Annotated in this window: 104 protein-coding genes and 7 pseudogenes (1 of these 111 only partly in view); 43 read left to right on the top strand and 68 right to left on the bottom strand. The window is 70.8% G+C overall.

From position 1 onward, the window contains the following. Positions 1-16: 16 nt before the first annotated feature. From QMK30_RS24050 to QMK30_RS24075, 6 genes are all read right to left on the bottom strand, one after another. The gene (locus QMK30_RS24050) at positions 17-1,096 is read right to left on the bottom strand and encodes a Zn-dependent alcohol dehydrogenase (RefSeq protein ID WP_283520390.1); all 1,080 of its coding nucleotides are present in this window, start codon (positions 1,094-1,096) and stop codon (positions 17-19) included. 67 nt (positions 1,097-1,163) lie between these two features. Next, positions 1,164-2,576 (bottom strand): aldehyde dehydrogenase family protein, encoded by a 1,413-nt coding sequence (locus QMK30_RS24055; RefSeq protein WP_283520391.1) that lies wholly within the window; start codon positions 2,574-2,576, stop codon positions 1,164-1,166. A gap of 42 nt (positions 2,577-2,618) precedes the next feature. Beyond that, positions 2,619-3,464, bottom strand: a complete 846-nt coding sequence (locus QMK30_RS24060; protein WP_283520392.1) for a dioxygenase family protein — start codon at positions 3,462-3,464, stop codon at positions 2,619-2,621. A gap of 45 nt (positions 3,465-3,509) precedes the next feature. Beyond that, positions 3,510-4,412 carry a helix-turn-helix domain-containing protein gene (locus QMK30_RS24065; protein WP_283520393.1) on the bottom strand — a complete coding sequence of 301 codons (903 nt, stop codon included), beginning with the start codon at positions 4,410-4,412 and terminating at the stop codon, positions 3,510-3,512. Between the two features lie 10 nt (positions 4,413-4,422). Further along, the gene (locus tag QMK30_RS24070; RefSeq protein ID WP_283520394.1) at positions 4,423-4,668 is read right to left on the bottom strand and encodes a DUF397 domain-containing protein; all 246 of its coding nucleotides are present in this window, start codon (positions 4,666-4,668) and stop codon (positions 4,423-4,425) included. Further along, complete coding sequence (locus tag QMK30_RS24075) at positions 4,665-5,495, bottom strand: helix-turn-helix domain-containing protein (protein WP_283520395.1); 831 nt, start codon at positions 5,493-5,495, stop codon at positions 4,665-4,667. Before QMK30_RS24075 ends, QMK30_RS24070 begins: the two co-directional genes overlap by 4 nt. Positions 5,496-5,652: 157 nt before the next feature. On the opposite strand from QMK30_RS24075, the gene QMK30_RS24080 reads away from it, so the two are divergent. Next, a complete protein-coding gene (locus tag QMK30_RS24080) occupies positions 5,653-6,153 on the top strand; it encodes an ATP-binding protein (RefSeq protein WP_283520396.1) in 501 nt (166 codons plus the stop codon). On the opposite strand, the gene QMK30_RS24085 is transcribed toward QMK30_RS24080, so the two are convergent. From QMK30_RS24085 to QMK30_RS24115, 7 genes and pseudogenes are all read right to left on the bottom strand, one after another. Continuing rightward, complete coding sequence (locus QMK30_RS24085) at positions 6,105-6,569, bottom strand: DUF3574 domain-containing protein (protein WP_283520397.1); 465 nt, start codon at positions 6,567-6,569, stop codon at positions 6,105-6,107. The genes QMK30_RS24080 and QMK30_RS24085 overlap by 49 nt on opposite strands. 164 nt (positions 6,570-6,733) lie before the next feature. Beyond that, a complete protein-coding gene (locus QMK30_RS24090) occupies positions 6,734-7,459 on the bottom strand; it encodes a class F sortase (protein ID WP_283520398.1) in 726 nt (241 codons plus the stop codon). Further along, entirely contained in the window at positions 7,446-8,021 is a 576-nt protein-coding gene (locus QMK30_RS24095) for a hypothetical protein (protein WP_283520399.1), read from the bottom strand. Before QMK30_RS24095 ends, QMK30_RS24090 begins: the two co-directional genes overlap by 14 nt. Before the next feature lie 264 nt (positions 8,022-8,285). Beyond that, a pseudogene (locus QMK30_RS24100) lies at positions 8,286-9,532 on the bottom strand (MFS transporter). Next, positions 9,532-10,938 (bottom strand): CitMHS family transporter, encoded by a 1,407-nt coding sequence (locus QMK30_RS24105; protein WP_283520400.1) that lies wholly within the window; start codon positions 10,936-10,938, stop codon positions 9,532-9,534. The pseudogene QMK30_RS24100 and the gene QMK30_RS24105 overlap by 1 nt, the downstream one beginning before the upstream one ends. Before the next feature lie 120 nt (positions 10,939-11,058). Further along, the gene (locus QMK30_RS24110) at positions 11,059-13,284 is read right to left on the bottom strand and encodes a molybdopterin oxidoreductase family protein (RefSeq protein WP_283520401.1); all 2,226 of its coding nucleotides are present in this window, start codon (positions 13,282-13,284) and stop codon (positions 11,059-11,061) included. A 126-nt stretch (positions 13,285-13,410) separates the two neighbouring features. Further along, the gene (locus QMK30_RS24115) at positions 13,411-14,028 is read right to left on the bottom strand and encodes a TetR/AcrR family transcriptional regulator (protein ID WP_283520402.1); all 618 of its coding nucleotides are present in this window, start codon (positions 14,026-14,028) and stop codon (positions 13,411-13,413) included. A 146-nt stretch (positions 14,029-14,174) separates the two neighbouring features. Between QMK30_RS24115 and hmgA the strand changes: the two genes are divergently transcribed. Genes hmgA through QMK30_RS24130 form a run of 3 tightly spaced genes read left to right on the top strand, consistent with a single transcriptional unit; the run spans position 14,175 to position 17,573 of the window. Beyond that, the gene (gene hmgA, locus QMK30_RS24120) at positions 14,175-15,494 is read left to right on the top strand and encodes a homogentisate 1,2-dioxygenase (protein ID WP_283520403.1); all 1,320 of its coding nucleotides are present in this window, start codon (positions 14,175-14,177) and stop codon (positions 15,492-15,494) included. A 48-nt stretch (positions 15,495-15,542) separates the two neighbouring features. Further along, positions 15,543-16,292, top strand: coding sequence for a GntR family transcriptional regulator (locus QMK30_RS24125; protein ID WP_283520404.1), 750 nt, complete (start codon positions 15,543-15,545; stop codon positions 16,290-16,292). A gap of 54 nt (positions 16,293-16,346) precedes the next feature. Beyond that, on the top strand, positions 16,347-17,573 hold the full coding sequence (locus QMK30_RS24130) for a type ISP restriction/modification enzyme (RefSeq protein WP_283520405.1): 1,227 nt from the start codon (positions 16,347-16,349) through the stop codon (positions 17,571-17,573). Between the two features lie 255 nt (positions 17,574-17,828). Here the strand turns inward: QMK30_RS24130 and QMK30_RS24135 are convergent, their stop codons facing one another. Beyond that, the gene (locus QMK30_RS24135) at positions 17,829-18,092 is read right to left on the bottom strand and encodes a hypothetical protein (protein ID WP_283520406.1); all 264 of its coding nucleotides are present in this window, start codon (positions 18,090-18,092) and stop codon (positions 17,829-17,831) included. Positions 18,093-18,363: 271 nt separating this feature from the next. Between QMK30_RS24135 and QMK30_RS24140 the strand changes: the two genes are divergently transcribed. After that, positions 18,364-20,109, top strand: a complete 1,746-nt coding sequence (locus QMK30_RS24140) for a serine/threonine-protein kinase (RefSeq protein ID WP_283520407.1) — start codon at positions 18,364-18,366, stop codon at positions 20,107-20,109. A gap of 21 nt (positions 20,110-20,130) precedes the next feature. Here QMK30_RS24140 and QMK30_RS24145 read toward each other — a convergent pair whose 3' ends face one another. Next, positions 20,131-20,940, bottom strand: a complete 810-nt coding sequence (locus tag QMK30_RS24145; protein WP_283520408.1) for an SGNH/GDSL hydrolase family protein — start codon at positions 20,938-20,940, stop codon at positions 20,131-20,133. 188 nt (positions 20,941-21,128) lie between these two features. On the opposite strand from QMK30_RS24145, the gene QMK30_RS24150 reads away from it, so the two are divergent. From QMK30_RS24150 to QMK30_RS24175, 6 genes are all read left to right on the top strand, one after another. Next, positions 21,129-21,524, top strand: coding sequence for a hypothetical protein (locus tag QMK30_RS24150; RefSeq protein WP_283520409.1), 396 nt, complete (start codon positions 21,129-21,131; stop codon positions 21,522-21,524). Position 21,525: 1 nt separating this feature from the next. After that, complete coding sequence (locus QMK30_RS24155; RefSeq protein WP_283520410.1) at positions 21,526-22,629, top strand: GNAT family N-acetyltransferase; 1,104 nt, start codon at positions 21,526-21,528, stop codon at positions 22,627-22,629. Positions 22,630-22,992: 363 nt separating this feature from the next. Continuing rightward, positions 22,993-23,865, top strand: coding sequence for a glycosyltransferase family 2 protein (locus tag QMK30_RS24160; RefSeq protein WP_283520411.1), 873 nt, complete (start codon positions 22,993-22,995; stop codon positions 23,863-23,865). Then, on the top strand, positions 23,862-24,878 hold the full coding sequence (locus QMK30_RS24165) for a glycosyltransferase family 2 protein (protein WP_283520412.1): 1,017 nt from the start codon (positions 23,862-23,864) through the stop codon (positions 24,876-24,878). Before QMK30_RS24160 ends, QMK30_RS24165 begins: the two co-directional genes overlap by 4 nt. Before the next feature lie 2 nt (positions 24,879-24,880). Then, complete coding sequence (locus QMK30_RS24170) at positions 24,881-25,672, top strand: polysaccharide deacetylase family protein (protein ID WP_283520413.1); 792 nt, start codon at positions 24,881-24,883, stop codon at positions 25,670-25,672. Continuing rightward, entirely contained in the window at positions 25,665-29,561 is a 3,897-nt protein-coding gene (locus tag QMK30_RS24175) for a polysaccharide biosynthesis C-terminal domain-containing protein (RefSeq protein ID WP_283520414.1), read from the top strand. The genes QMK30_RS24170 and QMK30_RS24175 overlap by 8 nt, the downstream gene beginning before the upstream one ends. 18 nt (positions 29,562-29,579) lie before the next feature. Here the strand turns inward: QMK30_RS24175 and QMK30_RS24180 are convergent, their stop codons facing one another. Beyond that, positions 29,580-30,998: a glycoside hydrolase family protein gene (locus QMK30_RS24180; RefSeq protein ID WP_283520415.1), complete on the bottom strand. Its 1,419-nt coding sequence runs from the start codon at positions 30,996-30,998 to the stop codon at positions 29,580-29,582. Between the two features lie 128 nt (positions 30,999-31,126). Here QMK30_RS24180 and QMK30_RS24185 point away from each other — a divergent pair, with 128 nt between their 5' ends. Continuing rightward, positions 31,127-32,221: a DUF5925 domain-containing protein gene (locus QMK30_RS24185; protein ID WP_283520416.1), complete on the top strand. Its 1,095-nt coding sequence runs from the start codon at positions 31,127-31,129 to the stop codon at positions 32,219-32,221. Positions 32,222-32,260: 39 nt separating this feature from the next. Here the strand turns inward: QMK30_RS24185 and QMK30_RS24190 are convergent, their stop codons facing one another. After that, positions 32,261-32,635, bottom strand: coding sequence for a GntR family transcriptional regulator (locus QMK30_RS24190; protein ID WP_283520417.1), 375 nt, complete (start codon positions 32,633-32,635; stop codon positions 32,261-32,263). Positions 32,636-32,741: 106 nt separating this feature from the next. Here QMK30_RS24190 and QMK30_RS24195 point away from each other — a divergent pair, with 106 nt between their 5' ends. Next, positions 32,742-33,248: a ribonuclease FAU-1 family protein gene (locus QMK30_RS24195; protein ID WP_283520418.1), complete on the top strand. Its 507-nt coding sequence runs from the start codon at positions 32,742-32,744 to the stop codon at positions 33,246-33,248. On the opposite strand, the gene QMK30_RS24200 is transcribed toward QMK30_RS24195, so the two are convergent. Genes QMK30_RS24200 through QMK30_RS24215 form a run of 4 tightly spaced genes read right to left on the bottom strand, consistent with a single transcriptional unit; the run spans position 33,228 to position 36,727 of the window. Further along, the gene (locus tag QMK30_RS24200) at positions 33,228-33,716 is read right to left on the bottom strand and encodes a GNAT family N-acetyltransferase (RefSeq protein ID WP_283520419.1); all 489 of its coding nucleotides are present in this window, start codon (positions 33,714-33,716) and stop codon (positions 33,228-33,230) included. The genes QMK30_RS24195 and QMK30_RS24200 overlap by 21 nt on opposite strands. Then, positions 33,713-35,209 carry a tripartite tricarboxylate transporter permease gene (locus QMK30_RS24205; RefSeq protein WP_283520420.1) on the bottom strand — a complete coding sequence of 499 codons (1,497 nt, stop codon included), beginning with the start codon at positions 35,207-35,209 and terminating at the stop codon, positions 33,713-33,715. The genes QMK30_RS24200 and QMK30_RS24205 overlap by 4 nt, the downstream gene beginning before the upstream one ends. Before the next feature lie 4 nt (positions 35,210-35,213). Continuing rightward, positions 35,214-35,747 carry a tripartite tricarboxylate transporter TctB family protein gene (locus QMK30_RS24210; RefSeq protein WP_283520421.1) on the bottom strand — a complete coding sequence of 178 codons (534 nt, stop codon included), beginning with the start codon at positions 35,745-35,747 and terminating at the stop codon, positions 35,214-35,216. Continuing rightward, positions 35,744-36,727, bottom strand: coding sequence for a Bug family tripartite tricarboxylate transporter substrate binding protein (locus QMK30_RS24215; RefSeq protein WP_283520422.1), 984 nt, complete (start codon positions 36,725-36,727; stop codon positions 35,744-35,746). The genes QMK30_RS24210 and QMK30_RS24215 overlap by 4 nt, the downstream gene beginning before the upstream one ends. A gap of 137 nt (positions 36,728-36,864) precedes the next feature. Between QMK30_RS24215 and QMK30_RS24220 the strand changes: the two genes are divergently transcribed. The 3 genes from QMK30_RS24220 (at position 36,865) to QMK30_RS24230 (ending at position 39,365) form a co-directional block, all read left to right on the top strand. Beyond that, entirely contained in the window at positions 36,865-37,560 is a 696-nt protein-coding gene (locus QMK30_RS24220) for a response regulator (protein ID WP_283520423.1), read from the top strand. 287 nt (positions 37,561-37,847) lie between these two features. Then, positions 37,848-38,294: a subtilase-type protease inhibitor gene (locus QMK30_RS24225; protein ID WP_283520424.1), complete on the top strand. Its 447-nt coding sequence runs from the start codon at positions 37,848-37,850 to the stop codon at positions 38,292-38,294. Between the two features lie 198 nt (positions 38,295-38,492). After that, a complete protein-coding gene (locus tag QMK30_RS24230) occupies positions 38,493-39,365 on the top strand; it encodes an endonuclease/exonuclease/phosphatase family protein (RefSeq protein ID WP_283520425.1) in 873 nt (290 codons plus the stop codon). A gap of 196 nt (positions 39,366-39,561) precedes the next feature. Here the strand turns inward: QMK30_RS24230 and QMK30_RS24235 are convergent, their stop codons facing one another. After that, positions 39,562-40,860, bottom strand: a complete 1,299-nt coding sequence (locus QMK30_RS24235) for a phosphoribosyltransferase family protein (RefSeq protein ID WP_283520426.1) — start codon at positions 40,858-40,860, stop codon at positions 39,562-39,564. Positions 40,861-41,005: 145 nt separating this feature from the next. On the opposite strand from QMK30_RS24235, the gene QMK30_RS24240 reads away from it, so the two are divergent. The 4 genes from QMK30_RS24240 to QMK30_RS24255 all read left to right on the top strand — a co-directional run bounded on the left by QMK30_RS24240 (position 41,006) and on the right by QMK30_RS24255 (position 44,440). Further along, on the top strand, positions 41,006-41,812 hold the full coding sequence (locus tag QMK30_RS24240) for an HAD-IIA family hydrolase (RefSeq protein ID WP_283520427.1): 807 nt from the start codon (positions 41,006-41,008) through the stop codon (positions 41,810-41,812). A gap of 71 nt (positions 41,813-41,883) precedes the next feature. Further along, complete coding sequence (locus QMK30_RS24245) at positions 41,884-42,648, top strand: PP2C family protein-serine/threonine phosphatase (RefSeq protein WP_283520428.1); 765 nt, start codon at positions 41,884-41,886, stop codon at positions 42,646-42,648. Positions 42,649-42,743: 95 nt separating this feature from the next. Continuing rightward, positions 42,744-43,841: a CapA family protein gene (locus tag QMK30_RS24250; protein ID WP_283520489.1), complete on the top strand. Its 1,098-nt coding sequence runs from the start codon at positions 42,744-42,746 to the stop codon at positions 43,839-43,841. Positions 43,842-44,242: 401 nt separating this feature from the next. Further along, complete coding sequence (locus tag QMK30_RS24255) at positions 44,243-44,440, top strand: hypothetical protein (RefSeq protein WP_283520429.1); 198 nt, start codon at positions 44,243-44,245, stop codon at positions 44,438-44,440. A gap of 326 nt (positions 44,441-44,766) precedes the next feature. On the opposite strand, the gene QMK30_RS24260 is transcribed toward QMK30_RS24255, so the two are convergent. Then, positions 44,767-45,186: a heavy metal-responsive transcriptional regulator gene (locus tag QMK30_RS24260; protein ID WP_283520430.1), complete on the bottom strand. Its 420-nt coding sequence runs from the start codon at positions 45,184-45,186 to the stop codon at positions 44,767-44,769. Positions 45,187-45,266: 80 nt separating this feature from the next. Between QMK30_RS24260 and QMK30_RS24265 the strand changes: the two genes are divergently transcribed. Together QMK30_RS24265 and QMK30_RS24270 are read left to right on the top strand one after the other, a co-directional pair. Next, positions 45,267-45,986 (top strand): tRNA-dependent cyclodipeptide synthase, encoded by a 720-nt coding sequence (locus tag QMK30_RS24265; protein ID WP_283520431.1) that lies wholly within the window; start codon positions 45,267-45,269, stop codon positions 45,984-45,986. Positions 45,987-46,015: 29 nt separating this feature from the next. Continuing rightward, positions 46,016-48,316 (top strand): heavy metal translocating P-type ATPase, encoded by a 2,301-nt coding sequence (locus QMK30_RS24270; RefSeq protein WP_283520432.1) that lies wholly within the window; start codon positions 46,016-46,018, stop codon positions 48,314-48,316. Positions 48,317-48,388: 72 nt separating this feature from the next. On the opposite strand, the gene QMK30_RS24275 is transcribed toward QMK30_RS24270, so the two are convergent. The 4 genes from QMK30_RS24275 to QMK30_RS24290 all read right to left on the bottom strand — a co-directional run bounded on the left by QMK30_RS24275 (position 48,389) and on the right by QMK30_RS24290 (position 50,830). After that, positions 48,389-48,652, bottom strand: coding sequence for a heavy-metal-associated domain-containing protein (locus tag QMK30_RS24275; RefSeq protein WP_283520433.1), 264 nt, complete (start codon positions 48,650-48,652; stop codon positions 48,389-48,391). A gap of 10 nt (positions 48,653-48,662) precedes the next feature. Continuing rightward, on the bottom strand, positions 48,663-49,778 hold the full coding sequence (locus tag QMK30_RS24280) for an urease accessory protein UreH domain-containing protein (RefSeq protein WP_283520434.1): 1,116 nt from the start codon (positions 49,776-49,778) through the stop codon (positions 48,663-48,665). Between the two features lie 115 nt (positions 49,779-49,893). Continuing rightward, positions 49,894-50,289, bottom strand: coding sequence for a hypothetical protein (locus QMK30_RS24285; protein ID WP_283520435.1), 396 nt, complete (start codon positions 50,287-50,289; stop codon positions 49,894-49,896). A gap of 76 nt (positions 50,290-50,365) precedes the next feature. Then, the gene (locus QMK30_RS24290; protein ID WP_283520436.1) at positions 50,366-50,830 is read right to left on the bottom strand and encodes a hypothetical protein; all 465 of its coding nucleotides are present in this window, start codon (positions 50,828-50,830) and stop codon (positions 50,366-50,368) included. A gap of 253 nt (positions 50,831-51,083) precedes the next feature. On the opposite strand from QMK30_RS24290, the gene QMK30_RS24295 reads away from it, so the two are divergent. From QMK30_RS24295 to QMK30_RS24315, 5 genes are all read left to right on the top strand, one after another. Next, entirely contained in the window at positions 51,084-51,230 is a 147-nt protein-coding gene (locus QMK30_RS24295; protein ID WP_283520437.1) for a hypothetical protein, read from the top strand. Positions 51,231-51,288: 58 nt separating this feature from the next. Further along, positions 51,289-51,516: a hypothetical protein gene (locus QMK30_RS24300; protein ID WP_283520438.1), complete on the top strand. Its 228-nt coding sequence runs from the start codon at positions 51,289-51,291 to the stop codon at positions 51,514-51,516. After that, positions 51,513-51,728 (top strand): hypothetical protein, encoded by a 216-nt coding sequence (locus QMK30_RS24305; protein ID WP_283520439.1) that lies wholly within the window; start codon positions 51,513-51,515, stop codon positions 51,726-51,728. Before QMK30_RS24300 ends, QMK30_RS24305 begins: the two co-directional genes overlap by 4 nt. A gap of 73 nt (positions 51,729-51,801) precedes the next feature. Beyond that, positions 51,802-52,020 (top strand): hypothetical protein, encoded by a 219-nt coding sequence (locus QMK30_RS24310; RefSeq protein ID WP_283520440.1) that lies wholly within the window; start codon positions 51,802-51,804, stop codon positions 52,018-52,020. A 463-nt stretch (positions 52,021-52,483) separates the two neighbouring features. Then, complete coding sequence (locus QMK30_RS24315) at positions 52,484-53,494, top strand: lytic polysaccharide monooxygenase auxiliary activity family 9 protein (RefSeq protein WP_283520441.1); 1,011 nt, start codon at positions 52,484-52,486, stop codon at positions 53,492-53,494. A gap of 74 nt (positions 53,495-53,568) precedes the next feature. Here QMK30_RS24315 and QMK30_RS24320 read toward each other — a convergent pair whose 3' ends face one another. After that, complete coding sequence (locus QMK30_RS24320; protein ID WP_283520442.1) at positions 53,569-54,438, bottom strand: esterase/lipase family protein; 870 nt, start codon at positions 54,436-54,438, stop codon at positions 53,569-53,571. 227 nt (positions 54,439-54,665) lie between these two features. On the opposite strand from QMK30_RS24320, the gene QMK30_RS24325 reads away from it, so the two are divergent. After that, a complete protein-coding gene (locus tag QMK30_RS24325; protein ID WP_283520443.1) occupies positions 54,666-55,700 on the top strand; it encodes a DUF3533 domain-containing protein in 1,035 nt (344 codons plus the stop codon). Positions 55,701-55,737: 37 nt separating this feature from the next. Then, positions 55,738-56,922, top strand: a complete 1,185-nt coding sequence (locus tag QMK30_RS24330; protein ID WP_283520444.1) for an AAA family ATPase — start codon at positions 55,738-55,740, stop codon at positions 56,920-56,922. A gap of 199 nt (positions 56,923-57,121) precedes the next feature. Here the strand turns inward: QMK30_RS24330 and QMK30_RS24335 are convergent, their stop codons facing one another. The 5 genes and pseudogenes from QMK30_RS24335 to QMK30_RS24355 all read right to left on the bottom strand — a co-directional run bounded on the left by QMK30_RS24335 (position 57,122) and on the right by QMK30_RS24355 (position 63,054). Next, positions 57,122-58,204, bottom strand: coding sequence for a S1 family peptidase (locus QMK30_RS24335; RefSeq protein WP_283520445.1), 1,083 nt, complete (start codon positions 58,202-58,204; stop codon positions 57,122-57,124). A gap of 238 nt (positions 58,205-58,442) precedes the next feature. After that, the gene (locus QMK30_RS24340) at positions 58,443-59,414 is read right to left on the bottom strand and encodes a slipin family protein (protein ID WP_283520446.1); all 972 of its coding nucleotides are present in this window, start codon (positions 59,412-59,414) and stop codon (positions 58,443-58,445) included. 222 nt (positions 59,415-59,636) lie between these two features. Continuing rightward, entirely contained in the window at positions 59,637-60,536 is a 900-nt protein-coding gene (locus QMK30_RS24345) for a trypsin-like serine protease (protein ID WP_283520447.1), read from the bottom strand. A gap of 251 nt (positions 60,537-60,787) precedes the next feature. Then, entirely contained in the window at positions 60,788-61,579 is a 792-nt protein-coding gene (locus tag QMK30_RS24350; RefSeq protein ID WP_283520448.1) for a DUF1684 domain-containing protein, read from the bottom strand. Between the two features lie 222 nt (positions 61,580-61,801). Continuing rightward, a pseudogene (locus QMK30_RS24355) lies at positions 61,802-63,054 on the bottom strand (DUF5685 family protein). A 280-nt stretch (positions 63,055-63,334) separates the two neighbouring features. Here QMK30_RS24355 and QMK30_RS24360 point away from each other — a divergent pair. Further along, positions 63,335-63,772 (top strand): cell division protein SepF, encoded by a 438-nt coding sequence (locus QMK30_RS24360; protein WP_283520449.1) that lies wholly within the window; start codon positions 63,335-63,337, stop codon positions 63,770-63,772. Positions 63,773-63,831: 59 nt separating this feature from the next. Here the strand turns inward: QMK30_RS24360 and QMK30_RS24365 are convergent, their stop codons facing one another. Then, positions 63,832-65,058, bottom strand: coding sequence for an acyl-CoA dehydrogenase family protein (locus QMK30_RS24365; protein ID WP_283520450.1), 1,227 nt, complete (start codon positions 65,056-65,058; stop codon positions 63,832-63,834). A 74-nt stretch (positions 65,059-65,132) separates the two neighbouring features. Then, positions 65,133-66,800 (bottom strand): MFS transporter, encoded by a 1,668-nt coding sequence (locus QMK30_RS24370; RefSeq protein WP_283520451.1) that lies wholly within the window; start codon positions 66,798-66,800, stop codon positions 65,133-65,135. A 445-nt stretch (positions 66,801-67,245) separates the two neighbouring features. On the opposite strand from QMK30_RS24370, the gene QMK30_RS24375 reads away from it, so the two are divergent. Further along, positions 67,246-68,262: a phosphatase PAP2 family protein gene (locus tag QMK30_RS24375; protein WP_283520452.1), complete on the top strand. Its 1,017-nt coding sequence runs from the start codon at positions 67,246-67,248 to the stop codon at positions 68,260-68,262. 29 nt (positions 68,263-68,291) lie between these two features. Here the strand turns inward: QMK30_RS24375 and QMK30_RS24380 are convergent, their stop codons facing one another. Continuing rightward, positions 68,292-68,507: an I78 family peptidase inhibitor gene (locus tag QMK30_RS24380; protein WP_283520453.1), complete on the bottom strand. Its 216-nt coding sequence runs from the start codon at positions 68,505-68,507 to the stop codon at positions 68,292-68,294. A gap of 467 nt (positions 68,508-68,974) precedes the next feature. Between QMK30_RS24380 and QMK30_RS24385 the strand changes: the two are divergent. Further along, positions 68,975-69,287 (top strand): annotated as a pseudogene (locus QMK30_RS24385) (cbb3-type cytochrome c oxidase subunit I); the annotation flags it as partial. A gap of 104 nt (positions 69,288-69,391) precedes the next feature. Here QMK30_RS24385 and QMK30_RS24390 read toward each other — a convergent pair. The 4 genes and pseudogenes from QMK30_RS24390 to QMK30_RS24405 form a co-directional block, all read right to left on the bottom strand. Then, positions 69,392-70,450: pseudogene (locus tag QMK30_RS24390) on the bottom strand (helix-turn-helix transcriptional regulator). Positions 70,451-70,513: 63 nt separating this feature from the next. Next, the gene (locus tag QMK30_RS24395; protein WP_283520454.1) at positions 70,514-71,365 is read right to left on the bottom strand and encodes a transferase; all 852 of its coding nucleotides are present in this window, start codon (positions 71,363-71,365) and stop codon (positions 70,514-70,516) included. Beyond that, positions 71,362-72,645, bottom strand: coding sequence for a glycosyltransferase family 4 protein (locus QMK30_RS24400; protein WP_283520455.1), 1,284 nt, complete (start codon positions 72,643-72,645; stop codon positions 71,362-71,364). Before QMK30_RS24400 ends, QMK30_RS24395 begins: the two co-directional genes overlap by 4 nt. Before the next feature lie 162 nt (positions 72,646-72,807). After that, positions 72,808-73,274: pseudogene (locus QMK30_RS24405) on the bottom strand (ABC transporter substrate-binding protein); the annotation flags it as partial. 94 nt (positions 73,275-73,368) lie between these two features. Here QMK30_RS24405 and QMK30_RS38910 point away from each other — a divergent pair. The 4 genes and pseudogenes from QMK30_RS38910 to QMK30_RS24420 form a co-directional block, all read left to right on the top strand. Next, a pseudogene (locus QMK30_RS38910) lies at positions 73,369-73,845 on the top strand (hypothetical protein); the annotation flags it as partial. Continuing rightward, positions 73,839-74,219 (top strand): P-loop NTPase family protein, encoded by a 381-nt coding sequence (locus QMK30_RS24410; protein WP_502963213.1) that lies wholly within the window; start codon positions 73,839-73,841, stop codon positions 74,217-74,219. The pseudogene QMK30_RS38910 and the gene QMK30_RS24410, both read left to right, overlap by 7 nt. A 79-nt stretch (positions 74,220-74,298) precedes the next feature. After that, positions 74,299-75,090: a DUF8842 C-terminal domain-containing protein gene (locus QMK30_RS24415; RefSeq protein ID WP_283520456.1), complete on the top strand. Its 792-nt coding sequence runs from the start codon at positions 74,299-74,301 to the stop codon at positions 75,088-75,090. Between the two features lie 154 nt (positions 75,091-75,244). Then, positions 75,245-75,568, top strand: a complete 324-nt coding sequence (locus QMK30_RS24420) for a hypothetical protein (protein ID WP_349362108.1) — start codon at positions 75,245-75,247, stop codon at positions 75,566-75,568. A gap of 64 nt (positions 75,569-75,632) precedes the next feature. On the opposite strand, the gene der is transcribed toward QMK30_RS24420, so the two are convergent. The 5 genes from der to aroH form a co-directional block, all read right to left on the bottom strand. Further along, a complete protein-coding gene (der, locus tag QMK30_RS24425; protein WP_283520458.1) occupies positions 75,633-77,087 on the bottom strand; it encodes a ribosome biogenesis GTPase Der in 1,455 nt (484 codons plus the stop codon). A gap of 48 nt (positions 77,088-77,135) precedes the next feature. Next, positions 77,136-77,738 (bottom strand): lysophospholipid acyltransferase family protein, encoded by a 603-nt coding sequence (locus tag QMK30_RS24430; protein WP_283520490.1) that lies wholly within the window; start codon positions 77,736-77,738, stop codon positions 77,136-77,138. Between the two features lie 53 nt (positions 77,739-77,791). Next, on the bottom strand, positions 77,792-78,508 hold the full coding sequence (gene cmk / locus QMK30_RS24435; RefSeq protein ID WP_283520459.1) for a (d)CMP kinase: 717 nt from the start codon (positions 78,506-78,508) through the stop codon (positions 77,792-77,794). A 183-nt stretch (positions 78,509-78,691) separates the two neighbouring features. Then, positions 78,692-79,777, bottom strand: a complete 1,086-nt coding sequence (locus tag QMK30_RS24440) for a prephenate dehydrogenase (protein WP_283520460.1) — start codon at positions 79,775-79,777, stop codon at positions 78,692-78,694. After that, the gene (gene aroH / locus QMK30_RS24445) at positions 79,774-80,136 is read right to left on the bottom strand and encodes a chorismate mutase (protein WP_283520461.1); all 363 of its coding nucleotides are present in this window, start codon (positions 80,134-80,136) and stop codon (positions 79,774-79,776) included. The genes QMK30_RS24440 and aroH overlap by 4 nt, the downstream gene beginning before the upstream one ends. A 173-nt stretch (positions 80,137-80,309) precedes the next feature. Between aroH and QMK30_RS24450 the strand changes: the two genes are divergently transcribed. After that, a complete protein-coding gene (locus tag QMK30_RS24450) occupies positions 80,310-80,726 on the top strand; it encodes a Rieske (2Fe-2S) protein (protein WP_283520462.1) in 417 nt (138 codons plus the stop codon). 19 nt (positions 80,727-80,745) lie between these two features. Then, entirely contained in the window at positions 80,746-81,450 is a 705-nt protein-coding gene (locus QMK30_RS24455) for a nucleotidyltransferase domain-containing protein (RefSeq protein ID WP_283520463.1), read from the top strand. A gap of 23 nt (positions 81,451-81,473) precedes the next feature. Here the strand turns inward: QMK30_RS24455 and QMK30_RS24460 are convergent, their stop codons facing one another. The 13 genes from QMK30_RS24460 to pyrG form a co-directional block, all read right to left on the bottom strand. Continuing rightward, a complete protein-coding gene (locus QMK30_RS24460) occupies positions 81,474-82,481 on the bottom strand; it encodes an ADP-ribosylglycohydrolase family protein (RefSeq protein ID WP_283520464.1) in 1,008 nt (335 codons plus the stop codon). Then, a complete protein-coding gene (locus tag QMK30_RS24465) occupies positions 82,478-83,215 on the bottom strand; it encodes an NUDIX hydrolase (RefSeq protein ID WP_283520465.1) in 738 nt (245 codons plus the stop codon). The genes QMK30_RS24460 and QMK30_RS24465 overlap by 4 nt, the downstream gene beginning before the upstream one ends. Beyond that, complete coding sequence (locus tag QMK30_RS24470; protein ID WP_283520466.1) at positions 83,212-84,303, bottom strand: AAA family ATPase; 1,092 nt, start codon at positions 84,301-84,303, stop codon at positions 83,212-83,214. The genes QMK30_RS24465 and QMK30_RS24470 overlap by 4 nt, the downstream gene beginning before the upstream one ends. Then, entirely contained in the window at positions 84,300-84,953 is a 654-nt protein-coding gene (gene pnuC / locus QMK30_RS24475; RefSeq protein ID WP_283520467.1) for a nicotinamide riboside transporter PnuC, read from the bottom strand. Before pnuC ends, QMK30_RS24470 begins: the two co-directional genes overlap by 4 nt. Before the next feature lie 152 nt (positions 84,954-85,105). Next, positions 85,106-86,524: a pseudouridine synthase gene (locus QMK30_RS24480; protein WP_283520468.1), complete on the bottom strand. Its 1,419-nt coding sequence runs from the start codon at positions 86,522-86,524 to the stop codon at positions 85,106-85,108. Then, positions 86,524-87,219 (bottom strand): SMC-Scp complex subunit ScpB, encoded by a 696-nt coding sequence (scpB, locus tag QMK30_RS24485; protein ID WP_283520469.1) that lies wholly within the window; start codon positions 87,217-87,219, stop codon positions 86,524-86,526. The genes QMK30_RS24480 and scpB overlap by 1 nt, the downstream gene beginning before the upstream one ends. After that, the gene (locus tag QMK30_RS24490; protein WP_283520470.1) at positions 87,147-88,310 is read right to left on the bottom strand and encodes a segregation and condensation protein A; all 1,164 of its coding nucleotides are present in this window, start codon (positions 88,308-88,310) and stop codon (positions 87,147-87,149) included. The genes scpB and QMK30_RS24490 overlap by 73 nt, the downstream gene beginning before the upstream one ends. A gap of 62 nt (positions 88,311-88,372) precedes the next feature. Continuing rightward, positions 88,373-88,963 carry a hypothetical protein gene (locus QMK30_RS24495; protein WP_283520471.1) on the bottom strand — a complete coding sequence of 197 codons (591 nt, stop codon included), beginning with the start codon at positions 88,961-88,963 and terminating at the stop codon, positions 88,373-88,375. Next, positions 88,948-90,069 carry a ParA family protein gene (locus QMK30_RS24500; RefSeq protein ID WP_283520472.1) on the bottom strand — a complete coding sequence of 374 codons (1,122 nt, stop codon included), beginning with the start codon at positions 90,067-90,069 and terminating at the stop codon, positions 88,948-88,950. The genes QMK30_RS24495 and QMK30_RS24500 overlap by 16 nt, the downstream gene beginning before the upstream one ends. A gap of 381 nt (positions 90,070-90,450) precedes the next feature. After that, positions 90,451-91,566 carry an alanine dehydrogenase gene (ald, locus tag QMK30_RS24505; protein WP_283520473.1) on the bottom strand — a complete coding sequence of 372 codons (1,116 nt, stop codon included), beginning with the start codon at positions 91,564-91,566 and terminating at the stop codon, positions 90,451-90,453. Positions 91,567-91,712: 146 nt separating this feature from the next. Beyond that, positions 91,713-93,749, bottom strand: coding sequence for an NB-ARC domain-containing protein (locus tag QMK30_RS24510; protein ID WP_283520474.1), 2,037 nt, complete (start codon positions 93,747-93,749; stop codon positions 91,713-91,715). A 141-nt stretch (positions 93,750-93,890) separates the two neighbouring features. Continuing rightward, positions 93,891-94,517 (bottom strand): NUDIX domain-containing protein, encoded by a 627-nt coding sequence (locus QMK30_RS24515; protein WP_283520475.1) that lies wholly within the window; start codon positions 94,515-94,517, stop codon positions 93,891-93,893. 80 nt (positions 94,518-94,597) lie between these two features. Further along, complete coding sequence (pyrG, locus tag QMK30_RS24520) at positions 94,598-96,256, bottom strand: CTP synthase (protein ID WP_283520476.1); 1,659 nt, start codon at positions 96,254-96,256, stop codon at positions 94,598-94,600. Between the two features lie 395 nt (positions 96,257-96,651). Between pyrG and QMK30_RS24525 the strand changes: the two genes are divergently transcribed. Then, entirely contained in the window at positions 96,652-98,454 is a 1,803-nt protein-coding gene (locus tag QMK30_RS24525; RefSeq protein WP_283520477.1) for a glycoside hydrolase family 15 protein, read from the top strand. A gap of 170 nt (positions 98,455-98,624) precedes the next feature. Next, on the top strand, positions 98,625-100,253 hold the full coding sequence (locus QMK30_RS24530) for a PucR family transcriptional regulator (RefSeq protein ID WP_283520478.1): 1,629 nt from the start codon (positions 98,625-98,627) through the stop codon (positions 100,251-100,253). A 43-nt stretch (positions 100,254-100,296) separates the two neighbouring features. Here QMK30_RS24530 and QMK30_RS24535 read toward each other — a convergent pair whose 3' ends face one another. The 3 genes and pseudogenes from QMK30_RS24535 to recN all read right to left on the bottom strand — a co-directional run bounded on the left by QMK30_RS24535 (position 100,297) and on the right by recN (position 104,377). Continuing rightward, on the bottom strand, positions 100,297-101,394 hold the full coding sequence (locus QMK30_RS24535; RefSeq protein ID WP_283520479.1) for a glycosyltransferase family 4 protein: 1,098 nt from the start codon (positions 101,392-101,394) through the stop codon (positions 100,297-100,299). Positions 101,395-101,561: 167 nt separating this feature from the next. After that, a pseudogene (locus tag QMK30_RS24540) lies at positions 101,562-102,306 on the bottom strand (hypothetical protein). Positions 102,307-102,655: 349 nt separating this feature from the next. Continuing rightward, the gene (gene recN, locus QMK30_RS24545; RefSeq protein ID WP_283520491.1) at positions 102,656-104,377 is read right to left on the bottom strand and encodes a DNA repair protein RecN; all 1,722 of its coding nucleotides are present in this window, start codon (positions 104,375-104,377) and stop codon (positions 102,656-102,658) included. 185 nt (positions 104,378-104,562) lie between these two features. Between recN and QMK30_RS24550 the strand changes: the two genes are divergently transcribed. Then, positions 104,563-105,249 carry an FtsX-like permease family protein gene (locus QMK30_RS24550; RefSeq protein WP_283520480.1) on the top strand — a complete coding sequence of 229 codons (687 nt, stop codon included), beginning with the start codon at positions 104,563-104,565 and terminating at the stop codon, positions 105,247-105,249. Between the two features lie 59 nt (positions 105,250-105,308). On the opposite strand, the gene QMK30_RS24555 is transcribed toward QMK30_RS24550, so the two are convergent. From QMK30_RS24555 to QMK30_RS24565, 3 genes are read right to left on the bottom strand one after another with little or no spacing between them, the layout of a single operon-like run. Continuing rightward, on the bottom strand, positions 105,309-106,238 hold the full coding sequence (locus tag QMK30_RS24555; RefSeq protein WP_283520481.1) for an NAD kinase: 930 nt from the start codon (positions 106,236-106,238) through the stop codon (positions 105,309-105,311). Continuing rightward, positions 106,235-107,050: a TlyA family RNA methyltransferase gene (locus QMK30_RS24560; RefSeq protein ID WP_283520482.1), complete on the bottom strand. Its 816-nt coding sequence runs from the start codon at positions 107,048-107,050 to the stop codon at positions 106,235-106,237. The genes QMK30_RS24555 and QMK30_RS24560 overlap by 4 nt, the downstream gene beginning before the upstream one ends. Positions 107,051-107,057: 7 nt before the next feature. Continuing rightward, positions 107,058-107,417 carry a hypothetical protein gene (locus QMK30_RS24565; RefSeq protein WP_283520483.1) on the bottom strand — a complete coding sequence of 120 codons (360 nt, stop codon included), beginning with the start codon at positions 107,415-107,417 and terminating at the stop codon, positions 107,058-107,060. Positions 107,418-107,459: 42 nt separating this feature from the next. Here QMK30_RS24565 and QMK30_RS24570 point away from each other — a divergent pair, with 42 nt between their 5' ends. Then, positions 107,460-107,807: an SCP2 sterol-binding domain-containing protein gene (locus QMK30_RS24570; protein WP_283520484.1), complete on the top strand. Its 348-nt coding sequence runs from the start codon at positions 107,460-107,462 to the stop codon at positions 107,805-107,807. Positions 107,808-107,858: 51 nt separating this feature from the next. Here the strand turns inward: QMK30_RS24570 and QMK30_RS24575 are convergent, their stop codons facing one another. The 4 genes from QMK30_RS24575 to QMK30_RS24590 all read right to left on the bottom strand — a co-directional run bounded on the left by QMK30_RS24575 (position 107,859) and on the right by QMK30_RS24590 (position 112,217). After that, the gene (locus tag QMK30_RS24575) at positions 107,859-108,716 is read right to left on the bottom strand and encodes an ABC transporter ATP-binding protein (protein WP_283520492.1); all 858 of its coding nucleotides are present in this window, start codon (positions 108,714-108,716) and stop codon (positions 107,859-107,861) included. A gap of 83 nt (positions 108,717-108,799) precedes the next feature. Continuing rightward, on the bottom strand, positions 108,800-109,861 hold the full coding sequence (locus QMK30_RS24580) for a FecCD family ABC transporter permease (protein ID WP_283520485.1): 1,062 nt from the start codon (positions 109,859-109,861) through the stop codon (positions 108,800-108,802). Further along, a complete protein-coding gene (locus QMK30_RS24585; protein ID WP_283520486.1) occupies positions 109,858-110,913 on the bottom strand; it encodes a FecCD family ABC transporter permease in 1,056 nt (351 codons plus the stop codon). Before QMK30_RS24585 ends, QMK30_RS24580 begins: the two co-directional genes overlap by 4 nt. A 275-nt stretch (positions 110,914-111,188) precedes the next feature. Continuing rightward, complete coding sequence (locus QMK30_RS24590) at positions 111,189-112,217, bottom strand: HAD-IIA family hydrolase (protein WP_283520487.1); 1,029 nt, start codon at positions 112,215-112,217, stop codon at positions 111,189-111,191. Between the two features lie 73 nt (positions 112,218-112,290). Between QMK30_RS24590 and QMK30_RS24595 the strand changes: the two genes are divergently transcribed. Beyond that, positions 112,291-113,070: the 5' portion of a DUF1015 domain-containing protein gene (locus QMK30_RS24595; protein ID WP_283520488.1), read on the top strand. Its footprint extends 504 nt past the window's final position; 780 of the gene's 1,284 nt are visible here — the first part of the coding sequence; it begins with the start codon at positions 112,291-112,293; its stop codon lies beyond the right edge, outside the window.

Raw genomic sequence — 113,070 nt, forward strand, 5'->3', positions numbered from 1 at the left:
CCACTCCCCCGCACCCCTAGAACACCACCAGCGCCCGGCCCCCCTTACCCGCGATCATGTTGTCGAACGCCGCGGGAATCCCGTCGAGCCCGATCCGCTCGGTGACCATGCTCCCCAAATCGAGTCGCCCGGCCCGCACATGCTCCGCGATGACCGGCAGATCCCGCTCCGGAGTGCAGTCCCCGTACACACACCCCGACAGCGTCCGCCCGAAGTGGAAAAGCTCCAGTGCGTGGAAAGTGACCTGCTGGTCCTTGCCGCCGATCCCGACCACCGTCGCCCGCCCGCCCCGCCGCGTGGAATCCCACGCCGCACGGATGGTGACGGCCCGCCCCACGCACTCGATGGCGACGTCCGCCCCGTGCCCGCCGGTCAGCTTCCGGATCTCCTTGGCCGTCGTGTCGGAGGCGATCAGGAAGTCCGTGGCCCCGGCGGCCCGCGCCAACTCCTCCTTCGACGCCGACACATCGACGGCGACAATCCGCCCCGCACCGGCGATCCGCGCCGACTGCAGGACGGCGAGGCCGACCCCGCCGACCCCGAAGACCACGACCGACTCCCCCGCACGGACCCGCGCACTGTGGTGCACCGCCCCGTACCCGGTGAGGATCGCGCAGCCGAGCAGCGCCGCGTCAGTGAGCGGGATGCCGTCCGGGACCGGCAGCACACAGTTCGCGGCGACGACGGTCTCCTCGGCGAACGCCGCGACGTTCAGGCCCGGACGCAGGTCCGTCCCGTCGGCCGTACGGGCATACACATTCCCCGCGCCGGCGAGCGCGCTGGCGCACAGCCACACCTCACCGAGGCCGCAGTAATGGCAGTTGCCGCACGACGGCGCCCAGTTGAGGACCACGCCGTCGCCGGCGGCGACATGCGTGACGCCCTCACCGACGGATACGACCGTGCCCGCCCCCTCGTGTCCGAGGACGGCCGGGACCGGCACCCGCATGGTGCCGTTGGTGAGGGACAGGTCGGAGTGGCAGACCCCGGCGGCGGCGAGACGGATCCTCACCTGGCCGGGGCCCGGCTCCGGGAGTTCGATGTCGGTGATCGCCAGCGGAGCGCCGACGGCGGACAGGACTGCGGCACGAACCATGGTGCGTTGCTCCCGTGGGGTCTCAGGGCTGGTCGGAACTGATCGATCAAAGACTCAGAACTGGAACTCAGAACTGGAGGGACTTGGTCTGGAGGTACTCGGAGAGGCCGTGCGCCCCCAGCTCGCGGCCGACCCCCGACTGCTTGTAGCCACCGAAGGGCGCGAGCGGGTTGAAACGGCCCCCGTTGATGTCGACCTGCCCGGTGTCCATGCGCCGGGCGAAGGCGACCGCCTCCGCGTCGTCCGCCGCCCAGACCGCACCCGCGAGCCCGTAGACCGTACCGTTGGCGATCCGCAGCGCGTCCGCCTCGTCCTCGTACGCGATGAGCGAGAGAACCGGGCCGAATATCTCCTCCTGGGCGATCGTCATCCCGGGCGTGACGTCCGCGAAGACGGTGGGGCTGACGTAGTAGCCCTTCTCGTGGGGCGCATCGGGCCCGCCCGCGACCAGCCTCGCGCCCTCCTCGACACCCTTCGCGATATAGCCCCGCACGCGCGCGTGCTGCTTGGCGTTGACGACGGGGCCAAGACGGCTGTTCTCGTCGTGCGGGTCGCCCGCGACGTACTTCGCGACCGCCCCGGCGGCAAGCGCCACGGCCTCGTCGTACTGGTCCCGGTGGACCAGCATCCGGGTCCAGGCACTGCATGTCTGGCCGGAGTTGGACATGACGTTGGCGACGCCGACCTTGACGGCCTTGGCCAGGTCCGCGCTGGGCAGCACGACGTTCGCGGACTTGCCGCCCAGTTCCAGAGCGACCCGCTTGACGGCGGCGCCGGCCGTCGCGCCGATCTGCTTGCCGACGGCCGTGGAGCCGGTGAAGGAGACCAGGTCGACGCCCTCGTGCTCGGCGAGCGCCTGCCCCGCGACCAGGCCGAGCCCGGTGACCAGGTTGAACACCCCGGCCGGGATACCGGCCTCGCCCACGGCCTCAGCGAAGAGCTGCGCGGTCAGCGGGGTGTCCTCGGCGGGCTTGAGGACCACCGTGCAGCCCGCCGCGAGGGCCGGAGCGACCTTCGCGACGATCTGGTGCAGCGGGTAGTTCCAGGGCGTGATCGCGCCGACGACACCCACCGGCTCCATGAAGACCGTCGAATTGCCGGTCTTCTCCTCGAAGGAGTACGTTGCCGCCAGCTCGGCGTACGACCCGGCGACCAGGATCGGCACCCCCGCGTGCACCATCTGCGAGAAGCCCAGCGGCGAGCCCAGCTCGGCGGTGACGGTCAGCGCGATCTCGTCCTTGCGGGCCACCAGCGCGTCGCGCAGCGCGGCTATCCGCGCGGCACGCTCGGCGGGTGGGGTCGCGGCCCAGCCCGGAAAGGCGTCACGTGCGGCCCGCACGGCGGCGTCCACATCCTCGGCGGTCCCGGCCGGGACATGGCCGATGACCTGCTCGTCGGCCGGGTTCACGACCGCGATCGTGTCCTGGCCTGCGGCGGGGCGCCACTGACCGCCGATGTACATCCCGTCATGGGCCTTCATCGCTATTCCTCCAGGGCTGGCCGTAGTCGTCCACGCCCCAAACTAGCGGTGATAGTTTTTTGACGCCAGAGGCGCAGCGACCGGCGGCCTACTGCGCCAGAGAGCGGGTACGTTCGGCGGCTCCCACCCTGCCTGCGCGGAGTGCGGCTGGAGGCACGCGTACGTGCGCCCGCCATAGGTCGCCCGGTCCCCCGCCCGGTACGCCGTCCCCGCCTTCCATGATCCGCCCGGCGGATCACCGGGATCGCCCGGCCCCGGGTCCTGCGGCACGTTCAGTACGACGTCGTAGCTCGCCTCCCGCGCCGGACCATTGGCCCGGACCGTCATCAGCAGTTCCGGATCGAAGATGGTGTCGGTGTTGTTGCGCGGCTCACCCGGGAAGTACAGCTGTGTGGTCAGCACGGGGCGGCTGGGCGCCTGCACCTTCACATGGATGTGGCGCCTACGCCCCGGATACAGCCCCGGGACGATGGTGGTCAGCGCGAATCGCCCCTGTACGTCAGTGAACTGGTGCCCACGGAAGCGGTAACCGCTGTTGTCGTACGCTCCGTTGGTGTCCGCCTGCCAGAAATCCAGCAGCGCGTTGGCGATCGGCCGGCAGGCCGTCCCGAAGACGAAGCCGGAGACGGTCAGCCGGGTGCCCTGGGTGTTCGCGTCGACGAGAGAGGTACGCCGCGGCGAGTTCGGCTTGAAGTACGGCCCCTCGGTCTGCGCCGGCGTCGGGTCGTCCCCGTCGTCGCAGGCCGGGGTGAAGACGGGTAACCCGCCGCTGTCACGCGCGGGCTGTGCCAGCGCCGGTACGCCGGCCATCGCGATCGGCACCGAAGCACCTACCGCGAAGGCGGCTCTCAGTATCGTTTTGCGGCTCGGACGACTGTCACGGTCCATGGACGGGCTCCTTGACTACGTGCGATTCGGGGGATTGGTCCGAACCTACGCACGGGGCCGGGAGCGGTCGATGGACGGAATGCGGTAGTCGTGGTGCGAAGCACCGCTCCCCCGCCGGAACTCGCTGGGGCTGAGTCCCGTCTCCCGCCGGAAGTACCGGCAGAAGTACGCGGGATCGGCGAACCCGACCTCCCCCGCCACCTGCCGCACGGTCAGTTCGGTCAGCGCGAGCAGCCGCTTCGCCTCGTGCGTTCTCGTCTGCCGGACGAGCTGCCCCGGGGTACGGCCGGTGACCTGCTTGACAACCTCGTTGAGATACCCGACGCTCACCCCGATCCGCGCGGCGCAGTCCCGCACCGACCGCACACCCGGCCCCGGCCCGGCCAGCATCCGGACGAACTCCTGCGTCACGGCGTCCGCCCTTCGCGGACTGCCGGAACCATCACCGCCCAGCTCGGACATGCGCGCGGCGCGCAGGATCAGTACGTGCAGATAGGCGCGCAGAATCTCGGCGAACTGCGGGCGCCCGATGGCGTATTCATGCTCCATCTCGGCGACGATCGGTGCGATGTCCGCCATGCCGGCGTCGGAAAGCGTGAGCCACGGCCGTTCGCCGAGCTTGCGCAGCAGGTCGTGGTCGCCGGGATGGTCGAGCAGGAAGTCGTCGGTGAAGAGGATGACGACACCCTGGAGTTCCGAGACACCCTCCCAGTAATGCACCTGTCCGGGCACGACGAAGCACAGGTGCGGCGGGCGCAGTTCCCACCGGGCGAGATCGATGACATGCGCGCCGGTCCCGCCCGTGACGTGCACGATCTCGTAAAAGGTGTGCCGGTGCGGGAACGCGGCACGGGACATCGGGCCGATGGTGTCGAAGGTGCCGATGGCGAACGGCAACAGGTGCACGGCGGGCACGTCGAGCCGGTGCAGCGGTACGGGTCCATCCATCCGCCCCGCCTCAGCTATGGGTGGCGAGGTCCAGGAAGTCCGCCCAGGCGCGGGGCTGGAGGGTGAGGACGGGGCCGTCCTTGTCCTTGGAGTCGCGGATGTGGACGGTGGTGGGGCGGGTTGCGATCTCTACGCAAGAGTCGCCGTCACCCCCGCTGTAGCTGGACTTGTGCCAGAAGAGGGCTACTTCGACGCAGTTGTCGCCTGACGTTCCGCTGTAAGTGGACTTGAACCACACCAGTTCCGTGGTGCTCATAGCGCTCCTCTGATTCGCTCCATCAGACCCACGGAGTCGAGAGGGCTGAGGGCCTGTGAGCGGAGTGTGGCATACCGCTGGTGCAGTACGGCAGCCTGTTTCGGGTCGGCGATCAATCGGCCGGTCTCCTGTCCTTCGGAATACGCGAGTCGCCTGCCGTCAGGCGTCTCCAGCAGGGCAAGAGGGCCGTCCAGACCTGCGTGGGCTTCACTGTCCGTCGGCATGATCTGCACGGACACGTTCCTCAGGTCGGCGTACGCCAGGATGTAGTCGAGCAATCCACGAGTGACTTCGGTTCCACCGAGTCGCCGCCGGAGGATGTGCTCGTCCATCACGAAACTGAATGAGGTGTTGGGGCGCTCGCGTAGTATCTGCTGCCGTTCGATGCGCGCTACCACCTGAGCTTCCAGTTGCTCGTCAGACAGAGGCGGGATGCGATTTCCAAACGCCGCCCGAGCGTACGTATCCGACTGCAACAGCCCCGGCACCAACCTGCATTCGTAGGTATCCAGGCTGACCGCCTGCTGCTCCAACCGCGCCCATTTCCGGAACCAGGCCGCCAGCCCCGGCTGTCGCGTCAGATGGGCGAACGCCCGCCGCAACGCACCCGTCTCGCCGAACACCGCCTCCGCCCGCTCCACGAACTCCCGGTCCGGCATCCGCCGCCCCAGCTCGATGGACTCGACCGTGTGCTTGGAGAACCGCACCAGCGGCACGAACTCCTCCCGCGTGAGGCCCGCGTGCTCCCGCAGGCCCTGCACGAACGCCCCGAAAGTCCTCAGGCTGTCCGACGACTCCGGCTCATCACGTTCACAGTCCTCGGCCATGTCCGGCCACCCTCCCGGTGAGTAAATCTCCCCGCCCACAACTCACCCAGGGTGACGGAACACACGACGTACTGTCCACCGTTCGCATCCGTACGCTGACGCAGCGTACGGACGTGTCCGCTGGTGGAGCCCGGAGCGTGCCCGCCACGGTGGTCCCATGCACACCGACACGCAGCTGTCCGCCACCCAACCACCCACTACCGTACGTGTGTTCAGGCAGTCGTTCTCCGCCACACACAAGGCCGCCCGGCTGGCCAGACTGCTGGCCGTGCACCAGCTGCACGAGTGGGATGTCCCCTACGGCACCGAGCCCTCCGACCACGCGGCGCTGATCGTCGCGGAGCTCGCCACGAACGCGGTCACGCACGGCCGGGTGCCGGGGCGCGACTTCGAGCTGCGGCTGGCGCTGGACGGTGAGGGCGTGTTGCGCATCGAGGTGAGCGACGCCCGTACGGAACGGCGGCCGGTACCGCCGCACCTCGCCCCACCCACCGGCACAGAGGCGGGCGGCGGGCGGGGCCTGCTGCTCGTCGAGGCGCTGGCCGACGGGTGGGGCGTGCTGGAGCGCGAGGTCGGCAAGACGGTGTGGGCGACTGTGCGGACCCTGAATCAGAAGTCGACCGAGGCCCGGTCTTCGATCCGGGCAACGGACTCCTGACCGAACGCGCGCTGATAGGCGGTACGGATGCGCTCGATCTGCGGGTCGCGCTTCTTCGCCTCGGACGTGGGATACAGCAGGATCAGTTCGTACGAACGCTCGCGCTCGATAACGCCGTTGGCGTCCCGGTACTGCCCGCGCCCCTCCTGGATGGTGAGCCCGGACGGGAAGCTCCGCGTCACCTCGCGGTCGATGAAGCCCATGAACTGCTTGTCGGTGACGTCCGGACCGCCGTCGGGCCGCTCGGTCCCGAAGAACAGCCGCGTCTCGACGTACGCCTTCCCCCGGGCAGCGGCGGACGGGGAAGCTGCTGGGGCTTCGTCGGCGAGCGTGGCGTACGCGGTGGGCGCACCGACGGCGAGCAGCGCACCGGCGGTGGCGGTGGCGATGCGGGCGCGTGTGGTCAGGAGCGGCATGGGGGGTCCCTTCGATACGGATCGACAGGCCTGCCGGAGCGGCAACCACTCTGGCAGCGGGGGAGTTGCCGGGGGGGGCTTCGCGTGGATCCGTACGCGTCCGGCACCTGCTCGGCGCGAACGCCCCCGCCGGAGTCAGTACCGAGGCAAGCGGGCCCGCCGGGTCATGCCGCCTTGGTGACGTCGGTGAGATGGGCGAAGGCGACCACATTGGCCGCGTAGCCCGCCTTGGAGTCGAACGCGCCCCCGCAGGTGAGCAGCCGGAGCTCGGGGCGGCGGGCGGCGCCGTACACCTCCTTGTCGGGGAACTTCGCTTTCTCGTAGGTCCGCACCGAGTCGACCGTGAACACGGCGGTGCGGCCGTCCTCGCGGGTGACCCGGACGGTGTTGCCGGGTTTGAGCATGCCGAGATTGAGGAAGACGGCCGGGCCGGTCCGGGTGTCGCGGTGCCCGACAACCACCGCGGTTCCCACCTCGCCGGGGGTGGGGCCGTCCCGGTGCCAGCCGACCAGGCGCGGGTTGTCCACCGGTGGCGTGATCAGATGCCCCGCCCGGTCGAGCCCCAGCCCGACGACCGGCGCCGCGACATTGAACGCCGGGACGGCGAGCCGCGTCGGGCGCGACGGCGCCAGAGGTGCGGGCGGCGGGGGTGGTACAGGGGACACGGGCGGGGGTGGCGGCGGTGCGGGACGGGGCTCGGCCGGGGGCTTCGACGGTGCCCGCGCCGTCCGGTCGGCGGCCGGACCGGCGGCGACCGGCGAACCGGACGGATGACCGTCCTGGGCCCACCGGACGCCGCCGAAGACCAGCAACAGAGCCAGGACCAGCGTCCTGGCGAGACGCAGGAGGCGTCTGTGCCTGCGCGAGTACCGAGGTCTAGGACGCGCCATCGGCACGGCGTCGGGATCGACGGACGAGGATCAGCCCGGCCGCTCCCGCCAGGCTGGCGGCCATCGTCGCACCGACCCCGAACAGCGAGGGACTGTCGGCGGCGAGCGTGGCTGCGCCACCGCCGCCCGCACCGACGGGCCCGTTCGGCTGGCCAACGCCTCCCGGACAGTCGACCTTGAACACCTTCATCTTGCCGGCGCCGCTCTGCCCCTGGAACTTCCAGGTCAGCTTGTACATCCCGTTGGGCAGCGAGAGCGGGAGGCTCTGCCCGGTGCCGGTAGCGAGTGTGATCTGGCCATCGCGGACCGGACCGGCCTCCTTGGGAGGCTGGGGAACGATGCTCCAGCTGACGTTCTGCAGCGTGTCGAAGTTGAACGCCGCGAGATAGAACTGGCAGACCTTCGGCTCGTTGCGCTGGTCGTTGAAGGGTGTGCCGACAGAGTGGATTTTCACGTCGCCGTTGTCGCCGGGAGCGGCGACGGCCACGGGGATCGCGGTGAGGGCCGCAGCGCCCAGGGTGAAGCCGGCGACGGTGGTGCGCAGTAGAGGTCTGACGGTCATGCGGAGTCCTCCAGAACATGAGGGTGACGGGCGAATAAACCGTTAATCAGACTATTTGCCACACAATCGACACGAGAGACGGCCGCAACGCGCGCCCGTCCGCCGATGTCCCCCGTACGGCCCAACAACTCCAGGAGCGCGGACCCGAACGGCGCCGACGAGGATCCCGGCAACCGGCGCCACGCCCAAGTGGCGGGACGGCACCCCCGGCCGGGGCCTGTGGAACAAGCGGAGAAATAGGTAGTGGAAGGAACACCAGCCGACTCAGGTTCGAGCGTCGCCGGCCCGGCGAGGCGATGGGCGGTTGCCGCTTCCGCCCGCCGAGAGCTCACCCGCACCCGCCACCGCTCTCTCCGGCCGCATCCCCAACCCCGCCGCCACCAGCAGCAGTCCGCCCAGCATCACGAACGGCGCCGCCGTGCCCGCCACCCCGGCCACCAGGCCCGCCGACGCCGGGGCCGCGACCTGGCCGAGGCGGTTGCCCGTGAGGCGTAGGGCCAGGGCCGTGGAGCGGGCTTCGGCCGGGGCCGCCTGGACCACCGTGGTCATCGACAGGGGCTGACCCACGCCCAGGCAGAAGCCGAGCGCCACCAGCATTAGCGCGAGCCCCCACACCGGGACCGGCAGCGCGACGCCCGCGCACAGCAGGGCCGCCAGTAGGCACGTCACCGTCAACAGGGCTCGGCGGCCCACCAGTCGGAGCATGGGGGTCATCACCAGACGGCACGCGATCGTCGCCGCGGCCCGCAGGCTGAGCAGGATGCCGATCGTGGCGGGGGCGATGCCCCGGTGTTCGCCGACGACCGGGAGGTACGCGGTCAGGATGTCGGTCGTGGACAGGACGGCGAGGCTGATGAAGATGCCCGCCGATACCCCGCGCGTCCGCAGGATGCGGTGTACGGGGACCTTGGTCCGCTCCGGAGATGCCTTTGTCGGGGCGCGGTGCTCGATGCGCCACAGTGCCGCGAACGACACCGCCGCGACGCCCGCCGAGACGACCAGGGCGAGTGCGCTCGTACGGGCCATCGCGCCGTCGTACCCCGAGACCAGCAGCCCGGCCGCGACCGGGCCGACGAGCTGGCCGAGAGAGGCGCGGATGGTGAAGTGGCCGAAGTTTCGGTCCTGTTCGGCCGGGGCCGACTGGCGGGCCACGATCGACTGGGCGCCGATGACGAAGCAGAGGTGGCCGAGGCCCATCACCCCGCTCCAAGCGGCCATCGCCGGCGAGGAGTTCGCCATACCGCTGAGCGCGCACCCGGCGGCGATCAGGACGACTCCGGCGGGCAGCAGCGGGGCGCAGCGGCCGTGGTCCGTCCTGCGGCCGAGCGGTACGGCGGCGAACAGGGGCAGCAGCGCGTACACACCCGCGATCACACCGATCGCACGCTCGTCCGCCCCCAGCGCCAGCGCCCGGTAGGACACCGCGGGCGCGCAATCGACACCGCGGCCTGCGCGAAGCTGAACGCGATGACGAGGCGCAGCAACCAGGCCCTGCTGCCCGTTGTTCCCATCAGACGATGCCGAAGAGGATTCCGGCGCCGAGCACCACCAGCGAGGTGAGCGCGGCCCACTTCACGGTGAACTTGGTGTGGTCGCCGAACTCCACCTTGGCCATGCCGACCAGGACGTACACGGCGGGAACGAGCGGGCTCGACATGTGCAGGGCCTGACCCGCCAGCGAGGCGCGGGCGATCTCCAGCGACGAGACGCCGTGCGCGGCGCCGGCCTCGGCGAGGACGGGCAGGACGCCGAAGTAGAAGCCGTCGTTCGACATGAAGTAGGTGAGCGGGAGGCTCAGCAGGCCGGTGACGATGCCCATATGCGGGCCCATGCCCTCGGGGATGGCGCCGACCAGCCAGTCGGCCATGTGCTCGACCATGCCGGTGCCGGTGAGGACGCCGGTGAAGACGGCCGCGGCGAAGACCATGCCGGAGACATTGAGGACGTTGTCGGCGTGGGCGGCGATACGGGCCCGCTGCTCCTTCATGTTCGGATAGTTGACTGTCAGCGCGAGTGCCGCACCGAGGAGGAAGAGGACCGGGATCGGCAGCAGCTCCATGATCATGGCGGCGAGCAGGACGATGGTCATGCCCGCGTTGAACCAGTAGAGCTTGGGGCGCAGGGTGTCGCGGTTCGGGTCGAGGCCCTGGAAGCCGTCGTCGTCCGCGGGGAGTGCGTCCGTACCGTCGACGCCTGCGCCGCCGACGATCTTGCGGCTCTCGGAGCCCCCGCCACCGGCCGTGACCAGGACCGTCTCGGTCTCCTTCTCGCTGTCCGTCTGGACGACCTCGTCGAGCGAGAGGTATCCGAGCCGCTTGCGCTCCCGCTTGCCCAGTACGAAGGCGAGGATGAAGACGAAGAGCAGGCCGACGCCCAGCGCCGGGATCATCGGGACGAAGATGTCGGCCGCGTCCAGCTTGAGCGCGGTGGCCGCGCGGGCCGTGGGGCCGCCCCAGGGGAGGGTGTTCATCACGCCGTTCGCGGTGGCGGCCACGCCGGTCATCACCACCAGGCTCATGCCGAGCCGCTTGTACAGCGGGTACATGGCCGAGACCGTGATCATGAAGGTGGTCGAGCCGTCGCCGTCGAGCGAGACGATCGCGGCGAGCACGGCCGTACCGACAACGATCCTCAGCGGGTCCGCCTTGCAGAAGCGCAGGATGCCCCGGACGATCGGGTCGAACAGGCCGACGTCGATCATCACGCCGAAGTAGACGATGGCGAACATCAGCATCGCGGCGGTCGGCGCGAGGTTCCCGACCCCTTCGAGGACGTACTCGCCGAGCTTCGAGCCCTGCCCGACGAACACACAGAAGAGTGCCGGGATCAGCACCAGCGCCGCGATGGGCGACATCTTCTTCATCATGATCAGGACCAGAAAGGTCGCAATCATGGCGAATCCGAGGATGGTCAGCATGTGAGGTACCTAACGTTCGCCGTTGAACTTCCACCAGACCCGGCGGTTTGTTGACGTTAGGTCGCGCTACCGCGCGTTAACAAGATGTTGACATGCGAGCAATACGAGCAAAACCCCAGGTCATCCCAGAGGTGCTACTTCCACGGGGAATCCGTTGAGCACGGAGGTGCCGGACAGCGGGTCGAGCAGGGACCCGTCGAGGAGCTGGTTCACGTTGACGCCGGGGGTCGCGGCGGCGACCGACATCCGGACGCCGGCCCGGCTGTGGCCCCAGCCGTGCGGCAGGCTCACCACCCCGGTGCGCACCGCGTCGGTCACCTCGACCGGGACCTCCAACTGCCCGCCATCGGCGCTGACTCGCGCCTGCCCGCCGTCGGTCAGTCCAAGGCGCCCCGCGTCGTCCGGGTGGACCTGGAGGGTGCAGCGGTTGCTGCCGCCGGCCAGCGCCGGGATGTTGTGCATCCAGCTGTTGTTGGACCGCAGATGGCGGCGGCCGACGAGGACGAACCCGGCGGGCCGCTCGTCGAGCGTGCGCCGCAGCCGGGGCAGATCGTCGGCGATCGGGGCGGGGAACAGCTCGATCCGGCCGCTGCGGGTCTTGAGTACCTGGGGGATGCGCGGCTTCAGCGGGCCGAGGTCGATGCCGTGAGGGTGCGCGAGGAGCCGCTCCAGGCTCAGCCCGTCCTGTACCGCGCCGAATCCGTCGCCGTACGGGCCGAGGCGCAGCATCAGGTCGAGGCGCCGCTCGGGGCCGGTGCGCCCGGTGAGCTGCCCGGCCAGCTCCTGCGCGTCGCGGCCGTGGACGGGTGAGTGGGCGGTGGCGACGGCCTTGTCCAGCGTCTGGCCGATGGCGAGCGCGTCGACGGCTTCCGGCTCCGCGCCGTGCATCCCATTGACGGCGAGGATGAGCCTGGCGTGGATCTCGCTCTCGTCGAGCCGGCCGTCCTCCAGGGGGACGGCGGGCCGGGTGTAGCGGACCTGGTTGTGCACGGCGAAGCCGTTGAAGGCGAAGTCGTGGTGTGCGCTCTGCACGGGCGGCGGCGGGGGCAGTACGACGTCGGCGTGGCGCGAGGTCTCGTTGAGGTACGGGTCGACGCTGACCAGGAAGTCGAGCCCGGCCAGCGCCTCGTCGAGCCGGTCCCCGTCGGGCGCGGACAACACCGGGTTGGCGGCGACGGTGATCACCGCCCGGATGCGCCCCTCCCCCGGTGTCAGGATCTCCTCGGCGAGCGCCGCGCTCGGGAACTCGCCCTTGGCCTCGGGGTGTCCGCTCACCCTGCTGCGCCACCGGCCGAGCGCGAAGCCCTTGCCGGGCCCGGCGGGGCGGGGCGTGCTCGCGGTGGCGGCGAGCGGGAAGAGGACGCCGCCGGGACGGTCGAGGTTGCCGGTGATGATGTTGAGTACGTCGACCAGCCAGTTGGCCAGGGTGCCGAACTCGACGGTGGAGCTGCCGACGCGCCCGTACACGGCGGCGGTGGGTGCGGCGGCCAGGGCGCGGGCGATGCCCCGGATCTCGTCGGCCGGTACGTCGCAGGCCGCAGCGACGGCTTCCGGCGTGAAGTCCCTTACGGCGTCGCGGACTTCGTCCATGCCCTCGATGTGCTCCTTCAGCACGCCGGGCGCGGTGAGCTTCTCCTCGAAGAGGACCTGCGCGAGGGCGGCGAGCAGCAGGGCATCGGTGCCGGGCCGGATCGGGACGTGCTGGTCGGCGATTTTGGCGGTGCGGGTGCGGCGGGGGTCGACGACGACGAGTGTGCCGCCGCGCCGGCGCAGGGCCTTGAGCTTGCCGGGGAAGTCGGGGGCAGTGCACAGGCTGCCGTTGGAGTCGAGCGGGTTGGCGCCGAGGAGCAGCAGATGATCCGTACGATCCAGGTCGGGCACCGGGATGGCGAAGGCGTCGCCGAAGAGCAGACCGCTGGAGACGTGCTTGGGCATCTGGTCGAGCGTGCTGGCCGTGAAGATGTTGCGGGTGCGCAGGGCGCCGAGCAGGAGGGGCGGGTAGAGCGCGCCGGCCATGGTGTGGACATTGGGGTTGCCGAGGACCACGCCGACGGCGTTCCCTCCGTGCTGCTCGACGATCGGCCGCAGCCGGGCTGCGATCAAGTCGAAAGCCTCGCTCCAGCTCGCGTCCTGGAGCTTCCCGTCCTTGCGGACGAGGGGGCGGCGCAGCCGGTCGGGGTCGGCGTCGACCTCCGCGAAGGCGGCGCCCTTGGGGCAGATGAATCCCTGGCTGAAGACGTCGTCCCGGTCACCGCGGGCGCCGGTGACCGTGCTCCCCTCGATGGTGAGGGTGAGGCCGCAGGTGGCTTCGCAGAGGGGGCAGATGCGCAGGGCGGTACGGGACACGGAGCCCTCCCGGGGCGGTGGCGTACAGACACGGCGTGCGGACGGCGCGACGTACTGAGGGCACGGCCCACGTACAGCCGCGTACAGGCACCACCGAGCATACCGACCAGTACGCACGGTGGGGAGTCATGGGAGCGTACGAGCGAGATACGCCCGCAGCAGCTCCCGGGTCTCGGTGATGATCCCCGGATCGCCCGACGGGTCGGAGCGGAACGCGAGTTGCAGGAGCGCGTCGGTGGCCTCGACCGCCACCAGGACGCTGCGGCGCAACGCCTCGTCCGGGTTGCGGCCGAGGTGCCCCGCGAGCAGGCCGGTGAGACGGTCGGCGACCCGGTGGTTGGGATCGGCGGCCGGGCCGCCCACCGGGATCTGCACGCCGAAGTCGACGAGGGCGAAGCCCGCGGAGGTGCGTTTCATGTCGATGTACTCGTCGAGGATCGCGTCGATGGCGCCGCGCCAGTCGCCGGGCGGTACGGCGGCGACGCGGTGGCCGATCCGCTCGGCGTAGCTGTCGAGATTGCGCCGGGCCAGGGCGTCCGCCATGGCGCGTTTGTTGTCGAAGAAGCGGTAGACGGAGCCGATGGGCACCTCGGCGCGGGCGGCGACGGCCCGGGTGCTCAGGCCGTCGTACCCGGTCTCGTCGAGGAGCTCCGCGCAGGCGTCCAGGATCCGGGCGAGCCGGTCGGCGCTGCGCTGCTGCACAGGGGTCCGGCGGAGTGGGTTCGCCGGCGGCACGGGCTCCATGGGCCGATCATCTCGCGCCCGTCCTCGCGCGCGACCCGCGAACCGTGTGAATTCCGGGAGTGATCGCGTGGCGTGCCACCCGTTGACGCACAGGGCGAGGAATCCTACTGTCAAGCATAGGATTCCTTCGGCACCGGGAGCGGACCATGAACGGCATCGAGCAGGCGAGGAAAACGGCCGAGGCTCTGGCCCATTCCTCGGGCTTCGGCAACGAACACAGCTCGGAGGCAGTTCCCGGCGCCCTGCCGCACGGCCGGAACTCGCCGCAGCGCGCACCGCTCGGCCTGTACGCCGAGCAGCTCAGCGGCAGCGCCTTCACCGAGCCGCGCGCCCACAACCACCGCTCGTGGCTGTACCGGATCAGGCCCTCGGCCGCGCACCCGCCGTTCGTACGGGTCGACAACGGCGGCATCCGCAGCGCGCCCTTCACCGAGACCGTCCCCGACCCCAACCGGCTGCGCTGGAACCCCCTGCCGGAGCCCGCGCCCGGCACCGACTTTCTGGCAGGTCTGTGGACTCTGGGCGGCAACGGTGACGCGACCCAGCGCACCGGCATGGCCGTACACCTCTACCACGCCAACTCCTCCATGGCGGAGCGGGTGTTCAGCGACGCCGACGGCGAACTGCTGATCGTCCCGGAGCGCGGCGGTCTGCTGCTGCGCACCGAATTCGGTCTGCTGCGCGCCGAGCCTGGCCACATCGCCCTGATCCCGCGCGGGGTACGTTTCCGCGTCGAGCTGCTCGACGGGAGTGCCCGCGGTTACATCTGTGAGAACTACGGGCAGCCCTTCCAGCTCCCCGACCTGGGCCCGATCGGCGCCAACGGCCTTGCCAACGCACGGGACTTCCTGGCCCCGGTCGCTGCGTACGAGGACACCGAAGGCCCGGTGGAGGTGGTCAACAAGTTCTGCGGGAACCTCTGGTCGGCGACCTACGACCACTCGCCCCTCGATGTCGTCGCCTGGCACGGCAACCACGTCCCGTACGTCTACGACCTGCACCGTTTCAATGTCCTTGGCTCCATCAGCTACGACCACCCGGATCCGTCGATCTTCACCGTGCTGACCTCGCCGTCCGACACCCCGGGCCTGGCCGGCGTCGACTTCGTGGTCTTCGCGCCGCGCTGGCTGGTCGGTGAGGACACCTTCCGCCCGCCGTACTTCCACCGCAATGTGATGAGCGAGTACATGGGCCTGATCGAGGGCGCCTACGACGCGAAGGCCGAGGGCTTCGTCCCCGGCGGCGGCTCGCTGCACAACATGATGTCCGCGCACGGGCCCGACCGGGAGACGTTCGACCGGGCGAGCGCCGCGGAGCTGAAGCCGCAGAAGATCGACGACGGGCTGGCCTTCATGTTCGAGACGCGCTGGCCGGTGACGGCCACCGGGCAGGCGGCGAACGCCGGTCATCTGCAGACGTCGTACGACGACGTGTGGCAGGGTCTGCAACGCCACTTCCGGTCGTAGCCCTGGCACACCAAGCCGCAGCCCTGCCGTCCCCCTCGGAGAAGACCCTTGACCGCCTTCGCCCCCGACTCGCTGGTCCTGAACCGGAAGCTTCCGCTCTGGTATCAGGTCTCGCAGTCCCTGCGCGCCTCCATACTGGGCCGCTCACCCGGCGCGTCGCTGCGGCTGCCCACCGAGGAGCAGCTCGCCACGCACTACGGGGTGAGCGTGCTCACCATGCGCCAGGCACTCAAGGAGCTGGAGGCGGAGGGCCTGATCAGCAGGCACCGGCGGCGCGGCACCTTCATCGAGCCGGGTGCGCGCCGGGGCGCCCCGCGCAAGCTGCTCGGCTCGATCGACGCGATCGTGGCCCAGCAGTCGGGTGAGCTGACGACGATCCTGGGCCAAGGGCCGGCGCCCGTCCCCGGCGAACTCGTCGAGTACTTCCCGGACGTCGCCGAAGTCGTCCTGTACAAGCGGCTGCGCTGCGACGGTGAGAGCGGCGAGCCCACCAACTGGGCGGAGAACGCGGTGCGTTCGGAGATCGCAGCATCGGTGGACATCGCCGATCTTGAGCGCTGGCCGATGACCAAGGTGCTGCGCGACGTCGTCGGAGTGCGGATCAGCAAGATCACCGACACGGTCGAGGCCACACTTGCCGACCCCGTCACCGCCGACCTTTTGAAGGTCCCGCTGCTCAGCCCGATCCTGCACTACACGGGCGTGACATACGACCAGGACGGCCGGGTGGTGGACGTGGCCCGCATCCGCTACCGGGGCGACCGCTTCTCCTTCTCGGTGACGCTCGACGCGCACTGAGCCGGACCGATGGCGGCCTCGACGCGCAGCGGCTCCGGCAGGGAGGATGTCCGGATGACGGCGACGCGGTCGGGCGGCGCGACCGGGACCGACCCGCTCGCGGAGGCACCGCTGCTCGACGAACTGATGCCCTGGTCGGTGGCGCCCCTGCGGCTGGGCCGCCACTGGGTCCTCGCACCGGACATCCGTACACTGCGGGCCCGTTGGGACGCGCTGGTACGGGCCGAAGGCCCCGAGCGCGCGGCGCTGTTCCGCGAGAGCCGGGCCCGCACGGTGCGCAGCGCGGTCACCGCGCTGCCGGGGCAGCCCACCGGGACCGGGGGGTTCGCCAGGGAGCACGGCCCCTGCCCGGAGCCGGTGCGGTTTCTGCACGGGCCGTTCGACGAGCAGTGGCTGATCCCCGACCACCGGCTGATCGACGCCGCCCGCCCCGAGCTGTGGCGGGTGGCGGGCGCCGGGCAGCTCTTCGCCGTCGAGCAGGGGTACGTGCCCCGGGCGACGGGGCCCGCGCTGCTGGTCGGCGCCCTGCTGCCGGACGACCGCTCCCCCGCCGGACGGCCCGCCCGCGTCCGGCCCCTGTACCGCCGCCCGGGCGGGCACGAACCGAACCTCGCGCCGGGGCTGACGGAGCTACTGAGCGGCCGTTACGGGCACGCGGTCGCCGCCGACGAGGTGCTGGCCTGGGCGGTCGCCGCCGCGGCCCCCTCCCCCTCGGGCGCCGTCGTGCCCCTGCCGGCCGACCCCGCGCTCTGGGCGGCGGGCGTCGAGCTCGGCCGCCGCATGACGGCGGTCCAGCTGCGCGGCGCACACGGCGGCGAACGCCCCCGGCTACCCGGCGGCAGGCGCCCCTATGTGCGTACCGCCGTCCCCGATCACCCGCAGGAGCTGAGTTACGACGCGGAGGACGAGGTCCTGCACATCGGCGAAGGCCGCGTCTCCCCGGTGCCCCCGGCCGCCTGGGACTTCCGGGTGGGCGGGGTGCGGGTGCTCCGCATGTGGTTCGAGCGGCGTACGGCGCAGGCGGCGCCCGGCACACTGGCGGCGATCCGCCCCACGGGCTGGCCCAAGGAGTGGTCGTCGGAGCTGCTCGAACTCATCACGGTGCTGGCCCTGCTCGGCGAACTTGACCTCGCGCGCCCCGACCTGGCCGGAGCCAAGCGGATCACCCGCGCCGATCTGTCGGAGGCCGGTGTGCTGCCGGTCCCGGGAGCGGTCCGGCGCCCAGCGTCCGTACTCGACCATCACGAGGAGGGCCCCGAGGGGCAGTTCGCCCTGCTCTAGCGCCCAGCGCCGGCCGTCCGCAGACACGCGAACACCGACCGCCGAGCTGCGGCGAGTGGCTGGTCCGATCGAGGGGTGAAGAATCCCGCGCTGGGCGAGCACACCGACGTGCCGCTGTCCGCCCCGGGAATGAAGGGCGTTCGGGCAGCAGCGCTGTGCCGGGACGGTGTGGTCGCCCGAGCGCGTCCGTTCAAATCCGTACTGAATCCGTACTGAACTCTGGACGTGCTGCCGGACGTACCGCTGGGCCGCCGGTCAGCGGCGGCTGCCGAACAGCGAGCGGCGCAGTCGCCGCAGCGGAGCGAAGAGCGAGACGCGCGCGCCTCTGCCTGTTCGCGAGTGCGCGACGTCACGCGAGGTGAGCTCGCGCATCAACAGCGTCGCCTCGGCCGACTCTCGCCGCGGGACGGCTGGGCCGCCGAGCACCGAGAGATGGCGGTCGAGGCGCGAGCTGGTCGCGCTGCTCCCACATGTGATCGCAGGCACTCGTGGCCTGCTGCGCACCGTTATCTGTTCCATTTCACTCCCCACCCGTACGAGGGCACCCGGCCCGGGCAGGTTAACCCTATCGCCCCGCCGTCACACTCAAGTATCCCACCCCGAGGATTCACCACACCTGTACGGAGGTTGACGATCACTCTCCGAATACAACTGATTCCAGGGCGAGTTGGACAGTTCGCCCCTGCCGATGGCAATTGACGTTCAAGGGGGCTTCAGCGGCCCCGGGTTGAGCTAACTTTGAGTGGTTTCTACCGTGCCGCGCCCAGCTGCGGATGGGGGGGGCTCGTCAGTGACCGAAGAGCCGGGCAACGAGCGGGTGATCGCGGGCCGCTGCCGCCTGCTGTCCCCACTGGGCGAGGGCGGCATGGGTGTCGTGTGGCGCGCCCGGGACGATCTGCTCGGCCGCGAGGTCGCGGTCAAGGAGGTCAGGGCGCCGGCCGGGCTCGGCGGCACCGACGGGCAGCGCCTCTATGCCCGGCTGGAGCGCGAGGCGTGGGCAGCCGCCCGGATCTCGCACCGCAATGTGATCACCGTCTACGACGTGGCCAACGAGGAGGGCCGCCCGTGGATCGTGATGGAACTGGTGCGCGGGCTGACGCTCTCCGACGTACTGGACGCCGAGGGCCCGATGCCGCCGCAGCGGGCCGCGCACATCGGGGGCGAGGTCCTGGCGGCGCTGCGAGCCGCGCACGAGGCGGGTGTGCTGCACCGCGATGTGAAGCCGGGCAATGTACTGATCGCCAATGACGGCCGCGTGGTGCTGACGGACTTCGGCATCGCGCTGGTCGAGGGCAGTTCGGCACTCACCATGACGGGCGAGCTGATCGGCTCCCCCGAGTTCCTCGCGCCCGAGCGCGCCCTGGGGCGCAGGCCGGGTCCCGAGTCGGACCTGTGGTCGCTGGGAGTGCTGCTGTACGCCGCGGTCGAGGGCAACTCGCCGTTCCGCCAGGACACGCCGCTCTCCACGCTGCGCGCCGTGGTCGACGAGGAGCTGCCGCCGCCGCGCCGGGCGGGCGCGCTCGCGCCGGTGCTCGACGGGCTGCTGCGCAAGGATCCGGCGGAGCGGATGCCGGCCGTCGAGGCGGAGCGGTTGCTCCGGATCGTGGCGGCCGGTGGTACGCCGAGCACCGGGGCGACACCGGTCTTCCCCGTCGGATACACACCGACCGTCGCGGCATCGACGCCGAGCGCGTCGCCGATGCCCTCGCCCTACAGCGCCCCCACACCGCCCCCGGGGACCTCCCCCACGACGACCTCCACGGGGCAGGGCCGACCGCGGCGGGCCGGGCTGGTGGTGGTGGGCGCGGCCTTGCTGCTGCTCAGCGTCGGCGGCATCGCGTGGGCGCTGCTGAACAACGGCGACGACCCGGGAGAGAGTGCGGGGAGCACTTCGGGCTCACCGACCGGCAGCGGAGGCGGCACCGGCGGCAAGAGCGGCGGTACCGGCGGCGGCGCGGCGACCGGAGGCAACGGCTCGACCGGCGGGAGCGGCGGCACGAACGGCGGCACCGACGGAGGCGGCGGCACACCGGGCGGCGGCCACGGGGGCGACAACGGCGGGAGCGGTGGGAACGGCGGTGGTGGCGACGGCGGCACGACCAGCCCGCCACCCCGGTCGGTGAAGGTCACCCTGACGGCCGTGCGCGACAGCTACACAGGCGCCTGCCCGCCGCCGGAGGCCGAGGCGCCGGCCTTCGCCGCGACGTTCACGGTCGGCCGGGTCCCCGTCGAGGTCGACTACCGCTGGGTGACGAAGGGCGGCGAGAGCACCGACCCGGGCTGGAAGACGCTGTCCTTCGGCGCGGGCGACGCGAAGTCGAAGCAGGTGAACCACACCGAAGTGGCGTACCTGGCGGACGGGCCCCTGCACAACGAGATCAGCGTGGAGGTCAGGAGTCCGGTGACCACCACGTCCAACGCCGCGGCGTTCTCGGTGACCTGTGAGCAGGAGACCCCGACGGGCGGGGCCTCCTCCTACACGGCGAGCGGTTCCGCCGGCGTTCCGGCCGAAGCGACGGTCAGGCCGCGTCGGTGAACGCGGGCCACCGCGTCGGGGTCAGGCCGCAGCGGTGAAGACGGGCAGATAACCTCCCGACTGGCCCGCTGCCTTCGGGTGGTACGACTCGCCGATGTTGCCCAGGTTCAGGCTGTGCAGCCACGGGGAGCCCGAGCAGATCTCGTGTCCCGTGAACGCCGGGGCGACCGTGGCGAAGGTGTAGCCGTGGTCGGCCGCGCGCTTGGCGGTGGCCGCGTTGAGGTAGTCGGACGCCCCGTTGATCGCGGTGCGCTCCTTCTCGCTCAGCCCGGCGATACAGCCGCCACCGAGCTTGTAGAAGCGGGGGTAGCCGAGGACGACGACCCGCGCGGAGGGGGCCTTGGCGCTGATCGCCGAGTACACGGAGTCGAGCTTGCCGGGCAGGGTGGTGTCGACGTAACCGCGCGCCGTGGCGATCCTGCTCAGGCAGGCCGACTCGGACTGCAGGACGCAGGTCGTCATGACGTCGGCGAAGCCCGCGTCATTGCCTCCGACGCTGATGCTGACGAGGTCGGTCGCCGCCCCGAGCGGGGCGAGCTGACTGCCTGTCACGTCACCCGTACGAGCACCCGAGCAAGCGGTGAACGCGAACGTGGAGGGTGAATTCGCCGCAGCCCACAGGGCCGGGTAGGCGCGGGTACTGCGCTTGCACGAGCCGCTGCCACTGTCGTAGCTGCCGGCTCCGACGCCCGATGAGTACGAGTCGCCCAGGGCTACGTAGTCCAGGGATTGGGCCTGGCCCACCGCCTGCGCCGCGCCCGCCCCGGTGAGGGCGAGAGCAGCGGCGAGAAGGAGTGAGGATGATAGTGCCGCGATTCGGGACAGTTTCATGGAACCTCCCTTTAGCAGGATTTCCGCCACAACTGTCGTAGCAGTCCCACTACTTCGGTGGAAGTGTCCATGCCAAGTTGCTCGGGGCGGCGGATCATCTGCACACTCTCTCCGCATCCTTGACGCGGCTCCGTCGTCTGCGCGACATTGAAGCCCGGCATCCGGCGCTTCAGGGGGCAAAGTCGCCAATGCAGAACATCAGTAACAAGCCAACCGCAGCTGTATCGGAATCGCTGCCCGTGCTCGCGGGCGCGGCGCTCGCCGTATCGGTGGTCGGCGCCGTCCTGGCGCTCACCGATCTGGCGTCACCGCTACGCGCGCCGTTCACTCTCTTCTTCCTGGTCGTGACACCCACGGCCGCCGTGGCCGCAGGCCTGCGCGGCCTGGAACCACTGGGCCGCGCGGTCGCCGCGGTGGCCGGGGCCATCGCGATCGACCTGCTCGTGGCACAGGCGATGCTGGCCATGCACATCTGGTCGATCCGGGGCGGGGTCGCGGCGATCGCCGGGATCAGCGCCCTCCTCTTCCTGCTGACACTGGTGCGGCGCCCCGGCGACCGCACGGCGAGAAGGCATAGCTCCTGACGTGGACATCACCGTGCACCGCCCCGGCGAGCTCACCGCCGCCGACCGGCTGGCCTGGACCGCGATGCAGTCCAAGGCCCATCTCCACGGTTCGCCGGAGCTGGCGAACCCCTTCCTCTCCCCCGAGTTCACGCTGGCCATGGGCCATTACCGGCGCGGGGTCCGGATCGCCGTGGCGCGACAGGACGGCGAGCCCGCGGCCTTCTTCCCGTTCCAGAGATCCGCCACCGGCGTGGGCCGGGCCATCGGTCTCGGAGTCTCGGACGCCCAGGGTCTCGTGCACAGACCGGGATACGAGTGGGACGCACGGGAACTGCTTCGAGCCTGCGGGCTCGCGGTGTGGGAGTTCGACCATCTGGTGCAGGGCCAGCGGGCGTTCGAGACCGGCGCCACCGGATCGTTCGCCTCGCCGGTGATCGACACCCAGGACGGCTACGAGGCGTACCTCGCGCATCTGCGCAAGGAAGCGCCCAAGTTCGTGAGGTCCACCTTGGCAAAGGAGCGTCGGCTCCTGCGGGCGGTCGGCGAGCTGCGGTACGTGCACGACGAGCGGGACCCGCAGATGCTGCGGACGCTGATGCGCTGGAAGTCCGCGCAGTACCGCAGGACCGGGCGCAGCGACCGCTTCACCCAGACGTGGATCATCCGGCTGGTGGAGCACCTGTTCCACACCCGGACGGATTCCTTCAGCGGTCTGCTGTCGGTGCTCTACGCGGACAGCCAGCCGATCGCGGCGCATTTCGGCCCGCGTTCGGAAAGGATCATCTGCTGCTGGTTTCCCGCCTATGATCCGGCGTTCGCGAAATACTCGCCCGGTTTGCTGATGCATCTGCGAATCGCCGAGGCGGCTGCCGCCGAGGGCATCGCGTACATCGATCTCGGCCGCGGCCAGAAGCAGTATAAGGACTCTCTGAAGACCCGGGAGATCTCGGTCTCGGAGGGGTGGGTAATGCGCCGTCACCCGGTCGCTTTCGGACATCGGGCGCACCGCGCGCCGGTCCGGGCTCTGCGCAACACGGTGGTCGAACGGCCCGAACTGTTCGAGCCCGCCGACAGGTTGCTGAAGAGGATTGGAGAGATCCGTTCAGGACGGTCTCACATGTGACCGCCGAAGTGCCGAAGTATGGCCAAAGACGCAAAAAAGTGAGGCTACGTTCCAGGTCTTGCCATACAGTCCCAATCATCAATACCGTCGTACATCCACCTGCGACTGCCCATCATTCAAAGCGACTCTAGGGGAGGGCTCAAGCGTCGCGACGGGGTAGGAGTGGGGCGCGGTAGGGGGGTGCCGTACTCGGTGATCACACATGCGCCGAGCCGCGGGCCGCGCGGCCAGCTATGCCAGCTCGCCCAACCAGTACGGAGAGTCATTCCGTCATGGCCGGGGTGAGAATCCCCCCTTTCGAACCGGAAACTCATCCGGACCGCCCGGGGGCGGGCGGTCCACCGGTGGAGAGGGAAAAGACTCATGAGCTCATTCCTCCGTCCTGCGATATCGGGCGAAGATCCATTGATCACGCCGTCCGAAAACGGCCATGCGGACCACGCGTCCAAGATCGGAGGCGGCCTGATATCCGGCCAGTACCGTCCGATCTCTTCCCACCTCGCCATTGCACCGCCGGTGAGCGTGGTGATCCCCGCCATGAACGAGGCGGAGAATCTTCCCTACGTCTTCAAGACCCTGCCCGACTGGATCCACGAAGTGGTCCTGGTGGACGGGAATTCGACCGACGACACCGTGCAGGTCGCCCGCGATCTGTGGCCGGGAGTCAAGGTCGTGAAGCAGCGCGGAAAGGGCAAGGGCGACGCGCTGATCAGTGGTTTCGCCGCCTGCTCCGGTGAGATCATCGTGATGGTCGACGCGGACGGCTCGGCCGACGGCAACGAGATCATCAGCTATGTCTCGGCGCTGGTCTCCGGGGCCGACTTCGCCAAGGGCTCCCGGTTCGCCAACGGCGGCGGCACCGACGACATGACGCCCATCCGCAAGCTCGGCAACTGGGCGCTGTGCGCCGTCGTCAACGCCAAGTTCGGCGCCCGCTACACCGACCTCTGCTACGGCTACAACGCCTTCTGGCGGCACTGCCTGGACAAGATCGACCTGGACTGCACCGGCTTCGAGGTCGAGACCCTGATGAACATCCGGGTCGTCAAGGCGGGCCTGCGGGTCCAGGAGATCCCCAGCCACGAGTACGTCCGCATCCACGGCGTGAGCAACCTCAGCGCCGTACGGGACGGACTGCGCGTCCTGCGGGTCATCCTCCACGAGCGCGGCAAGCGGCACGGCCGCCGTCGCCCGCCGGCCTTCGCGACGGGCGTGAACCGGGGAGAGGTGTCTTGAGCCACCCGGCCATCTCCGTGGTGATCTGCGTGTACACGGAGGACCGTTGGGAGGACATTCTCGCCGCGGTCGACTCGGTGCGCGCGCAGTCACTGCCGGCCGTCGAGACACTGCTGGTCGTCGACCACAATCCGGCGTTGCTCGAACGGCTCGGCAAGGAGTACAAGGAAGCACGCGAGGAGGTGCGGGTGCTCGCCAACGCGGGCCCCCGCGGCCTCTCCGCGGGCCGCAACACCGGTATCGCCGCCGCCCGCGGCGAGATCCTCGCGTTCCTCGACGACGACGCGGTGGCCGAGCGCGAGTGGCTGCTCCACTTCGCCGAGGGGTTCGAGGATCCGCGGGTGATGGCCGTCGGCGGACGGACCATGCCGGCCTGGGCCTCGGGCCGCAGGCCGGACTGGTTCCCGGCCGAATTCGACTGGGTCGTCGGCTGTACGTACAAGGGGCTGCCCCCCGGCAAGGTGCGGGTCCGTAACGTCCTGGGGGGCAACGCGTCCTTCCGCAGGTCCGCGTTCGACGCGGCGGGCGGCTTCGCCACCGGCATCGGCAGGGACGGCAACAAGCGACCGCTGGGCGGCGAGGAGACGGAGCTGTGCATCCGGCTCACCAACGCGCTGCCCGACGCGGTGCTGCTGATCGACGACCGCGCGGTGATCCACCACAAGGTCCCCCTCGTCCGTGAGCGGTTCGGCTACTTCCGTACGCGTGCCTACGCCGAGGGTTTGTCGAAGGCACTCGTGGCGCGAAGTGTGGGGGCGGGCAAGGGACTTGAGTCCGAGCGCCGCTACACCACCCGGGTGCTGCCCGCGGGGGTGGCCCGCGGGCTGCGCGACGCGGTCCTGGGGCGGCCGGGCGGCGCGGGCCGCGCGGGGGCCATCGTGACCGGAGTCGCCGCGGCGGCCGGCGGGTACGTACTCGGCAGCGTCCGCGCCCGCAGGGGCGGCGCCACGTTCACGGTGCCCGTCCCGGACCGCGTCACGGACTTGGAAGGTGCGCAAAGGGAGGCGCAGTGAACATGCCGGTACCGATCCTGATGTACCACGCGGTGGGGCGCGCTCCGGCGCGGGAGGCGTACGGCCTGTCGGTGACGCCCGAGGCGTTCGCCGGGCAGATGGAGCTGCTCGACGCGGGCGGCTACACGCCGCTCACGACGGCGCAGCTGGCCGACCGCTGGCGAGACGACGCCGCGATGCCCCGCCGTCCGATGGTGATCACCTTCGACGACGGGTACGAGGGTGTGCACCGTCATGCGCGCCCCGTCCTGACCAAGTACGGCTTCGCGGCGTCCCTGTTCGTCTCGACGGGGTGGGTGCGCGGCGCGTACGAGGAAAGGGGCGCCCTGGACACCATGCTCGACTGGAACCAGGTGCGGGAACTCGCCGCCGACGGCACCGAGATCGGCGGGCACAGCCACACCCACCCGCAGATGGACCAGTTGCCCGACAATGAGCTGTGGTTCGAGGCACTGCGGTGCATGGAGATCATCACCGGGGAACTCGGGAACCCTCCCGCTTCGTTCGCCTATCCGTACGGTTACTCCAGCCGCCGGGTGCGGCAGGCCGTGCGCGAGGCCGGGTTCAGCCAGTCGCTCGCCGTGGGAAATGCCCTTGCCGAGCGGTGTCAGGGGCCCTACTCCCTGCGGCGGGTGACCGTACAGCGCAGTACTGGTATCGAGGAGTTCGAGCAACTGGTGGAGGGCCGGTCGATAGCCCGCATCTTCGCCAGGGACCGAGCCCTCACCAAGGGATACGCCGTGGTCCGCAGAGCCCGAGCGGCCGGCCGGAAGGTAAGCAGAACCCGTGTCTGACACGACGACCGCCCAGGCCGACAGCGCGGCGGCGACGCAGCCCCCGCCGGGGCGCCGCCTGCGCCTGCCGGGGAAGGGCGGCGGCAACCCGCTCTTTCGCAACGCCTATGCGCTGATGCTCAATACGGGGATCAGCGCGCTGCTCGGGCTGAGCTTCTGGCTGGTCGCCGCCCGGTACTACTCGGAGTCCGCGGTGGGCCAGGGCTCGGCGGCCATCGCGGCGATGAAGCTGCTGGCAGGCCTGGCGGCGCTGACGCTGACCGGGGCCCTGGCTCGCTTCATTCCGGTGGCGGGGCGCAGGACCGGGCGGCTGGTCTTCAAGACGTACGCGGGAAGTTCCCTGGTGGTCGCGGTGGCCGCCGGGATCTTCCTGTCCACCCTGAACCTGTGGGGTCCTTCGTACAGCTTTCTGCACGGCCCGCTGAACGGCATCGGTTTTGTGCTTGCCGTCGTCGCCTGGTCGCTGCTGACCCTTCAGGACGGTGTGCTGACCGGTCTGCGCAGCGCGCTGTGGGTGCCCGTCGGCAATACCGTCTTCTCCGCGGTGAAGCTGGTCCTGCTCATCGCCATCGCGACGTCGGTGCCGACCGCGGGTGTCTTCGTCTCCTGGGTGGCGGCGATCGCGGTCTCGGTGATCCCGCTGGGCTGGATGGTCTTCCGGCGGCTGGTACCGCGCCATGTGGCGGCCACGGCCCACACCACCCGGCCGCCCACCCTGCGGCAGATGGGCCGCTTCCTGGCCGGTGACTACACCGGCTCGCTCTTCTCGCTGGCCGTCGTCTACGCGGTGCCGGTGATCGTCGCCTCGCAGGTCAGCTCCGAGGACAACGCGTACTTCTACATCACCACGACCATCGGCGGCACGGTCAATCTGCTCGCCATCAACATGGGCGCCTCGCTGACGGTGGAGGGCGCGCACGACCCGTCGACGCTGGCGCAGAACTGCCGGTCCGCGCTGCGCCGCATGGCCCGCATCATGCTGCCCGTGGCGGCGGTGCTGTTCTTCGGCGCCCCGTACATCCTGGGCGTGTTCGGCGAGGGGTACGCGAACGCGGCGACGCCGCTGCTGCGCTGGTTCGCGATCGGTGCGCTGCTGCGCGTCGTCATCGAGGTCTACTTCGCGGTACTGCGAGCCCAGAGCCGCACCTCCGGGCTCGCCTACCTCCAGGGCGCGTTGTGTGTGCTCGTGCTGGGCCTGACGCTGGTGCTGCTGCCGCGGATGGGGCTCGTCGGGGCGGGCGTCGCGGAGATCTCCAGCCTGGCAGTCGTCGCGTCCGTCACGGGCGTCAAGCTGTACCGGGTGGTCAAGTCGGCGCCGCCCCTGGCGGCCGTCCCCGAAGGGGAGCTCGCGGACCGGGCGGACGACAGTGACCGTGACAGCGACGCGGAGCTCGCGGTGGCGGGGCAGGTGCCCGGCGGGCGCTCCGGCGGCGGCTCGGGATCCGACTCCGGCTCCCGCCGGGAGTTCGGGACGCGCTGGGCGCTGCGCTCCGCGCTCGACCAGGACACCATGCCGCTCGGGGTTCGGCTGGACTTCGACCACCCGGAGCGCCGGCCCGATGTGCGACCCGGGCCCGAAACGCCGGCCGCGGGTACGCCCGTGATCGGCGGCGGGGCGCTCGGACACGGCGGGGCCGAGGACGCCGGGCACCGGCCCACCTGGGCGCTCAAGTCGCCGCCCAAGGAGGTCGACGCGCCGCACTCCACCTCGTCCGTCCCCTCCCCCGCGCCGTCGGCCGAGGCGAGCGACGACCCGAAGGCGCCCCCTACCCAGGGGCAGCAGGCTCCCCCGTCCGCCGAGCGGTCCCCGTCGTCCGAGGGGCCCCCGGCACCGGCGGTGTCTCCCGCGCGGCCCGTGAGCCGCTTCGCTTTCCCGCACGCGCGCATCCCGGAGCTGGGCGTGGGCCTGCTCCTGGTGGCCGCGCTGGCGCTGTACTGGCTGCCGGTGCTGGGCATCGGCGAGGCGGACCTCGACCGGATGGGCGGGCTCGGACTCATCTCCGTACTGCCACCGGCGACGCTGATCGGCGCCGGGCTTCTCGCGCTGTCCTTCGCGTCCCTGCTGTGGCTCGACCGGCCACGGACCGTGCTGCTGACGGCCGCGCTGCTCGCCACCGTGGTGTCGCTGCACGCGCTGCCCGGCGTCCTGGAGGCCGAGCCTCGGTTCGCCACCGCCTGGCAACACCTGGGCTTCATGGACTACATCGACAGGTCCGGCTCCGCGGTGCCGGACCTGGACGCGCGCTGGAGCTGGCCCGGCTTCTTCGCGGCGGCCTCCTTCGTCGCCGAGGCATGCGGCATCTCGGACATGTCCTCGGTGATCCGCTGGTGGCCGACTGCCCTGCAACTGCTGTATCTGCCACCGCTGTTCCTGCTCGCGCGGTCCATGCGGGCGAGCTGGCGGGCCAAGTGGACCGGCGTCTGGATCTTTGTCCTGAGCGGCTGGGTCGGCCAGGACTACTTCTCGCCGCAGGGCTTCACCTACGCGCTGTACATCGCGTTCGTGGCGGTGCTGCTCGTCTGGTTCCGCGAGCCGCGGGTGCTGTGGACCAAGCGGCGGCCGGGCGAGGCCGAGGTCAGGCCCGCCGCGCGGCGCGACAAGGCGGTGCTGCTGCTCGTCCTGGTCGGCCTGTTCGCCGCGACGGTCCCCGCGCACCAGCTCACCCCGTTCGTGATGCTCGGGGTGCTCGCCGTGCTGGTCGTGACCGGGCTCTCGACCCTGCGCGGGCTGCCGATCCTCTTCGGGGTACTGGTGGCCGTGTGGATCGGGTTCTTCGCCGAGCCGTACTGGTCGGGGCACTTCGACGAGCTCTTCGGGGGTGTCGGCGGCATCGGTGGCAATGTGACGTCGTCGGTCTCCGGCCGCATCGAGGGCGGCAGTTCCACCCACAAGTTGGTGCTCTACGTCCGGGTGGCGCTGGCCGGCGGTGTGATGGCCTTCGCCTGCTGGGGCTGGTGGCGAAGGCGCTTCAACGGGTACCGCGAGCGGTCCCTGCTGGTGCTGGCTTTCGTACCGTTCCTGGGCTTCGGCATGCAGTCGTACGGCGGCGAAATGGCCCTGCGTGTCTTCATGTTCGCGCTGCCCGGGGCGGCCCTGCTGGCCGGCCTCGCGCTGTTCCCGCGTACCGGCGCCACCGCGGAGGAGCGGGACGCGGACCGCAAGAGCCTGGCACCGCTCGCCGCGCTGATGGCGGGCCTGGTGCTGATCGGCGGCTTCCTGGTCGCCCGGTGGGGCAATGAACCCTTCGAGCGGATCAGGGGCGGCGAGGTCGCGGCGATGGAGTTCGTGTACGAGCACGACGACCCGTCGGTGCGGCTGCTGTGGATGAGCAACGACATCCTGGACAACGTCACCCCCGCCATCCCCTGGGGCGCCAGGGACATGGAGAAGGTCAGCTATCTGCCGACGCTCGCGCCCGCCGACCCGGTGCTGGTGGCGGGCCTGGTCAAGTCGCTCAAGGTCGCCGGACCGAACTCATACCTCATGATCAACCGCAGCCAGTCGGTCTATCTGCAGTTCGACGCGGGCTACTCGCCGACCTGGGAGAAGCGGCTCGTCGCGAATCTCGACAAGCGGCCCGAGCTCAGGAAGGTCCTGTCGAACGCGGACGTGTCGATGTACGCGCTGCGCAAGCAGCCGGACGGGGCGGTCGAGAAGCCGAATCCCGGTCCGATCGGCCCGCAGGTCACCTGGACGCCATGGTCGGTGGTGGGCGCCCTGGCGGCGCTGGCGCTGATCGTGCTGTTGTCGGCGCGTGAGGTCGTACGGGTGGCGGTGGCGCCCAGCGTACGGCAGTTGCGGTGGCTGCAGAGCACGTTCTGGTTCTCTCTGCCGCTGCTGGCGGTGCTGCTCGCCGCACTGGTCCAGCGCTTCGTCACAATGTCCTAGGCGTACGGTCGCCGCCGGTCAGCGCTTGAGCCAGCGCACCTCGTACCCGGCCATGTCGAAGGGCTTCCCGTCCACCTTCGCCTGGATGGGCCGGTCGAGGATGTTCACGACGAGCGCCGCGTCGCCGTCGGCGAGGACCCGCACATTGGGTACGTCGGCGGCGGCGACCTGCACCGCCTCGTAGCGGGTCCCTGGCGGGAACTCCTTCGCGAACCGCGCGAGCAGCGTCAGCATCGGCAGCTCGCTGCCGCCGTCGGCGAGCTGCGTGGAGCGCCACAGGCACCCCGCGCACTTGGCGCCCTTGTTCTGCGGATTCCAGTAGAAGCCGGTGCTCGCCCCGCCGCGGACCATCGCGATCATGCCGGACGCGTGCACGGCGACGCGGTGCGGCTCGCTCCAGCCCTCGCGCTCGTCGTCGTCGTCACCGGGCTCGACGTAGTACTCGGCCCACCACAGCGGCAGCTTGCCGGACTTGGCACGCACCCACTCGCCGACCGCGGTGAGCTTGTCCGTCGCCTTGAACTCGTCGGGCAGCAGCTCGTCGTCGCGGGTGTAGCTGGCGCCGTCGACGACGACGAAGTCCGCGCCCGCCTTCTTCTTGTTCCAGTAGGTGAAGGCGTCGAGTACCCGCTGGTCGACGCTGCCCCAGGGGCCCTTCAGGGACGAGGCGTGGGTCTGGTCGCGGGGCTCGTAGCTGTCCATGACGAGGTACGGGCCGCCGACCAGGTTCTCCTGGTCGACCTTCTTCAGCTCGGCGTACACCAGGTTGTAGAGCTCGGTGTAGCCCTCGTAGTTCCAGCGTTTGCTGCTGTCGTCGAAGAAGCCCTTGAACTCGTTCCAGACGATGAAGTGCCGCACGTCGGGATAGCGCTTGGCGACGGTGGAGGCGAGTTTCGCGAAGTCCTTGTAGTGCTCGGGGCTCGGCGCGGTCTCCAGCGACTTCTTGCTCCAGTTGGTGTTCTCCGCGCCGGCCTTGCCGCCCTTCATCCAGTCGGGGGCGCAGCACAGTGTGATGACGGGCGTGCCGCCCGTCCTGCGGATCAGGTCGACGCGGCTGTCGAGCTCGTCGAACTGGTAGCGGCCGGGTGAGGGCTCGGGGTTCTCCGCGCCCCATCCCATGATGTGCTGGATCTGCGGCAGCGGTTGCGCGGACAGCGTCTCGTCCGCTCTCTCGCGTGCCGCGGCCGTGCCCTCGTCGGCGCTGTACTGCGTGTGCGTAAAACCCCAGCCCAGCTCGGGCGACGGATTGGCGGGCGGCTTCGCCGGAGTGCCGTGCACCTTGTCGCCGTCGGCGGTGGTGCCCGTGTCGTCGCGTTCGCCGTTGCCAGGAAAGGTGCTGCACATCGTCAGCAGGAGGGCGACCACCACCGCGCCCACGCCCAGCAGTGCGGTGATGCGCCACCGCTGCGGCCCCGAGTTCCACTCATGACGTCCCATTACCGGTCAGAGTATCGGTGGGTACCCGCATTTCGGCAGGTTCTTCCGGAACAGGCACGTAGCGTGCGGCGCGGGGCAGCTGGTGAAACCCGGTGCACAAGACCACACCGCGGGGGATCATGGGCGCCATGTCTGCGAACCCTGAGGCCGCACTGCCGATCCGGCTCAATGTCGACGACAGCGATTCACCGTCCGATGTCGTCGACGCGCTGTTCCTCGGCCGTTTCGCGACGGGCGAGCAGCCCTACTCCCACAGCTCATCGATCGACCGGGTCAAACCGGGTGCCACGCTGCTGCCCCCGTCGGCCAAGGTCCTGCGAGCGGCCCGCGACGACGACCGCAGCGCGACGCTCGCCGAGGGCGAGGGCTGGACGCTGCTCGTGTCCCGGTGGAGTCGCGGCGCGGATGTCACGGTGACCGCGGTGACCTCCGAGCTCGCGGAGCAGGTGCTGGGGCAGGCGACGGACGGTGTGCAGGACGAGCCGGAGCCGCAGCCGGAGAACGTCTCGATGGGCTTCTGGTACGTCTCTCCGCGCCGCGGCCCGCACCGCACGAGCCGGCAGATCGCCGCCGGTACGTGGGAGGAGGTGCGGCCCAACTACACGGCGCCGGTGGCCGACGCCATGGACCGCCTGATGAAGGTCACGCCGGACGACATCGCGGGGCGCCTGCTGCTGCTGCACGGCCCGCCGGGCACCGGGAAGACCTCGGCCCTGCGGACACTGGCCCGTTCCTGGCGGGACTGGTGCCAGGTCGACTGCGTGCTGGACCCGGAGCGGCTCTTCAACGACGTCGGTTATCTGATGGACATCGCGATCGGTGAGGACGACGGCTCGGCCAAGGGCCGCTGGCGTCTGCTGCTGCTTGAGGACTGCGACGAGCTGATCCGCGGCGAGGCCAAGCACACGGCGGGCCAGGCCCTTTCGCGGCTGCTGAACCTGACCGACGGCCTCCTCGGCCAGGGGCGGAACGTGCTGGTGGGCGTGACCACCAATGAGGACCTGGAGCGGCTCCACCCGGCGGTTGTCCGCCCCGGCCGCTGTCTGGCCCGTATCGAGGTCGGCTCGCTCACCCGCAACGAGGCGGTGAACTGGCTGGGCACGGCGGAGGGCGTCGGCCGCGACGGCATGACGCTGGCGGAGCTGTACGCCCTGCGGCGCGGCACCGGCCCGGCCTCGGTGCCGGCCCAGCACGAGGTCTCCGACGCGGGCCTGTATCTGTAGGTGCCCGCGAGGGCCCGGTGGCTGCTTCGGGTCCGGTGCCTACTTCGTGTAGGCGGCGCGCAACGCGTCTTCGACGGCCGCCAGCGCCCCGGCCCGGCTGAGCCCGAGCCGTCGCGCCCGGTCGGCGTACGCCTGGGCGGCGGCGGCGGACTGTCGCTCCGCCGCGTCCCCCGCGGCGGCGATGAAGGTGCCGTTGCGCCCGCGTGTCTCGATGACCCCGTCGGCGTCCAGTGCCCGGTACGCCTTGGCCACGGTGTTCGCGGCGAGCCCCAGATCCTCGGCGAGGCCGCGCACGGTCGGCAGCTTGTGGCCCACCGGCAGCGCGCCGGCGTGGGCCTGCTCGGAAATCTGGGCACGCAACTGCTCGTAGGGGGCGGTCGTGTCGTCCGGGTCGATGGAGATGTTCAAAGTCACCGGCCAATTGTCTCCCACGGACGGAAAATGGGAGGCAGGAGCGGATGTCCCGCGCGTAACGTCCGGCCCATGCTGTTGATCGTTCGCGTCACGGGGGGGGGCCGCCATGTCCGCACACCGGGTTGAGATCGCCCTCCTGAAGGCGGGCCGTACGAAGATCCGCTATCCGGCGGCGCTGCTCTCCGACGACGGCACCCGTGTCACGGTCCGAGCACCCTGGGCGGGAGCGGGCGTACGGGACTTCGGCTTCGTGCGGTTCGAGCCGGGTGATGTCTTCACCGAGCACTACTGGCGGGACCGCTGGTACACGGTGAAGGAGGTCAGGTCCGGGGACGGCACGCTCAAGGGCTGGTACTGCGATGTGACACGCCCCGCGGTCGTCCTCGCGGACCGCGTGGAGGTCGAGGACATGGACCTGGACCTATGGGTCTCGGCCGACGGCTCCACGGTCCTGCGCCTGGACGAGGACGAGTTCGAGGAGAGCGGCCTGGCGGACCGCGACCCGCAGGCCGCGGCCGAGTCGAGCCGGGCGCTGGACGACCTGGAACTGCTGGCCCGGGGGCCGGGCCTGACCCACCTGCTGACCGCGGGTTCAGGCCGGTCCGGCGTCTGACCTGCCGGAGCCGTCCGGGACCGGCAGGAGCCGCTTGCGGTAGTGGAAGCGGTCGTAGGCGCGGTCCACGCGCCGCTCCACGAACTCGTAGCCGTACCTGGGGTAGAGCTTCTGATTCTCCCACATGAGCGCGTTCGTGTAGAGCCGCACCTCGGGGAGGCCCAGCACGCGCGCGTGCTCGTCCACGAACGCGAGCAGACGGCGGCCCACCCCCTGCCCATGGGCGTCGGGGTGGACCGCGATGCTGTCGAGGAAGAGGTGGTCCGCCTCGGGGACGAGCACCAGCAGGCCCGTCACCGGGGCGCCGGTGACGAACACCCGGCCCGCCGCTACATTCGCCCCGTGGTCCGCCTCCATCGGGGCGGGGACCACGCCGATCCGCTCGATGTAGGAGTGGTAGGCCGCGTCCGTCACGACCTTCACCCTCGGTACGTCGGCCGAGGTGGCGAGGCGGATGTCGTGGGTCATGCCTTCACATTACGGCGGTGCGGGAGCAGCTTCTGGAGCAAGGGCCAGGCCAGCAGCAGCACGATGACCAGGTAGACCGTCACCGAGAACGGGGTGTTGACCAGACCGGTCACGCTGCCGTCGCTGATCTGCAGCGCGCGCCGCAGCTGCTGTTCGGCGGCCGGGCCGAGGATCACACCGATCACCGCGGGCAGCACGGGCAGCCCGTAGCGCCGCATGCCGAATCCGATCAGGCCGATGATCAGCAGGATCACCAGGTCCAGGGCCTCCCCGCCGACCGCGTACGCGCCGACCGCGGCGAAGAACAGAATCCCCGCGTAGAGGTACGGGCGCGGGATGCGCAGCAGTTTGACCCAGAGCGGGGCCAGCGGCAGATTGAGCAGGAGCAGCAGTACCATGCCGACGAACAGCGAGGCGATCAGGCCCCACACCAGGTCGGGTTCGCGCTCGAAGAGGAGCGGCCCCGGCTGGATTCCGTACTGCTGGAAGGCGGCCAGCATGACGGCGGCGACGGCCGTGGTCGGCAGGCCGAGGGTCAGCATGGAGACGAGTGTTCCGGCCGCCGAGGCCGACGCCGCCGACTCCGGGCCCGCGACGCCCTCGATGGCGCCCTTGCCGAATTCCTCCTTGTGCTTGGAGAGCCGCTTCTCGGTGACGTACGAGAGGAACGTGGGGATCTCCGCGCCGCCGGCCGGGATCGCGCCGAACGGGAAGCCGATCAGGGGGCCGCGCAGCCAGGACTTCCAGGTGCGCCTGAGGTCGGCCCTGCCGAGCCACGGGCGGCCGACCTGGATCGGCTCGCTCGTGGAGCGCCGCAGGTGTGCGGCGACCCACAAGGCCTCGCCGATCGCGAAGAGCCCGACCGCGACGATCACCACGTCGACGCCGTCGGCGAGTTGCAGCGAACCGAAGGTGAGGCGCTGCTGGCCGGTCATCTGGTCGAGGCCGACCAGGCCGATGGTGAGGCCGATGAGCAGCGAGGCCAGGCCTCGGATGCGCGAGGAGCCGAGGACCGAGGTGACGGCGATGAAGGCCAGCACCATGATGGCGAAGTAGTCGGGCGCGCCGATGTCCACGGCGAGTGAGGCGACCGTCGGGGCGAGGACGACCAGCAGGATGGTGCCGATCATGCCGCCGGCGAAGTGGCCGATGGCGGCTGCCGCGAGGGCCTGCGCGCCGCGCCCGGCCTTCGCCATCGGGTTGCCCTCCATGGCCGCGACGACGGCCGCGCTCTCCCCTGGGGTGTTGAGGAGGATGGAGGTGGTGGAGCCGCCGAACATCGCGCCGTAGTAGATGCCCGCGAACATGATGAACGCGCCGGTCGGCTCCAGGCCGTACGTCACCGGGAGCAGCAGGGCGACGGCCATGGCGGGGCCGATTCCCGGCAGTACGCCGATGGCGGTGCCCAGGAGTACGCCGATGGCGGCCCAGAGCAGATTGATCGGCGTGAGCGCCGTACCGAAGCCGTCGATGAGGGAGTTGAGGGAGTCCATCTGCTTACAGCACCTCCATCAGGGGGCCACCGGGGAGCGGGACTCCGAGCAGGTTGTTGAAGACGAAGTAGGTGGCGAGGGAGAGGCCGGCGGCGATGAGCGGGTCGCGGTCGTAGTGCCGGCTGCCCAGTGCGTAGGCCGAGCCCCAGAAGAGCAGTGCGCCGGAGATGGGGAAGCCGAGCGGGTCGATGAGGACCGCGTTGCCGAGGAAGACGCCGGCGAGGAGCAGCACCGTACGCCAGTCGCCCGGTTCGCTCAGGTCGATGTCCTCGCCGCCCTCGGCCTCGCCGCGCCCGCCGCGCAGTACGTCGACGGCGAGCAGCGCGGCGACGAGCAGCAGGGCGATGCCGACGACGACGGGGACGGTCCTGGGGCCGACGGGGCCGCGCTGGGCGATGTCGACGTCCATGGTGAGGGCGTCGGTGAGAACGAGGATGCCGAGGGCCAGCAGCAGCACGCTGACGCCGAGTTCGGAGTGTTCGCGCAGCCAGGTGCGGCGTGCGGAGAGGGGCGCTTCGGTCGTGTTCCCGGTGGTCACAGCCCCAGCTCCTTCAGCACCGAGTCGACGCGCCGGTCCTGCTCATCCAGGAAGTCGCCGAACTTCTTCCCGGTCAGGAACGCGTCGTCCCAGCCCTTCTTCTTCATCGATTCCTGCCACTGGGGCGAGTCGTGCAGCTTCTGGATCAGCGTGACGAGCTTGTCGCGCTCGGCGTGGGTGAGGCCGGGTGGTGCGACGATGCCGCGCCAGTTGGTGAAGTCCGTGTCGAGCCCCGCTTCGCGCAGAGTGGGGGCGTCCAGGCCCTTGGCGCGCTCGGGCCCGGTGACGGCGAGCAGGCGCAGTTCGCCCGACTCGATCTGGTCGAGGTATTCGCCGAGGCCGGAGACGCCGAAGGCGACCTTGTCGCCGAGGATCGAGGCGAGCAGTTCACCGCCGCCGTCGAAGGGGACGTAGTTGACGGACTTCGGCTCGATGCCTGCGGCCTTCGCCATCAGCATCGGGGCGAGGTGGTCGGGGCCGCCGGGTGATGACCCGCCGCCGACCGGGAGTTTGCCGGGGTTCTTCTTCCAGGCCTTGAGCAGGTCACCGAAGGTCTTGTACGGGGAGTTCTTGCTGACGACGACGATGTCGGTCTCTTCGGTGAGCCGGGCGATCGGCGTCGTGTCGGCAAGGGTATTGGGCGACTTGTTGGTGTGTACGGCGCCCACGACGCCCAGGCCCATCGACATGGCGACCTTGCCGTTGCCGTGTTCGCCGACGAGCCGGGTGAGGCCGACGGTGCCGCCCGCGCCCGGCAGGTTGAACACCTCGATGTTGTGGGTGAGCTCGGCGTCCTCGGCGTTCTTGGCGGCGGTCCTGGCCGTGATGTCGTAGCCCCCGCCGGGAGTGTTGGGAACCATGAAGCGCAGGCCTGGGATCTGCGTGCCGGTGTCGGAGCCGCTGCCCGAGGTGAGCAGCGGGGGCCCGACCAGTACCAGCACGGCCGCCCCGAGCAGGGCGAGGGGAGTGCGCATGCGCACCTGGGCCACCACCTGTCCGTTTGATCAGTTCGGCTGATTGTGAAGTGGCCCACATGTTGCCTGTGCGTTAACAACCTGTCTCCCTTCCGCAATCAACGGACGTTGTGGTCGTTGTGGTCGCGACCTAGCCTGGCGCGGTGACCAAGGTGCTGGTGGTGGACGACGACTTCATGGTCGCGAAGCTGCACAGCCGCTGCGTGTCCGCGATGGACGGCTTCACGGTCGTCGGGGTGGCGCACAACGGCGCCGACGCGCTGCGCGCGGCGCGGCTGCTGCGCCCCGACCTCGTACTGCTCGACGTCTATCTGCCGGACATGGACGGGATCACCGTGCTGCGCGAGCTGCGGGCGGCGGAGCAGCGCGACGAGGGCGGGCACACGGTCGACGCCCTGTTCATCACGGCCGCCCGGGATGCGGAGATCATCCGGGCGGCGCTGCGGGCCGGTGCGCTGCATTACCTGATCAAGCCGTTCAACCAGGCCGCTTTGCAGGAGCAGTTGCGGCATGTGGCGTCCCTGCGGACCCGCTTCCACGAACTGACCGAGCTGGGCGAGGCGCGCCAGGAGGACGTCGACCAGATCTTCGGCACCCGCCCGCCGGGCTCGCGCGAGCTCCCGAAGGGTCTGGCGGCTCACACCGCGGAGCTGGTGGAGCGGACGCTGCGCCAGGAGCCCGCGGGGCTGTCCGCCACCGAGTGCGCGAAGGCGGGGGCGCTTTCGCGGGTGAGCGCGCGCCGCTATCTCGAGTTCTTCGCGGATACGGGCCGGGCCGAGGTGACGCTGAGGTACGGCGGGACGGGTCGGCCCGAGCGGCGCTACCGGTGGGTCGGGTAGGAAGCCGTATACGAATGATTTCCGGCCGAAGCGCGCCCTTCGCGGAAATCACCCGTAGGAAACAACCACAGGTCAGAGGGTAGTTTTCTGTTGCACCACCAAGATCTGTCCACATGATGGACAGCCCTTCACGCGCCCTGCGCACCTACTCCCAGCTGGCCGAACGACCATTCGGTAGAGGTTGGTCCGAACGGTGGGGCCGGAAACTGCCGACCGATGTGCACTCACCCTCCGCGTACGCAAGACTCCCGAACGCAATCGCAACAGCGAACGAAAGGGATTCACCCATGCGTAACACCCTCGCCGCGGCCGGTACATTCGCCGCGGCAGCCGCCCTCCTCCTGTCCGGCACCGCGGCCGCAGGCGCCGCGCAGTCCGGGCCCGCCCGCACGACGAGCCTCTACGCCCCGTCGGCCCTGGTTCTCACGGTCAGTAGGGGCGACGATGCCGCAACGGCCACCGTCGAGCGGGCCGTGACCTTGAACTGCGCGCCCAAGCCCACCGGCAGCCACCCCTCCCCCGTGTCCGCGTGTGCGGAACTGCGCTCGGTCGGCGACGAGTTCAACCAGCTGGTGGAGCCCACCTCGCAGCGCATGTGCACGCGCCAGTGGGACCCCGTCATGGTCACCCTCGGCGGGGTGTGGCAGGGCAAGCACGTCACCTGGTCCACCACCTTCGGTAACGCCTGCGAGATGAAGGGAAGAATGGCGGACGGCACGGTCTTCAACTTCTGAGCGTGAGCAGGACGGCGGCCCGGCGCAGGACGCGCCGGGCCGCCGTGCGCGTTGCGCACGCTCCTCCCGAGGAGACCTGGCCGGCACGCGTCTTGGTAGCGTGGAGGTGACAGCTTGCGTCCGCACGCGACGAGGTCCAGGCACCTCATGTGCCGCAGACGACCCGTCCCATAGCCTCGTACAGGGAGACCTCATGCGATGCCGTGTGTCTCCACTTCGAGGAGGCGATGGGTGACCGGAACCGCCGCTCGGTTGCTCGTGGGCGCCGTGGTCGTGGCCTGCATGGCGCTCGTCGGCCCCAGCACACCCAACGGTGCCCGCATCGCCGAGCCACTGCCGGTCGACGCCCCCAAAGATGTCGTACCGAACCGGGTCATGACGTGGAACATCTGCAATCCCTGCAACGAAAGCAGGCACAACCTCGGCCGGGCAGCGGAGATCGCCACATACGCGCCCCAGGTCGTCGGCCTGCAAGAAGCGTGCGTGCGTGACGTCGAGGCGATCCGGGATCATCTGCAGTACCTGTACGGGCTGGTCTACCACGTCGAGTACGGTTCGGTACTGCGCAGTTGGGGCCGCTGCGGGGGACTGCCGTGGAGTCCGGGGGGCTTTGGCCAGGCGGTCCTCTCGGCAGCACCGATGACCGACCGTGTGAACGTGGAATACCCCGACGGCGGATCCGAGGACCGCGGGTACATGGCAGTCACCACCCTCGTGGACGGCCGGCCTGTCCGGGTCTTCAACACACACCTGGCCCAACGACGTCAAGAAGCAGTCCGAGCGGAACAGACCGGCGTACTCGCGGCGGAGGTCGCCCGGCACGACCGCACGATCGTTCTCGGCGACTTCAACGCGGTGCCGGATGCCTCCGAACTCACCGCGATGTGGGGCCTGGCTGCGGACGCAGACCCCAAGTGCGGTTCCTCGGCCACCGGTACCTGCGAGCCGACCACAGACTGGCACAGCAAGTTCGACTACATCTTCCTGCGGGGCTTCGTCCCGCTCGTGCACGGTGTGCACCCCACCCCGTACTCGGACCACAACCTGCTGCACGCCGGCCTGAGGCTGTAGGCTCGCATTTCTGATGTCCCTTTCTCATTGAAGGTGGCCTTCTTCTGGCCCAAGGGACAGGGCAGTGAGACGAACTCCTGTCCTGTCGCATTGAATCTGTCGGATTCCCACTCGGTCTCGGTCGTGCCGGCAGATTCTCAGGCGGGGGCCCTGACGGACAGCAGAGACACACCGTCATCGCAGCGACGGATACCGCTCAGCCGACCGGCGGCGCGCTGCCTTCCGTCAGGTGCCGGATGAACCACGCCCGTGCGAGGTCGGCGACCTGGTCGAGTGCTCCGGGTTCCTCGAAGAGATGCGTGGCCCCCGGGACGATTTCAAGGCGGTTTTCGCAGCGCAGCTCTGCCTGGGCGGCGCGGTTGAGGTCGAGCACCAACGTGTCGTGCCCGCCGACGATCAGCAAAGTCGGTGCTCGTACGTCGCCGAGGCGGGGCGCGGCGAGATCGGGCCGCCCGCCCCGCGACACCACGGCGCCGACGGACGCGTCGTCATCCGCGGCCGCCCGGAGCGCGGCGGCGGCCCCGGTGCTTGCTCCGAAGTAGCCGATCGGTACGGACTCGCGCTCCCGGAGCCAGCGGGTGGCCCCCGAAAGCCTCCGGGCCAGGGTGTCGATGGCGAAGACGTTCGCCCGGTCGGTCTCCTCGGCCGACGTGAGCAGGTCGAAGAGCAGCGTGCCCAGGCCCGCGTCGCGCAGGGCCGCCGCCACCGACCGGTTGCGCGGGCTGTGCCGGCTGCTGCTGGAGCCGTGGGCGAACATCACCACCGCTGTCGCGCCCGCCGGCAGCGCGAGGTCTCCCGCCAGCCGGACGCCGTCTGCGTCCACCTCGACCTCGGCCTCGGCGGTGGCCGGTGCGGACCGGGCCGCCGCCGCTTCGGTCAGGCACGTGATCACTTCCTCGTCCGTGGTCTGCGAGAAGTCCAGGTACCACTTGCCGACGGCGCTGAACAGGTGGGGCCTGGACAGGCACACCACGTCGTCCGCCGCCCCGCGCAACCGGTGGATCACGTCCGGCGGCGCCACCGGCACGGCGAGCACCACGCGGGCCGCGCCCTGCGCCCGTACGACCTGGCACGCGGCGGCCGCCGTGGCACCGGTCGCGACCCCGTCGTCCACCACGATCACCGTCCGGCCTTCGACGGTCACCCGAGGCCGCCCTTCGCGGTAGCACCGTGCCCGCCGCAGCAGCTCCTGTTCCTCCGCGTGCTCGACCGCCGTGAGCTCCGCCTGCCGGACCCCGCTGTGGCGCACGATGTCATCACTGATGACCCGTACGCCGCCCTCCCCGATCGCGCCGAACCCCAGCTCAGGGTGGTAGGGGACCCCCAGCTTGCGTACCACGATCACATCGAGCGGGGCACCGAGCGCCCGCGCCACCTCGTAGGCCACCGGCACGCCGCCCCGGGGCAGGCCGAGGACGACGGGCCTTTCCTCCCGCAGGTGCTCCACTGCTCCGGCGAGACGTCGTCCCGCGTCCACACGGTCGGTGAACATCACAGTCTTCGCCCCCTCTCAGGGGAGAGGGCAGGCACGTCCGTATCTTCGGATTAGCTCTGTTCGCGGCATTTCGCAACTCGGGGCGGATGTGCCGCGGGCTCCGTACACGCTGCGATGCCGTACGAGGGTGGCTACCGTCGATCGTATGGAAGCAGGCGGCGCGGTTCTGATCGACATCGACGGAGTACTCACGGTCTCCTGGGAGCCGTTGCCCGGCACCGTCGCGGCCATGGAGCGGTTGCGCGCCTCGGGGCACTCCTTCGCCCTGGTCACCAACACGACCTCGCGGACTCGTGCCTCGATCGCCGAGCGCCTGGCCGGGGCAGGGTTCCCCGTCACCGTCGACGACATCCTCACCGCGCCGGCCGTCACCGCAGCGTATCTGCGTGAGCACTGTCCGCGCGCTCGTTGTCTGCTGCTCAACGCCGGTGACATCCGGGACGATCTGTCGGGTGTGACGCTCGTCGACGAGACGGATCCGGACGCCGACGTGGACGTGATCGTCATCGGAGGGGCCGGCGACGAGTTCGGCTACCCGGCCCTCAACCGCGTCTTCCGCCACCTGCAGCGCGGAGCCCGCCTCGTGGCGATGCACCGCAACCTCTTCTGGCGCACCGCCGACGGTCTCAGCCTCGACAGCGGAGCCTTTCTCCTGGGCCTGGAGCGGGCCGCCCGCGTCGAGGCGGAGATCACCGGCAAACCGGCCGAGGCGTTCTTCGCCGCCGCGCTCGCCCACCTCGGCGCCGAGCCGTCGACGGCGCTCGTGGTCGGGGACGACATCGAGTCCGACGTACTCGCCGCCCAGCGCGGCGGGATCACCGGCGTCCTCGTCAAGACCGGCAAGTACCTGCCCGAGACCCACCGGACGGCCACGGGCACACCGGACCACGTCATCGACTCCTTCGCCGCGCTGCCCGCCCTCCTGGAACGCCTGGCCACGGGCTCCGACTGAGCCGGGGGCGGATCTCGGCGCGACAATGGTGGTGCGGAACACGCCTGCCGTTGCGGAGAGGCGGGACCGAAATGCCGTACATCACCGTCAGTGCCCTGAGCCATCCAGGACTCGTACGCGATCACAACGAGGACAGTCTGGTCGTCGGACCGTGGACGCTGTGCGGAACCATGACCGAGAACCCGCAGACGCTGGGGTTCCCGCTCGGCAACCCGCTCGTTGTCGCGGTCGCCGACGGCATCGGCGGCCAGCCGGCCGGCGAGGTGGCCAGCGGCCTCGTCGTCCGGCACCTCGCGTCGCTCGGGCCGACGCTGGACAGCGAGCAGGCCGTGCGCGACGCCCTGGACGTCTGCAATCACGCCGTGTACGCGGCTGCCGACCGTGATCCGGAGCTGGCCACCATGGGCACGACGGTCGCGGGTGTCGTGGTCCTCGCGAAGGACCTGCTGGTGTTCAACGTCGGCGACAGCAGAGTGCTCGACGTGAGCCCGAACGAGCCCGGCGAGGGCGGCGGAACCCCCCTCCACCGGGTGAGCGTCGACGACAGCCCGCCCCTGGAGCCGGGCCGGCGCACCACGTCGATCATCACGCAGGCCCTCGGCGGCACTCGGCGGTTCAGCCCGATCACGCCGCACGTCAGCACGGCGCCGCTCACCGCAGGGGGGCGCTACTTGGTGTGTACCGACGGACTGACCGACCCCGTGCCCGAGGACAGGCTCGACGACCTGCTGCGGACCCACGACGACGGCCGGGCGGTCTTCGAACTGTGGAAGTCCGCCATCGAGGCAGGCGGCCCCGACAACATCACGCTCGCGCTGATCGCCATCCTCGAATAGCCGACGCCAGGGCGCCACGTCAGACATGCCAGGTACGCCGACACGGCAGACACCTCGAAGACACGACGCGCACGACAGAACGGAGGACCGGCTTGATCACACTGTTCGTCTGCGGCGACGTCATGCTCGGCCGCGGCGTGGACCAGATCCTGCCGCACCCCGGCGACCCGGAACTCCGCGAGAGGTACGTACGGGACGCCCGGGAGTACGTCGGTCTGGCGGAGGCGGTGAACGGACCCATCCCGCGCCCGGTCGGCTTCTCCTGGCCCTGGGGGGACGCACTGGAGGTCCTCGACGCGGCCGCGCCCGACGCCCGCGTGATCAACCTGGAGACCAGCGTCACGCGCAGCGACTCGTTCGCCCCCGGCAAGGAGATCCACTACCGGATGCACCCCGCCAACCTCCCCTGCCTGCCGGCCGCCCGCCCCGACGTCTGCGTACTGGCCAACAACCACGTCCTGGACTTCGGCCGCCGTGGCCTCGCGGAGACACTCGACTCGTTGGCCGGCGCGGGCTTGCGGACGGCCGGCGCGGGCCGGGACGCCGCCGGGGCGAGCCGCCCGGCGACCGTCCTCCTCGACGGGGGCCGACGGCTCCTGGTCTTCTCCTTCGGCATGCCGTCCAGCGGTGTCCCGCAGTCCTGGGCCGCGACCGGGTCGCGCGGCGGAGTCAGCTTCGTGGCCGGTGCTTCGGACCCCGCTGCGGCCGAAGTGGCCGACCGCATACGGCGGATGAAGCGTCCCGGCGACATCGCGGTGGTCTCGGTCCACTGGGGCTCCAACTGGGGCTATCGCATACCCCGGGACCAAGTCGCCTCCGCCCACGCCCTGATCGACGCCGGAGCGGACGTCGTGCACGGCCACTCCTCGCACCACCCCCGTCCCCTGGAGGTGTACCGGGGCAAGCTCGTCCTGTACGGCTGCGGCGACTTCATCAACGACTACGAGGGAATCACCGGCTACGAGCAGTACCGCGACGACCTGCGGCTCCTCTACCTCCCCTCGCTCGAACCCGGCACGGGCAAGCTCACCGACCTGCGCATCACCCCGCTGCAGGCCCGGCGCATGCGCCTGTGCCACGCCTCGTCCGACGACTGCCGGTGGCTGCGATCCCTCCTCGACCGGCTCACCGAGGGGTTCCGCCCGTGCGCCGCGCCGGACCCGGAGGGCACCTTGACGCTCCGGGTGGCCTGACGCACCTGATCCTCGACCCGCCGACGACCGCCCTCGCCCCCAAGGAGCTCTACCTGGTGACGACAGCCGACGATTCGCGCGCATCTACACCACCCTCGGAACCCAGGGCCCCCTCTGCCGGAGGTTCTGCCTCTATCGCGACCGAGACTTCCGCGAAAGCCAGATCGTTTGAGAACCCCGAGCCTCCGCATTCTCAAACGACTTGGAATCCCAGCAGGTCAACGGCTAACCATCTGACAGATGCACTTCGACAGGACAACTCCTGTCTGATGGTTCGCCCGTAGTAGTGCTGATCCCGGTCTCGATCTATGCAGCGGTGTTCTCCGCCCTGATCGTGGAGATGACTCAGCTGGTCGAGGTCGGGGGCATCGCTCCCCGTTCTTGCTGCTCGGGGGTGGGGTATGTCGTACGTGCTCGGCGAGGTCTCGATGAGTCTTCGCTATGTGGACGGGAAGATCGACGAAGACCGGCCCTGGCCGACTACCGGCGCCGATGTCTTCGAGCCTTCGGTGCCGTGGCGTACGTTCCGCTGGCGGCATGGACGGAAGCACTACTCGGGCACGTACTGGTCCTCCACGATGCGCGACCATGTCGGCTAAGAGTCGCGGCTTGAGCTGACGCGCCTGCTCTACGTCGACTCGACCAGGACGTGACGGCGGTCTTCGCCCTCGTCTGTGAAGGGTCCTGCGTCCAGGGGCGCCTTCGTCTACACCGCGCCGGCGACGCGCACTACGGGACAGGTACCGCCCACGGCGACGACATCTACGAGCACGGCGGCTTCGCGGCCACTTCTTCCCCCGCAACCTGCTCCGTGCCCTGGCCGACGGCTGGACCGTGGATGAGGTCCACGCCTTCGAGGAGGGCGAGCTGCCGCACCGGTCTTTGGCGCGTCACTCAGGCCCTGCCCCGGTAACCGCCACCCGCGTCATGCGTCTGTCGGTGTGGTCGAGGTGTCTTCGATGATGTGGCAGATGACGCCGGGCTCGCCGCGTCCGGCGGCCTGGCCGGCGCGGTCGCGGGCGTCCTGGAGGGTTGCGCGCAGGGCGGTCAGGTCGGCGATGCGCTGGTCGATCTCGGTGAGGTGTTCGTCGAGGAGGCCGGTGACCAGGGCGCAGGGCTGTTCCCCCTGGCGTTGCAGGTCGAGGATTCGCTTGATCTCTTTCAGGCTCAAGCCCAGGGCCTGTGCCTGCCGGATGAAGTGGAGTTCCGGGAGCGCCTGCTCGGTGTACGTGCGGTATCCGGCGGAAGTGCGCTCCGCCTCGGCGATCAGGCCGTTGGCTTCGTAGAGGCGTACGGCTTTGGGGCTCAGCCCGGTCTGCTTGGCGACGCGACCGACGGTCAGCATGGCGGTGATCTCCTCATACGGGGGAATGCCGCCATTGTGCACTTGACCTTGCCCTAAGGGCAAGGTTTTAGCGTCCAGACATGACGACCCAGCGAGGAGACGGGACCCCGCCGGCCTTGGAACTCACACCGATGAGTCCCCAGTGCGGTGATGTGGTGGCGCGTGCCGAGCACGCGTGCATCGGGATCAGCCCGTTCAACAGCTACTTCTCCACCGAGCGGATTCGCGAGCTGGCCGTGTGGGGGCTGGAGCGGTTCGCCTGGGTGGACTTCTTCGTCCCTGACGCGCCGAGTGCCTTCACCTTCGAGGCGCTGGGGTATTCGCCCGAGCGGGCGGCGTGGAAGGCACGTCGGCAGGGCCAGTACACCCGGAACAAGATCCGTACCGCCCTGACCGGCCTGGGTGTGGTGGAACCTGACGATCGCATCCTGGGCTGGGCCGAGCTGGACGGCAACGCTGCCTTCGCGCGGCTGCACGACCGATGTCGCGAGCTGTACGACGGCGACAAGGGCTTCCGGGGGGCCTGCCAGGAGGCCGCCGGCTGGGTGCTCTCCGGCAAGTTGCCTGACGGTTCGACGCCGAGCGAGCAGCAGGTCGAATGCGCGGTGCGCTACTTCCTGGCCGAGCTTCCCCTGTTCGTCGACACTCCGGCCATCGTCGGCGCCGGGGCGTCGGTCTTCTGCTATCACCAGCCGCCCGACGTACTGCGCCGCCTGTACGGGCGCGAGCTGATCCTGCACCCCGCTCCCGGCCAGGGCTTCGCCGTCGTGGCACCCCTCGACACCGCCCGCTGGAACTGAACTCCGTGAACAGAGAGATGAGCCGCCCCATGACCACCACGGATATAGCCGGTGAGGTACCCGGCCTGAGCGAGCCGGCGAACGCCGTCGACCTGTCGATCACGGGGATGACCTGTGCCTCGTGCGCGGCCCGGATCGAACGGAAGCTGAACAAGCTGCCGGGCGTGAGGGCGTCGGTGAACTTCGCGACCGCCAGTGCACGCGTCTCCCACGCGGATGACGTGACTGCGCAGGAACTGATCAACGCGGTCAAGGCAACCGGCTATGGCGCCTCACTCCCCGCCCCGCCCGCCCTCTCCACCTCCGCTGAGGAGGGCGGGGTGGCCGATGAGGAGGAGCGCCATGTGCGGGCGCTGCGGGATCGGCTGCTGGCCTCGGCGGTTCTGACGGTGCCGGTGGTGGTGCTGTCGATGGTGCCGGCCACGCAGTTCCGGTTCTGGCAGTGGCTGGCCTTCGCGCTGGCCTCACCGGTGGCGCTGTGGGGGGCATGGCCGTTCCACCGTGCGGCCGCGCTGAACCTGCGGCACCGGGCGGTGACCATGGACACCCTGGTCTCCCTGGGCGTGTTGGCTGCCTGGGTGTGGAGCGTGTACGCGCTCTTCCTCGGCGGTGCGGGCGAGCCCGGCATGCGGATGGAGGTCTCGCTGCTGCCCCGCTCGGGCGAGCACGCGGGTTCGGCCGAGCTGTATCTGGAGGTGGCCGCGGCGCTGACGGCGTTCATTCTGGCTGGCCGCTACTTCGAGGCCCGCGCACGGCGCAAGGCCGGGGACGCGATCCGGGCGCTGATGGACCTGGGCGCCAAGGACGTCACCGTCCTGAGAGACGGACGGGAAGTACGGGTGCCGATCGATCAGTTGGCGGTTGGCGCGGAGTTCGTCGTACGGCCCGGGGAGAAGGTCGCCACCGACGGGGTGGCCGTCGAGGGTTCCTCGGCGGTGGACGAATCGCTGCTGACCGGGGAGTCTCTGCCGGTGGAGGTCGGCCCGGGTGACGCGGTCACCGGCGCGACCGTCAACGCCGGGGGCCGCCTCGTCGTACGCGCCTCGCGGGTTGGGGCGGACACCAAGCTGGCGCAGATCGCCCGCCTGGTGGAGGCGGCTCAGACCGGCAAGGCGGCCGTGCAGCGGCTCGCGGACCGGATATCGGCGGTCTTCGTCCCGATCGTGATCCTGCTGGCCGTCGGGACGCTGGCCACCTGGCTGCTGCTGGGCCATCCTGCGCCGGTGGCACTGACCGCGGCGGTCGCGGTGCTGATCATTGCCTGCCCGTGCGCGCTCGGACTCGCCACGCCGACCGCGCTGATGGTCGGCACCGGGCGGGGCGCCCAGCTCGGCCTGCTGATCCGCGGCCCCGAGGTCCTGGAGTCCACCCGCCGCATCGACACCATCGTGCTGGACAAGACCGGCACCGTCACCGAGGGCCGGATGCGCCTTGCCGAGGTGGTGGCCTCCGAGGGCGAGACCCGGGAGGAGATCCTGCGTCTCGCCGGCGCGGTGGAGCACGCCAGTGAGCACCCGATCGCCAAGGCCATCGCGGACGCCGCCGACGAGGAGCAGGGTGGCCTCGCGTCCGTCACCGGCTTCGCCAACCACGCCGGGCGTGGTGTCACCGGCACCGTGGACGGCCGCCAGGTGATGGCCGGCCGGGCGAGCTGGCTCACCGATCAGTGGGGCCTGGAGATCCCGCCCACGCTGGTCCGAGCCCAGCAGCAGGCCGAGGAGTCCGGGCGTACGGTCGTCTTCGCCGCCTGGGAGGAGAAGGTACGAGCCGCCTTGGTGGTCGCCGACACCGTTAAGGCAACCAGCGCCGAAGCCGTCGCCCAGTTCAAGGCACTCGGCCTCACCCCGGTACTGCTCACCGGCGACAACGAGGCGGCTGCTCGCCACGTCGCCGCCGAGGTCGGCATCGACACCGTCATCGCCGAGGTCCACCCCGAGGACAAGGTCGCCGAGATCAAGCGGCTGCAAGGCCAGGGCAAGGTGGTCGCGATGGTCGGCGACGGCATCAACGACGCCGCCGCCCTCGCCCAGGCCGACCTCGGACTCGCCATGGGCACCGGCACCGACGCGGCCATCGCCGCCGCCGACCTCACCTTGGTCAAGGGCGACCTGCGCGGCGCCGCCGACGCGATCCGCCTCGCCCGCAAGACCCTGACCACCATCAAGGGCAACCTCTTCTGGGCCTTCGCCTACAACGTCGCAGCCCTGCCGCTGGCCGCGCTCGGCCTGCTCAACCCGCTGATCGCCGGGGCCGCGATGGCCAGCTCCTCGGTTTTCGTCGTCACCAACAGCCTGCGCCTGCGCCGCTTCCAGCCCGCCAACCGCACCTGAGTACCGCGTCGACAAGCCCGAAGCCCGGCCGGGAGCATCTCCCGGCCGGGCTTCGGCATGACCGCGTATGCGTCAGCCGGCGACGCGTGCCGTGTACTCCCCGGCCGCTTCCACCGCCGCGACGAGAGCCGCGATGTCCACCTCGGCGCCCTCCTCGAGTCGGACGACGCTGCGTCCGGCGCGCGCATCCGTAGCGGCCGAGCGGACTCCGTCGATCTCCTCCAGCTCGTCGTCGATGAGCAGACCGCAGCTGCCGCAGTGCATGCCCTCGATCAGGAGCACAACCTCAGCGCCGGTCTCGGCTTCGGTGTTGTTCTTACGGCCGAACAGCTTCATGTCAGGTCCCTCACGCCTTGAATTCGATCTCGCCGGTCTGCATGCCCATGGCGCAGGAGAAGCGCAGGGTGCCCGCCTTGCGGGTACCCAGGTCGATCTCGGTGTCACCGTCGCGCTTGACGATCTCCTGGACCCCGAGCTCCGGGATGGTGAAGGCACGGGCGCACCCGCCCGAATCCTTGCCGTGCAGCACCAGCTTGGTCGGCACGCCCGCCTTCGCGGTGAAGGCGGTGGGACTGTAGAAGTCCGTCACGGTCAGCGTGACGATCTGCTTCCCGGACGCGTCGACGTGTACGGGCGGCACACCGGCCTCCTTGCCGCCTTCTCCGGTCCCGCTGCCTTCGCCGCCCTCGACGATGAACGGCCCGTTCGCGGCCGTGTTCCTCGCCGGGGTGTTGAAGGAGACCCAGCCCCCGGCCTGGAGCGCGGAACCCATCGTCCACACAGCCACGGCCAGCACCACCACGCCGGTGGCCACGGCCAGCCGGCCGGACAGCGCCTGGCTGCTACGCCGGAACAGATACCCGAGCAGGGCGAACAGGGGCGAGGTGCCGAGTACGAACCCGGCCATCACCGCGGCACCGGCCACCGCCGAGCCGGACGTGATCGCCAACAGCTCCATCGAGAGGGTGACCCCGCACGGCACCAGCACCGTGGCGAAGCCGATCAGCGCGGGCGCCACGGCGGAGTCGCTCTTCGAGCTGCGCCGCATCAGACGCCCGAAGGACGCCGGCGGCCGGGGCACCAGCCGCCCCACCGCCTTCACCCCGAAGAGATCCAGCGCGAACAGCACCATGATCAGGCCGGCGACCAGCAGCAGCACCGCCTGGGTACGGGGGCTCGGCTGCAAGGCGCTCCCGAACACACCCAGCAGGACGCCGAGCAAGGTGTGGGAGACCAGCTTCCCGGCCAGGAACGCCCCGACCGGCGCCAGTGGCGTGGCGGCCTCCGAAGCAGGGGGCGCGCTCCGGGAAGTCTTGCGGGCCGGCTTCGGGGCAGGGGCGGGGGTGCGGCGGCGGGTGACGGCCCCGGCCAGCAGGCCCCCCTGTACGGCGGCGCACGAGGCACCACCAGCGAGCAGTCCGGTGCTCGCACCGGTGATCAACAAAGCGACGGACGACGGCATGCGTCGTTACTCCAGTTCTGCGAAGACGGCACGCACACACGGAAATCCGGGCGTGCCGAGTGGACATGAGGAACACGGCGTCCCGCGAGGCGACTGCCTCACGAGCGGCGAACCATCACGTCCGTGACACGCACAACCGGTGCAGATCCGGAGGGTCAACTATCCGAGGCGGGGCATTGGGCTGTTCCATCAGGAGCGCGTGACCGCAGGCCATCGCGTGCGGTACGGGAGCGAGCACCGGACCAGCCGGACCGTCCTGAGCGAGGGTGGCCTTGGGTGCCACGCACTGCTCCGCGGCCATCGGGCAGCGCGGACCGTGGTCCTTCGTTCCGGCCACGGCCGGAGTCACGGCATGCCCACTATGAGCGGCGACCGCGACCCGCGGGGTCATCTCCATCGGCCCCGGCATCGCCATCGCGGGACGCGCCAGCCCCGACAGACATGCAAAGAGCGCGCACACCAGCAGCACCCCGGACCAGGTCCGGAGCGGCAACAGCAGGCGTCGCGACATGCGCGCCATGCTAGGCCATCGCTCGGCAGCCACCCCAGCCTGTCGAGCATTCCGTGCCGACCGCGGACGTGTGAAGCTATTCGCCCTCCGGCCAGTCGCAGCCACTGGACACGTCGGCCTTCTGGCCTGCCGGCCCGTACACGAGCGCGATCTCGTCATGCGCCCGGAACTCGATCGCGGCCGGGTTGCCCGCGTACTCCTTGGCGTTGACGTACGCGTGGAAGTCGTTGCCGCCACCGGTCTTGAGCCCGCCGATGGAGTCCTGGGTGAGCGCGACGTTCCACTCGGTCATGAACTGACCGAGGGAGAAAGCGGCCTTGAGCGGGGACTCGATGTGGATCACGCCGTCCGTATCGTGCGTGTGCAGCGGGCTGATCTGCTGCGCCCGCTGGTCGATTCCGATGGCCCCGGGGACAGCGACCGGCTTGCCATCCACGAGCACGTCGAGGTGGGCGGGCTCGGCTCGGGAACTGGACGGCCCGCCCGAGGACCGGACAAAGACGGTGAGCCCGGCGACGACTGCGAGCACCAAGACGCTCACCGCGAGAACGATCAGCCGGCGGCGCCGACGCTGGGCGTGTTCCGCCTGCTCACGCAGTGCCGCAGCCCGGGCCCGGCGGTCCGCCGGGCCTTCCTCTCAGGCTTGCTGGACATGCGCGGACCCCTCTCTTCAGAACACAAACGGAATATTCTGAAAGAAACGCCCTATTTCAGACTAACCGGGCCTTGACCTTGCCCCAGGGGGAAGGTTTTAGCGTTGCCGCATCAGCACAAAGCGGGAAGGAGGTCACCTCATGGCCTTCGTCCAAGGCGAGGTGTACCGGTGCCCAGACCCTGACTGCGGCTGCGAGATCACCGTGACCAAGGGCGCGGCGCCCGGCCACGGCGGGGACCAAGTACCCACATGCTGCTGCGGCCACCGGATGGAGAAGGCAGGCTGAGCCGACGCCGCGTCAGCCGCCCTCGCACGCGATGCGCAAGACCCCTGAAGGAGCGGCGATGAGCCAGCTGTTGTACGTACTCCCCCTGCTCGCCTGCCCCGTCGGCATGGGGCTGATGATGTGGTTCATGATGCGCTCCAAGCGCACCTCGGCCACCGACCAGCAGGCACAATCCGCCCCCACTGCCGAGCAGGAGCAGGAACTGATCCGCCTGCGCAAGGAGGTCGATGCGCTGCGCGGCGACCTCGCCACGAAGCCGAGCCACCACAAGGACTCGTCCGCATGACCACCCTATGGCTCCCCCTGACCGTCACCGCGCTGGCCGTGGCGCTCACCTACGTCTGCTGCATCCGCCCGATGCGGAAACAAGGCGGCTCCTGCCCGGCCCCACCCCAGCGCACCTCGCACAGCGTCGATGAGGAGATCCGCCTCAAGCGCGAGGAGCTACGCCTCCTGCGCGAGCGGGCCGCGATGCAGGCAAGAAGACGGGAAAGGTAAGGCCCCACACGCAGGCGCTGCCAGCACGGCCGGCACAACAGGCCCGGCGGGCGGAGGTGACCTGACACACTACTTGTTCATCGCCGCCACCCAACTGGCAGCCGCAGCCCACCCGCTGCTGCGCCCCCTCGCCACCACCGTGGCTTACACCGCCGGACGCTCGGCCGACGAAAGCGCCGCGGACTGCACCGGCGATCGCGAGAGGGTCGTCAGCACGGTGGGCAAGGCCACCCCGGCCGCCCAACGAGCCCGCACCCGCTCTCGGACCCCGGCCGCTGCCCCTGGACCCTAATTCGACTCTCGGGCCAAGGTCGTGAGACAGAAGGGCCGTGTCCCTCAAATGAGACGGCCGGGAAAGCCCAGGTCGTCCCGTCGGAACGGGACATTCCGAATGCTCGCCTACAGAGGCCGAGGTAGCCCGCGACTTCCTCTCTGCCTGCCCTCTCCCTTGAGCCCTTGGCCGCACGAGGTGACCCGTCCCGGACCCTCACGGACTGGTCCGTAGCTGACACACCGGCAAACAGGGGCTTCCGGGGGCTCAGTCTGAGCCCCCGGTTAGCGCTCCCTTAACTCGACCATAAGGATCTCCATCACCCCTCCTCAGCAGGGGATTTCACGGTTTCTTGGGGCTAGCGTGCTGATCGCCGGGGCGGGGTTCCTCCCGTCGGCGCAGCAGTTCGCCGGGGGGCTGCGCCGCCGGGACGAACCCCGTCCCGTACCCCCCCACCCCGTGAAACTTGGAGGAGAACGTCACGATGACCGCTCGTCGCACGGCAGCCTCGATCGGCGCCCTCAGCATCGCCCCGCTGGCACTGACCGCCCTGTCCACCGCTCCGGCCGCCGCCCACGGGTCGATGACGGACCCGGTCTCCCGGGTGTCCGCCTGTTACGCGGAGGGTCCGGAGAGTCCCGACTCGGCGGCGTGCAAGGCGGCGGTCTCGGCGAGCGGTGTGCAGGCCTTCTACGACTGGAACGCGGTCAACATCGCCAACGCCGCCGGGAACCACAAGCAGCTGATCCCGGACGGCGAGCTGTGCAGCGCGGGCAACGACAAGTACGAGGGCCTGGACCTGCCGCGTACCGACTGGCCGTCCAGCAAGCTCGCCGCGGGTCAGCACACCTTCCGCTACAAGGGCACCGCCCCGCACAAGGGCTCCTTCGAGCTGTACATCACCAAGGACAGCTACGACCCGGCCAAGCCGCTGAAGTGGTCGGACCTGGAGGAGAAGCCCTTCGCCGACGTCACCGACCCGAAGATGGAGAACGGCGACTACGTCTTCAACGGGACCATTCCGAAGAAGTCCGGCCGCCACCTCGTCTACAGCGTCTGGCAGCGTTCGGACAGCCCCGAGGCCTTCTACACCTGCTCCGACGTGGCCTTCGGCAAGGACCCCGCGGGCTCGGGCGCGGCCCCGGCGCCGGTCGCCTCCGCCCCCTCCGAGCAGGACCTCGCCGACGGCGAGGACAAGTCCTCCGTCGAGCACAACGGCCACGGCGACGGCGACCACAAGACACGCGCCGAGGCGACGGCCCCCGCCGCCGAGCAGCCCGCGGCCGACGCACCCGCCACCGAGGAGCCCGCCGCCAACGCGCCTCGGGCGAACGGCGCCACTCTGCCGGCCGCCGCGCCCGCCGCCGACGAGAACCTCGCCGAGACCGGTGGCGACAGCACCACGCCGTACATCGCGATCGGTGGCGCCGCCGTGCTCGCCGTCGGCGCAGCGGTGATGTTCGGCTCGGTCCGCCGCAAGGCCGCCCGCCGCTGACCCACGGCCCCGCACACAGCTGCCGCCCGTCCCGTGTCCCGGGGCGGGCGGCAGTCGTTCCCGAAGAGCGTGGGTCAGCTGACGGCCGAGGCGCAGGTGGTCGGGGTGGCCCGCGCCGGGTCGAGTGAGTTGGCCACCTCGTGGAAGGCGATGCGGTCGAGGAGACCGATCGCCACGTGTTCGGAGAGGTCGACCGGACACAGGTCCTGGAGCAGGACGTTACGAACGTCCGGGCCTGCCAGGAACTGGGTGCGGTGCGGGGTGACCACCTCGTCGTACCGGGTGGCGATGACGCTGTAGCGCACCCCGGGGACGGTGTCACCGCCCTGGTTGAGCCTGGTGAGGAAGGGCGACCCGGCCACCTGGTCGGCGAGGGCCGGGGTCTTGGTGGTGAGCAGGCCCTCGATGCCGGGGAAGAACGGCAGGAGCCTGGTGAGCCCGAGCAGTGTGGTGCCGTGGTTGTCGGGTGCGATGCCGATCAGGGCGTTCACCTCGGCGGCTCCGCCGAGGAACTTCAGGTAGTGGCGCGGCATCAGGCCGCCCTGGGAGTGGCCGACCAGGTCGGCCTTGGGCGCGCCGGTCGTGGCGAGCACCTTGTCGACAAAGACGTTGAGCTGCTCGGCGGACTTGTCGATCGGGCCCAGGCCGTGGAAGAACGGCACGTCCGGGAGCTGCCCGTAGTCGAGGGAGAAGACGCAGTACCCGCGCTTGACCAGATAGGGCGCGAGGCCCAGCCAGTTGTCGACGGAGTTCCCGAAGGTCCCGTGGACGAGGACGACGGGGCGGGGGTGGGCGGCGGACGGCTTGCAGGCGTAGTTGTTCCACCCGCTGGTGGGGGCGGGCGCGGCGACGCTCGCGGTGGCCGTGACGGCGGGAGTGACGGTGGCGACGACGGCGAGGAGTAGCGCGGCGACGGGTCTGAGCGCTCGTTTCCAGGGCAGCATCGGGCGATCTCCTTGCGGCTCAAGGGGAAATGCGATGGGGTGCGCCCTGTGATCCGGATCACAAAGATGATGTGGTGACGTCAAAATACCCGCGAGTAGTCAAAGACTGAAGTGACGCGCCAAGAAATCTTGACGGAAAGTCAACAAGTCCCGGCCGCGCACCCGGGCGTCAGCCATTCGGACTCGCCCCACCTGCGGAAACACCTGGTTGCCCAGACCGTGGGGGCATGACTCTCGTCGACGAGGTGAAGACCGCCGTCACACCACGGGCCGCACTGCTCGTCATCGGTGTACTGGCGCTCCAGCTGCTGTTCATCGCGTCCTACGTGGGGGCGCTGCACAATCCGAAGCCCAAGGACGTCGCCTTCGGTGTTGTCGCCCCCGCACAGGCCGGTACCCAACTCGTCGACCAGCTCCGGAGCCTGCCCGGCAAACCGCTGGATCCTCGCACGGTCAAGGACGAGGCCACGGCCCGCGACCAGATCACGCACCGCAAGATCGACGGCGCCCTGATCGTCGACCCGACCTCCAAGAAGGACACCCTGCTGGTCGCCTCCGGCGGCGGCACCGTGCTGTCCTCGGCCCTGACCACCCTCACCACGAGGATCGAGGCGTCCGAGCAGCGCACGGTCAAAACCGTGGACGTGGCCCCGGCCTCGGGTCAGGACTTCGACGGGCTCTCCGCGTTCTACCTGGTCGTGGGCTGGTGCGTGGGCGGGTACCTCTGCGCGTCGATCCTCGCGATCAGCGCCGGCTCCCGGGCCGCCAACCGGGAGCGCGCCGTGGTCAGGCTCGGTGCCATGGCTCTCTACTCGATCGCCGGCGGCCTCGGCGGCACGATCATCGTCGGCCCGATTCTCGGCGCCCTGCCCGGCAGCATCGTGGCCTTCTGGGGACTCGGCGCCCTGGTCGTCTTCGCCGTCGGCGCGATCACGCTCGCCCTCCAGGCGCTGACCGGCATCATCGGCATCGGTCTTGCCGTCCTGCTGGTCGTCATCGCGGGCAACCCGAGCGCGGGCGGCGCCTTCCCGCTGCCGATGCTGCCGCCGTTCTGGGAGGCGATCGGCCCCGGCCTGCCGCCGGGCGCGGGCACCTGGGCGGCCCGCTCGATCGCGTACTTCAAGGGCAACGCGATGTCGGGCTCGCTCCAGGTGCTCGCCATCTGGGCGATCCTGGGCACCGTCGTCACGCTGGTGATGTCCTCGCTGCGCAGGCCGGAAGAGGTTCCCACCGCTCCCGAAGACCCCGCGGCCCTGGGGTGAGCCGGAGCGGTCCCCGCGGCCTCTCCGGGTCCCGGACGTGATCAGCACCCTGGCGGTGGAGAACTACCGGTCCCTGCGCAGACTCGTCGTCCCGCTGGGCCGGCTCACCGTGGTGACCGGCGCCAACGGCACCGGCAAGTCCAGCCTCTACCGCTCCCTGCGGCTGCTCGCCGACTCGGCCCGGGGCGGCGCGGTGGCCGCCCTCGCCCGGGAGGGCGGGCTGGCCTCGACGCTGTGGGCAGGTCCCGAGAAGACGGGCCGCGCCGTGCGCGAGGGCCGCCACCCCGTCCAGGGGACGGTGCGCACGGGACCGGTCAGCCTGCGACTGGGCTTCGCGGGCGACGAGTTCGGATACGCCGTCGACTTCGGCCACCCCTCCCCCGCGCCCGATTCCCTCTTCGGTCTCGACCCGGAGATCAAGCGGGAGTGCACCTGGTCCGGGCCGGTGCTGCGCCCCGCCGCGATGCTCTGCGACCGTTCGGGACCCGCCGTGCGGACCCGCGCGGCCGATGGCAGCTGGCACCGGACGCAGGGCGCGGTACGCCCGTACGACAGCATGCTCAGCGAGCTGGCCGACCCGCAACTGGCCCCCGATCTGCTGGCGCTGCGCGAGCAGATCAGGTCCTGGCGCTTCTACGACCATGTGCGCACCGACGCAGGGGCGCCGGCCAGGTCCGCGCGGATCGGCACCCGTACGCCGGTGCTCAGTCACGACGGCTCCGACCTGCCCGCGGCGCTCCAGACGATCCGGGAGATCGGCGACCACGACGCGCTGGACACCGCGGTCGACGCGGCGTTCCCCGGCAGCCGCGTCACGGTCGCCGACCACGGCGGCCGGTTCGAACTGGAGCTGCGTCAGCACGGCCTGCTGCGACCGCTGGGTGCCGCCGAACTCTCCGACGGCACCCTGCGCTACCTGCTGTGGGTGGCGGCCCTGCTGACTCCGCGCCCGCCCACCCTGCTGGTGCTCAACGAGCCCGAGACCAGCCTCCACCCGGACCTGCTGCGACCGCTCGCGGAGCTCATCCTCACCGCGGGCGCCAACATCCAGCTGGTCGTCGTCACGCACGCCGGGCCGCTGGCCGAGGCGCTGGGACGCGGCGCCCGCGACCGGCGCCTCGATCTGCGCACCGTCGAACTGATCAAGGACTTCGGCGAGACCGGCGTGGCCGGACGCGAGGGCCCGCTGGACGAACCGCTCTGGTACTGGCCCAAGCGGTAGCCCGCGGACCCCGCGGGTCAGGCCAGGCCCGAGACCCTGCCGCAGCAGGTTCCTGCCCCGGTCGGTCTGTCGTGACAGCACTAACAGGCCGGCCGGCGACCTATGTCATCGACCGACCTGTAGGACCTTGGAGCCTAGGAATCGCGCGGCCGGATCAGCCGGTCTCGGGCCGACTCCTGCCGGGTCGGGCCTTGTCGGGTCAGCCGATCTCCGCCCCGAGGGCGGACAGCGCGGCAGGCACCGGCTGGAAGAACGTCTCGCCGCCGGCGGAGCAGTCGCCACTGCCGCCCGAGGTCAGACCCAGCGCGGTGTCGGCCGCGAAGAGCGAGCCGCCGCTGTCGCCCGGCTCGGCGCAGACCGTGGTCTGGATGAGCCCGTTGACGATGTCGCCGTTGCCGTAGTTCACGGTCGCGTCGAGCGCGGTGACCTCACCGTCGTGCACCTGGGTGGTGGAGCCACTACGCTGCACCTGCTGGCCGACGGTGGCCTCGCCGGCCTTGCTGATCGCCCGCGCGCTGCCGTTATAGAGGTTCACCTCGCTGGGGTGCGCTACTCCGTCGTCGTACTTCACCAGGGCGAAGTCGGTCGTCGGGAACTTCGACTCGGCCATGGTGCCGAGCTTGCCGCCTCCCTGCTCCGTCCACGCGCTGCCGGCCTGGCCGCAGTGGCCCGCCGTGATGAAGTGCGGCGCGCCGTCCTTGACCACGTTGAAGCCGAGCGAGCAGCGTCCGCCGCCGCTGAGGATGGCGTCACCACCAGCGACGAGGGGCTTGAACTCCCCCGCCGTCTTCTTCAGTTCGGCCTTGGCGCCGAGCGCCTCGACGACCTTCTCCAGCTTGCTGAAGGCCTCGCCCTTGACCGTACGGTCCGCCGTGACGATCACCCTGTTGCTCACCGGGTCCGTACCCCAGGAAGTGCCAGGGATGGTCGCCTTGTCGGTGAGAGTCGTGCGCGCGGCCTTCAGCTCGTTGAGGGTGTTCTCGACGATTCTGGCCTTGCCGCCCGCCTTGCGTACGCCCTGCGCCGCCGCCTCGTCCACGACGTTGACCACCAGGGCCTTGGACTTGGTGTCGTAGTACGCGCCGGCCGCGTCGCCGCCCAGACCCGAGGTGAGGTCGGAGCCGAGCTTTCCGGCCGCCGTCGCCGACAGCGACTTGACGGTGTACTGAGGGATTTCCTCGCTTGCGTTCGCAGTCTGGAAGGTGACTCCCGCTGCGACCAGGGCCGCGACACCGGCTCCTACGACCGCCACGCGCCTCTTGGGTATGCGTCGGTGCTTCAAGTCAAGACCTCCTGTGGGGGGTCGGGCCCAGCAAGGTGGGGGGGATGGCCCGGAGACGCCCACTATTCCGAGGTCATCCACTCGCACACAAGGTCGACTTCAAGACGCGCACACGACAACCCCCGCACGGTTGCTGTCTCTTTACATCAGCGGTCATACGGGGGCGGTGAGGTGATCATGCCGTGCCGGTCGCGTTCGCGAACACCCCATGCGACCGGACACGGGCAGCGGGAAAGGACTAGTCCTGTCCGGTATTCGTCCCCACGGGGTCGGCTGCCGGCTTCTCGGAGGCGGATTCCGGCGCGATGGTGGGTGTGGCTGCCTGTGCGCGAGTGAATTCCGACAGGACGCCCGCCACGGATTCGGCCACGGATTTCGGCGTGAGTGCGGGCGCGGGCGTCTGCGCGGACACGGGGGCAGGGGCGGACACGGGGGCAGGCAGCGGCTGCGGCGGCGCGGCCCGTTCGAGGAAGCGCAGCAGCTCCACGGGGAACGGCAGGACGAGCGTCGAGTTCTTCTCGGCCGCCACCGCCACCACGGTCTGCAGCAGCCGCAGCTGGAGCGCGGCGGGCTGGTCGGACATGACTGCGGCCGCCTCCGCCAGCTTCTTCGACGCCTGCCGCTCGGCGTCCGCGTTGATGACCCGCGCACGCCGCTCCCGGTCCGCCTCCGCCTGGCGCGCCATCGAGCGTTTCATGGCATCCGGCAGGGATACGTCCTTGATCTCCACCCGGTCGATCTGCACGCCCCAGCCGATGGCCGGGCTGTCGATCATCAGCTCCAGGCCCTGGTTGAGCATTTCCCGGTTGGAGGGCAGATCGTCGAGATCGCTCTTTCCGATGATCGATCGCAGCGAGGTCTGCGCCATCTGCGCGACCGCGAACCGGTGGTCCTCCACCCGCACGACGGCCTCGGCCGCGTCCACGACCTTGAAGTAGATCACCGCGTCCACGCGGACCGTGACGTTGTCCCTGGTGATGCCGTCCTGTGCGGGCACGGGCATGGTCACGATCTGCATGTTGACCTTGCTGAGCCGGTCGACAAAGGGAACGATCATCGTGAATCCGGGGCCGCGCACCGAGGATTTGAGCCGGCCCAGACGGAAGACCAATCCTCGTTCGTACTGCTTGACGACCCGGGAAGCCGCCGCCGGATACACCGCACCGGCGGACGCTGCGGCCCGCCCCGCCGTCACCAGTTCCTCGACCATCACGGCCCCCTGGGGTCCGAATTGGACGTACGTGTCCTATGGCGGTACCTCCGCCGCACCACTGATGGTGAGCCCCGTTCCCCTCCCGCACGACGGCCGTGACAACACCTGCGACGACGGCCGTGACGACGATGAGTCCCCGCCCCGGTGGGGGCAGGGACTCATCTGCTGCTGGCTGCAGTCATGCGGTCGCGCGATTGTGCTCGGAGTGTCCGGTGCCGCTTAGTAGACGCTCACGTTGTACGCGCTCAGCGCCTCGGTGACCGGCTGGAAGAAGGTCGTACCGCCGGAGGAGCAGTTGCCGCTGCCGCCCGAGGTCAGACCGATGGCTCGGGTACCGGAGTACAGCGGGCCGCCGCTGTCGCCGGGCTCGGCGCACACATTGGTGCGGATCATGCCGTAGACGATGTCGCCGCCGCCGTAGTTCACGGTGGCGTTGAGGCCGGTGACCCGACCGCTGTGGATTCCGGTGGTGGAACCGCGACGGGTGACGGACATGTTGACGGTGGCGTTGGCCGCACTGGTGATGTCGACACTGCCGACGGTCCCCGGGTGCGTGACGGCCGCGTTGTCGTACCGCACGATGCCGTAGTCGTTGCCAGGGAAGCTGGACCCGGTCGTGGGACCGATGCGCGTGGTGCGGGCGGAGTTCGTGTACCAGTCCGGGAAGCCGTCGGTGCAGTGGCCCGCGGTCAGGAAGTAGTAGGTGCTCCCGCTGCGGACGTTGAAGCCCGCGGAGCAGCGCCAACTGGGGGCATAGATGGCGTCGCCGCCGGAGAGCAGCTTGGAGAAGGTGCCGGGCGTGCGCTCGACGCGGATGGCGCCCGCGTTCGTCCCGGCTTCCCGCTTGATCGTGGTGACCTCGGCGCTGGAGACCGTGCTGTCGGCCGTGACGACGAGGGTGTTCGTCGCCTTGTCGACGTGCCAGGCCGTGCCGGGCACATCGGCTTCCAGGACCGCGTCACTGGCGGAGGTGAGTTGGCCCGCGCTGAACGTACCGGCTTCACCGGCACTGGCTGTCGGTACGGCGAGGGCGGCGACGGCGACGAAGCCGGCTGCCATGGCGATCAGCCTGGATCGTCTCGCTATACCGCTGAGGGGGGTGGTGCGCTTGATCCTCACTTGTCGTTCCTCCCGAGGGGAATCGGGGACCCGCGGTGGGGTGGCCGGGTCCGTGAGGCGCAGCCAGGGCAGGTCCGCGTTCCGGACACGTTGTGCCCCTGACAAGCGCTGTTCGGGAGTATTCGGGGAGCCAACTGCCCGCGCAAGGGCGCCTTTCGGCCGCCCGCGCGCCCACCGCGACCGGCCCCGGCAGCCGTGGGACTCACGGGGCTGACGGGGCTGCGCGGCACGCTTTCCTGCGGTGGGACGGGTCAGCGGTCGATGCGGTTCCGCTCACCCGCCGGGACGGAGATCCACAGGGTGTTGCCCGGCGGCGGGAAGGGGCAGATGAAGTGGTCGGCGAAGGCGCAGGGCGGCAGCAGCGCACGGTTGAAGTCGACGGTCACCGTGCCGTCGGCGGCCGGTGCGGCGGGCCGCAGGAAACGGAAGTGGTAGCTGCTGACGTCGCTGGTCCCGTCGGCGAAGACCGCCCACAGCGAGCCGTCGTTCTCGATCGCGACCTGGAGCGTGTGCTCGTTCCCCTCGACGTCGAAGGCGATCTCACCGGCCAGACCGAGCCCCCGCGCGCGCCCGTCCGCGTTCTCCACCTGGATGGTGGTGCGCCCCTCCTCGTACGGGCGGAAGCGGCCCGGCAGCACCCATTTCCCGTCGTACGGTCCCGCCTCGATGCCGGCGAACGCGCGCCGCGCGGGTGACTGCGGGTCGAAGACGCGGACGGCCCACAGTCCTTCGCGGCGCAGCACCACGAGTCGCTGCTCGCCGGCCAGGACACGGGACTCGTGGATGGGCCCAGTGTCCGCGGTCAACCTGATCTCCCCGGTCAGGGGCTTGCCGTCGACGGTGGCCCGGTCCTCGGGCCCAGTGGTCAGGACCACCTCGTCGCCGTCCTCGGCCCACCGCCCGGCCACGGCCGGAATTCGCCCCTCGGGGTGGTCGGAGAGCCAGTGGGTGCCGGTGAGCGAGAGCGGGCCGTACGGCGCCCGGACCGTCGCGGTGCGCTGCTCGTGCCAGGTCTGCCAGTCCTGCTGCGGGTCTGTGCTCATGCGGTCAACCTTTCACACCCGCTGTACGGGCAGGGGGATCCCGAGGTGGTCGCACAGCGTCGCCCCGGGTGGAAGCGGCGGAGCGGACGGCGGCGCCGGAGCATCGGGGGCGTGGCGACCTGTCGACGTACCGCGTATTCCTGCGTCGGCCGACGAAGCCTCCCGTCACCGGGTCGACACATCGACGAACCCGTCCCGCGCCCCGCCGGAGCTGATCCCCCGTCAGCAGCCGTCGCAGGGGCAGCAGCAGTCGCAGCCGCAGTCGGGACAGTCGCAGTCGCGGCAGCAGCCCTCACGCTTCTTCCGGGACCAGGGGCCTTCGTATGCACGGGCACAGCACATCTGGCAGGTGCAGCACAGCCCGATCGCGACCGCGCAGCCCGCCCAGAACCCTCGCTTGCCGGGCCTCGGCGGCTCCTGCCGGAAGCCGGGCGGCGGCCCACCGGGTCCACCGGGCGCACCCGGCATGCCCGGACCGCCGCCACCGTAAGGATTCCCGCCCTGGGGATTCCCGCCCTGGGGGTTGCTCGTACCGTACGGGTCCACGCCGTTCCCGGACCCGGCCGACGGCGTCCCGTACGCCTGGACCTGGCCTTGGACCTGGCCCCGGTGTCCGCAACTCGTCGTCCCGAACGCCCGCTCCACCGACTGCCGCAGCTCGTGGGCCAGCAGCACATGCGCCAGCCTGTCGTCCACGAAGTGCGCGTCGCGCAGGGCCAGCCGTACGCCGCGCAGCGCGTCCTCGCACAGCCGCCGCGCCTCGGTGAGGTCGGTGCCGGTCGCCGTCAGCGGATTCCAGGCACCCGACGTGGCGTCAGTTTCCTGGTCCTCCACGGCATCCAGCAGATGCGCGAGCCGCCCGAAGAGCCGCCCGGCCTCGGCCAGCGGCGCCCGTTCTGCGGCCTGCCCGCCAGTACCGCGGTGTGCGCGAACGCCGCCGCAGTCGCGGTCTCGGTCGGTTCGGTGACGGTCAGCACCGAGGCACCCGGGCCCGCCAGCGCCTCGATCGCGCCCTGCCGGTCGACCGCGTCGACCAGCACAGCCGTGTCGAAGCCCAGCGAGGCGCCGGTACGGGCCCCCGCCCTGTCCCATCCCGCGGCGACCCTGCGCGCCGCCGCGGCCACCGGCCTGCGGGCCAACACCCCGTCGCGGTCGGCGACGTGGTCCCGGACCTTCGCCGATGCGAGCACCAGCGATACGGCGGCGGCGAGCCTGGCGCCCCCGCCCCGGGCGACCGGCGCGGTGCGCATGGCGCGCAGCGGACAGGGGCCCGCGGTGCGCCGCCATCCCGTGCCGCGCTCGGCCTGAGCCTCCGTCAGAACCGAGACGATCAGGCCGTCGTAGTTGGTGACGACCCTGGCGAGCTGGCCGTGGTCACTGCGAAGTGCCAGACAGAGGCCGCACAGATGAGCCATCCACTCGGTCTTGAGTCCCTCGGAGAGCCGATGGCCGCAGGGCCTGACGATTCCGAACACGGCGCTCCCCCCGGGAGTCTTTCGACAGTGCGGCCCGCATCGTACCGAGGCGATCCGTTCACCCGTACGACCCCTTCATCACCCGTGTGGCCCGACCATCGTATTTTTCACTCTGTCAGCAGCCTTACACGGCAACAACCTTGACGAATCAACACAAGTTCTGCACCAGCACCGTCACGAATCCCCTGCGCGCCGACTATTCACTTGGCGCGTAATCCGCATGATGGACGACCATAGGGAAAGCGGAACACAGACTGACCGCGGTGAAAGGAGGCGTCCCATGGGATCGGTTCGCAAGGCCAGTGCCTGGCTCGGACTCGTTGAGGACAGCGACGACGACCGCTACTACGACGACGAGTACGCCGAGAAGAGCGAGACACCCAACCCCTGGGTCACGGACCCGCGGGTCCAGGTGGCCTCCGAGAAGGCCGAGGACCACGGTCGCAGGATCGCCACGGTCACCCCGGACAGCTTCCGGGACGCGCGTGGCATCGGCGAGCTCTTCCGGGACGGCGTCCCGGTCATCGTGAACCTCACGTCCATGGAGCCCGGCGACGCCAAGCGCGTCGTGGACTTCGCCGCCGGACTGACCTTCGGCCTGCGCGGCTCGATCGAGCGCGTGGCCACCCGGGTCTTCCTCCTGAGCCCCGCCAACACGATGGTCGTCACCGGCGAGGCCGCCGGCCGTTCCACCGACGGCTTCTTCAACCAGAGCTGAGCGGGGCGCTCGCCCACCGCACCCCGGCCGGGTGTCCACGTATCACCGTGGGCGCGTCCTTACCGGAAGGCGTCCAGGCCGGTGAGCGCCTTGCCCAGCACCAGCTGATGCATCTCGACGGTGCCCTCGTAGGTGAGCACCGATTCGAGGTTCGTCGCGTGCCGCATCACCGGGTACTCCAGAGAGATGCCGTTGGCGCCCAGGATCGTCCTGCTCGTCCGGCAGATCTCGATCGCCTCCCGCACATTGTTGAGCTTGCCGAAGCTGACCTGCTCGGGCCGGAGCCTCCCCGCGTCCATCCGCTGCCCCAGGTGGTGGGCGAGCAGGATGCCCTTGTGCAGCTCGACCGCCATGTCGGCAAGCTTGGCCTGGGTGAGCTGGAAGCCGCCGATCGGCCTGCCGAACTGCTCGCGGGTCTTCGAGTAGTCGAGCGCCGACTCGAAGCTGGCGCGGGCCGCGCCCATGGCGCCCCACACGATTCCGTACCGCGCGTGGCTCAGACAGCTGAGCGGCCCCTTGAGCCCGGTGACCTCCGGAAGTACGGCGTCGGCGGGCAGCCGCACCTCGTCGAGGACCAGCTCGCTGGTGACCGAGGCACGCAGCGACCACTTGTGCTTGATCTCGGGGGCGGAGAAGCCCGGGGTGCCGGTCGGGACGAGGAACCCCCGGATACCGCTGCCCGCGCCTGCGCCGCCCTCCTCGGTCTGCGCCCAGACGACGGCGACGCCCGCCACCGAGCCGTTGGTGATCCACATCTTGCGGCCGGTCAGCACCCAGTCGGCGCCGTCCTTCTTCGCGTATGTCCGCAGGCCGGCCGGGTCGGAGCCGTGGTCGGGCTCGGTCAGGCCGAAGCAGCCGATGATCTCGCCCGCCGCCATGCCGGGCAGCCAGCGCTGCTTCTGCTCCTCGGAGCCGAAGCGGTGGATCGCGTACATGGCGAGCGATCCCTGCACGGACACCAGCGAGCGAATGCCGGAGTCGGCGGCCTCCAGCTCCAGACAGGCCAGGCCGTACTGGACGTTGCTGGCGCCCGCGCAGCCGTAGCCCTGGAGGGACATGCCGAGCGCGCCGATGGAGCCGAGCTCGCGGGCGAGGTCACGGATGCCGGGGAGCTCGCCGCGCTCGTACCAGTCGGCGATGTGCGGCAGGACGCGGTCGGCGGCCCAGTCGCGCACGGTCGCGCGGATCGCGAGGTCCTCGGGGGCGAGCAGATCGTCGATGCCGAGCGGGTCGCCCGGGTCGAACGGCGGGACCTTCGCAGGGGAAGCGGGGGGAGTTGCGGACATGACTGGCCCTCCGGCGGCTCACGGACTGCGTAAAACTAGCAGTGTTAGTTACGGTTTTCCGCCGACGTTACGGGTCACACCACGGCCCGTCCAGACCCGGCCCGCTCCGCATGCTCCCGGCACGCCGGAACCTGCGCGGGGGGAGCCTGGTCCGCGGCGTCGGCGATGTCCGGCTCCCGCGCACCGCACTCCATCAGACGCGGCAGCCTGAGCGCGGCCAGCGCGCCGAGCAGCAGCAGACCCGCGCTCACGAAGAGCGTCACATGCAGGCCGTGCACAAAGGAATGGCGCGCGGCGGAGCGCAGCGCGTCACCGGCGGGGCCGCCGAGCTGGGAGGCCACCTGGTACGCCTCGCCGAGCGAGTGGGCCGCGGCGGAACTGTCCCGGCTCGGGACCCCCGGGACCGCGGCGAGTCCTGGCGCGTAGGCGGCGTTCATGACGCTGCCGAGCAGGGCGATACCGATGCCCGCACCGAGCTGATAGGAGGTCTCACCGATGGCGGCCGCGCCGCCCGCGTGCTCGGCCGGGGCCTCGCTGAGCATCGACTCGTACGAGCCGAACAACGTGGTCTGCAGACCGAAGCCGAGCAGTATGAACCCTATGGTCAGCAGCCAGGGCCGGTCGTGCTGCCCCATCAGAGTCAGGACGAGAACGGCGCCGGCGGTGAGCGTGAAGCCGAGCGAGACCATCGCGCGCGGGCCGACGCGCCGCAGGGTGTACGAGCCGGTGGCGCCCGCCGCCATCGCGGCGAAGGTGAGGGGCAGCAGCCGCAGCCCGGTCTCGACCGGGCTCAGGCCGAGCACCAGCTGAATGTACTGGACCGCGACCAGCTCCAGGCCGACCAGCGCGAGCATCGCCAGGACGATGCAGCCCACGGCGGTGGAGAAGGCGGGCCTGGCGAACATCCGCACATCGATCAGCGGGTGCTTCCTCAGCTTCTGCCGCCGCACGAACAGGATCAGCAGCGCGGAGCCCACCAGCAGCGGCACCAGCGTCCGGCCGTCGAGGATGTCCGCGCCGCCGCCCGCCCGCTTCACGCCGAGCACCACACCGAGCACACCGGCCGCCGCCATCAGCGCGCCGAGCACGTCCCAAGGACCCTGGCCGCCACCTCGGGACTCGGGCAGCAGCCAGCGGCCGACCGGCAGGATCAGAGCCATCAGCGGGATGTTGATCAAGAAGACCGAGCCCCACCAGAAGTGCTGGACGAGGAAGCCGCCGAGCACGGGTCCGGTGGCGGCGCCGACGGCCGCGACCGCCGTCCACAGGCCAATGGCGACGGCGCGCTCGCGCCGGTCGGGAAAGACCTGGCGGAGGATCGACAGCGTCGCGGGCATGATCATCGCACCGCCGACGCCGAGCAGGGCGCGGGCCGCGATGAGGATGTGCGGGGTGTCGGCGAAGGCGGCGAGTGCGGAGGCCACGCCGAAGAGCCCGTACCCGATCAGCAGGATGCGGCGTCTTCCGACGCGGTCGCCGAGGGTGCCGAAGAGGATCAGCAGTGAGGCGCAGACCAGCGGGTAGGCGTCGACGATCCAGAGCAGTTCCATGCCACCGGGGCGCAGGTCCTCGGTGACGGCGGGTACCGCGATGTGCAGGATGGTCGCGTCGAGGGCGACGACCAGCAGGCTGAGGCACAGGACGCCGAGGACGACCCAGCGGTTGCCGGCGGCGGGCAGGCCCGGAACATGTCGGGTGGCGCCCGCAGACCGTTGAGTTCCGGCCGTGGTCGTCCCTGACATGTACGTACCTCCCAGTGGAATCCCTCGCGCTCGGCGGACCGGCGGGGACGGTGGCGTGCAGCGTCCCGCGGGGGCCCGGCATCGACGGGCGAGTGAGCCGTCAGAGTACGCGAGTTCACGCCCGCGCCGCGTGTCCCAGCTCTCACCTCGGCGAACGACCGTGTGTGCCGTACGCCACACCCCCGGACCGACCGAATGATCTTGCGGTGTCCGGGCCGGGCCCATGTGCGAGCGGCAAATTCCGTGTTGAGTTCCGGTGAACCGAATTCATCGACACACAATCAGCCTTGCTTACGAGCCTCCGAATGAATAGGGCACAAGGTCATCCGGTATTCGGGATTGGCCGGGAATAACCCCGCCGATGAGACACACCCCACATCACATCGTCATCACAAAACAGCCGGATGGGCCGGGCCTGTCACTCACTCGCTGTAACGTCGATTGGGTGCGTACCGACCGAATCTTTGCCCGGCTGGACCGGGAGCCGGAGCCGCCGAAGACAGAGATCCCCGGGATGAGCGTTACCCGAACGGTCCTCTTCGGTTCGACGTTGGCGTTCTACATCGCCATCGTCTGGGCTGTACTGATCGTGTCCTGGCTGGTGACCCTCGACTGGAAGGTCATGCTGTTCCGCCCGTACGAGCAGTGGCCCGAGCTGCACGCCTTCCTGGACTACTTCGTGGTGCTCGGGCAGCGCGGTCCGACGGCCGTGATGGTCGCGGCCTGGCTCGGCTGGCGCTCGTGGCGTCAGCACACGCTGCGGCCCCTGCTGACCCTGGGCGCGTCCATCCTGCTGCTGAATGTGACCGTGGGCGCGGTCAAGCTCGGCCTCGGCCGCCTCGGGCCGCACTACGCGACCGAGATCGGCTCCGCCGAGATGTTCGCCGGCGGCGATATATTTCCCTCCGGCCACACCGCCAACGCGGTGGTGACCTGGGGCATCCTGGCCTACCTGGCCACCACCCCGCGGGCCAGGCGCTGGCTGTCCGTCCTGTCCGCAGTGGTGGCCCTCGGAGTCGGCGCGACCACGGTCTACCTGGGCACCCACTGGCTGAGCGACGTACTGCTCGGCTGGGCCGCGGGCCTGCTGATCCTGCTGGCCCTGCCCTGGTTCGAGCCGATGATCGGCCGCGCCGAGGCCTGGATCTTCGAGATGCGCGAGATCTGGCGGGCCCGCCGCAGGCTCGCCGCCGCACTGCCCGCACCGGCAGGCGGCCCCGCGACGCCCTCACTCTTCCCGCAGCGGCGCCCGTCGGGCGCCGAGAAGCCCGTCCGTGAACCGGTGGGCGCGGGCCGGCCCCTAGGGGCCAGGGCATCCGTGCACCTCAGCCAGCGTGCGTACACGGTCCGCTCCGAGCGGCCCTCCGTCACACCCGCGGGCAGCCGCCGCCCGCCGCACGCGGACCGTGCGGGCAGCGCGGCCAGGGGCGGCACATCGGCCCGCCCCGTGTCCGGCGGCTGACCCACCGGACGCTTCGCCCGGGGAGCCACTCAGCCCTGCCAGCAGCGGGTGACGGTCTCCCCGGCGACCTCGAAGTTGAGCCGACCCGTCAGATACTCCATGGTGATGATCGTGCCCGGTGGCAGCGCCCTGATGGTGCTCCAGCCCCGCTCGCGGGCCAGTCGTTCCGCACGGGTGGCGTCGAGGCCGACGTAGGCCTCGGGAGCGTCGTCGGGCTGCGCTGCCGGGGTCGGTACAGGTGCCATGCGGCTCACCGTAGGCGGCGTCGGACGGGGACGGAAGTCCTGGGCCCGATCCGTGCCCACCCCCCCTCAGGTACCTCACCGGTCACGCTTGTGTCACAGGATCACGACAAGCGTTTGGCATGAACGCCTTCACCCAAAAGGGCAGTTCCTTATCCGGACAAGATGAATTGCAGGCCCGTTGAACGATCACGGAAATGCCTCACCGCAATTCACCCCGGCCCCCCTCGCACGGCCGTCCGGTTTCCGGCCGCGGGCGCCGCCGAGAAATCTGACGGGCCGTAGCCAATTCACTGTTTCCGCACAGAATCCGCACCGTCCAGAGTGAGTCGCGACACGCTCGCGCGCGTATCCGGCCGAGCACGCACCCTGTTGGTTCCGGGGCGGACGCGAGCATCATGTGTGTCCTACCTGGTACCTGAAGCACGATCCGCGGACAGCCGGAGAGTCGCACGGCGAGGGGGCACACCATGGGGACGGAGACCGTCGAGGCGGTTGCGGAGCCGGCAGGAGTGCGCCGGCCGGGGCGGGTGGCCGTGGACTGGCTGACGACGACCGATCACAAGAAGATCGGGCATCTCTACCTGATCACATCGTTCGTCTTCTTCCTGGCCGCCGGCCTGATGGCGCTGATGATGCGCGCCGAGCTGGCCGCCCCGGGCTTCAGCTGATGGACAACAACGAGTTCAACCAGGCGTTCACGATGCACGGCACGATCATGCTGCTGCTCTTCGCGACCCCGACGTCGCGTTCCCCCGGCTGAACATGCTCTCGTACTGTCTGGAAGACCGCGAAGTACGGGAAGAAGGTCGACGTCGACGACCCCTGGGGCTACGGCCGTTCGATGGAGTGGGCGACCTCCGGCCCGCCGCCCCGCCACAACTTCGTCACGCTCCCCCGGATCCGCTCCGAGTCGCCCGCCTTCGATCTGCACCACCCCGAGTACGCGGCCTTCCAGCGGGCCACGCAGGTCACTCCGGCGCGCCTCGATCCAGAGAGCGCGCGAGGAGATCATGGGCCGACCGGATCCGTTCCGTGAGCTCCGGTGGCTCGACCACGTCGAAGTCGAAGCCCATGAGCATGATGTGAATGATCAGTACGTCGAGGCTCGCCGCCCCGGTGCGCAGCAGACAGCTGTGCTTGTCGACCGCCTCCAGGACGCCCGCACTGGGCGAGACGACCTGCGCGGCCTCCTCCATGGGCACCCGAAGCCGCACCACGGCCGTCGCGGCGTACGCCCGGTTGGACACCCCCTCGGAGACGTACGCCGCGAGGTCTTCGGCCGGCGGATCGCGGGGAACGAAGCGCGGGCCGTGCGGGGGCGCCGGGGTGATCCGGTCCGCCCGGAACGTACGCCAGTCGGACCGGTCCAGGTCCCAGCCGACGAGGTACCAGCGGCGTTCGGTGCACACCAGGCTGTGCGGCTCGACCGTGCGGCGGCTGGCGGCGCCCGTGTGGTCGCGGTAGTCGAAGCGCAGCCGCTCGCAGTCACGGCAGGCGTTGGCGAGCTCGGTGAGCACCGAGGCGTCGACGGTCGATGCCTGCGGGCCGCGCAGCATGGGGACGGTAAAGGCGTTGAGTGCGCCGATCCGCCGTCTCAGCCGGTGCGGCAGGACCTGTTCGAGCTTGGCCAGGGCGCGTACGGAGGTTTCACCGATGCCCTCGACGCCGTTGCCTGCGGCGGTGCGCAGGCCCACCGCGACGGCCACCGCCTCCTCGTCCTCGAGCAGCAGCGGGGGCAACTCGGCCCCGGCTCCGAGCTGGTAGCCGCCGCCCGTGCCGGGGCTGGCGTTGACCGGGTAGCCGAGTTCGCGCAGCCGGTCCACGTCGCGCCGCACGGTGCGCGAGGTGACGCCGAGTCGGTCGGCCAGGGCCGGGCCCGACCATTCGCGGTGGGCTTGAAGCAACGAGAGCAGGCGCAGCAGACGTGCTGAAGTGTCCAACATACGGCCGAGTCTGCCAGCGCTTGCGGACAGCCACGGTCCGCAAGGGTGGGGCTGCCGGGATGACTACGGTGTCGGCTGCCTGGCGGTGTCGAGACGCACGCTGAGGTCGTTGTCGACGGTGAAGTACGGGTAGGCCGTGGTCGGCCGGGAAACGTCCGCGCCCTCGACGGGCAGCACCGGGTAGCGGAAGACGCCCTTCTTCTCCCAGATGTCGTCCAGGATCCGCCCGATCCGCACCCCGGCAGCGCCGTGGGGGCCCGTCGGACACAGCCACAGGTCCCACAGCCGCTGCTCGTCCCCGCGTCCCTCGGCCAGCGGCCCGTACGGCAGGGTGAAGGCGAACGCACCGCCGCCGGTGCCCGTCACCGGCACTCGGTGCACCTGGTCCTTGTCCGCGCGCAGCCTGGCCTCGACGACCGCGCCCGCGGCGAGTCCGGTCCCGTACAGCCTGCCCTCCACCGTCATCGCGCCCTGCGCGAAGGCGAGCGCCCCGGACTCCGCGTGCGGCGACCGCAGCCAGCAGCGCACCGCGAGGCTGCCGTCGGCGGTCGGGTACGGGATGCGCACGGCGACCTGGGCTCGGTCGGTCTCGGGGGCGCGGTCCACGAGCGAGCGCAGGTCCCTGAGGCCGGGCTCGACGCGCTGCTCGGCGGCGCCGTCCCCCAGCGTGGTGAAGGCGTCCCAACGGCCCTCGGCCAGCTCGACGGTGCTGGGCAGCACTGCGCGCAGGCGGCCCTCTCCCGACGGGGTGAGCGGCAGCCGCATCTCGGCCGCCGCGCCCTTGCCGCCACGACGGCGCAGCACCAGCGCCGCGCCGGGCGACGGTTCCCCCGCCATGTCGAAGGTGACGCCGCCCGCGGAGTCCGCGACGCAGTCGGCGCGCGGCGGCCAGGTGCCGGTCGAGGTGCTGGTCATGCGGTCTGCCCTTTCCGGAGCACGGAGGCGGCCTTGTAGCGGAGGGAGTACGCGCCGTCGAGCACGGCTCCGCGGGCGAGACGCAGCGCGTCGTGCGTCCGGCTGCGTGAGCGGCCGTTCGCGCCCCGGGCGACGAGCTCGGTGAACAGCGTCTCGTGGCGTTCGGCGATGCGGGCCGGGTCGAAGCGCGCCGAGCTCGCCAGCGCCGCCGCGCCCATGGTGCGCCGCAGCTCATCGTCCTCGATCAGGCCCAGGAGCGCATCGGCTACCGCGCCGGAGCCGCCGGTGGGCACCAGCCGGCCGTCGGCCCGGTCGGTGATGATCTCGCCGGGTCCGTGCGGGCAGTCGGTGGAGACGACCGGTACGCCGCAGCGCATCGCCTCGACGATGGTCATGCCGAAGGACTCCGTGCTGGAGGTGACGGCGGCGATCGAGCCCTTGACCCATTCGGGCTCGATGGGGTTGGCGGTCCCCATCAGGAAGACGTGGTTGTAGAGGCCCAGCTCATTGATGAGGGCGTGCAGGGCGCTCTTCTCGTTGCCGCCCGCGTCGCCGCTGCCGTAGATGCGCAGCCGCCAGCCGGGGTGGGCGGCGGCCACCTTCGCGAAGGCCTCGATCAGCAGGTCGTAGCGCTTGACCTTGGTGAGGCGGCCGGCCGCGATGACCCATTTGCCGCTGCCGTCGGCGGGGGCGACGGTGGCCGCGGGCACGCTGTTGGGCACGGCCTCGATGCGGACGCCGGGCAGTTTGAGGCAGGTGCGGTAGGCGCGGGCGTCGGCCTCGGTGACAGTGGTGATGGCGTCGAGGAGGGCGTAGCGGTGGCTCAGTTCGCGGCGCAGGCGGTAGCCGTGTCCGTCGAGGGTGAGGTGCTCCTGGCCGACGCGCACCGGACCGCGCCTGGTCTGGCGGGCGATGTGCACGTTGAGCCCGGGGCGGGTGCCGACGACGACATCCGCCTCCATCGACTTCAAGTGCGCCGCGATGCGGGTGTCGGTGAGGCGGCTGTACTGCTTGTGCCGGCCGTCACCGCGCGCGAAGACCTTGGCGGGGAGGGCGAAGAGCCGGTCGTCGCCGTCGAACCCCGGGCTCTTCTTCCGCAGGTCCACGAGGTGATCGAGGCGTACGCCGACGGGTGCGCCCAATGCGGGCTCGTCGCGGTGCCTGAAGACGGAGACGATCTCGACATCGTGCCGCTCGGCCAGCACCTGCGCAAGGTTGAACGTGGTGCGGATCGTGCCGCCGACGCCGTACGCGTTGTGGAGAAGAAAAGAGATGTGCATACGCTGACGAGTCCCCCTGATCGTCCGCAGACCTTGACCAGAGGTCCACTTGCCTTCAAGATTGGACTGTACTTGGCGTTTTCGGGTTGTTTCGGATGCTATCCGAATCGTTCCTGAACGGTTGTCGCATTGATAGCCCGCGCGAGCAACCTTTCACCCGCTTCACTCATCAGGGTCGATAGGAAGCTGTGGAGCGGTGAAACAGTTCTCGTTCATGTCGCCGCCCTGAGTGACCCAGCCCTCCCCGTCCTTCCAGCGCGCCACCGACAGGCAGGTGCGCCTCGCCTGGGGCGGCTGCGCCCGGTGCTCGTGGGTGACCGGGAGCAGCAGACCGCGCGCGGTGTACGGCTCGGCCCGGTTCAGATATGCCTCGACGCACGCGCGCGTGAGCCGCACGACCTCGCCGCGTCCGTGAACCACACCCCGGCAGCCCAGCCCTCCAACTGCCACTGCGAGAGCGCCCGGCCCTTCATCGCCTCGCGGAGGTCCCGAACGGCCGGATGGCTCTTGTCCTCGGCGTTACGGCTGGCTCCGGTCGCCCCCAGTGCGTTGCGGCAGCGCGGCGCGTTCTTGAAGTCCTCCGGGACGGTGGCCGACCAGTCATGCACATGGGTGACCTTCGCGAGGACGCGACCGCACGACAGGGTGCCGCACCCCGTGTTCTGGGCCGGCCTGACGGCCCTGGCCTGCGGCGCGGTGCTCTGTGTGATCGGCTGGTACGGCATGTCCGGCGAGCGCTTCGCCGAGAGGCAACTCCCTTACGACCTCGGGGGCAATAGTGCGCGGGCTCCCGACGCCCCGCGACTCCGCCTCCGGCGTTGTCGTCGGTCGACGACGCTCCGCGTCGCCTCCCTCCTCCGCCTTGGACGCGAAGCCGCAGGACGCCACTCGCTGATCCACACTCCATTGCCCCCGAGGTCGTTACCTCGCCTCCTGCACGGTGCCCGGAGCGGCGCTGACTCATCGCCGCCGCCGTGCTCGTCGCCCGCGGCGACGAGCGTCCCTCGCCGCCGCGCGAGGAAGGGCCGGGCCGGCGGATCCGCCCCCCGGCCGCCCCTGCGCGCCCGCGGCATCCGGGTCGCTTGCGGCACCTTCACCGCGCTCGACGGAGTCGACCTCACCGTCACGCCGGGGCGCGTCACCGGCCTCGTCGGGGCCAATTGGGACGGCAAGAGCACCCTCTTCCACTGCTTGTGCGGCAAGCTTCGCCCGGACGCGGGGCGGGTCGAGCTGGACGGCGTGGACATCACGCGCAGACCCGCACGCGCCTCGGCATCGCCAGGACCTTCCAGCAGCTCGCCGTCTTCCCCTCCCTCAGCGTCGAGGAGAACGTGCGGCTCGGCGCCGAGCAGGGCCACGCCCGCGCCCCGGGCGCCGTCGAGCCCGTACTGCGGCTCCTGGACCTCGCCGGGCCCGTGCGCCGGCTCCCCGCCGCCGGTCTGCCCACCGGCGCACTGCGGCGGGTTGAGCTGGGCAGGGCGCTCGCAGGCCCGGCGCACACCCTGCTGCTCGCTTCCGGCAGCTGTCTCACTCTCCGCGCCCGACGGTTCGATTCCGTTCCCTTCCGCGCGTGACCCCGGCCACAGGTCACCCGTTGTTCAGTTGACGAGCCGGGAACCTCCCGGCACCCGCACCGAGTTCGAGGAGCCACCCGTGTCGCGCATGCTCGACGTCAGCGACGACGTACGCGCCGAGATCGGCAATGAAGAGGCCGAGCGGCTGCTCTCCGGCGGCAACGCCCCGGGCAGCTACGACTGCACCTCATGCCGTACCCCGGGCGACTCAGATCAAGAACGCACCAGCACGGTGCTGTTCGTCGGCGACGAGACCGCGGTCCTCGCCTTCGCCCATGCCACCTGCATCCCCTCGCAGGTGGTCCAGGTCGCCGAGGAACACCTGCAGGGCGCCGTACGCAGCATCACCGGCGGCGGCCCCGAGAGCCCCGGCGGCGGCCCCACCGACCTCGCGTCGGACCAGGCCGTGCTCGGCATCACCAGCGGTCTCGTACTGATCAACCACCAGCTCCACCCGGCGCTGGTCGTCGAGCCGACAGGGCCCATCGCCCGCCCGGGTTCCCTCGGCGGCACCGACGAGTTCCTGCCGCTCCTCACCGACCAGGGCTTCCAGCAGGTCGCCAACCTGGACCAGCCGCCCGCCTTGCTGCCCGGCTGGTCCGTCCTGCTCGCCGCCGGTCAGCTGCACGCCGTGCTCCAGCCCGGCGCGGGCGGCGGCCCTGCCGTCTCCTGGTGGCAGGCCCACCAGCCGCTCCAGGTGACCGACGGCTGGCGCGCCGCGGCCAACAGGTCGCACACCGTGCTGGTCTTCGCGGCGCCCGTCGGCTCCATCGGTCAGCAGCCCCGCGAGGACCTGCTGCGCGACATGCTGGAGAAGGCAGCGGCCGGGGGCCTGCTGGTCGGCGCCGCGATGCCGCTGGCCGGCACCTGACGGGGCCGCACGGCCGCGCCGAGCTTCCACGCACCCCCGCCGAACAGCGAATTCGCCGCTCGGCCCGCATCCGAGAGGCGATGGGGTCGTTGCCACATATGTGCACTCATACGACCCCTCCCGCCATCAGCAGTACCCGAACCCGATCCCCGCGATGCGCCCTCCCCATCAGGCCCCGCAGGCCGAGCAGTCGCACACCCCGATCTACGACGCCCTGTACTCGGAGTACCTCAGGTCCTTCCGGGCTCTGCCCGGAGATCGCAACGGCGAGGATGATCCGGGGGGCACTGACTTCGGCCCGAGGACGCACCAGGGCCAGGGGACCGGTTCCGGACAGCACGGCGGCTACGGGACCCACTCCGGCCAGGGGATGAACAGCGGCCACACCAGTTCCTGGCACAGCAACAGCAATGGGCGGCAGCACACCGGAAATCACTTTCCGGCGGCGCTGCCGCCCGCCCCCCGCAGAGGGTTCTGAGCCCCGGGACCCGTCCGGGCCCCAAGGACTCGGGGCGCCCTCACCGGGCGCCCCCCGTCACTGCCTACTTGTTGCGGCCGCGCTTCTCGCGCACCCGCACCGAGATGTGGATCGGGGTGCCATCGAAGCCGAACTCCTCGCGCAGCCGGCGCTCGACGAAGCGCCGGTAGCCCGCCTCCAGGAAGCCCGAGGCGAACAGCACGAACCGCGGCGGCTTGGCGCCCGCCTGCGTACCGAAGAGGATGCGGGGCTGCTTGCCGCCACGCACCGGGTGCGGGTGGGAGGCCACGATCTCGCCGAGGAAGGCGTTGAGCCTGCCCGTCGGGATCCGGGTCTCCCAGCCCTTCAGCGCCGTCTCGATCGCCGGTACCAGCTTCTCCATGTGGCGGCCGGTCAGTGCCGAGACGTTCACCCGGGGCGCCCAGGCGACCTGGGCCAGCTCGGTCTCGATGTCGCGCTCAAGGTAGTAGCGGCGGTCCTCGTCGAGGGTGTCCCACTTGTTGTACGCGATGACGATCGCGCGACCCGCCTCGACGGCCATCGTGATGATCCGCTGGTCCTGCACGGTGATGGACTCGCTCGCGTCGATCAGTACGACCGCGACCTCGGCCTTCGAGACGGCGGCGGCGGTACGCAGCGAGGCGTAGTAGTCCGCGCCTTCCTGGAGGTGGACGCGGCGGCGGATGCCGGCCGTGTCGATGAACTTCCAGGTGACGCCGCCGAGCTCGATCAGCTCGTCGACCGGGTCGCGGGTGGTGCCGGCCTGCTCGTTGACGACGACACGGTCCTCCTTCGCCACCCGGTTCAGGAGCGAGGACTTACCGACGTTCGGGCGGCCGATGAGCGCGATACGGCGGGGGCCGCCGACGGTCAGGCCGAAGGTCTGGGCCGGCGCCTCGGGCAGCGCTTCGAGGACGGCGTCGAGCATGTCGCCGGTGCCGCGGCCGTGCAGCGATGAGACGGGGTGCGGCATGCCGAGGCCGAGCGACCACAGCGAGGTCGCGTCGGCCTCGCCGCTCTGGCCGTCGACCTTGTTGGCGCACAGCACGACGGGCTTGCCGGCCTTGCGCAACAGCCTGACGACGGCCTCGTCGGTGTCGGTCGCTCCGACCGTGGCGTCCACCACGAAGACGACCGCGTCACAGGCCTCGATCGCGTACTCGGCCTGGGCGGCCACGGAGGCGTCGAGCCCCAGTACGTCCTGCTCCCAGCCACCGGTGTCGACGACCTTGAAGCGGCGGCCGGCCCATTCGGCCTCGTAGGTGACGCGGTCGCGGGTGACGCCGGGCTTGTCCTGGACGACGGCCTCGCGACGGCCGATGATGCGGTTCACCAAGGTCGACTTGCCGACATTGGGGCGGCCGACGACGGCGAGGGTGGGCAGCGGGCCGTGTCCGGCGAGCGCTCCCTCCACTTCCTCGGGGTCGAAGCCCTCGGTCGCGGCGAGCTCCATGAACTCCGCGTACTCGGCGTCGCCAAGCGATCCATGCTCGTCGCCGGAGTGATTCTGGTCGTTCATGAAGTCCGTTCCTCGTTCATCATCGATGGCCCACGATCGCGTGGTCCACTACTCAAGTTTCGCCCAGCGCCCGGTGAAGCGCTTGGCAGTTTCCAGGTGGGCGGTCAGCCGCTCCTGAATGCGCACCGTGGCGTCGTCCAACGCCTTGCGGGTACGCCGTCCGCTGCCGTCGCCGGCCTCGAAGGCGCCGCCGAAGACGACATCGACCCGGCTGCGCAGCGGCGGCAGCCCCTGGATCAACCGTCCGCGGCGTTCCGTGCTTCCCAGTACCGCCACGGGGACGATGGGGGCACCGCCGCGCACCGCGAAGTACGCGAGCCCGGCGCGCAGGGAGGCGAAGTCGCCCTCGCCCCTGGTGCCCTCGGGGAAGATCCCGAGGACGCCGCCGCTCTGAAGGACTCCGATCGCGTCCGTGATGGCCTTGCGGTCCACGGTCGTACGGTCGACCTTCAGCTGCCCGATTCCGCGCAGGAACGGGTCGAGGGGGCCGACGAATGCCTCTTTCTTGATCAGAAAGTGGACCGGCCTGGGGGCCGTACCCATCAGCATCGGTCCGTCGATCATGTGCGAGTGATTCACCGCCAGGATCACCGGACCGGTCGCGGGCACCCGCCACGCCCCGAGGACACGCGGCTTCCACAGCCCGTACATCAGGCCGATGCCGATGCCCCGTCCGACCGCCGCACCGCGCGGCGTGGGTGCGGTCACTTGGCGGCCTGCTTCTCCTCGATGAGGGTGACGACGCACTCGATGACCTGCTGGAGCGTCAGCTCGGTGGTGTCCACCTCGACCGCGTCATCCGCCTTCGCGAGCGGCGAGGTCTTGCGGCTGGAGTCGGCCGCGTCCCGCTTGACCAGGGCTTCCCTGGTGGCTGCCAGGTCGGCGGAGTCCTTGCCCTTGAGCTCGCCGCTGCGGCGGGCGGCGCGGGCCTCGGGCGAGGCGGTCAGGAAGATCTTGAGGTCGGCGTCCGGCAGCACGGTCGTACCGATGTCGCGGCCCTCCACGACGATGCCGGCCTCGGTACCCTTCGCGATGGAACGCTGCAGGTCGGTGATGATCGCCCGCACCTCGGGCACCGCGCTGACCGCGCTCACCCTGGAGGTGACCTCCTGGGTGCGGATCGGCCCGGAGGCGTCCACGCCGTCCACGGTGATCGTCGGGGCGGCCGGGTCGGTGCCGGAGACGATCACGGGCTTGGTCGAGGCGTTCGCGACGGCGTCGGCGTCGGTGACGTCGACCCCGTTGTTCAGCATCCACCAGGTGATCGCCCGGTACTGGGCGCCGGTGTCCAGGTAGCTGAGGCCGACCGCGACCGCGACAGCCTTGGAAGTGCTCGACTTGCCCGTGCCGGAGGGGCCGTCGATGGCGACAATCACTGCTGCCGGGGCGGTCCGGGCGGCGGTTTCCACGGTGTCGGACACCTTCCTGGTACACGGGCTGGGGTGGCGGGGACGAATGATTACCCCGCACAAGGTTACTGGCTACGCCGGGCCACCCCGTACAGACCGCTGTCCGGCCTCCGCGAGGGCCCGGTCACCGCCCGACAGGCCGGCCCCAGGACGCCGTGGCCGGCGCCGCCGGGCTCCGTAGGCGGGCGCCGTGGATCACTGCCGCGTCGACCAGCCGCGCTCCCGCAGGAACGCCCCGAGCGAGGGCGCCGCCTGCGGCTCCACCATCAGCTGGACCAAGCCCGCCTGCTGCCCGGTCGCGTGCTCGATGCGTACGTCCTCGATGTTGACGCCCGCCCTGCCCGCGTCCGCGAAGATCCGGGCCAGCTCGCCCGGCTGGTCGCTGATGAGGACGGCCACGATCTCGTACGTCGTCGGGGCGGCGCCGTGCTTGCCGGGCACCCGCACCCGGCCCGCGTTGCCGCGCCGCAGCACGTCCTCGATGCCCTGCGCGCCCCTCTGCCGCTTGTCCTCGTCGGCGGACTGGAGGGAGCGCAGCGCCCGGACCGTCTCGTCCAGGTCCAGCGCGACCCCGGCGAGCACGTCCGCCACCGGGCCCGGATTCGCGGAGAGGATCTCGATCCACATCCGCGGGTCGGACGCCGCGATGCGGGTGACGTCCCTGATGCCTTGCCCGCAGAGCCGTACGGCCGTCTCGTCCGCGTCCTCCAGCCGCGCCGCGACCATGGAGGAGATCAGCTGGGGGGTGTGCGAGACGAGCGCGACGGCGCGGTCGTGCGCGTCGGCGTCCATGACCACGGGCACGGCCCGGCACAGGGCGACCAGTTCCAGCGCGAGATTCAGGACCTCGGTGTCGGTGTCACGGGTCGGGGTGAGCACCCAGGGGCGGCCCTCGAAGAGGTCGGCGGTGCCGGACAGCGGGCCCGAGCTCTCCTTGCCGGCCATCGGGTGCGTCCCGATGTACGGCGTGAGGTCGCAGCCCAGCGCCTCCAGCTCCCGGCGGGGACCGCCCTTGACGCTGGCGACGTCCATGTACGCGCGCCCGGCGCCGTGCCGCATCGCGTCGGCCAGCGTCGTGGCCACGTGCGCCGGCGGTACGGCGACGATCACGAGGTCGACGCGTGACTCGGGCGCCTCCACGGTGCCCGCGCCGAGCGAGGCCGCGGTGCGGGCCTGGGCGGGGTCGTGGTCGACGAGGTGGACCGCGACCCCGCGTCCGGCGAGGGCGAGCGCGGCGGAGGTGCCGATCAGGCCGGTTCCGATGACGAGGGCGGTTCTCACTGGGCGATGTCCTTGCGGAGGGCGGCGGCCGCGCCGAGGTAAATGTGCGAGATCCCGGTCTTGGGCAGGTCCGACTCGATGTGCGCGAGGATCCGCACGACGCGCGGCAGCGCGCCCACGATGTCCAGTTCCTGGGCGCAGATCAGCGGGACGTCGACGATGCCGAGCTTGCGGGCGGCCGCGGCCGGGAAGTCGCTGTGGAGGTCCGGTGTGGCGGTGAACCAGATGCTGATGAGGTCGTCGGCGGTGAGCCCGTTGCGCTCCAGGATGGCGGTGAGCAGCTCGCTGACCTGCTCGTCCATGTGACCGGCCTCGTCCCGCTCCAGTTGGACGGCCCCACGGACTGCTCGTACTGCCACATCGTGCTCCTCGCTCCGTACCTCGACTGCGCCTGCTTCGTTCAGCCTAGTTCGGCAGGAGCGGCCGGGCTTCACCCGTTCTGTCGGTGAGACGCCTCGGGGGGGGGCGGGGGGCGGGATGCGGCCCCGCGACGCGTGGAGCGCGACGAGCATCCGCCCGGCGCCGCGGCGGCGTGCCGGCCGCCGGCTGCGGCAAGTACGGCGACGAGAACAGCGGTGGCGGCGATCCCGCCCCCGAGCCCCCGAAGCCGCCGGAGAGCGACCCGGCCGAGGGCGGGCCGTCCGACGAGGCGGCTCCCGCCGACCAGGAGTTGGCCAGGACCTCGGAGGTCCCGGTGGGCGGCGGCCGGGCCTTCGGCGCCGAGAAGGTCGTGGTGACCCAGCCGGACACGGGCACCTTCAAGGCACTCTCCGCGGCCTGTACCCATCAGGGACGCCTGGTGAAGACCGTCGAAGGCGGCACCATCAACTGCCCGTGCCACGGCAGCGAGTTCCGGGTCGCGGACGCCTCGGTCGTGGGCGGACCGGTCCCGAAGCCACTCGCGCCACGCCGCATCACGGTGGAAAGTGATTCGATCCGCCTGGTGTGACTGCGGCACAATCCGGTCCATGATCCCGTCTCCCGCGTCCGTGCCGACGCCCGAAGAGCTCGTACGCCATCACACGGTGTACTCCTGCGTGATGGGCTCGCGCGCCTTCGGTCTCGCGACGGAGACCAGCGACACCGACCGCCGCGGCGTCTTCCTCGCGCCGACCCCGCTGTTCTGGCGCTTCGACAAGCCGCCGACGCATGTGGACGGCCCCGCCGACGAGCAGTTCTCCTGGGAGTTGGAGCGCTTCTGTGAGCTGGCTCTGCGCGCCAATCCCAACATCCTGGAGTGCCTGCACTCCCCGCTCGTCGAACACGTCGACGCGACCGGCGAGGAACTGCTATCCCTGCGTGCGGCGTTCCTGTCCAGGCAGGCCCATAGGACCTTCGTGCGGTACGCGGCGGGCCAGCGCAAGAAACTGGACGCGGACGTCCGGCAGTACGGCGCCCCGCGCTGGAAGCACGCCATGCATCTGCTGCGGCTGCTCGGCAGTTGCCGCGATCTGCTGCGCACGGGCGAGCTGACACTCGACGCCGGCGACGACCGCGAACGGCTGCTCGCGGTCAAGCGCGGCGAGGTCGCGTGGCCGGATGTGGAGCGCTGGATGGAGCGCGCCGGGACGGAGGCCGACAGGGCCGAGCCGAACAGCCCGCTGCCTCGGGAGCCGGGCCGGGCGAGGGTCGAGGACTTCCTGATCCGGACGCGCCGCGCGTCAGCCTGCTGAGCAACGACCACAGTTCGCCGTGATCAAGCGTCCCAGAGGGCGCCCAGGCTCAGCAGCTCACTCCGGTACTCGATGCGCTCGGCCCACCGCTCGGGCCACGCCCCCGCCCCCAGATGCGCCCCCGCGAACGCCCCCGCGAGGCAGGCGATCGAGTCCGAGTCGCCCTTGGTGCAGGCGGCCCGGCGCAGGGCGGTGACGGGCTCCTCCGGGAAGAGCAGGAAGCACAGCAGCGCGGTGGCCAGGGCCTCTTCGGCGATCCAGCCCTCGCCGGTCGCCAGGCACGGGTCGGTTTCCGGGGACGGCGAACGCAGCGCGTTCGCGACCCGCTCCAGGACCGCCAGGCACTCGTCCCAGCCCCGCGCGATGAACGCTTCCGGCGAGGCGTCGTGGGAGCGGGTCCACAGGTCGCCGAGCCAGTGGTGGTCGTAGCGGGTGCGGTTCTCGTAGGCGTAACTGCGCAGGAGACCCACCAGGCCGGTCGGCTCCGCGCCCTGGGCCAGCAGGTACACCGCGTGGGCCGTCAGATCGCTCGCCGCCAGCGCCGTCGGGTGGCCGTGGGTGAGCGCGGACTGCAACTGGGCCGCCCCCGCCCGCTGCTTGTCGTTCAGACCGGGCACCAGGCCGACCGGCGCGACCCGCATATTGGCCCCGCAGCCCTTGGAGCCGACCTGGCTGGCGTCCTGCCAGCGCAGGTCGCTGTCCAGCTTCTCGCAGGCGACCAGGCAGGTGCGCCCGGGGGCGCGGTTGTTCTCGGGCGAGTGGAACCAGTTGACGAATTCCTCGCGCACCGGCCGCGCCATCCGCAGCGGCGCGAGCCCACCGCGTTCCATCGCGGTCCGTATCCCCTGGCCCAGGGCGAGCGTCATCTGGGTGTCGTCGGTGACGATCGCCGGCCTGGGCAGCTCCATCTCGCGCCACGGCCCGCATTTCGCGAGGATCGCCGGTACGTCGCTGAACTCGGTCGGGAATCCCAGCGCGTCCCCGAGCGCGAGGCCCATCAGCGAACCGGTGGCTGCCTGCTTCGTATTCATGCGGATCGTCCTTCCGGGCGCAGAAGTGGTGGATGCAGTGCGGTGGCGGAGCCCGCCCGGTACAGGGCGGCCGGTTTGCCACGCCCTCCCGTACGGCGTGGGGCGCCCTCCACGGGCTCGACGAAGCCGGGGGTGGCGAGGACCTTGCGCCGGAAGTTGGGCCGGTCCAGGGGCACGCCCCAGACCGTCTCGTACACCTGCTGGAGGTCCCCCAGCGTGAATCCGGGCGGGCAGAACGCCGTGGCCAGGCAGGTGTATTCGAGCTTCGCGCCGATGCGCTCGCGCGCGTCGGCGAGGATGCCCGCGTGGTCGAAGGCCAGCTCGTGCGCCGCGTCCGCCGGCATCCACTGGGCGTGCGCCGCGTCGCCGCCGCCGCGTGGCTCCGGCAGGCCGGGGACGAGCGCGGTGTAGGCGACGGAGACGACCCGCATCCGCGGGTCGCGGTCCGGCTCGCTGTAGGTGCGCAGCTGCTCCAGGTGGAGCGCGGCAGCGGACTGCTGGGAGAGACCGGTCTCCTCGGCCAGTTCGCGCCGGGCCGCCAGTTCGGCGGACTCCCTCGGGAGTACGAAGCCGCCGGGCAGCGCCCACGCCCCGGCGTAGGGGGCCTGCCCCCGTTGGATCAGCAGGACGTGCAACCGCCCGGCGCGCACGGTGAAGACGGCCAGGTCGACGGTGACGGCGAACGGCGCGAAGGCGTGCGGATCGTAGCCACCGGGCACCTGTGCGCCGGTCATCGTCGCTCCGGGAGAGGATCGGTGAAGCCCCAGCCCTCGGCGAGCAGCGCGTCCACGGCGGCGACCGCTGCCGCCAGCCGCTCCTCGTGCGGTCCGCCGAGGGTGACGAAACGCCGCCCGGTACGGGCGAGTTCCGTACGGAAACGTTCTGTCATCCAGGGCCGCAGGTGTTCCCCGTCGCGCAGCCCGTCGTCCTCGAAGGGCACGCGCGTGTGGTCGGTGAGCAGCCACAGGTGCTGCGAGCCCCGGGCCGCGATCCGGGCGACCTCGGGGTTGGGGCCGCCCAGGTAGCGCTCGTGCCAGATCGTGGTGGCGAAGGCGTCGGTGTCGCAGAACAGCACGGGCGAGCCCGCGCCGGCCGCGGCGTCCTCGTCGTCGGCCTGCCGCTGGGCGATCAGGGGGAACTCCTCCGAGGTGAAGGTGGCATCCGGCCAGTCCGCGTCCGGCCGCTCGGCGCGCAGCGCGGTCAGTTTCCGCTCGCTGAACTCCCGCCCGTACTCCGGTACGTATTGGGTCCCCGCCCAGACGCCGCCGCGCGCCCGGTAGTGCCCGGTAAGCGCCCGCGCCATGGTCGTGGTCCCGGTGGACTCGGCGCCGAGGACGACCACCCGCCGGGCGAGGGCGGCCCGTACGGGCGGCTCCAGACAGTCCCAACGGCCGACGGGGTCCGCGCGTACGGCGGTCGCCGACACCGGGAAAGCCGTGCGCTCCGGGTCGACGCACACGGACTCCGCGCCGAAGCGCCGGGCGAGCTCGTCGCCGTACGCCTCGGAGGTGAAGACGGCGTCGACGGGGGTGGGCACGGCGGCCAGGAAGACCGCCATGTGCGCGTCCCACACGTCGGGGTCGGTGGTGTCGACCGGGATATCGTCGACGGCGCCGACGACATCGGCGTCCGGGTGCACAGCGCGCATCCACTCCACCCGGTCCGCGAGCGGAACGGATTCGGCGGAGGAGGCGCACACCAGGACGGTGAGCCGCTCGCAGCGGCTCTGCGCGGTGCGGACGAGATGGTGGTGTCCGGCGTGCGGCGGATAGAACTTCCCGAGCACCAGCGCGTGCTTGTACGTCGTCGTGGATGTCGTCATGCCACCGCCTCCACGGTCCGGGGCCGCCGCGCGGCCAGATCGCGGCGCCAGTTCCGCAGCCCCATGACACAGAGCGCCATGAAACCCACGTACAGCAGGGAGGTGAGGTAGAGCCCCTTGTAGGCGTAGAGCGGGACGTACACCACGTCGGCCGCGATCCACAGCCACCACGACTCGACGCGCTTCCTGCACTGCCCGTACGTCGCGGTCAGCGACAGGGCGGTTGTCAGGGCGTCCCAGAAGGGGACGGTCGAGTCCGTGGCACGGTCGAGGAGGAGCGTCAGGGCGAGTGTCCCCACCGCCCCCGCCGCCAACAGCCAGATCCACTCGGTACGGCTCGTGCGCCGTACCGGGAGGGCCGTGGAGCCTGGTCCACCCCCGTGGGTCCAGGTCCACCAGCCGTAGGCGGCGAGGGTGATGAAGACGACCTGCAGGCCGGCGTCGGCGTACAGGCCCGCCTGGGTGAACAGCAGGATGAAGAGAAGGTTGTTGGCGATGCCGATCGGCCAGTTGGCGATGTGCTGGCGGGCCACGAGCCAGACGCAGAGCGCCCCGCTGCCGAAGCCGAGAACCTCGGTCCAGCTCACCGGGGTGTCCAGAACGGTCACCAACGGCTGCTGGAGTGGTTCGAGTATGTCTGCGAGACTCACGCCCGCCCCCTTAATGGTCATGGTGACTATAAAGGGGCGCGATCCGCAGCACAAGCAGCAGGCGCTGCGAAGAAAAGGCCCCCGGCCGGTTCCTGTACGTACAGGAACCGGCCGGGGGCCTCACAGCCTCACGGCTTCTCGGAAGGTGCGGCCTACAGGCCGACTTCCTTCATCAGCATGCCGACCTCGGTATTGGTGAGGCGGCGCAGCCAGCCGGACTTCTGGTCACCGAGCGGGATCGGCCCGAAGGACGTCCGCACGAGCTTCTCGACCGGGAAACCGGCCTCGGAGAGCATGCGGCGCACGATGTGCTTGCGGCCCTCGTGGAGGGTCACCTCGACCAGGTAGTTCTTGCCGACGTTCTCGACGACGCGGAAGTGGTCGGCGCGGGCGTACCCGTCCTCCAGCTCGATGCCGTCCTTGAGGCGCTTGCCCAGGTCGCGCGGGAGCGGTCCCTGGATGGCGGCGAGGTAGGTCTTCTTCACGCCGTACTTCGGGTGGGTCAGCCGGTGGGACAGCTCGCCGTGGTTGGTGAGCAGGATGATGCCCTCGGTCTCGGTGTCCAGCCGGCCCACGTGGAAGAGACGCGTCTCACGGTTGTTCACGTAGTCGCCGAGGTTCTGGCGGCCGTCCGGGTCGCCCATCGTCGCGACGACACCGGCGGGCTTGTTCAGCGCGAAGAAGAGGTGTGACTGGGTGGAGACCGTCAGGCCGTCGACCTTGACCTCGTCCTTGTGCACGTCGACGCGCTTGCCCTGCTCGGTGACGACCTCGCCGTTCACCTCGACACGGCGGCGCTCGATCAGCTCCTCGCAGGCTCGGCGCGATCCCATGCCGGCGCGGGCGAGGACCTTCTGCAGACGCTCGCCCTCCTGCTCGGCTCCGGGGTGCGTCCTGGGGGTCTGGACCAGCGGCTTGTCGTGCCGCTCGCGGTTGCGCTCCTCGATCTTGGCGTCGAGCTCGCGCGGGCGGGCCGGGGTGGTGCGGGAACCGCGGATGGGGCCGCCGCCGATCCGGTTGCCGCTCTGCGGGGTCTTGGGACCGCCCTTGGCACCGCCGCGCGCGGACGCGCCGCGACCGCTGCCGGCCTGGGGTCCACTGCGGCTGCCGCCGGACTGAGGGCCACCACGGGCACGCTCACCACCGGACTGCGGGCCGCCACGGCCTCGCTCGCCACCGGACGAGGGACCACCGCGGCCACGCTCGCCGCCGGAGGGAGCGCCACCGCGGCCTCGCTCGCCACCGGACGAGGCGCCACCACGGCCACCGCCGGAAGGAGCGCCACCACGGCCACCGGACTGCGGGCCGCCACGGCCCCTGTTGCCGTCGGACGGGGCGCCGCCACGGCCGCCGCCACCGCTGCGCGGGGCCGCGCCGCGGCCACCACCACCGGTGCTGCCACCGCCCCTGCGGCTGTCACCGTCGGAGGAACCGGCACCGCCGACGTCGTAACGGCGCTCCTCGGGGCGGGGGCGGTCGATACGGCCCTGGTTGTCGTCGCGACCGCCGCCCGCACCCCTCTTGCTCCGGTCGTTGCCGCTGCTTCCGCTGTTCCTGCCGCTGCTTCGCATCAAAAATCCGTCTTGTCGTCTGCGTCGGTGTCCGGGGCGTCCGGATCGAACGACGGCACACCCTCTTGTGTCTCGGCCTCGATCGCATCCGCCTCGGGGAGGAAGGGCGCGAGCTCCGGGAGCTCGTCCAGGCCACGCAGGCCCATCCGCTCCAGAAAGTAGTTCGTCGTCCTGTACAGGATCGCACCTGTTTCGGGTTCCGCGCCCGCGTCCTCGATCAGACCCCGCTGGAGGAGGGTCCTCATCACGCCGTCGCAGTTCACACCGCGTACGGCGGAGACCCTTGATCGGCCGACCGGACCGCGGTACGCGACGACCGCGAGGGTCTCCAGGGCGGCCTGGGTGAGCCGGGCCTGCTGTCCGTCCAGTACGAAGGCCTCGACCGCCGCCGCGTACTGCGGCCGGGTGTAGAACCGCCACCCACCGGCCACCAGCCGCAGCTCGAAGCCGCGTGCCTGCACGGCGTACTCGTCGGCCAGCTCGCGCAGGGCGTCGGCGACGGCTCGGCGGGGCCGCTCCAGCACCTTGGCCAGGTGTTCCTCGGTCGCGGGCTCGTCGACCACCATGAGGACCGCCTCCAGGGCGGGTCCGAGGTCGAGATCCGCGACGGTACCGGGCTCGCTCACGCCTTCTCCTCCACCAGTTGGTCGAACTCGTCCGTCACCACGGGCTGCGCCGTCTCGCCGCCCGTCCATCGCACCATGAGCTCCCCCAGCGCCTCCTCCTGGTCCAGGGCGACGACCTTCTCCCGGTAGAGCTCCAGGAGAGCCAGGAAGCGGGCGACGATCGTCAGGGTGTCGGAGGCGTCCGCGGTGAGCGTCGCGAAGCTCGCTCCGCCGGCCTCCCGCAGCCGCGCCACGACCACGTCCGCCTGTTCCCGCACGGACACCAGCGGGGCGTGGATGTGGTCGATGTACACCTGCGGCTCGGCCCTGGGCTGCATCGCCTTCACGGCGAGCCTGGCGAAGCCGTCGGCGCCGACGCTGATGACGACGTCGGGCAGCAGCGCGGCGTGGTGCGGCTCCAGGCCGACCGTCCGCGGGTAGCGGCGGCCCTCGGCCGCCAGGCGCTCGCTGAAGATGTCCGCGATCTGCTTGTACGCGCGGTACTGGAGCAGCCGCGCGAACAGCAGGTCCCGCGCTTCGAGGAGCGCGAGGTCCCCCTCGTCCTCCACCTCGGCGGTGGGCAGCAGCCGCGCGGCCTTCAGATCGAGCAGGGTGGCGGCGACGACGAGGAACTCGGTGGCCTGGTCGAGGTCCCAGTCCGGGCCCATGGCACGGATGTGCACCATGAATTCGTCGGTGACCTTCGACAGCGCGACCTCGGTGACGTCGAGTTTGTGCTTGGAGATGAGCTGGAGCAGCAGATCGAAGGGGCCCTCGAAGTTCACCAGCCGAACGGTGAACCGCCCGTCGCCGGGCCCGGTGGGTACGGGCGGATCGGCGGTCGCCACAGGCTCGCTGGATGCGGTCAGACCGGCGGACACTGGCGGATCGGCGGTCGCCACAGGCTCGCTGGGTACGGCGACCGGCTCAGCGGGCGCGACCGGATCGACAGGTGTGGCGACCGGACCGGCCGGTGCCGTCGGACCGGCGGGCACTGGCTGCTCAGCGGGCGCCGCCGCGGGCTCCGGCTCCGCCGGACCGTCGGGCTCGGAAAGATCCGCCCCCGGGGTCACGCCGTCGCGCGGCGCCCCCGGTGGACGGAGTGGACGGACCACACCCGGGCCGCCCCCCAGACGGCGGCGGGGGACGCCGACGGGCTCGGCGGGGTCAGTAGGCGGCATCGCGGTCCAGAGTGCGGGAAAAAAGACGGGCAGGGGTAGCGCGCAGGCTACCGCCGGGCCGGTCAGCGCCCGCGCAGGCGCCGTACGAGGATGCTCGCGTCGCCGCGCGACTCCAGGTCCGCGAGGACCACCGCGACCGCCTCACGGACAATCCGCCCGCGGTCCACGGCAAGGCCGTGCTCGCCGCGCAGCACCAGCCGCGCGTGCTCGAGGTCCATCAGTTCCTCGGCCGAGACATAGACCGTGATCTTCTCGTCGTGGCGCTCGCGCCCGCTCGGCCGCCGGTTCGCCCCACGCCCGCCCCGTCGCCGCGGCTGGCCGCCGGACGGCTGCCCGGCCGGACGCTGCTGCGCCTGCTGCTGGCTCTCCTGCTGACGCCGGGCCTGCGCGGCGGCCTGATCGCCGTCCGCGGCCCGGCTGCGATGCCCTGCCGACTCCGCGTCGGCCGCGCCGTGCTCCAAGCCGTCCCCGGCCCTGGCGGGCGAGGACGACGGCGCGTCGGACTGCTCGGCCGCGGAGTCGCTGTCCCGTGCGGGCGCCGGCACCCGCGGCTCAGCGTTGGACGGCCGCCTCGGGGACGAACCCTGCAGCGCCATGCCCCCGGTCGTGCGGAACAGTTCGTCGGCGCCCGGCAGACTCACTCGGCGTGACACCGGGCGAGCACCTCCCTGGCGAGCTGACGATAAGCGGCCGCACCGACCGAGTTGGAGGCGTACGTGGTGATCGGCTCACCGGCGACCGTGGTCTCCGGGAAGCGGACGGTCCGTCCGATCACCGTGTGGTACACGTAATCGTCGAAGGCCTCGACCACTCGGGCGAGCACCTCACGGCTGTGGACCGTACGGGAGTCGTACATCGTGGCGAGGATGCCGTCGAGCTCCAGCTCGGGGTTGAGCCGCTCCTGGACCTTCTCGATCGTCTCCGTGAGCAGCGCCACACCGCGCAGTGCGAAGAACTCGCACTCCAGCGGCACGATCACCCGGTGGGCGGCCGTCAGCGCGTTGACGGTGAGCAGACCGAGCGAGGGCTGACAGTCGATCACGATGTAGTCGTAGTCCGCCATCAGCGGCTTGAGCGCCCGCTGGAGCGTGGACTCGCGAGCCACCTCGCTGACCAGCTGAACCTCGGCGGCCGAGAGGTCGATATTGCTCGGCAGCAGGTCCATGTTGGGCACCGCGGTCTTCAGGAGCACGTCGTCGGCCGACATTCCCCGCTCCATGAGCAGGTTGTAGACCGTGAGGTCGAGCTCCATCGGGTTCACGCCGAGACCGACCGACAGGGCTCCCTGCGGGTCGAAGTCGACGAGCAGCACCCGCCGTCCGTACTCCGCGAGAGCCGCACCCAGGTTGATGGTCGACGTCGTTTTGCCGACGCCGCCCTTCTGGTTGCACATGGCGATGATCTGCGCGGGACCGTGAGAGGTCAGCGGACCGGGGATCGGGAAGTACGGCAGCGGCCGTCCGGTCGGGCCGATGCGCTCGCGGCGCTGGCGTGCAGCGTCGGGGGCGAGGGTGGCCGCGTACTCGGGGTCGGGTTCGTATTCGGCATCGGGATCGTAGAAGTGCCCTTCGGGCACCTCGTCGAAATCGGCGAAGCGTGTGGTGGACTTGTCGCCACTCTGGTCGCCGGCCATGGCGTTCACGTGTAGGCCGTCCATGCTCTGGTGGGCTGTCGTCATGTGCTGATGGGTGGCGAAGGTGCGGACAGCGACGGAGCCGACAGCCTCGAGCCCCGATGGGCTCTGGCCCCGTGCAGGCATTCCTGGCTGACCACCCCCGGGAGTAAATGTCGACTCATTCACAAGTCGTCTTACCTCCTTGGACGTGACCAGGAAACTTATCGATAGGTCAGCGTGGCACCATGCCGACGGTTGGCGACTCTATGGCGTGTCACCGGTCCGCAGCAACACAATCCGCCGGACCCGGCCCGTTGTGTCGGCAACCGAACACCCCTCTGTCAAGGGTGCGGGGACGCGAAACGGGGGCTCGACCTGCGCGTTTCGCGGGTGCACGAAACGGGTCAAGCGGTACGTTCGCGGCTAGTTGAGCGTGTCCACAGAAGTCGTCGGATACGCATCCGGCCGGCCCTTGCACGGCAAGGTCCGGCCGGATGCGCGAGGTTGACGAACCGGGTTGACCGGTCAGCCGAGGAGCGTGCTCAGTTCGGTGTGCGGCAGGCCGTGGGCCTCGGCCACCTCACGGTAAACGACCTGGCCGTCATGGGTGTTGAGGCCCTTGGCGAGCGCCGGGTCGCGGCGCAGCGCCTCGACCCAGCCGCGGTTCGCGAGCTCCACGATGTACGGCAGCGTGGCGTTGGTCAGCGCGTACGTCGAAGTATTGGGAACTGCACCCGGCATGTTCGCCACGCAGTAGAAGACCGAGTTGTGGACCATGAAGGTCGGCTCGGCGTGCGTGGTCGGGTGCGAGTCCTCGAAGCAACCGCCCTGATCAATCGCAATGTCGACAAGGACACTTCCGGGCTTCATCTTGGCGACAAGCTCGTTCGTGACGAGCTTCGGGGCCTTCGCGCCGGGGATGAGGACGGCGCCGATGACGAGGTCCGCCTCGACGACGGCCTTCTCCAGTTCGAACGCGTTCGAGACGATCGTCTGCACCTTGGTGCCGAAGATCTTGTCGGCCTCGCGCAGCTTGTTGACGTCACGGTCGAGCAGGGTCACGTGGAAGCCCATGCCGACGGCGATCTGGGTGGCGCTCCAGCCGGAGACACCGCCGCCGATGACGACGGCCTTGCCCGCGGCCGTGCCCGGGACACCGCCGGGCAGCACGCCACGGCCGCCGACCGAGCGCATCAGGTGGTACGCGCCGACCTGCGGGGCCAGCCGGCCCGCGACCTCGGACATCGGGGCGAGCAGCGGCAGCGCGCGGTTCGCGGTCTCGACCGTCTCGTACGCGATGGCCGTGGTGCCGGACTCCAGAAGGGCGTCCGTGACGGCGCGGCCCGCGGCAAGGTGCAGGTAGGTGAAGAGCGTCTGGTCCTTGCGGAGGCGGTGGTACTCCTCGGCGATGGGCTCCTTGACCTTCAGGAGCAGCTCGGCGGTGGCCCAGACCTCGTCGGCGGTGGACAGGATCCTCGCACCGGCGGCGACGTACTCGGCGTCCGTGATCGAGGAGCCGGCACCGGCGTTCTGCTCAATGACCACCTGGTGGCCGTGGCGCACGAGCTCGTGCACTCCGGCGGGGGTGATGGCCACCCGGAACTCGTTGTTCTTGACCTCGCGGGGGATGCCGACCAGCACGATGGATCACGGTCCTTGGCTCAGGGGATTTATTCGGTCAATGCCATACATACCCAGATACGTAGGGCACGTCCGGGGTACACCGCGGTAGGACGCGGCGGAGCCAGTCTAATGAAGGATTTCTGGCTGTCTAGCCTTACAAAGCATCAATCTCTCGCCGAACTGCTACGGATTTCGCAGGTAGAACCCTCTTCTTCGAGCAAGGTTTCCGCAGCGCTCCTGTGCAGCCGGGCGGCTGCCGGGTCGCCGAGCCGGTCGAGCGTGTCGGCCAGTCGCAGCTGCAGCGCGGCCCGAAGCCGCACCTCACCGGCCTGCCGCGCCCACTCCACGGCCTCCTGACAGGTACGCATCGACTCCTCGGGACGCCCCGCGTACTCCTGCACCCGGGCCACCTCGCTCAACGCCCTTGCGTAGCCCGCGAGATCGCCCAGGCGGCGGTGCCCGGACGCGGCGGCCCGCCAGTCGCGCAGCGCGTCGCCGTACCGCCCCGCATAGGTGTGCACGGTGCCCAGTCGCCCGTACAACCGCGCCGCGTCCGCGTGCTCCCCGCGTGCCAGCCGCTGCGCGAGCGCCCTGCCGTACCAGTCCGCGCCCCGGGGCCAGTCCCCCAGATCCTGATGGGCGCCGCCTACGGATTCCATCGCGCGGGCCGTCGCGTACGGATCGGCGGCCGCCCGTCCCGCGTCCAGGGCGGCCCGGTAGCGCACCAGCGCGTCCTGCGTACGTCCGGTCTGCGCGTCCAGGTCGGCGAGGTTCAGCAGCGCGGCGGCCTGCTCCCGGTGCAGTGAGCACCGCTCGGCCACGGCGAGTACGAGCCGGTGCAGCCCGTACAGCTCGGGGGCCGCCGCCTCGGTGCCCCGGTGGGCCGCCAGCGCCCGCACCAGGGCGGCGACGAGCCGCCGGGCCAGGGTGTCGAGCTCGCCGTCCTCGACCGCGATCCGGGCCGAGGCGAGCAGCGCGTCCTGCCGGATCCGCAGCCACTCGGCGGCGGTGAAGGCGTTGGGGAAGCGCAACGCGCGCGGCAGCCCCGCCATCTTCTTGCGGGCCGCGGAGCCGTCGGGCTCGGTGGTCGCCCGGCAGGACTGGAGCTGACGCACGGTCCGCTCCAGCATCCTGGCCCGCGCCAGCTGGACCTCGGCGGGCCGGTCGCGGTCCTCCATCAGGGCGCGCAGCAGGGGCGCCAGACAGCCCGGCACCTCGTAGAGCACGCCGTCGCGCCTGAGCAGACCGAGCCCCGCGAAGTCGTCCAGCGTCGACTGGGCCGCCGAGACCGAGCAGCCGGCCAGGGCGGACGCGGTGTGCGCGTCGGCGAGACCGGCGGGCGCGAGGGCGAGCAGTCGCAGTATCCGCGCGGCCGTCTGCGGCAACGACTCGTACACGAACCGGAAGGAGCGGGCCAGTGGCCTGCTCCCGGTGGGCTGCGCCGAGTCGAAGGGCATGTCGTGCAGCTGCTTGGTCACATCGGCGACCGAGGACTTGGGCCGGGCCGTGAGCCAGCCGCCGACCAGCACCAGAGCGGCGGGTTGTCCCCCGCACTCCTCGGCGAGCGCGGCGGCGGCCGTCGGATCGACGGTGACCCGCACCGCGCCCGCGAAACGCGCCAGCAGCTCGACGGCGGCGCCGCTTTCCAGGCCGCCGATGCTGCACGGCCGGACGTCCGGGATCCCGGTCAGCGGGCCCTGCGAGGTGGCGATCACCAGGCAGTCGGAGTTGTCGGGCAGCAGCGGATCGACCTGCTCGGCGTCGACGGCGTCGTCCAGGAGCAGCAGGGCGCGCCGTACGGAGAGCGCGTCGCGGACCATCTCGGACAGCTCGTCCTCGCCGGCCCCGGGCGGCGCCGCGATCCCCAGGTCGTCGAGCAGGGCGCGGGCGGTCCGCTCGGTGGGGACGCGCTCGCCGCCCGGCGTGGTCAGCCGGGCGCGCAGGGCGCCGTCCGGATAGGTGTCCGCGAGGCTCGCGGCGAGCGATCCGGCGAGGGCGGTGCGCCCCGAACCGGGACGCCCGGCGATCAGCAGGACGCGGGCCCGGGGTGCCTTGCGGCCGGAGATCGTGTCGAGTCCGGCACGCTCGATGTCGGCGCGCAGGGCCTTCAGCTCGCGCTGTCTGCCGAAGAATTCACCCGTCGCCCACCCTGCCGCGGAACCTGCCGCCGTGCCGCTGGTGTCCACCGCCTGATCCGTCACGGGCCACGCTCCCGTCCGCCTGCGCACAAGCCCGCCGCGACTGCGGCCGGGAACTCCGAGCGTAGTTCACGCATCGTGACGAACCGGGTTGAGCGCGGCGGGGGCATCCCCCAATCGGATCAGCGTTTTTTCACAAGGCCACTACGCGTCAAAGGGCCGTGCGGGCCACGGGGCGTCGGCCGGGCGCAGCGTGTCGAGGCCCTCGCCTGCGAGCACGGCGGTGAGCGCGAGGGCGCCCACGACCAGGCAGTTGTTGTGCAACTCCCCGGCGAGAACGCCGCGTACGAGATCGGCGAGGGGAACGCGGGCCTGCTCCATGTCGGCCTCTTCCTCCTCGACCTCGAAGCGCTCGCAGTCGGCCTCGGAGAGATCGCGGGCGAGGAAGATCCGTACCGCCTCGTCACAGCCGCCCGGCGTGGTGAAGACGTCAGTCAGCACCCGCCAGTCCTCGGCCTTGACGTGTGCCTCCTCGTAGAGCTCGCGCTGCGCCGCGTGCAGCGGGTTCTCGCCGGGGACGTCGAGCAGTCCCGCGGGGATCTCCCAGAGCTTGTGCCGTACGGGGTGGCGGTACTGACGGATGACCAGGACACACCCGGAGTCATCGAGGGCGAGGACCGCCACGGAGCCGGGGTGGACCTGGTAGTCACGGCGCACCACACCGCCACCGGGCATGACCACATCGTCCGTGCGGACACTGGTCTTGTTCCCCGTGAAGGGGGTGGTGGTCGCGGTGACCTGCCACTCCTCGGGAGTGTCCTCGATGGCCATGTACATCCTCCAAGCAAATGAGAACCGGGGTGCCGGTCTCCTGAAAAAGACCCGCACCCCGGAACCGTATCGCCTGTTGCCTACTGGCCCGTGCTGCCCGTCTTGCGCTCCACGGCGGCCTTGACCAGGCCCGCGAAGAGCGGGTGCGGGCGCGTCGGGCGCGAGCGGAGCTCCGGGTGCGCCTGGGTGGCGACCAGGTAGGGGTGGATCTCCCGCGGGTACTCGACGTACTCGACGAGCTTGTTGTCCGGGGAGGTTCCCGAGAAGACCAGACCGGCCTTCTTCTCCAGCTCCGCGCGGTAGGCGTTGTTCACCTCGTAGCGGTGGCGGTGGCGCTCCTCGACGTACGGCAGGTCCCCGTAGGCCTCACGGACGATCGAGCCCTCGGCGAGCTTCGCCGGGTACAGGCCCAGGCGCATGGTGCCGCCCAGGTCCCCCGCGCCCTCGACGTACGCCAGCTGCTCCTCCATGGTGGAGATCACCGGGTGGGCGGTGGCGGCGTCGAACTCGGTGGAGTTGGCGTCGGGGATGTCCGCGAGGTTGCGCGCGGCCTCGATGACGATGCACTGCAGACCGAGGCACAGGCCCAGCAGCGGGATCTTGTTCTCCCGGGCATAGGTGATCGTGCCGACCTTGCCGTTGACACCGCGGTCGCCGAATCCGCCGGGCACGCAGATCGCGTCGACGTCGGCGAGCTCCTTGGCGGCGCCCGCCGGGGTCTTGCAGTCGTCGGACGCGACCCACTTGACCTTGACGCGGGCCTTGTTGGCGAAGCCGCCCGCGCGGATCGCCTCGGTGACCGAGAGGTACGCGTCGGGCAGGTCGACGTACTTGCCGACGAGCGCGACAGTGATCTCGTGGTCCGGGTTGTGGACGCGGTCGAGCAGGTCGTCCCAGGTGCGCCAGTCGACGTCGCGGAACGGCAGGTCGAGCTTGCGCACGACATAGGCGTCCAGGCCTTCGGTGTGCAGCACCTTGGGGATGTCGTAGATCGACTTGGCATCCTTGCAGGCCACGACCGCGGCCTCGTCGACGTCGCACATCAGCGAGATCTTGCGCTTGATGGACAGCGGTACGTCGCGGTCGGCGCGCAGCACGATGGCGTCCGGCTGGATACCGATGTTGCGCAGCGCCGCCACCGAGTGCTGGGTCGGCTTGGTCTTCAGCTCGCCGGCGGGGCCGATGTAGGGCAGCAGCGAGATGTGCACCACGAAGACGTTGTCGCGGCCGACCTCGTGGCGGACCTGACGGACCGTCTCCAGGAACGGCAGCGACTCGATGTCGCCGACCGTGCCGCCGACCTCGGTGATGACGACGTCGACGTCGTCGGTCGCCATGCGCCGGATGCGGTGCTTGATCTCGTTGGTGATGTGCGGGATGACCTGCACGGTGTCGCCCAGGTACTCGCCGCGGCGCTCCTTGGCGATGACCGTGGAGTAGACCTGGCCGGTGGTGACGTTGGCCGAGCCGTCGAGGTCGACGTCGAGGAACCGCTCGTAGTGGCCGATGTCCAGGTCGGTCTCGGCGCCGTCGTTGGTGACAAACACCTCACCGTGCTGGAAGGGGTTCATCGTGCCGGGGTCGACGTTCAGGTAGGGGTCGAGCTTCTGCATGGTGACCCGAAGGCCCCGCGCCTTGAGCAGCGCGCCCAGGCTGGAAGCCGTAAGGCCCTTACCGAGGGAGGAGGCGACACCCCCGGTGACGAAGATGTGCTTGGTCGTCATGGATTTGGGCGGCATCGCCAAGAGGGGGCTCCCGTGGTCGCGAGGTGAGGGTGCGTACCGGCTGCCGACCCGGGATTTCGGGAGGCGCCGTCGCTGCGGTCGGGGGTTCTCTGCCCACCGGTCCACGGGTTACCAGGGTAACAGCGACGAGGCGAGGACGCTTCCGGCCACGCGCCGGACCTCGTTCGACCTGCCGCTCACCTGCCGCTCACCCGTTCGGCGGACTCGCGTTGCCGAGACGGTCGCGCAGATCACCGAGGTGCGTCGTATCCTGCTCGGATACATCGCTGCGAGCCGGCCGGCGAAGGCACCATCACCGCCCGCTCCCGGGTCCAAACGAGCTCGTCGAAGATCCCCTGACCGCACGTGCCCCACGGGGGCAGCAGCGGCCGTTCGACTGGAGATTGCACGTGGCCGGGCGCATCGAGGACTACGCACTTATCGGAGACATGCAGACAGCGGCGCTGGTCTGCAGGGACGGCTCGGTCGACTGGCTGTGCCTCCCCCGCTTCGATTCCCATGCCGTATTTGCCGGACTTCTCGGCACCGAGGAACACGGATTCTGGCGGGTCGGCCCGGCGCACGCGGCCGATGCCGGACCACCGGCGGCGACCCGCCGCCGCTATCGCGGGGACTCACTGATCCTCGAATCGGAGTGGGACACCCCGCGCGGCACGGTCAGAGTGACCGATTTCATGCCGCCGCGCGACGGCGCGCCCCAGCTGATCCGGATCGTGGAGGGCGTCAGCGGCCGGGTGCCCATGCGCTCCGCGCTGCGGATGCGTTTCAGTTACGGGCGTGTGGTGCCCTGGGTCCGCAAGGTCGACGCGCGCACCGTCGCCGTCGCCGGGCCCGACTCGGTGTGGCTGGATTCGGACACCGAGACCTACGGCAAGAACCTCACGACGTACTCCGATTTCACCGTCGCGCCCGGTGACCGGATCGCCTTCACCATCAGCTGGCAGCCCTCCCACAAGGACGCGCCGCCGCTGCCCGAGCCCGAGGCCGCGCTGGAGGCCACGGCCGAATTCTGGCGCGACTGGGTGGACCACTGCACGTACCACGGGCCCTACCGTGAGGCCGTGGTCCGCTCACTGATCACCCTGAAGGCGCTCACCTACGCCCCGACGGGCGGCATCGTCGCCGCGCCGACGACCTCACTGCCGGAGGACATCGGCGGCTCCCGCAACTGGGACTACCGCTACACCTGGCTGCGGGACGCCGCGATCACCCTGTCGTCGCTGCTGCGCACCGGCTACCGCGAGGAGGCGCGGGCCTGGCGCGAGTGGCTGCTGCGCGCGGTCGCGGGCGATCCGGAGAATCTGCAGATCATGTACGGGATCGCGGGCGAGCGTGAGCTGGGCGAGGCCGAGCTCGACTGGCTGCCCGGGTACGAGAATTCGGGGCCGGTCCGGGTCGGCAACGGCGCGGCGGGCCAGCTGCAGCTGGACGTGTACGGCGAGGTGACCGAGGCGCTCCACCTGGCCCATATGACGGGCCTGGCGCGCAACGACTACGCCGCGCTGCTCCAGCTCAAGCTGATCCGCTACCTGGAGGACCACTGGGACCAGCCCGACGAGGGCATCTGGGAGGTCCGCGGCCCGCGCCGCCACTTCGTGCACTCCAAGGTGATGGCCTGGGTCGCGGTCGACCGCACGATCAAGCTGATCGAGTCGGGCGACGCGGACGGTCCGATCGAGAAGTGGCGCGATCTGCGCGACGACATCCACCGCGATGTGTGCGAGAAGGGGTACGACCCGGAGCGCAACACCTTCACCCAGTCCTACGGCTCGAATGAGCTGGACGCCTCCCTGCTGCTCATTCCGCAGATGGGTTTCCTGCCGCCCGACGACAAGCGGGTCATCGGCACCATCGAGGCGATCCAGCGGGAACTGTCCACGGAGGACGGTTTCGTACTGCGGTACCCGACGTCCGGTGACTCCCTGGGCGTGGACGGTCTGGAGGGCGACGAGGGCGCCTTCCTGGCGTGTTCGTTCTGGCTCGCCGACGACCTGGCGATGATCGGCCGGGTCGACGAGGCCCGGATCCTCTTCGAGAAGCTGCTGGCCCTGCGCAACGATCTGGGGCTGCTCGCCGAGGAATGGGACTCCAAGCTGCAGCGCCAGGTGGGGAACTTCCCGCAGGCGTTCAGCCACGTGCCGCTGATCGACACGGCGCTGCGGCTGACCGCGAGCGGAGCGTACGGCGGCTGAGCCGCCGGGGTTCCGGAAGCGACCCACCTGCGTGACATATGCCACAACAGGCAGGGGGTCGCTCAAAGCCCTCGCGGGGGCGACGAGTTGTCGGGGCAGGGGGCGCCGGGATCCGTCCCGTGACCCCGGGGTGATGGTCCTTGGACAGGCACGCGAGTAGCGTCCGCCGCATGGACACTCAGGGCGGTATCACCGTGCAACGGGCACTTGAGCTGCCAGGACTCCGCGGCGGGCTGCCCGAGGTCGTCGCGGGCGCCGACCGGCTGAACCGCACGGTGCGGTGGGTGCACGCCGGTGAGGTCCCGAACATCGCCTCGCTCCTCAAGGGCGGCGAGCTGCTGCTCACGACCGGCCTCGGCCTCGGAACCCGCCCCGCAGAGCAGCGCGCCTTCGTCCGCAGGCTCGCGGACCGCAAGATCGCGGCGCTGGTGGTGGAGCTGGGTCCGCGCTTCAGCCGGCTGCCGTCGACGATCGTGGACACCGCGCGGGCGGCCGGGCTGCCGCTCGTACAACTGCACCGCGAAGTGGCCTTCGTGTCCGTGACCGAGGAGATCCACACCGAGATCGTCAACGGGCACTACACGCTGCTGCGGCGGGCCGAGGAGGTCCACCTGCGGTGTACGCAGGCGCTGCTCGGCGGGGGCGGGATCCCGCAGGTCCTCGGCATCCTCGCGGACTTCACCGCCAACCCGGTGTTCCTGGAGACGGCGGACGGTCAGCTGCTGTACGCCGCCGCACCCGAGGCGGGTGAGGCCTGCGCCGACCCGTTGCAGGTGTGGGAGGGGCTGCGCGGGCAGCGGGAGGCGCGCGAGGAGGGGCCGCCCGCGAACGGCGTGCTGGTGGACGTGCCGGGCGGCGGGCACGGCGCGGGCGCCGTACGGGCCAGGATCGCCCTGCTCGCGGTGTCCGCCCCTCTGCTGCCCGTGCACCGGATCGCGGCGGAACGGGCCGCCGGAATCCTCGCGGTCGTCCTGATGCAGGCGCGCCAGGAGGAGGAGCTCGCGGCCCGCGGGCGCGGCGACTTCCTGACGGACCTGGCGCAGGGCCGCATCACCGCCGATGACGCCCCCGCGCAGGCCAGGGTGCTGGGCTTCAAGCCGGGCGACGGGCCGCTCCTGCCGGTGGTGATGCGGATGGCGGCCGAGCTGTCGCCGACGGGCAACTGGGCGGTGCTGGCGCGGGCCGTCCTGGAGGAGTTGTCGGCGGTGGGTGTGCCGGTACTCCTCGGCGTACGCCCCGTGGAGGGCCGGGTACCGCTGCTGCTCGGCCTGCGCACCGAATCCGAACGCACGGCGGTGGCCGACCGGGTCGCGGCGGCGCTGCGGGCCGGGGTGGAGCGAGCCGGCCTCGGGCGCGCGGGCGGCATTCCGCCGGTCGTGGTCGTCGGCGTCGCGGGCAACTGGACGGCGGCTTCGGCGGGTCTGCGGCACGCCGCGGAGACGGCGACGGCGGCGGAGGGACTCCCCGAGCGGCCCTGGTACGACGCCCGCCGCCTGGACATCGACCTGCTCCTCTGGCGCCTGCGCGAGCACCCGGACCTGGCGGCCTTCGTGGACCGGGCGATCGGCCCGCTCCGCGACCACGACAGGACGGCGCGCCCGCCGCTGCTGCCCACCCTGCAGACGTTTCTCGCACACGCGGGCCGCAAGGCGGAAACGGCCCGCGAGCTGCACCTGAACCGCCAGACGCTCTACAACCGGCTGGCGCGCATCTCGGAGTTGCTGGGCACCGACCTGGACGACCCGCAAACGGTGCTGGCCCTTAGCCTGGCCCTGAGGGCCCGCCGCCACACGGCTTAGCGCCGGCCCGGAGGGCTTCGGGAAGGGTGGGCCGGTCGGCCCGTCAGCCGGTCAACTCGTCATACACACTCAACACCTGCGTGACGGTCTCATCCTCCGTCGGCCAGGTGGCCGCCTGCGCCCGCCCGGCCTCCCCCAGCCACTGGCACCGCGCGGGATCCGCCAGCAACCGCACAACAGCCCCCGCAAGGGCCTCCGTGTCCCCGTAAGGAACAAGTTCGGCCGCGTCACCCACCAGCTCGGGCACCCCGCCGACCGCCGTGGCAACCAGCGGCACACCCGCCCGCAGAGCCTCCTGCGCGAGAAGGGAACGCGCCTCCCACCGGCTGGAAAGCACCGCGATGTCGGCGACGGCCAGCAGCTCGCCAATGTCCTCACGGTGCCCGATCAGCCTGACGGGCAGCGCCTCGGCCTCGATACGGCGCTGAAGCCCGCCCCGCTCACGGCCCTCTCCGGCGATGACCAGCAGAGGTACCGGGTCGAGATCGCGCCACGCACGGGCAGCGTCCAGCAGGGCTCCGTATCCCCGGTGCCGCACGAGGCTCCCGACGGCCATGATCAACGGCCGGTCGACGGCGCCCAGTTCGGCGCGCGCCTTGCTCTCGTGGGCGTTCACCGACGGGCGCGGCGTGGGCACGGTGACCGGCGCGAGCCGCGCATCGCGCGCCCCCCGGTTGCGGGCCCGGTCGACGAGATCGGACGACGCCCCGAGCACGATGGCGGCTGCCTTGGCGGCCCTGCGCTCCAGCAGGCGTACGAGATGCCCGCGCGCACCCTCGGCGTGCGCCCGACTGTGCCAGGTGACGACCAGGGGAACGCGCCGCCCCCGCAACGCCAGCGCGGCCCGCACAGCGGCGTGGAGCCCGTGCGCGTGCACGATGTCCGCCCCGACGCAGGCCGCGCGCAGCGTACCGACGGCCGCGGGGTCGCTGCGCCCGGCCACGGCCACGAAATTGGCCCCGGCGCCGACGAAATCGTAGGTACGCTCCAGTTCGGCGGGGGCGCACACGGTGACCCGTACGCCCCGTGCGACGAGCCCGGCGGCCAGCGACCTGACGTGCGTGCTACTGCCCGCGCTGCCACCGCCCAGCACTTGGACAGCGCACAACGGCGACTGGCCGTACGGCGGGGTGCTGCTCACGGTGGTCGGAGCTCCTGAGTCGGCGTCGGACGGTGGAAAGGGAGGTGTGACGTACTGCGCCAAGAATGCCAGTCCGCACGCGTGTTCCGGCACTGCGGAAGGACCGAATCCGTACCCGGAGCCGCAACGGCAGCACGGGGATCACTCACATGGGTGATCGTAGGGCGTCAGCGGTCGCCATGCGCCGCAGCCGCGATCAGCGCTGCCGCGTGGAAGGCGAGCCCGGCCCTGCCCCGGCCCGCGGCGATGGCGACACCGAGCGCCGCACCGAGCGCATGGGCGCCCGTGTCACCGAGCATGGTGCGCTGTTCGACGTCGTCTACCGCAACCGCCAAAGCGGCGCCCATCGGTGCCACCGCGAGCGCCCCTGCCCGTACCGCGCCCGAGCAGCCCCGGAACCCCCAGCGCGAGCACCCCGGCAACGGCCCGCCCCGGTCGTACATCAATGAGATTGACAAGGTGCGCGGTGCCCGCGATCACCACCCCCGCAAGGGCCTTGTCGACCGGCCGCTCCTTGACCAGCGCCCCGGCGACAAGCCCGGCGGCCCCGACCCCGAACAGCTTCACGGCGCCACTGGTCACCTCGCCGCGCCGCAACGCCCCCAGATGCGCCCGGAATCCACGCCGCCGATCCCCGGCCCCCACGAAGTCGTCGTAGGCCCCACAGGCCCCGGCACCCACCACGGCAACCACGACGGCGCCCCGCGCACGCACGGGAACATCCGCCAGGACCGCGCCCACCACACACCCGACAACAACAGCGGGACCGGCGCGGAGATCGACAACACGCCCGGCGAAATTCGTCCGCTCCCCCAGAGCGACTCCCCCGGGCGGCCACCGCCGCAGCGCACGACAGACACCGCGCGTCGCCCCCACCCCCAAGACGACTGCCCCACCATTCACCACTGCCATGCCCCAACCCTAACGACCTCGGAGGCGGAGTCGCAGGACGCCGGGAGCCCGCGCGCTATTGCCCCCGAGGTCGTAAGAGGCCGCATGCACCCCTGGGACTTCACCCACAGGAGCAGCGGATGAACCTGAGGAGACCCGTCGGCGGGAGGGTGCGGAACGCGGAGAGGGGTGGTGTTCGGGACGTAAAGCGTGATGTGTGGGCCTCCCCCGGGAGGGCTTTCGGTAACCCCGCAGGGCGGCTAAATCATGCAGTCCCGAACGCCGCCCCCGGAACGTCACGCACCCGCACCCACCACGCTCCACGCACCCGCACTGCAGCCCACTCCACGCATCCCGGCCGGCCAGAGACCTACGCGTCCGAACGAGCCGCAGCCAGCAACTCCTCAGCATGCGCCCGAGCCGTCTCCGAGTCCTCCTGGCCCGCCAGCATCCGCGACAGCTCCCGGACCCGGCCCTCACCCTCCAGCACGGTCACACCACTACGGGTCACCGAGCCGTCGCTCGTCTTCTCGACCAGCAACTGCCGGTCGGCGAAGGCAGCGACCTGCGGCAGGTGTGTCACAACGACGACCTGAGCGGACTTGGCGAGCTTGGCCAGCCGCCGCCCGACCTCGACCGCCGCCTTTCCACCGACGCCCGCGTCGACCTCGTCGAAGAGGTACGTAGGCACCGGGTCCGATCCGGCGAAGACGACCTCCACCGCGAGCATCACCCGCGACAGCTCACCGCCCGAGGCACCCTTGGCGATCGGCCGCGGCAGGGTGCCCGGATGCGGGGCGAGCAACAACTCGACCTCGTCCGCGCCGGCCGGGCCGTACGCGACGAGCCGGCCGCCCACCTCGATCCCGTTCTCCGGGTCCTCGGCCTGCTTGACGTCGATCGACACGCGGGCGTGCGGCATGGCGAGCGAGGCCAGTTCCTCCGTGACGGCGTCGGCGAACCGCTTGGCGGCCTCCGTACGGGCGTCGGTCAGGGCCTGTGCCAGCCCGGCCAGTTCGCCCCGCAGCACATCGCGTTCCGCCGCCAGCTCACCGATCCGGTCGTCGTCGCCCTCCAGGTCGGTGAGACGTGCGGCGCCCTCCTGGGCCCACTGCAGGACGGCGGCGACATCCTCGCCGTACTTGCGGGTGAGCTGCGTGAGGGCCGCCCGACGCTCCTCCACCGCGGACAGCCGCAGCGGGTCGGCGTCGAGGTCGTCCGCGTATCCGGCCAGCTCTCCCGCGACATCGCCCAGCAGGATGCCGATCTCGCCGATGCGTTCGGCGAGGACGGCGAGCGCAGGATCGTGGGAGCGTACGGCGTCCAGGGCCCGGTGCGCCCCGGCGACCAGCACGGTCGCGTCGATGTCCTCGGCGTCCTCGGGGTTGCCGGCCAACGCGGCGTGCGCGACGGTCGCGGCCGAGGCCAGCGCCTCGGCGTGGCCCAGCCGTTCGGCCTCGGCGGCGAGTTCGACATCCTCGCCGGCCAGCGGCTCGACGCCGTTGATCTCATCGAGGCCGAAGCGCAGCAGATCGGCTTCCTGGGCGCGCTCACGCGCACGGGTGGTCAACTCCTCCAGCTCCCCCGAGACGGACCGGAGGCGAAGGTGGGCCGCCGTGTACTTGACGTGCGGCACCGCGACGGCGTCGCCCGCGTACCGGTCGAGCGCCTGCCGCTGCCGGGCGGGTCGCAGCAGTCCCTGCTGGTCGGTCTGTCCGTGTACGGCGACGAGGTCATCGGCCAGTTCGGCCAGCAGCCCCACCGGCACGGAACGCCCGCCGAGGTGGGCGCGCGAGCGCCCCTCCGCCGATACGGTCCTGCTGACCAGTAGGGCCCCGTCGTCGAGTTCGGCGCCGGCCTCCCTGGCCCGCACTGCGGCAGGCGCGTCGGCGGGCATGGTGATCCGCCCCTCGACCACCGCGGCCTTGGCTCCCACCCGCACCAGGGCGGGATCGGCACGCCCGCCGAGCAGCAGCCCGAGGCTGGTGACGACCATGGTCTTGCCCGCGCCGGTCTCGCCGGTCACCGCCGTGAACCCCGGTGACAGCTCGACGACAGCATCGTCGATAACGCCCAGCGACCGTATCCGCATCTCCTCCAACACGGACACGACCTTACGAGGTCTGGCGCCCGGTGTGCGACGGCCCCCGCTCCCTCACCCTCCAGGAACTCCCCAGGAGCGCCTCGGTGCCGCTCCGGCTGGTACGGAAAACCCCACCCCGAGTCCGGGTGGTCACCCCATGGTGCCCGCATCCGCCACCCGGCACTCTGAATCCCATGAGTACGGGATTGGCGCGATCGGCCCTGCGTGGACGCCGCCCCGCCTTCGTCGGCACGGCGGTGGCCGCGCTGTTCGCGGCGACCGTGGTGGGCGCGTCGACGACCATGCTGACGGTGACGACCGCCGACTGCGTCTCGGTCGGCGTGAGCGACATGGTGACCGTCCTGCTGATCGGATCCATCTACATGTCGATTTTTGTCGTCGTGTCGACGATGGGCACGGCCGTGATCCAGCAGCATCGCGAGCTCGCACCGGTCCGCTCGATCGGGGCCCGGCCGCGGCAGGTCCACCGGGCCGTGGCCGTTCAAGCCCTGGCCGCGTCGCTGCCCGCGTCGCTGCCCGCAGCGGTCACCGGCTGTGCGCTGGGCCCGCCCTGGTTCGACGGGATGCGGAGCCACGGGCTGATACCACCCCAGGTGGACCTCCACTTCAGCTGGGTCGCGCTGCCGGTCTGCCTCGTGGTCGCCGTGCTGACCTCCACTGCCGCCGCGCTGCTGGCCTCGCTGCGCCGCTCGCTGCTGCGCCCCGCCAAGGCGCTCGACGAGGCCTCGGCGGGCCGCCGCGGCCTCGGCCTGCTCGGGCCCCACTCGGCCTGCCGGCCGTCACGGGCGGGGTGCTGCTGTCCGTCCTGCTGTCCAAGCAGCCGCCGGGAGAGGCCGCCGAAGGAGCCTTCCTCGTACTGACCGACTCAGCTCCACGCGGACCAACTCCGCGCAGACTCGGTTCAGCGCTCCGCCCGGACTCAGTTCGGCGCGCCGCGCCAGCCCGCCACGGGCAGGGCGAACTTGGCGACCAGCCGGTCGGTGAAGGACGCGTGGTGCAGTCGTGCCAGCCGTACGGGCACGGCGCCCCGCCGGACCTCCACCCGCGCCCCGGCGGGCAGTTCGACGGTCCTGCGCCCGTCGCACCACAGCACCCCGTGCGGCGTGTGGGGCTGCACCTCGACGGCGAGCACCGAGTCCGGCGAGGTCACCAGGGGCTTGGCGAACAGCGCATGGGCGCTGATCGGCACCATGAGGAGAGCCTCCACCTCCGGCCAGACCACGGGCCCGCCGGCCGAGAAGGCGTACGCCGTGGAGCCGGTCGGGGTGGCGCAGACGATGCCGTCACAGCCGAAGCCGGTCACCGGACGGCCGTCGATCTCCAGGACGACCTCCAGCATCCGCTCGGGCGAGACCTTCTGCACGGCGGCCTCGTTGAGCGCCCAGTCGGTGTGCACGACAGTGCCGTTGTTGTGCACGATGACGTCGAGAGTCATGCGCTCCTCGACCTCGTACGCGCACGTGACGACCCGGTCGACCACCTTGTCGAGGTCGTCGCGCTCGGCCTCCGCGAGGAAGCCGACCCGGCCGAGGTTGACGCCGAGCATCGGCACCCCGGAGGCGCGGGCGAACTCGGCGCCACGCAGCAGTGTCCCGTCCCCGCCCAGGACAACGAGCAGTTCGCAGCCGTCGAGGACGTCGGGCGAAGCCTCCGCCACCAGCTCGACGGACGGTGGCAGCGGCAGATCGGCCGCCTCCGCGGCGAGCACGCGCACGCCGATTCCGCTGCGCAGCAGTCCCTGTACGACCAGTTCGGCGCTGCGGATCGCCGCTGGGCGACCGGTGTGCGCCAGCAGGAAGACGGTCCGCGCCGTATCCGATGCTTCTGTTCCAGCTGTCGTCGTTGTCAACGCGGCCCCTCCGCCACTGCACGGTCAACGTCCGCCGGGTCCAGTTCGGGAGCCCCGGCCCGGAGCCAAAGAAAGTACTCGACATTTCCCGAGGGCCCCGGCAACGGGCTCGCGGTCACACCCCGTACGCCGAGGCCGAGTGCCCATGCCCGCCGCGCCACGGCCCGTACGGTCTCCGCACGCAGCTCGGTGCTGCGCACGACTCCACCACTGCCCAGGCGTTCCTTGCCCACCTCGAACTGAGGCTTGACCATCAGGACAAGGTCGGCGTCCGGAGCCGCGCATTGCACGAGCGCCGGAAGCACCAGCCCCAAAGGGATGAAGGACAAGTCGCCGACAATGATGTCCGCCGCCTCCCCGTCGATCATCTCCAGAGTCATTTCCCGCACATTGGTACGGTCCTTGACGGTCACGCGTTCATCGGACTGCAGGGACCAGGCGAGCTGCCCGTAGCCGACGTCGACCGCGAGGACATGTCCGGCCCCGGCCCGCAGCAGCACATCGGTGAAGCCGCCGGTCGACGCCCCGGCGTCCAGCGCCCGCCGCCCCTCGACCTTCAGCCCCAGCGGAGTGAACGCCGCCAGCGCGCCGGCCAGCTTGTGCCCGCCGCGCGAGACGTAGTCGGGGTCGTTGTCGTCGTTGAGCACCAGGACCGCGGCACTCGTCTCGACCTGTGTGGCGGCCTTGGTCGCGGTGGTGCCGGCCACCTTCACCCGCCCTGCGGCGATCAGCTGGCTCGCGTGCTCCCGTGAGCGTGCGAGATTCCGGCGGACCAGCTCGGCGTCGAGGCGGCGTCGCGCGACTCCTGCCACGTTCGGTTCAGCTCCTGTTTTCGTACGGGGAAGGGGGCGCCGGTGGTCCCGGGCGTGCGTCGAGCGCGGTCAGCGCATCACGCAGCCCCCCGTGTACATCCTCGTACACCTCGATGTGTCCGTCCGACGGGAGGTGGTCCGCATCGGCCAGCCGCTCCAGGTGCGCGTCCACCTCGGCGCGCCCGGTGGGGGTGCGCGCCACCCCGATGGGCGCCGGACCGGCCGGTGCGACGCCCGGACCCGCGGCGGTCCCATCGGCAGCCGGCGAACCCGCGGGCTCCCGGGGCGCGGCCCCAGGGGTGTCCCGCCCCTCTGCGAACCCCTGAGCCCCGGAGTCGGCCCCCTGACCCGCCATCGCGTCGTTCATGCCACGACGCTACCCCGAAGCGCTGGGGTACCGTCGATCTCCATGGCGACGACGGAGGAGTGCCACAGCGCGCTCGGCAAACTCTCGGACAAGCTGGCTGGGGCCGACGACGGTGCGCGTGGCGCCGTGGCGCTCGACCGGTCGTTGAGCTGCCACATCACCGATCTCGACGTCTCCTTCACCGGCCGCCTGACGGCCGGCCGGATCGAGGTCGCCGAGACCCTGGACGGGCGCCCGCCCGAGCGCGCCGAGATCCGGCTCGCCATGACCGGCGACGATCTGGTCGCACTGGTCGGCGGCGAGCTGAACTTCGCGAAGGCCTGGGCCACCGGCCGGATCAAGCTGGAGGCTGGCTTCCGTGACCTGATGCGCCTCAGAAAGCTCCTGTAGCGGCCAAAGCCGTCAGGTCAGGAAGCTGCGGTAGCGGCCGAGGCCGTCAGGTCAGGAAGCTCCTGCAGTGACCGAGGCCGTCGCGGTCCCGGCCGAGGCCTTTCCCGTAGGCGCCTTCGCCGTACGCGTCTTGCGCGACGCCGGCACCACCAGCGGCGTCCCGGTCTCCGGATCGTCGATCACCTGGCAGCGCAGTCCGAAGACCCGCTCGACCAGCTCTGCGGTGACCACCTCGGCGGGCGGCCCCTGCGCGACGATCTCGCCCTCCCGCATGGCGATCAGGTGCGTGGCGTAGCGCGCGGCGTGATTCAGGTCGTGCAGTACGGCGACGAGTGTGCGCCCCTGCGTCTCGTGCAGTTCCGCGCACAGATCCAGTACGTCGATCTGGTGCTGGACGTCGAGGAAGGTCGTGGGCTCGTCGAGCAGCAGCAGCGGTGTCTGCTGGGCGAGGGCCATCGCGATCCAGACGCGCTGCCGCTGGCCGCCGGACAGCTCGTCGACGTAACGCTCGGCCAGATCGGCGACGCCCGTCGATTCCATCGCCTCCCCGACGATCCGCTCGTCATCGGGCGACCACTGCCGCAGCAGCCCCTGGTGCGGGTAGCGGCCGCGCGCCACCAGGTCGGCGACCGTGATCCCGTCCGGCGCGATCGAGGACTGTGGCAGCAGCCCCAGTGTCTTGGCCACCTTCTTCGCCGGCATGGAGCCGATGACGTTGCCGTCCAGCAGCACCCGGCCCTGGGACGGCTTGAGCATCCGCGACAGGGCGCGCAGCAACGTCGACTTGCCGCAGGCGTTCGGCCCGACGATGACGGTGAAGGAGTTGTCGGGTATCTCGACGGAGAGGTTTTCCGTGATGACCCGCTGGTCGTAGCCGAGGGTCACCGATTCCGCGGTGAGGCGCTGCACTGGCATGCTCCTGGAGTTCTGCACAGCCGAACCGGCCGAAAGGACCGAGGCAGTCGGAAGAGTCGAGTCGGTCGGTCGCGAGGTCATATGCGCCCCGCCTTGCGTTCGGTGACCAGCAGCCACAGCAGATAGCAGCCACCGAGCACCCCGGTCACCACACCCACCGGCAGTTGGCTGTCCCCGAAGGCCTGCTGGGCCACCCAGTCGGCGACCACCAGCAGGGCGGCGCCCATACAGGCCGCGGCCCCGACATTGGGCCCGGGTGAGCCCGTCACCCGGCGGGCGAGCTGGGGCGCGCTGAGCGCCACGAAGGCGATGGGGCCCGAGGCGGCCGTTGCCACGGCGATGAGCATGACGGCGGAGAGCATCAGTACCAGGCGGCTGCGCTCGACACTCACCCCGAGCGCGTACGCCGAGTCGTCGCCCATCTCCAGCATGCGCAGCGCGCGCCCGTGCCCCAGGACCAGCGGCAGCAGGATCAGGCACCCGGCCAGCAACGGCCAGGCCTGCTCCCAGCCCCGGCCGTCGAGCGAGCCGGTCATCCAGACCGTGGCCCGCGTCGCATCGACCAGGGCGGCCTTGGTGAGCAGATAGTGGTTGAACGCCGTGAGCATGGCGGCCGCGCCGATGCCGACGAGCACCAGCCGGTAGCCCTGCACACCCCGCTTCCACGCGAGGAAGTAGACCGCGACACCGGTCAGCAGACAGCCGATGAGCGCGCCGCCCGCCACAGCCACGGCCCCGCCCTTGAACACGACGATCACGGTGAGCGCGCCGACCGTCGCACCTTGGCCGAAGCCGATCACATCGGGGCTGCCCAGCGGGTTGCGGGACAGGGACTGGAAGACCGCGCCCGATACTCCGAGCGCCACACCGACCAGCAGGGCGACGACGACCCGCGGCATCCGCAGGTCGGTCACGATGAATTCCTGCGCGGCGGTGCCGTTGCCGAGCAGGGTGCGTACGACGTCGGCGGCCGACATCGGGAAGTCGCCACTGCCGATGAGGACGATGCCCACCCCGAGCGCCACCGCGGCGAGCAGCGGCATCGCGAGGAGCGCCCGCGGGTCGAGCCGGACGGAGAACCCGCCGGGGGTGCGTATCGCGCGGGGTCCTGGGGGCCTTCCCCGGGAGAGAACGCTCACAGCTGGGCCATCTTCCGGCGGCGTACAAGGTGGATGAAGACCGGCCCGCCGACGAGCGCGGTCACGATGCCGACCTGCAGCTCGGCGGGGCGGGTGACGACGCGGCCGATGACGTCCGAGCCCAGCAGCAGGACGGGCGCGAGCACCGCCGCGTACGGCAGGATCCAGCGGATGTCGGGTCCCGTGATGGCGCGGACGAGGTGCGGCACCATCAGCCCGACGAAGATGATCGGCCCGCAGGCGGCGGTCGCCGCGCCGCAGAGCAGGGTGACGGAGAGCATGGCCAGTACGCGGGTACGGGTCAGGTGCGCGCCCAGTGAGCGCGCGGCGTCGTCGCCCATCTCCATGGCGTTCAGCGGCCGGGCGATCAGCAGCGCGAGCAGCACACCGGCGCCGATGAACGGCCAGACCTTGTCGATGACCTCCATGTTCGCGGAGGCCAGCGAGCCGACCGTCCAGAAGCGGAGCCGGTCGAGGGCCGCGGAGTCCAGCAGCTGTACGGCGTTGACATAGCCGTAGAGCACGGCCGTCGCGGCCGTGCCCGCGAGGGCGAGCCGTACCGGTGTCGCCCCCCGGCTGCCCCCCAGGACGTACACCAGGACCGAGACGGCCCCGGCGCCCAGGAACGCGAACCACACGTAGCCGGTCAGCGAGGTGATCCCGAGGAAGCTGATGGCGGAGACAACGGCGGCCGAGGCGCCCGCGCTCACACCGAGCAGCCCCGGCTCGGCGAGCGGGTTGCGGGTGAGCGCCTGCATGACCGCGCCGGAGAGCCCGAGCGCCGCGCCGACGAGCACGCCCAGGACGGTACGGGGCACCCGCACGTCCAGGACGATCACATCGTTGCCGGTGCCCGAGGCATCGAACAGCGCATGCCATACGTCGTCCAACGGGACCGGCTTGGCACCGATGGCGATACTCGCGATCACCACGAGCGCGAGTACGCCGAGCGAGAGAAGCAACCCGCCGGACCGCAGGGCACGACGCTTGTGGGGCGCAGAGTCCTGCTCGGTCTGCGCCCCGCTCTGTTCGGGGGGACTGTCGATCAACACCCAGTTAGGTTAGCCTACCCTCGCATTGCGGGTGCTCCCCGATCACAGCGGGTGCGCGCTCCGGATACGTGCCAGTGCCGCGGCAGGTGCCGTTTGCCCGTCAAGGTGCGGCGCCCGGTGCGTGCTCTCGGCGTGCCGGCCGGAAGTCCTCGTACTGGACGTACCTGGGCTTTCGGCCGGTGCGGCGAAGGGGGTCCCTCCCCGTTCGAGCGAAGCCGAGAACTCGGGGGCGCGTGCCGGGCGTCGCGACAGGGCAGATGTTGCCTGGCGCGGCACTAGAGACCCAGCCGGTCCAAGGCCTTCGCGGGATCCAGTGCGCAGGCCCCGCCGCCTGCCTGCGTCCAGGCTGCGGCGCACAGCGCCCGCAGCCCGTCCAGCGCGTCACCCTCACCATCGACCATCAGCGCGTCACCCTGCACGGAGGCGGTCCACCCACCACAGCTGAACCCGCCGTCGGCCTCGGCGACCTCGGGCTGCCCGGTCAGCAGGCCCCGCAGATCCGCGTCCACGTACGTCGGCCGGTACTTCGGCTCGGCGCCCAGCAGCAGCGCCGCGTCCGTCACTCCGGTCAGTACGAGCAACGAGTCGACGCCCCCCGCGTTCGCGCCCTCGATGTCCGTGTCCAGCCGGTCCCCGACGACCAGCGGCCGCTCGGCGCCGGTCCGCAGCACCGTCTCCCGGTGCATCGGCGGCAGCGGCTTGCCCGCCACCTGAGGCTCGGCGCCCGTGGCGATCCGTACGACCTCCACCGCCGCGCCGTTGCCCGGCGCGATCCCCCGAGCACTGGGGATCGTCAGATCGGTATTGGACGCGAACCACGGCATGCCCCGCGCGATGGCGTAAGAAGCCTCCGCGAACCGGCTCCACGGCAGGTCGGGCCCGCCGTAGCCCTGCGCCACGGCGACCGGGTCGTCGTCCGCCGACTCCACCGGTTCCAGGCCCCGTTCGCGCAGCGCGACCCGCAGCCCCTCGCCGCCGATGACCAACACCCTTGCCCCGGCCGGTACCTGATCGGCGATCAGCCGGGCCACGGCCTGCGCCGACGTGATCACATCGGCCGCCTCGGCCGGCACCCCGAGCTCCGTCAGGTGCTGCGCCACGGCGTCGGGCGTCCGCAGTGCGTTGTTGGTCACATAGGCGAGATGCATTCCGGCGTCCCTGGCCGCGCCGAGCGCCTCGACGGCGTGGACGATCGCCTCGCCGCCCGCATACACCACTCCGTCCAGATCCAGCAGAGCCGTGTCGTACGCCTCCCCCAGCACTCGCGCGCTCGCGTCGGGACAGGTCCTGATCTGCTGGCTCATTCTGGTCTCGCTCCTCAGTCGGTGCCTCTCCCCCGATCATCGCGCATCGGGGTACCCCACTTACGATGCATCAATGAGTACCCATGGTGGGCCAGAGAAGGACCACGGCCTGCGCCTGGTCCCCTTCCGCGGACTGCGATACGTCCCCAAGCAGGTCGGCAGTCTGGCCGCGGTGACGTCGCCGCCTTACGACGTCGTCGTACGGCCGGACGGCCTCCACCATCTGGAATCGGCCGATCCTCACAACATCGTCCGGCTGATCCTCCCGCAGGCGGCCACCCCGGCGGATCGCAACGGGCAGGCGGCCGACACTCTGAGCCGCTGGCTGGGCGAAGGCGTGCTGGCCCCCGATCCGGAACCCGCTCTGTACGTGTACGAACAGAGCAAGGGCGACCTCCTCCAGCGCGGTCTCATCGGCGCTCTCGCCCTGTCCGACCCTGCCGACGGCGTGGTCCTCCCGCACGAGGACGTCATGCCGCACGTGGTCGCGGACCGGGCCGGTCTGATGCGGGCCACCGCCGCCAACCTCGAACCGCTCCTGCTGACCTACCGGAGCGATGGCGACGACAGCGGCGCGACGGCCGTCATCGACCGCACGATCCGACGCGCCCCGCTCCTGTCCACCACTACGGAGGACGGTTTCAGTCACCGCCTGTGGTCCGTCACGGACCCTGTAGAACTGGAAGCGGTCTCCACCGACCTGTCCAGCCGCCAGGCCCTGATCGCCGACGGACACCACCGCTGGGCGACCTGCCTGCGCCTCAGGTCGGAGCAGTCCGCGCCGGGCCCCTGGGACTACAGCCTGGTCCTTCTCGTCGATACGGCGAGCTACCCGCTCCAGGTCCGCGCCATC

It is taken from the genome of Streptomyces sp. H27-C3 (assembly GCF_030063415.1).
In the GTDB taxonomy this organism is placed as follows: Bacteria; Actinomycetota; Actinomycetes; order Streptomycetales; family Streptomycetaceae; genus Streptomyces.

Bases quoted from the DNA above. Each gene is read 5' to 3' on its own strand.
- QMK30_RS24055 (WP_283520391.1), bottom strand. From the start codon at position 2,576: ATGAAGGCCCATGACGGGATGTACATCGGCGGTCAGTGGCGCCCCGCC.
- QMK30_RS24490 (WP_283520470.1), bottom strand. From the start codon at position 88,310: ATGCCGCCTACTGACCCCGCCGAGCCCGTCGGCGTCCCCCGCCGCCGT.
- QMK30_RS24295 (WP_283520437.1), top strand. From the start codon at position 51,084: ATGGCCTTCGTCCAAGGCGAGGTGTACCGGTGCCCAGACCCTGACTGC.
- QMK30_RS24200 (WP_283520419.1), bottom strand. From the start codon at position 33,716: ATGACCCACGACATCCGCCTCGCCACCTCGGCCGACGTACCGAGGGTG.
- QMK30_RS24400 (WP_283520455.1), bottom strand. From the start codon at position 72,645: ATGCACATCTCTTTTCTTCTCCACAACGCGTACGGCGTCGGCGGCACG.
- QMK30_RS24060 (WP_283520392.1), bottom strand. From the start codon at position 3,464: ATGGACCGTGACAGTCGTCCGAGCCGCAAAACGATACTGAGAGCCGCC.
- QMK30_RS24230 (WP_283520425.1), top strand. From the start codon at position 38,493: ATGCCGTGTGTCTCCACTTCGAGGAGGCGATGGGTGACCGGAACCGCC.
- QMK30_RS24255 (WP_283520429.1), top strand. From the start codon at position 44,243: ATGTCGTACGTGCTCGGCGAGGTCTCGATGAGTCTTCGCTATGTGGAC.
- QMK30_RS24280 (WP_283520434.1), bottom strand. From the start codon at position 49,778: ATGCCGTCGTCCGTCGCTTTGTTGATCACCGGTGCGAGCACCGGACTG.
- QMK30_RS24085 (WP_283520397.1), bottom strand. From the start codon at position 6,569: ATGCCGCTCCTGACCACACGCGCCCGCATCGCCACCGCCACCGCCGGT.
- QMK30_RS24050 (WP_283520390.1), bottom strand. From the start codon at position 1,096: ATGGTTCGTGCCGCAGTCCTGTCCGCCGTCGGCGCTCCGCTGGCGATC.
- QMK30_RS24095 (WP_283520399.1), bottom strand. From the start codon at position 8,021: ATGACCGTCAGACCTCTACTGCGCACCACCGTCGCCGGCTTCACCCTG.
- QMK30_RS24115 (WP_283520402.1), bottom strand. From the start codon at position 14,028: ATGGAGCCCGTGCCGCCGGCGAACCCACTCCGCCGGACCCCTGTGCAG.
- QMK30_RS24380 (WP_283520453.1), bottom strand. From the start codon at position 68,507: ATGGCACCTGTACCGACCCCGGCAGCGCAGCCCGACGACGCTCCCGAG.
- QMK30_RS24070 (WP_283520394.1), bottom strand. From the start codon at position 4,668: ATGAGCACCACGGAACTGGTGTGGTTCAAGTCCACTTACAGCGGAACG.
- QMK30_RS24130 (WP_283520405.1), top strand. From the start codon at position 16,347: ATGACGGCGACGCGGTCGGGCGGCGCGACCGGGACCGACCCGCTCGCG.
- QMK30_RS24530 (WP_283520478.1), top strand. From the start codon at position 98,625: ATGGACACTCAGGGCGGTATCACCGTGCAACGGGCACTTGAGCTGCCA.
- QMK30_RS24205 (WP_283520420.1), bottom strand. From the start codon at position 35,209: ATGGACTCCCTCAACTCCCTCATCGACGGCTTCGGTACGGCGCTCACG.
- QMK30_RS24570 (WP_283520484.1), top strand. From the start codon at position 107,460: ATGGCGACGACGGAGGAGTGCCACAGCGCGCTCGGCAAACTCTCGGAC.
- hmgA (WP_283520403.1), top strand. From the start codon at position 14,175: ATGAACGGCATCGAGCAGGCGAGGAAAACGGCCGAGGCTCTGGCCCAT.
- QMK30_RS24145 (WP_283520408.1), bottom strand. From the start codon at position 20,940: ATGAAACTGTCCCGAATCGCGGCACTATCATCCTCACTCCTTCTCGCC.
- QMK30_RS24090 (WP_283520398.1), bottom strand. From the start codon at position 7,459: ATGGCGCGTCCTAGACCTCGGTACTCGCGCAGGCACAGACGCCTCCTG.
- QMK30_RS24480 (WP_283520468.1), bottom strand. From the start codon at position 86,524: ATGCGAAGCAGCGGCAGGAACAGCGGAAGCAGCGGCAACGACCGGAGC.
- QMK30_RS24320 (WP_283520442.1), bottom strand. From the start codon at position 54,438: ATGCTGCCCTGGAAACGAGCGCTCAGACCCGTCGCCGCGCTACTCCTC.
- QMK30_RS24195 (WP_283520418.1), top strand. From the start codon at position 32,742: ATGTCCGCACACCGGGTTGAGATCGCCCTCCTGAAGGCGGGCCGTACG.
- QMK30_RS24265 (WP_283520431.1), top strand. From the start codon at position 45,267: ATGACGACCCAGCGAGGAGACGGGACCCCGCCGGCCTTGGAACTCACA.
- QMK30_RS24135 (WP_283520406.1), bottom strand. From the start codon at position 18,092: ATGGAACAGATAACGGTGCGCAGCAGGCCACGAGTGCCTGCGATCACA.
- QMK30_RS24550 (WP_283520480.1), top strand. From the start codon at position 104,563: ATGAGTACGGGATTGGCGCGATCGGCCCTGCGTGGACGCCGCCCCGCC.
- QMK30_RS24370 (WP_283520451.1), bottom strand. From the start codon at position 66,800: ATGTCAGGGACGACCACGGCCGGAACTCAACGGTCTGCGGGCGCCACC.
- pyrG (WP_283520476.1), bottom strand. From the start codon at position 96,256: ATGCCGCCCAAATCCATGACGACCAAGCACATCTTCGTCACCGGGGGT.
- recN (WP_283520491.1), bottom strand. From the start codon at position 104,377: ATGCGGATACGGTCGCTGGGCGTTATCGACGATGCTGTCGTCGAGCTG.
- QMK30_RS24565 (WP_283520483.1), bottom strand. From the start codon at position 107,417: ATGAACGACGCGATGGCGGGTCAGGGGGCCGACTCCGGGGCTCAGGGG.
- QMK30_RS24455 (WP_283520463.1), top strand. From the start codon at position 80,746: ATGATCCCGTCTCCCGCGTCCGTGCCGACGCCCGAAGAGCTCGTACGC.
- QMK30_RS24395 (WP_283520454.1), bottom strand. From the start codon at position 71,365: ATGACCAGCACCTCGACCGGCACCTGGCCGCCGCGCGCCGACTGCGTC.
- QMK30_RS24465 (WP_283520465.1), bottom strand. From the start codon at position 83,215: ATGACCGGCGCACAGGTGCCCGGTGGCTACGATCCGCACGCCTTCGCG.
- QMK30_RS24075 (WP_283520395.1), bottom strand. From the start codon at position 5,495: ATGGCCGAGGACTGTGAACGTGATGAGCCGGAGTCGTCGGACAGCCTG.
- QMK30_RS24270 (WP_283520432.1), top strand. From the start codon at position 46,016: ATGACCACCACGGATATAGCCGGTGAGGTACCCGGCCTGAGCGAGCCG.
- QMK30_RS24225 (WP_283520424.1), top strand. From the start codon at position 37,848: ATGCGTAACACCCTCGCCGCGGCCGGTACATTCGCCGCGGCAGCCGCC.
- QMK30_RS24360 (WP_283520449.1), top strand. From the start codon at position 63,335: ATGGGATCGGTTCGCAAGGCCAGTGCCTGGCTCGGACTCGTTGAGGAC.
- QMK30_RS24590 (WP_283520487.1), bottom strand. From the start codon at position 112,217: ATGAGCCAGCAGATCAGGACCTGTCCCGACGCGAGCGCGCGAGTGCTG.
- QMK30_RS24080 (WP_283520396.1), top strand. From the start codon at position 5,653: ATGCACACCGACACGCAGCTGTCCGCCACCCAACCACCCACTACCGTA.
- QMK30_RS24105 (WP_283520400.1), bottom strand. From the start codon at position 10,938: ATGCTGACCATCCTCGGATTCGCCATGATTGCGACCTTTCTGGTCCTG.
- QMK30_RS24170 (WP_283520413.1), top strand. From the start codon at position 24,881: ATGCCGGTACCGATCCTGATGTACCACGCGGTGGGGCGCGCTCCGGCG.
- QMK30_RS24065 (WP_283520393.1), bottom strand. From the start codon at position 4,412: ATGGATGGACCCGTACCGCTGCACCGGCTCGACGTGCCCGCCGTGCAC.
- QMK30_RS24275 (WP_283520433.1), bottom strand. From the start codon at position 48,652: ATGAAGCTGTTCGGCCGTAAGAACAACACCGAAGCCGAGACCGGCGCT.
- QMK30_RS24150 (WP_283520409.1), top strand. From the start codon at position 21,129: ATGCAGAACATCAGTAACAAGCCAACCGCAGCTGTATCGGAATCGCTG.
- QMK30_RS24430 (WP_283520490.1), bottom strand. From the start codon at position 77,738: ATGTACGGGCTGTGGAAGCCGCGTGTCCTCGGGGCGTGGCGGGTGCCC.
- QMK30_RS24420 (WP_349362108.1), top strand. From the start codon at position 75,245: ATGCGCCCTCCCCATCAGGCCCCGCAGGCCGAGCAGTCGCACACCCCG.
- QMK30_RS24240 (WP_283520427.1), top strand. From the start codon at position 41,006: ATGGAAGCAGGCGGCGCGGTTCTGATCGACATCGACGGAGTACTCACG.
- QMK30_RS24315 (WP_283520441.1), top strand. From the start codon at position 52,484: ATGACCGCTCGTCGCACGGCAGCCTCGATCGGCGCCCTCAGCATCGCC.
- QMK30_RS24460 (WP_283520464.1), bottom strand. From the start codon at position 82,481: ATGAATACGAAGCAGGCAGCCACCGGTTCGCTGATGGGCCTCGCGCTC.
- QMK30_RS24160 (WP_283520411.1), top strand. From the start codon at position 22,993: ATGAGCTCATTCCTCCGTCCTGCGATATCGGGCGAAGATCCATTGATC.
- QMK30_RS24185 (WP_283520416.1), top strand. From the start codon at position 31,127: ATGTCTGCGAACCCTGAGGCCGCACTGCCGATCCGGCTCAATGTCGAC.
- QMK30_RS24285 (WP_283520435.1), bottom strand. From the start codon at position 50,289: ATGTCGCGACGCCTGCTGTTGCCGCTCCGGACCTGGTCCGGGGTGCTG.
- QMK30_RS24500 (WP_283520472.1), bottom strand. From the start codon at position 90,069: ATGCCTGCACGGGGCCAGAGCCCATCGGGGCTCGAGGCTGTCGGCTCC.
- QMK30_RS24180 (WP_283520415.1), bottom strand. From the start codon at position 30,998: ATGGGACGTCATGAGTGGAACTCGGGGCCGCAGCGGTGGCGCATCACC.
- scpB (WP_283520469.1), bottom strand. From the start codon at position 87,219: ATGGACGGGCGGCGAGACGGCGCAGCCCGTGGTGACGGACGAGTTCGA.
- QMK30_RS24515 (WP_283520475.1), bottom strand. From the start codon at position 94,517: ATGGCCATCGAGGACACTCCCGAGGAGTGGCAGGTCACCGCGACCACC.
- QMK30_RS24305 (WP_283520439.1), top strand. From the start codon at position 51,513: ATGACCACCCTATGGCTCCCCCTGACCGTCACCGCGCTGGCCGTGGCG.
- QMK30_RS24350 (WP_283520448.1), bottom strand. From the start codon at position 61,579: ATGAGCACAGACCCGCAGCAGGACTGGCAGACCTGGCACGAGCAGCGC.
- QMK30_RS24245 (WP_283520428.1), top strand. From the start codon at position 41,884: ATGCCGTACATCACCGTCAGTGCCCTGAGCCATCCAGGACTCGTACGC.
- QMK30_RS24260 (WP_283520430.1), bottom strand. From the start codon at position 45,186: ATGCTGACCGTCGGTCGCGTCGCCAAGCAGACCGGGCTGAGCCCCAAA.
- QMK30_RS24340 (WP_283520446.1), bottom strand. From the start codon at position 59,414: ATGGTCGAGGAACTGGTGACGGCGGGGCGGGCCGCAGCGTCCGCCGGT.
- QMK30_RS24325 (WP_283520443.1), top strand. From the start codon at position 54,666: ATGACTCTCGTCGACGAGGTGAAGACCGCCGTCACACCACGGGCCGCA.
- QMK30_RS24300 (WP_283520438.1), top strand. From the start codon at position 51,289: ATGAGCCAGCTGTTGTACGTACTCCCCCTGCTCGCCTGCCCCGTCGGC.
- QMK30_RS24470 (WP_283520466.1), bottom strand. From the start codon at position 84,303: ATGACGACATCCACGACGACGTACAAGCACGCGCTGGTGCTCGGGAAG.
- der (WP_283520458.1), bottom strand. From the start codon at position 77,087: ATGAACGACCAGAATCACTCCGGCGACGAGCATGGATCGCTTGGCGAC.
- QMK30_RS24365 (WP_283520450.1), bottom strand. From the start codon at position 65,058: ATGTCCGCAACTCCCCCCGCTTCCCCTGCGAAGGTCCCGCCGTTCGAC.